At 68.9% G+C, this 115,343-nt stretch carries 82 protein-coding genes (1 of these 82 running past the window's edge); 45 read left to right on the plus strand and 37 right to left on the minus strand.

What is annotated here, in order from left to right; all coding sequences use genetic code 11:
- On the plus strand, positions 1-926 hold a 926-nt coding region (locus tag QHF83_RS16120; RefSeq protein ID WP_282418724.1), incomplete at its 5' end, for an SMP-30/gluconolactonase/LRE family protein.
- Positions 927-933: 7 nt separating this feature from the next.
- Here QHF83_RS16120 and QHF83_RS16125 read toward each other — a convergent pair.
- Entirely contained in the window at positions 934-2,784 is a 1,851-nt protein-coding gene (locus tag QHF83_RS16125) for an OPT family oligopeptide transporter (RefSeq protein ID WP_282418725.1), read from the minus strand.
- A gap of 111 nt (positions 2,785-2,895) precedes the next feature.
- Between QHF83_RS16125 and QHF83_RS16130 the strand changes: the two genes are divergently transcribed.
- From QHF83_RS16130 to QHF83_RS16145, 4 genes are all read left to right on the plus strand, one after another.
- Positions 2,896-3,597 (plus strand): hypothetical protein, encoded by a 702-nt coding sequence (locus QHF83_RS16130; RefSeq protein ID WP_282418726.1) that lies wholly within the window; start codon positions 2,896-2,898, stop codon positions 3,595-3,597.
- A gap of 55 nt (positions 3,598-3,652) precedes the next feature.
- Entirely contained in the window at positions 3,653-5,278 is a 1,626-nt protein-coding gene (locus QHF83_RS16135) for a vWA domain-containing protein (RefSeq protein WP_282418727.1), read from the plus strand.
- A 133-nt stretch (positions 5,279-5,411) separates the two neighbouring features.
- The gene (locus tag QHF83_RS16140) at positions 5,412-6,206 is read left to right on the plus strand and encodes an energy transducer TonB (protein WP_282418728.1); all 795 of its coding nucleotides are present in this window, start codon (positions 5,412-5,414) and stop codon (positions 6,204-6,206) included.
- A 68-nt stretch (positions 6,207-6,274) separates the two neighbouring features.
- Positions 6,275-6,955, plus strand: a complete 681-nt coding sequence (locus QHF83_RS16145; RefSeq protein ID WP_282418729.1) for a hypothetical protein — start codon at positions 6,275-6,277, stop codon at positions 6,953-6,955.
- 14 nt (positions 6,956-6,969) lie between these two features.
- Here the strand turns inward: QHF83_RS16145 and QHF83_RS16150 are convergent, their stop codons facing one another.
- From QHF83_RS16150 to QHF83_RS16160, 3 genes are all read right to left on the minus strand, one after another.
- On the minus strand, positions 6,970-7,332 hold the full coding sequence (locus QHF83_RS16150; protein ID WP_282418730.1) for a hypothetical protein: 363 nt from the start codon (positions 7,330-7,332) through the stop codon (positions 6,970-6,972).
- Positions 7,333-7,380: 48 nt separating this feature from the next.
- Entirely contained in the window at positions 7,381-7,860 is a 480-nt protein-coding gene (locus QHF83_RS16155; RefSeq protein ID WP_282418731.1) for a hypothetical protein, read from the minus strand.
- A 345-nt stretch (positions 7,861-8,205) separates the two neighbouring features.
- Positions 8,206-8,388 (minus strand): hypothetical protein, encoded by a 183-nt coding sequence (locus QHF83_RS16160; protein ID WP_282418836.1) that lies wholly within the window; start codon positions 8,386-8,388, stop codon positions 8,206-8,208.
- On the opposite strand from QHF83_RS16160, the gene QHF83_RS16165 reads away from it, so the two are divergent.
- Positions 8,365-8,724, plus strand: a complete 360-nt coding sequence (locus tag QHF83_RS16165) for a flavin reductase family protein (RefSeq protein ID WP_282418835.1) — start codon at positions 8,365-8,367, stop codon at positions 8,722-8,724. The genes QHF83_RS16160 and QHF83_RS16165 overlap by 24 nt on opposite strands.
- Here the strand turns inward: QHF83_RS16165 and QHF83_RS16170 are convergent.
- Positions 8,721-9,074 carry a hypothetical protein gene (locus QHF83_RS16170; protein ID WP_282418732.1) on the minus strand — a complete coding sequence of 118 codons (354 nt, stop codon included), beginning with the start codon at positions 9,072-9,074 and terminating at the stop codon, positions 8,721-8,723. The genes QHF83_RS16165 and QHF83_RS16170 overlap by 4 nt on opposite strands.
- Positions 9,075-9,132: 58 nt before the next feature.
- Here QHF83_RS16170 and QHF83_RS16175 point away from each other — a divergent pair, with 58 nt between their 5' ends.
- On the plus strand, positions 9,133-10,263 hold the full coding sequence (locus tag QHF83_RS16175; protein WP_282418733.1) for a hypothetical protein: 1,131 nt from the start codon (positions 9,133-9,135) through the stop codon (positions 10,261-10,263).
- 16 nt (positions 10,264-10,279) lie between these two features.
- On the opposite strand, the gene QHF83_RS16180 is transcribed toward QHF83_RS16175, so the two are convergent.
- Positions 10,280-10,759 carry a hypothetical protein gene (locus tag QHF83_RS16180; protein ID WP_282418734.1) on the minus strand — a complete coding sequence of 160 codons (480 nt, stop codon included), beginning with the start codon at positions 10,757-10,759 and terminating at the stop codon, positions 10,280-10,282.
- Positions 10,760-11,112: 353 nt separating this feature from the next.
- Here QHF83_RS16180 and QHF83_RS16185 point away from each other — a divergent pair, with 353 nt between their 5' ends.
- Together QHF83_RS16185 and QHF83_RS16190 are read left to right on the plus strand one after the other, a co-directional pair.
- Positions 11,113-12,522, plus strand: coding sequence for a sigma 54-interacting transcriptional regulator (locus tag QHF83_RS16185; protein WP_282418735.1), 1,410 nt, complete (start codon positions 11,113-11,115; stop codon positions 12,520-12,522).
- Positions 12,523-13,049: 527 nt separating this feature from the next.
- Complete coding sequence (locus tag QHF83_RS16190) at positions 13,050-13,769, plus strand: hypothetical protein (protein ID WP_282418736.1); 720 nt, start codon at positions 13,050-13,052, stop codon at positions 13,767-13,769.
- Positions 13,770-13,786: 17 nt separating this feature from the next.
- On the opposite strand, the gene QHF83_RS16195 is transcribed toward QHF83_RS16190, so the two are convergent.
- Entirely contained in the window at positions 13,787-14,350 is a 564-nt protein-coding gene (locus QHF83_RS16195; RefSeq protein WP_282418737.1) for a hypothetical protein, read from the minus strand.
- A gap of 186 nt (positions 14,351-14,536) precedes the next feature.
- Here QHF83_RS16195 and QHF83_RS16200 point away from each other — a divergent pair, with 186 nt between their 5' ends.
- The 3 genes from QHF83_RS16200 (at position 14,537) to QHF83_RS16210 (ending at position 16,303) form a co-directional block, all read left to right on the plus strand.
- Complete coding sequence (locus QHF83_RS16200; protein WP_282418738.1) at positions 14,537-15,028, plus strand: flavin reductase family protein; 492 nt, start codon at positions 14,537-14,539, stop codon at positions 15,026-15,028.
- A gap of 174 nt (positions 15,029-15,202) precedes the next feature.
- Positions 15,203-16,099, plus strand: a complete 897-nt coding sequence (locus tag QHF83_RS16205; protein WP_282418739.1) for a universal stress protein — start codon at positions 15,203-15,205, stop codon at positions 16,097-16,099.
- 81 nt (positions 16,100-16,180) lie between these two features.
- Complete coding sequence (locus QHF83_RS16210) at positions 16,181-16,303, plus strand: hypothetical protein (protein ID WP_271929603.1); 123 nt, start codon at positions 16,181-16,183, stop codon at positions 16,301-16,303.
- 33 nt (positions 16,304-16,336) lie between these two features.
- On the opposite strand, the gene QHF83_RS16215 is transcribed toward QHF83_RS16210, so the two are convergent.
- Positions 16,337-17,176 carry a hypothetical protein gene (locus tag QHF83_RS16215; protein WP_282418740.1) on the minus strand — a complete coding sequence of 280 codons (840 nt, stop codon included), beginning with the start codon at positions 17,174-17,176 and terminating at the stop codon, positions 16,337-16,339.
- Positions 17,177-17,382: 206 nt separating this feature from the next.
- On the opposite strand from QHF83_RS16215, the gene QHF83_RS16220 reads away from it, so the two are divergent.
- Entirely contained in the window at positions 17,383-19,020 is a 1,638-nt protein-coding gene (locus tag QHF83_RS16220; RefSeq protein WP_282418741.1) for an ATP-binding protein, read from the plus strand.
- A 495-nt stretch (positions 19,021-19,515) separates the two neighbouring features.
- Entirely contained in the window at positions 19,516-19,941 is a 426-nt protein-coding gene (locus QHF83_RS16225; RefSeq protein ID WP_282418742.1) for a hypothetical protein, read from the plus strand.
- 16 nt (positions 19,942-19,957) lie between these two features.
- Here the strand turns inward: QHF83_RS16225 and QHF83_RS16230 are convergent, their stop codons facing one another.
- Entirely contained in the window at positions 19,958-21,178 is a 1,221-nt protein-coding gene (locus tag QHF83_RS16230; RefSeq protein ID WP_282418743.1) for a hypothetical protein, read from the minus strand.
- A 459-nt stretch (positions 21,179-21,637) separates the two neighbouring features.
- On the opposite strand from QHF83_RS16230, the gene QHF83_RS16235 reads away from it, so the two are divergent.
- Positions 21,638-22,126: a hypothetical protein gene (locus QHF83_RS16235; RefSeq protein ID WP_282418744.1), complete on the plus strand. Its 489-nt coding sequence runs from the start codon at positions 21,638-21,640 to the stop codon at positions 22,124-22,126.
- Positions 22,127-22,151: 25 nt separating this feature from the next.
- Here QHF83_RS16235 and QHF83_RS16240 read toward each other — a convergent pair whose 3' ends face one another.
- A complete protein-coding gene (locus tag QHF83_RS16240; RefSeq protein ID WP_282418745.1) occupies positions 22,152-23,108 on the minus strand; it encodes an AraC family transcriptional regulator in 957 nt (318 codons plus the stop codon).
- 164 nt (positions 23,109-23,272) lie between these two features.
- Here QHF83_RS16240 and QHF83_RS16245 point away from each other — a divergent pair, with 164 nt between their 5' ends.
- Positions 23,273-24,370 (plus strand): Gfo/Idh/MocA family oxidoreductase, encoded by a 1,098-nt coding sequence (locus QHF83_RS16245; protein WP_282418746.1) that lies wholly within the window; start codon positions 23,273-23,275, stop codon positions 24,368-24,370.
- Positions 24,371-24,374: 4 nt separating this feature from the next.
- Here the strand turns inward: QHF83_RS16245 and QHF83_RS16250 are convergent, their stop codons facing one another.
- Entirely contained in the window at positions 24,375-25,358 is a 984-nt protein-coding gene (locus QHF83_RS16250) for an ArsA family ATPase (RefSeq protein ID WP_282418747.1), read from the minus strand.
- 100 nt (positions 25,359-25,458) lie between these two features.
- Between QHF83_RS16250 and QHF83_RS16255 the strand changes: the two genes are divergently transcribed.
- The 4 genes from QHF83_RS16255 (at position 25,459) to QHF83_RS16270 (ending at position 29,558) form a co-directional block, all read left to right on the plus strand.
- The gene (locus QHF83_RS16255; RefSeq protein WP_282418748.1) at positions 25,459-26,235 is read left to right on the plus strand and encodes a phosphoadenosine phosphosulfate reductase family protein; all 777 of its coding nucleotides are present in this window, start codon (positions 25,459-25,461) and stop codon (positions 26,233-26,235) included.
- 200 nt (positions 26,236-26,435) lie between these two features.
- A complete protein-coding gene (locus tag QHF83_RS16260; RefSeq protein ID WP_281313197.1) occupies positions 26,436-27,095 on the plus strand; it encodes an HAD family hydrolase in 660 nt (219 codons plus the stop codon).
- A gap of 34 nt (positions 27,096-27,129) precedes the next feature.
- Positions 27,130-28,755, plus strand: a complete 1,626-nt coding sequence (locus QHF83_RS16265; protein ID WP_282418749.1) for a lactate racemase domain-containing protein — start codon at positions 27,130-27,132, stop codon at positions 28,753-28,755.
- A 131-nt stretch (positions 28,756-28,886) separates the two neighbouring features.
- Positions 28,887-29,558 (plus strand): beta-phosphoglucomutase family hydrolase, encoded by a 672-nt coding sequence (locus tag QHF83_RS16270; RefSeq protein ID WP_282418750.1) that lies wholly within the window; start codon positions 28,887-28,889, stop codon positions 29,556-29,558.
- A 23-nt stretch (positions 29,559-29,581) separates the two neighbouring features.
- On the opposite strand, the gene QHF83_RS16275 is transcribed toward QHF83_RS16270, so the two are convergent.
- Positions 29,582-30,631 (minus strand): aldo/keto reductase, encoded by a 1,050-nt coding sequence (locus tag QHF83_RS16275; RefSeq protein ID WP_282418751.1) that lies wholly within the window; start codon positions 30,629-30,631, stop codon positions 29,582-29,584.
- A gap of 55 nt (positions 30,632-30,686) precedes the next feature.
- Positions 30,687-31,319 carry a hypothetical protein gene (locus QHF83_RS16280; protein WP_282418752.1) on the minus strand — a complete coding sequence of 211 codons (633 nt, stop codon included), beginning with the start codon at positions 31,317-31,319 and terminating at the stop codon, positions 30,687-30,689.
- A 95-nt stretch (positions 31,320-31,414) separates the two neighbouring features.
- Here QHF83_RS16280 and QHF83_RS16285 point away from each other — a divergent pair, with 95 nt between their 5' ends.
- From QHF83_RS16285 to QHF83_RS16295, 3 genes are all read left to right on the plus strand, one after another.
- Positions 31,415-32,677, plus strand: coding sequence for an HEXXH motif-containing putative peptide modification protein (locus QHF83_RS16285; RefSeq protein WP_282418753.1), 1,263 nt, complete (start codon positions 31,415-31,417; stop codon positions 32,675-32,677).
- Positions 32,678-32,685: 8 nt separating this feature from the next.
- A complete protein-coding gene (locus QHF83_RS16290) occupies positions 32,686-33,165 on the plus strand; it encodes a hypothetical protein (RefSeq protein ID WP_282418754.1) in 480 nt (159 codons plus the stop codon).
- A gap of 63 nt (positions 33,166-33,228) precedes the next feature.
- Positions 33,229-34,083 carry a hypothetical protein gene (locus QHF83_RS16295; RefSeq protein ID WP_282418755.1) on the plus strand — a complete coding sequence of 285 codons (855 nt, stop codon included), beginning with the start codon at positions 33,229-33,231 and terminating at the stop codon, positions 34,081-34,083.
- Positions 34,084-34,115: 32 nt separating this feature from the next.
- Here QHF83_RS16295 and purB read toward each other — a convergent pair whose 3' ends face one another.
- Positions 34,116-35,417: an adenylosuccinate lyase gene (gene purB, locus QHF83_RS16300; RefSeq protein WP_282418756.1), complete on the minus strand. Its 1,302-nt coding sequence runs from the start codon at positions 35,415-35,417 to the stop codon at positions 34,116-34,118.
- Positions 35,418-35,548: 131 nt separating this feature from the next.
- Here purB and QHF83_RS16305 point away from each other — a divergent pair, with 131 nt between their 5' ends.
- From QHF83_RS16305 to QHF83_RS16320, 4 genes are all read left to right on the plus strand, one after another.
- Entirely contained in the window at positions 35,549-37,069 is a 1,521-nt protein-coding gene (locus QHF83_RS16305; RefSeq protein ID WP_282418757.1) for a serine/threonine-protein kinase, read from the plus strand.
- Positions 37,041-37,997 (plus strand): tetratricopeptide repeat protein, encoded by a 957-nt coding sequence (locus tag QHF83_RS16310; protein WP_282418758.1) that lies wholly within the window; start codon positions 37,041-37,043, stop codon positions 37,995-37,997. Before QHF83_RS16305 ends, QHF83_RS16310 begins: the two co-directional genes overlap by 29 nt.
- Before the next feature lie 14 nt (positions 37,998-38,011).
- Entirely contained in the window at positions 38,012-38,623 is a 612-nt protein-coding gene (locus QHF83_RS16315) for a hypothetical protein (protein ID WP_282418759.1), read from the plus strand.
- Between the two features lie 131 nt (positions 38,624-38,754).
- A complete protein-coding gene (locus QHF83_RS16320) occupies positions 38,755-39,396 on the plus strand; it encodes a universal stress protein (protein WP_282418760.1) in 642 nt (213 codons plus the stop codon).
- On the opposite strand, the gene ggt is transcribed toward QHF83_RS16320, so the two are convergent.
- The 5 genes from ggt to QHF83_RS16345 all read right to left on the minus strand — a co-directional run bounded on the left by ggt (position 39,393) and on the right by QHF83_RS16345 (position 45,263).
- Entirely contained in the window at positions 39,393-41,282 is a 1,890-nt protein-coding gene (ggt, locus tag QHF83_RS16325; protein ID WP_282418761.1) for a gamma-glutamyltransferase, read from the minus strand. The genes QHF83_RS16320 and ggt overlap by 4 nt on opposite strands.
- 91 nt (positions 41,283-41,373) lie before the next feature.
- Positions 41,374-42,258: a hypothetical protein gene (locus QHF83_RS16330; RefSeq protein ID WP_282418762.1), complete on the minus strand. Its 885-nt coding sequence runs from the start codon at positions 42,256-42,258 to the stop codon at positions 41,374-41,376.
- Positions 42,259-42,448: 190 nt separating this feature from the next.
- The gene (locus QHF83_RS16335) at positions 42,449-43,495 is read right to left on the minus strand and encodes a hypothetical protein (protein ID WP_282418763.1); all 1,047 of its coding nucleotides are present in this window, start codon (positions 43,493-43,495) and stop codon (positions 42,449-42,451) included.
- Positions 43,492-44,178, minus strand: a complete 687-nt coding sequence (locus QHF83_RS16340) for a hypothetical protein (RefSeq protein ID WP_282418764.1) — start codon at positions 44,176-44,178, stop codon at positions 43,492-43,494. The genes QHF83_RS16335 and QHF83_RS16340 overlap by 4 nt, the downstream gene beginning before the upstream one ends.
- 2 nt (positions 44,179-44,180) lie before the next feature.
- Positions 44,181-45,263 carry a hypothetical protein gene (locus tag QHF83_RS16345; RefSeq protein WP_282418765.1) on the minus strand — a complete coding sequence of 361 codons (1,083 nt, stop codon included), beginning with the start codon at positions 45,261-45,263 and terminating at the stop codon, positions 44,181-44,183.
- Between the two features lie 176 nt (positions 45,264-45,439).
- On the opposite strand from QHF83_RS16345, the gene QHF83_RS16350 reads away from it, so the two are divergent.
- On the plus strand, positions 45,440-45,664 hold the full coding sequence (locus QHF83_RS16350; protein WP_272419427.1) for a hypothetical protein: 225 nt from the start codon (positions 45,440-45,442) through the stop codon (positions 45,662-45,664).
- Between the two features lie 73 nt (positions 45,665-45,737).
- On the opposite strand, the gene QHF83_RS16355 is transcribed toward QHF83_RS16350, so the two are convergent.
- Positions 45,738-47,039: a citrate synthase gene (locus QHF83_RS16355; protein WP_282418766.1), complete on the minus strand. Its 1,302-nt coding sequence runs from the start codon at positions 47,037-47,039 to the stop codon at positions 45,738-45,740.
- Between the two features lie 238 nt (positions 47,040-47,277).
- Between QHF83_RS16355 and QHF83_RS16360 the strand changes: the two genes are divergently transcribed.
- Entirely contained in the window at positions 47,278-47,925 is a 648-nt protein-coding gene (locus QHF83_RS16360) for a hypothetical protein (RefSeq protein ID WP_282418767.1), read from the plus strand.
- Between the two features lie 109 nt (positions 47,926-48,034).
- On the opposite strand, the gene QHF83_RS16365 is transcribed toward QHF83_RS16360, so the two are convergent.
- The 5 genes from QHF83_RS16365 to QHF83_RS16385 all read right to left on the minus strand — a co-directional run bounded on the left by QHF83_RS16365 (position 48,035) and on the right by QHF83_RS16385 (position 53,022).
- The gene (locus tag QHF83_RS16365) at positions 48,035-48,370 is read right to left on the minus strand and encodes an HU family DNA-binding protein (protein ID WP_272419432.1); all 336 of its coding nucleotides are present in this window, start codon (positions 48,368-48,370) and stop codon (positions 48,035-48,037) included.
- A gap of 420 nt (positions 48,371-48,790) precedes the next feature.
- On the minus strand, positions 48,791-49,816 hold the full coding sequence (locus QHF83_RS16370; RefSeq protein ID WP_282418768.1) for an NAD(+)/NADH kinase: 1,026 nt from the start codon (positions 49,814-49,816) through the stop codon (positions 48,791-48,793).
- Positions 49,813-50,478: an NUDIX hydrolase gene (locus QHF83_RS16375; protein ID WP_282418769.1), complete on the minus strand. Its 666-nt coding sequence runs from the start codon at positions 50,476-50,478 to the stop codon at positions 49,813-49,815. Before QHF83_RS16375 ends, QHF83_RS16370 begins: the two co-directional genes overlap by 4 nt.
- 37 nt (positions 50,479-50,515) lie before the next feature.
- Positions 50,516-52,141 (minus strand): hypothetical protein, encoded by a 1,626-nt coding sequence (locus QHF83_RS16380; RefSeq protein ID WP_282418770.1) that lies wholly within the window; start codon positions 52,139-52,141, stop codon positions 50,516-50,518.
- Positions 52,142-52,218: 77 nt separating this feature from the next.
- Positions 52,219-53,022: a hypothetical protein gene (locus QHF83_RS16385; RefSeq protein WP_282418771.1), complete on the minus strand. Its 804-nt coding sequence runs from the start codon at positions 53,020-53,022 to the stop codon at positions 52,219-52,221.
- Between the two features lie 179 nt (positions 53,023-53,201).
- Between QHF83_RS16385 and QHF83_RS16390 the strand changes: the two genes are divergently transcribed.
- Complete coding sequence (locus QHF83_RS16390; RefSeq protein WP_282418772.1) at positions 53,202-55,250, plus strand: cyclic nucleotide-binding domain-containing protein; 2,049 nt, start codon at positions 53,202-53,204, stop codon at positions 55,248-55,250.
- A 4-nt stretch (positions 55,251-55,254) separates the two neighbouring features.
- Here QHF83_RS16390 and QHF83_RS16395 read toward each other — a convergent pair whose 3' ends face one another.
- On the minus strand, positions 55,255-55,980 hold the full coding sequence (locus QHF83_RS16395; RefSeq protein ID WP_282418773.1) for a Uma2 family endonuclease: 726 nt from the start codon (positions 55,978-55,980) through the stop codon (positions 55,255-55,257).
- A 20-nt stretch (positions 55,981-56,000) separates the two neighbouring features.
- Between QHF83_RS16395 and QHF83_RS16400 the strand changes: the two genes are divergently transcribed.
- Positions 56,001-56,201, plus strand: coding sequence for a hypothetical protein (locus QHF83_RS16400; RefSeq protein ID WP_282418774.1), 201 nt, complete (start codon positions 56,001-56,003; stop codon positions 56,199-56,201).
- On the opposite strand, the gene QHF83_RS16405 is transcribed toward QHF83_RS16400, so the two are convergent.
- The 3 genes from QHF83_RS16405 to QHF83_RS16415 form a co-directional block, all read right to left on the minus strand.
- On the minus strand, positions 56,198-57,016 hold the full coding sequence (locus QHF83_RS16405) for a hypothetical protein (protein ID WP_282418775.1): 819 nt from the start codon (positions 57,014-57,016) through the stop codon (positions 56,198-56,200). The two genes, QHF83_RS16400 and QHF83_RS16405, sit on opposite strands and share 4 nt — an antisense overlap.
- Positions 57,013-57,372 carry a hypothetical protein gene (locus QHF83_RS16410; RefSeq protein WP_282418776.1) on the minus strand — a complete coding sequence of 120 codons (360 nt, stop codon included), beginning with the start codon at positions 57,370-57,372 and terminating at the stop codon, positions 57,013-57,015. Before QHF83_RS16410 ends, QHF83_RS16405 begins: the two co-directional genes overlap by 4 nt.
- Before the next feature lie 127 nt (positions 57,373-57,499).
- A complete protein-coding gene (locus QHF83_RS16415) occupies positions 57,500-58,294 on the minus strand; it encodes a hypothetical protein (RefSeq protein ID WP_282418777.1) in 795 nt (264 codons plus the stop codon).
- Between the two features lie 817 nt (positions 58,295-59,111).
- Here QHF83_RS16415 and QHF83_RS16420 point away from each other — a divergent pair.
- Positions 59,112-60,311: a hypothetical protein gene (locus tag QHF83_RS16420; protein ID WP_282418778.1), complete on the plus strand. Its 1,200-nt coding sequence runs from the start codon at positions 59,112-59,114 to the stop codon at positions 60,309-60,311.
- Between the two features lie 4 nt (positions 60,312-60,315).
- Here the strand turns inward: QHF83_RS16420 and QHF83_RS16425 are convergent, their stop codons facing one another.
- Positions 60,316-60,705 (minus strand): hypothetical protein, encoded by a 390-nt coding sequence (locus QHF83_RS16425; RefSeq protein WP_282418779.1) that lies wholly within the window; start codon positions 60,703-60,705, stop codon positions 60,316-60,318.
- 40 nt (positions 60,706-60,745) lie between these two features.
- The gene (locus tag QHF83_RS16430; RefSeq protein ID WP_282418780.1) at positions 60,746-62,911 is read right to left on the minus strand and encodes a sensor domain-containing diguanylate cyclase; all 2,166 of its coding nucleotides are present in this window, start codon (positions 62,909-62,911) and stop codon (positions 60,746-60,748) included.
- 76 nt (positions 62,912-62,987) lie between these two features.
- On the opposite strand from QHF83_RS16430, the gene QHF83_RS16435 reads away from it, so the two are divergent.
- Positions 62,988-64,133 carry an ATP-binding protein gene (locus QHF83_RS16435; protein WP_282418781.1) on the plus strand — a complete coding sequence of 382 codons (1,146 nt, stop codon included), beginning with the start codon at positions 62,988-62,990 and terminating at the stop codon, positions 64,131-64,133.
- On the opposite strand, the gene QHF83_RS16440 is transcribed toward QHF83_RS16435, so the two are convergent.
- Genes QHF83_RS16440 through QHF83_RS16450 form a run of 3 tightly spaced genes read right to left on the minus strand, consistent with a single transcriptional unit; the run spans position 64,126 to position 66,331 of the window.
- Positions 64,126-64,941, minus strand: coding sequence for a transglutaminase-like domain-containing protein (locus QHF83_RS16440; RefSeq protein WP_282418782.1), 816 nt, complete (start codon positions 64,939-64,941; stop codon positions 64,126-64,128). The genes QHF83_RS16435 and QHF83_RS16440 overlap by 8 nt on opposite strands.
- 36 nt (positions 64,942-64,977) lie before the next feature.
- The gene (locus tag QHF83_RS16445) at positions 64,978-65,784 is read right to left on the minus strand and encodes a polysaccharide deacetylase family protein (RefSeq protein ID WP_282418783.1); all 807 of its coding nucleotides are present in this window, start codon (positions 65,782-65,784) and stop codon (positions 64,978-64,980) included.
- Positions 65,785-65,788: 4 nt separating this feature from the next.
- The gene (locus QHF83_RS16450) at positions 65,789-66,331 is read right to left on the minus strand and encodes a hypothetical protein (protein WP_282418784.1); all 543 of its coding nucleotides are present in this window, start codon (positions 66,329-66,331) and stop codon (positions 65,789-65,791) included.
- Between the two features lie 51 nt (positions 66,332-66,382).
- On the opposite strand from QHF83_RS16450, the gene QHF83_RS16455 reads away from it, so the two are divergent.
- The 10 genes from QHF83_RS16455 (at position 66,383) to QHF83_RS16500 (ending at position 101,753) form a co-directional block, all read left to right on the plus strand.
- Complete coding sequence (locus QHF83_RS16455) at positions 66,383-67,852, plus strand: MBOAT family protein (RefSeq protein WP_282418785.1); 1,470 nt, start codon at positions 66,383-66,385, stop codon at positions 67,850-67,852.
- A 2-nt stretch (positions 67,853-67,854) separates the two neighbouring features.
- Entirely contained in the window at positions 67,855-68,157 is a 303-nt protein-coding gene (locus QHF83_RS16460) for a hypothetical protein (RefSeq protein ID WP_282418786.1), read from the plus strand.
- Positions 68,158-68,191: 34 nt separating this feature from the next.
- Positions 68,192-68,572, plus strand: a complete 381-nt coding sequence (locus QHF83_RS16465) for a hypothetical protein (RefSeq protein ID WP_282418787.1) — start codon at positions 68,192-68,194, stop codon at positions 68,570-68,572.
- Positions 68,569-69,204: a hypothetical protein gene (locus tag QHF83_RS16470; RefSeq protein ID WP_282418788.1), complete on the plus strand. Its 636-nt coding sequence runs from the start codon at positions 68,569-68,571 to the stop codon at positions 69,202-69,204. Before QHF83_RS16465 ends, QHF83_RS16470 begins: the two co-directional genes overlap by 4 nt.
- Before the next feature lie 114 nt (positions 69,205-69,318).
- Positions 69,319-70,416 (plus strand): tryptophan 2,3-dioxygenase family protein, encoded by a 1,098-nt coding sequence (locus QHF83_RS16475; RefSeq protein WP_282418789.1) that lies wholly within the window; start codon positions 69,319-69,321, stop codon positions 70,414-70,416.
- 1 nt (position 70,417) lies between these two features.
- A complete protein-coding gene (locus tag QHF83_RS16480) occupies positions 70,418-72,439 on the plus strand; it encodes a DCC1-like thiol-disulfide oxidoreductase family protein (RefSeq protein ID WP_282418790.1) in 2,022 nt (673 codons plus the stop codon).
- A 4-nt stretch (positions 72,440-72,443) separates the two neighbouring features.
- Positions 72,444-74,462: an HTTM domain-containing protein gene (locus QHF83_RS16485; protein ID WP_282418791.1), complete on the plus strand. Its 2,019-nt coding sequence runs from the start codon at positions 72,444-72,446 to the stop codon at positions 74,460-74,462.
- 494 nt (positions 74,463-74,956) lie between these two features.
- Positions 74,957-83,143: a type I polyketide synthase gene (locus QHF83_RS16490; RefSeq protein ID WP_282418792.1), complete on the plus strand. Its 8,187-nt coding sequence runs from the start codon at positions 74,957-74,959 to the stop codon at positions 83,141-83,143.
- Positions 83,140-89,841 (plus strand): type I polyketide synthase, encoded by a 6,702-nt coding sequence (locus tag QHF83_RS16495; protein ID WP_282418793.1) that lies wholly within the window; start codon positions 83,140-83,142, stop codon positions 89,839-89,841. The genes QHF83_RS16490 and QHF83_RS16495 overlap by 4 nt, the downstream gene beginning before the upstream one ends.
- Entirely contained in the window at positions 89,838-101,753 is an 11,916-nt protein-coding gene (locus QHF83_RS16500) for a type I polyketide synthase (RefSeq protein WP_282418794.1), read from the plus strand. The genes QHF83_RS16495 and QHF83_RS16500 overlap by 4 nt, the downstream gene beginning before the upstream one ends.
- 106 nt (positions 101,754-101,859) lie before the next feature.
- On the opposite strand, the gene QHF83_RS16505 is transcribed toward QHF83_RS16500, so the two are convergent.
- Positions 101,860-102,288 carry a hypothetical protein gene (locus QHF83_RS16505; protein WP_282418795.1) on the minus strand — a complete coding sequence of 143 codons (429 nt, stop codon included), beginning with the start codon at positions 102,286-102,288 and terminating at the stop codon, positions 101,860-101,862.
- A 462-nt stretch (positions 102,289-102,750) separates the two neighbouring features.
- Here QHF83_RS16505 and QHF83_RS16510 point away from each other — a divergent pair, with 462 nt between their 5' ends.
- Positions 102,751-107,469 carry a type I polyketide synthase gene (locus QHF83_RS16510; RefSeq protein ID WP_282418796.1) on the plus strand — a complete coding sequence of 1,573 codons (4,719 nt, stop codon included), beginning with the start codon at positions 102,751-102,753 and terminating at the stop codon, positions 107,467-107,469.
- A 24-nt stretch (positions 107,470-107,493) separates the two neighbouring features.
- On the opposite strand, the gene QHF83_RS16515 is transcribed toward QHF83_RS16510, so the two are convergent.
- Positions 107,494-113,424 carry a type I polyketide synthase gene (locus QHF83_RS16515; protein ID WP_282418797.1) on the minus strand — a complete coding sequence of 1,977 codons (5,931 nt, stop codon included), beginning with the start codon at positions 113,422-113,424 and terminating at the stop codon, positions 107,494-107,496.
- Positions 113,425-113,716: 292 nt separating this feature from the next.
- Between QHF83_RS16515 and QHF83_RS16520 the strand changes: the two genes are divergently transcribed.
- Positions 113,717-115,138, plus strand: coding sequence for a hypothetical protein (locus QHF83_RS16520; RefSeq protein ID WP_282418798.1), 1,422 nt, complete (start codon positions 113,717-113,719; stop codon positions 115,136-115,138).
- Here the strand turns inward: QHF83_RS16520 and QHF83_RS16525 are convergent.
- Positions 115,131-115,343: the end of a hypothetical protein gene (locus QHF83_RS16525; protein WP_282418799.1), read on the minus strand. The gene runs 240 nt beyond the window's last position; the window shows 213 of its 453 coding nt (coding positions 241-453); the start codon falls outside the window, past its right edge; its stop codon occupies positions 115,131-115,133. The two genes, QHF83_RS16520 and QHF83_RS16525, sit on opposite strands and share 8 nt — an antisense overlap.

A 115,343-nucleotide genomic window follows, 5' to 3' on the forward strand; every position in this document is an offset into this window, starting at 1 on the left:
CGGGCGGCACCGGGGGCACTGGCGGCAGCGGCGGCACCGGGGGCACTGGCGGCAGCGGCGGCAGCGGCGGTGCGGGCGGCGCCGGCGGCGGCGTCGCGGAGGTCGATCCGCTCGTCGGGATCGGGACCGTCGAAGAGGTCCAGGGTAATTTCATGTTCACGGAGGGGCCGCAATGGAACCCCGCGACGAAGACCCTCCTCTTCACCGACATCCCCGCGAATCGCATCTACGAACACACGCCGGGCGGCGCGATCACCGTCTTCCGCGAGCCCAGCGCCAACACGAATGGACTTGCCATCGATCAAAATGGCCTCCTCGTCTCCTGCGAGCACAGCGGACGGCGCGTCTCGCGGGAGCTCGCGAACGGCACGCTCGCCTCCATCGCCGACGCGTACGACGGCAAGAAGCTGAACAGCCCGAACGACGTGGTCGTGCATTCGAACGGCACGGTGTATTTCACCGACCCACCGTACGGCCTCGCCGATCCGGGCCTCAGCGAGCTCGGCTTCTACGGCGTCTTCCGCGTCTCGCCCGGCGGCGAGATCTCGCTCGTCGCCGACGACATGGAGCGACCGAACGGCACCGCGCTCTCGCCGGACGAGAAGACGCTTTACGTCGCCGATACCAACACCCGCGAGCTCCGCGCCTGGCCGGTGAACGCCGACGGCTCGCTCGGGACCGGGACCAAGCTCGTCACCACGAGCCCGGGTCCTGACGGAATGGCTGTCGACGCGAAGGGCAACCTCTTCGTCACCACGTCGGCCGGCGTCGAGGTGTACAGCCCCGCGGGCAAGCTTTACGGTGCCATTGCGGTCCCTCAGCAACCTGCGAACTGCGCGTTCGGTGGGGAGGACAAGAAGACGCTCTACATCACGGCGCGGACCGCTCTTTATCGCGTGACGCTCCAGGGCGCCGGCATCTACTGATTCCGCGTCACATTCGCCCCGCCGCCCAGATCGCCACCACCACGCCCATCACGCTCTCACCGGCGACGAACCCCGAGGCCGTCGCCGTCGTGTAAAGCTCGTCCTTCTTCGGGAACTTCCACGCCAGGATCGCGGCGAGCGCGGCGCCCACGAAAAGCGTAAAGCTCGTCGACGCGGGCAGAATGAACGCGAGCCCGATTCCCAGGGGCGACGGCACCCAGGCGGCGAAACGCTTCGGCCCGAGCTCGCTCGCGATCGTGCAGACCACGGCAAACCCCGCCGCGATCGCCATCGCCAGCGGCGCTGGCTCGGGCAGGCCGGCGAACCCTCGCGTCAAGAGCTCCGCCGTCCCTTTGAACATCTGCACGCCCGGGGCGGGGTATTTCGTGCCGAGGAGCTCGAGCGGGAACGCCTTCGCGAAGATCACCGCCGTGGCGAGCCCGCCCGTCGCGATCCCGAAGAGCTGCGCGAGGAGCTGCTTTTGCGGCGACGCGCCGAGGAGCCGGCCCGTCTTGAGGTCCTGCATCATGTCGCCGCAGCTGTTCGCCCCCGCATTCGTGAGCCCCGCCGCCATCAGGCTGGCCTGCGCATGGCCACCGGTGAGCACGGCGAAGAGGAGCTGCGTCACCATGGCCATCGGGCCGATCGGATTCACGTCCGTCTCGCCCATCGTCCGCGTCCCCACGAGCGCGAGCGCGCCCGCGAGCACGATGGCCAGAAGCGACGTTGCCGGGTGCAGGCCGAACACGAGCCATTGCACCCCGATCGCCAGCACCACCGCCGCGGCGAGGCCCCAGGCGAACCAGCGCCGCGGCACCTCCACGTCCTCCCGGAGCACCTCGCCCGGCGCCTTCGCGCCCATCGCTCCGCCGAGCGACCGAAACGCCGTCGCGATCGATCCCCCTTTGAGCGCAAACGACACGAGCCCGCCCACGACGAGCATCGCGACGCCCGGCCAAACCGTGAAGCCCACCGCGTCGCCATAGAGCGTCGGCGCGTTCGGCGTGGGCGTCACGATGCCGCGCCCGAGGGCCCAGGGGACGACGCCGGCCCAGCAGAGCGTCGCGCCGACGGCCATCCACGCCGTCGTCCGCAGCCCGACGAGCGCGCCCGAGCCGAGCGTCATGAGCGAGATGTCGAGCCCCATCGTGAGCCGCGCCAAACCCATTCCGCCGAGGCTCGCGAACGCGAACGGCACCGAATCCGGGACGAACCCGAGGCCCCCGCGCGCGAGGCCGAGCGCCGCGCCGATCGCGGTCGCGGCGAGCAATGCGACGGCCATGCGTTTGCCGCCGCCGCCCTCGCCGTGCAGCGCGAGCGTCGTCTGGGCTGCGGCGATGCCCGACGGGAATTTCAGGTTTTCGCGGTTGATCATCTGCCGCTTCAGCGGGATCGCGAAGAGCACCCCGAGCAGGGCGGCGGAGACGAGCCACGTGGCGATTTCGAGGATCGAGAGCCGCCGGTTCGTCACGATCATGAGCGCCGGCACGGCCGTCACCATGCCTGCGCCGGCCATCGCGGCCGCGGCCGAGGCGGCCGTCTGCATGGTGTTGTTCTCCAGCACCGTGAACGCCGGCCCGGACGCGACGGCGCGAAAGAGCCGGAAGACGAGCCACGCCGACAGCGCCGCGGTGATCGAGGCGCCGTACGTGATGCCGATCGTGAACCCCGTGTACAGGTTCGCGGCGGAGAGGACCGAGCCGATCACGCACCCGCTCGCCACGGCCCGGAGCGTGAATTGCGGCTCGATCGGCCGGTAGACCTGCGCATACCAGGCTTCGTCCGAGACCCGCCCGTGCACGTCCGCGGGCTCTTCGCCGTGCGGTTCGTTCGTGACGTCTGCGGGCAGGCTCGACATGGCAAGCATCGTCCCAGCGGGGGAGGGTCGAGGTCAAGGCGAGCAGGGATCCGTCCGCTTTACAACCCTTTCCGATGTGATTTTTCGTGCGGACGTCCTAAGCTCCCGGACATGCTTGGAAATAGAACGGCTTCTGTTGCTTCGGTTTTTCTGGTCCTCGCCCTCGCCGCGTGCGGGGGACAAACCTCGGGCGGCGCCGGTGGTGACGGCGGCGCCGGCGGTAGCGGCGCAGCCAGCGGCTCGGGCGGCTCGGGCGGTAGTGGTGGCTCGGGCGGTAGTGGTGGCTCGGGCGGTAGCGGCACCGGGGGTGGCGGTGGCAATGCGGCCTGCAACATTGGCGGCTCGTCGACGCTGCCCGGCGTCTCCATCGAGTTCACCACGATCGATTGCACGTATACCCTCGCCGAGGCGGCCGCCGGTATCGGCATCCTTTACAACATCCAGGTGGCGGCCGACGTCCCGAGCGTTTACCCCACCCCGCAGGACAACGGCTGCGGCGAGCCTGGCCCGAGTGGCCTCATTCCCTTCGAGGTGCTCTCCGGCAACAACAACAAGTATTGCCTCTGCGACGTGGGCATCTGCCCGGCCCCAAACGATACGCCGAACGCCGTCCCCGCGGGCACCTACCCGAGCACGTTCTCGTGGGACGGGGTCAACTGGACCGGGCCGTCCGATTTCAACAACCCCAAAGGCCAGCCCTTCCCGCCCGGCGATTACACGCTCACGGTGAACGCCATCGGCGAGTACGACGACGCCGGCACGAAAAAACCCTTCACGGTCGAAGGGACATTCCTCGTGCACCTCGTGCCCTGAGCCAAAAGATCGAGGCGGCCGGGAACTTCCGGCCGCGCCCGCGCTCGGATCGGGCATGTCGATCCGCCGGCTCGCTCCCGCCTTCCTCCTCGCCCTCGCTGCTTGCGCCAAATCCCCTCCGGGCCCCGAAGCCGCCTCGCCCGCGGCGCTCGCGCCGAAGACCCTCGCCAAGGCCGCGCCGCCGCCCGTCGACGAACCCCTCGCGCCTCCCGTCGTCCAGACCGACGCCCCTCCGCCCGTCGCCGTCGCGGCCGTCCCCGACGAGCCGCTCGAGGCGCCCGTCGATACGCGCCACGGTCCCGCGCTCAGCGCGAAGGGATCGATGTGGGGGGAGGCGGTCATGGACAAGAAAGGAGCCGGCGGCCTCGGTTTGTCGGGGATCGGCGAAGGCGGCGGCGGGCGCGGGGAGGGCATCGGCCTCGGTACGATCGGCACGATCGGGCGCGGCGCTGGCACGGGGTCGGGCGCGGGGTTCGGATCGGGCCATGGAAGGCTCGGCGGTTCGCACCGCGCGCCGGCGGGCGTGCGCGTGGGGCCGGGCGGCCTCGGCGCGTCCGCACAATCTCCGGGCGGCGTACGCACGGGGGAATGGGACGACAACGCGAACTACCGCGAATTCGCCCGCTGGCTCGGCAAGGAGCGCGCCCCGGGCGCCGCGACGCTCGACCTCTCTTCGCGTCGCTTCCTCGTCGTGCGGGACAGCGCGGGCAAGCCCGTCCCGAGCTGCCCCGTCGAGGTGCGTGACTCCGCGGGAAAGACGCTCTCGCTCCGCACGACCGCGAATGGCCGCGCCCTTCTGTTTCCGCGGGCCGAGGGCCTGAAAGGCCCGGACGTCGTGGCCACGGCGCGCTGCCAGGGCGAATCCGTCGCGAAGACGACCACGGTCGCCGCGGGCGACGGCGTCGTCGACCTCGTCCTCTCGGGCGCGCGTGTCTTGCCGGAGGCGCAGACCATCGACGTCGCGTTCGTCCTCGACACGACCGGCTCGATGTCCGAGGAAATCAACGCGCTGCGCGACACGCTGGAGAAGGTGGCCGGGGCGCTCTCCACGATGAACGTGCGCCCGCGCGTGGGCCTCGTCGAGTACCGCGACCGCGGCGACGAATACGTGACGCGCATGCACCAGATGACCACGGACGTCACCGGTCTGCAGGCGCGCATCGCGACGATCTCCGCGGGCGGCGGCGGCGATACGCCCGAGCACGTGAACGAGGCGCTGCGGGTCGCCGTGCGCAACCTGCGTTTCCGGCCCGAATCGCTCGCGCGTCTGGTCTTCCTGATCGGCGACGCGCCTCCGCACCTCGATTACGCGCAGGACGAGGGGTATGCCGGCGCGATGAAGGAGGCGAGCCACGCGGGGGTGCAGGTGTATTCGATCGCGGCCTCGGGCATGGACAACCTCGGGCAGGTGGTCTTCCGGCAGATCGCGCAATACACCGGCGGCACGCACATGTTCGTCCTGCGCGGCGGAGCCGGGCCGGAATCGGTGGGCGGCGGGGATCCACGATCGAGCTGCGGCGGGACGCACACGGATTACACGAGCGGGAACCTGGACGCGCTGATCCTCGGGAAGGTGCGGGGGGCGATCACGGCGCGGGACGCGGATCCGATGCGGATCGCGGGGCTGCACCAGGACGAGAAGGACCGGCCCTGTGATCAGCGGATCGTGATGGCACAGTGAGCCGCTTGCGCAGTTCGCGCAAGTTGCGCAATTTGCGCGATTCGCGCAAGATGCCGCCTGCCACCCGAGCGGCGTTACGGCCGTTCGGGGAGCGCGCCGGGTTGGCCCGGCGCGTGCAAGCAGGGGCGAACCGGTGGATCACGGACACCTGAGCGCTGGCTGGTTGGTCGTGGCGAGCGTCGCCCATGCGGCGCTGCTCGGCGCGGGGTTCGTCCGCGACGAGAGCGGCGACATCGTGCGCGCCATGCGCGAGGCGATCCGGGCGGAGCTCGCTTCGTTCGAGGTCCCGATCGAGGCGCCCCGACCGCCGCCGCCCGAGGAGCCGCCGCCCGAGCCGCCCGTGGAGCCGCCGCCTACTCCCCAGCCCGTGGCGATACGCGCGCCGGCGCCTCCGCAAGAAGATCCCCCCGAGACCCCGCCGAGCGAGGTCCCTGAAGAGCTCCCCACCCCGATGGAGGCGCCGCCGGTGCTGGTGCAGGAGAGCAGTACGCCCGATCCTTCCGCGGTCACGTTCGTGACGGGCGAGGGCTTCGGTACCGGCCTCGTCTCCGCGCTTGGCACCGGGTTTCGTCCGGTGCGCCACACGGGTCTCGGTGGCGGCGCGCCGCCCCGCCGCCCGTCGCCGTCGCCGCCGCCGCCGCCCGATCTGTCGCGGCCGGCGTCGCTCTATGGCGACCGCGCGTGGGACTGTGACTTTCCGGCGGAAGCCGAAGCGGCGGGGATCCGGAACGCGCTGGTGGTGCTCCAGATCCTCGTGCGCGCCGACGGCCGCGCGCAGAAGGTCGACGTGGTGTCCGATCCGGGGCACGGCTTCGGGGCCCAGGCCAGGTACTGCGCGGCGCAGCATCATTATCGGCCGGCGCTGGATCGGACGGGGAAGCCGATCCAGGCGTCGCTCGGGCCGGTCCGCATTCGCTTCGTTCGCTGAGAGGCGCCGGGATCCCGTTGTGGACACGTTGACCCCGCGCGGGTTACGATGCCAAGGAGGGGTCTATCATGAACGGAAGCGGAAATGCGAATGTCGGCGCGCGACAACGCTCGAACGCCATCGTAGGTGCGGTCCGGAAGGGCGACATCATGATCAAGCACCGCCACGGCCTCGGGGCCGTGGGGGTCGGCATCAAGGTCGGTCAGCTCTTCAGCCGCGGAAACTCGGATCTGATCCACGCCGGGGTCGCGAGCTCGGCGACGACCATCGTCGAGATGGACGGGCACGGGCTCCAGGAAAACAACCTGCTCACCACGAACGCGCAGTTCACGTACGACGTGTTCCGGTGCCGTGACGAGAACCTCGCGGCCGGGGCCGGCGAGACGGCGATCATGATGCGGGAGGGCATGGCGGCCGGCGGATTCAACATCCAGTACACCGTGGGAGGGGCGTTCGGGTCGCTGCTTCCCGGCAGCGCGGCCGCCTCGTCGAATCGGATCAACGGGACGCTCGACCAGCTGCTCGCCGGAAACGCGCAGGCGTTCTTCTGCTCGGGGCACGTGGTCTACTGCTACCTGGCAGCGATGGAGCAGCTGCACATCGCCACGGGGCAGTTCTCGGCGCAGCGGATGCGCGAGTATTTCAGCCTGGAAGCCGTCGACTACAACCCGTCCTTTCTCCAGCAGCATTTGGCACGGAATCGCCATTTCGTCTTCGTGGGCAGGGTGAGGGGCGCGCGGCTCATTTAGACGAGGAGGACCCCTCAGCCGTCGCACCAGGGATCGCTATCAGGGCTTGGCTCTTCCTCTTCGGGGTCCCTCGTATACTCGGGGTCCTCGCTCGGCGCAGCCAGGTACCTTAGTTCCGTCTCTACTTCGCGCGGTCCAAGTTGCTTCAGCTTCTTGCCTGCCGACTTGAGGGTCTTCTTCGCCTTGTCGATGTGCTCGGCCAACGGCAGCTCTTCGGGCTGGCTTCCGCCAGCCCGAATCACCGCATCCCTCACGATTCGACCGACACTGAAGGCGGTATTTTCGAGCGCCCGCTGTCCTCGCACGTCTTCGATCTTGATTTTGTCGTCCGTCAGCGATACCCGAAACAGATTGGCTGCAAGTTCGGTCCTTCCCATGCGATCGATTAGGGCTTCACCAGCCGGCACCCCCTTATATTCCTCGATTTATTTGAGACTCATGTTGTACATGCCGCGATAGCCCGCATTCATGAACAACGCGTAATCTCGAACGCCGTGACTTTTGGCCGTCGCGGCGAGCGCCTTCATTCCTTCCTTAATCTCTTCTCGGACGACGACACGGTCGACGAGTTCCGCCTGTTCGCGCCGGTCGTGCACCATGCTTGCGAACTGGCCGAGGTACATCTGGACCATCGCCACTTGCGGCTTCCGCGAATCGGCGTTCATCGCGATGAGGTAACAAGCGACGCGCGTCAGCTCGTATCGATCCCCGACCCGAATGAAGTCACCGCCCGGATCCATGTTCAGCGACAGACACGCCTGCATCGCCCGCAAGACGACTTTTCGGAACGTCGCATGCGTCGTGTAGCCAAGAGCGTGCATGAGGTCGTCTTCACGCCAGGTTACGAGGCCATTTTCCTTGGCCATGCTTTCGAACGTGCTGACGAAGACGGCGAGGTCGCTCATGGTACTCTTATCCTGGATTTCGAGCTTCACGGCCGCTGCCGCGGGCCGATGGCTGCCCCTGGCTGTTACCACAAGAGGCGGGCAACGTGTCGGGTCTTCGCGCTGGACGTCCGCTCGATCGAGGGGGCATGCCCGTCCGGCTCTGCGCCACAGCGAGCTTCGACCAGGCCGAACTCGACGGCGCGGAACGCCTCCGAAGGTGCGACCACTAGGGCATTGGATCCTCTGGAAACAGGCTGAGTTGCTCCTTCGGCCGTGACTTCGGGCGCCCCGCAAACAGGTTCAACTGCCCGTTCTCGTCGGCAACAGGGACGGCAGGAGCGGGAACGGGTGCGGGCGGGGGAGTCATGGGAGCAGGCGCCTCGGGCGTGCCCTTTGCCCCCCTTGCACGACGCGCAGGAAGCCGCGCCCGTTCGGAAGCTCGCGGTGTGTCACCTCGGGCACGCGAGGCGCGAGGACCTGCTTCACGGGCAGCTCGCACGGGCCCGTCGTGAGCAGCGCGGTCTGAAATACCTCGATGCTCCACATGATCTTCGTAGGGTCCTCGGGCAGTTCGCGACCGGCGTCACGGTCGTCACCACGCGCCACGAGGGCGTGCCCCAGGGCATGACCGCGAACTCCTTCACCTTCCGTCTCCCTCGACCCGCCGCTCGTGCTCTTCTGCGCCGACAACCGGCCCGCTCCGGCATGCTCGTCGGCACGGCCGGCTGCTTTGCCATCAACGTCCTCGCCGAGAAGCAGCGCCACCTGTCCGACCTCTTCGCCGGCAAGAGCTCCGACGAGCAGCGCAGGGCCCTGCTCGACGAGATCGGGCAAGATGCCGTCACCGGCGCGCCCATCCTGAAAGGCTCTCCAGCTCCTTAGACGAGTACCGCACTAATTTCGTCCCACCCCCAGAGCGTCGCGCCGCCATCGTCTTCTTCCTGTACGCCGACGTCGTACAGGAAGAAATCGTGGTCAGTTGTCGTGACCAGCTCGCGTCCATCCTTGAGGCGCACGCCGCGGATCTTCCTGATGAGGAGCATCTCTCCGAAGATGGGGCGTAGCGCATCGACGGCTTCAGTGAATGTTGGGCGGCGAGTTGCGGCTGACAAAAGATCCGACATGCCGGCAGCATACATCGATGCCCCGCCCCGCGCTCGTGCGACATGCTGCCGCCGAGGTTTGTCGCCGACCTTGCGCACAATGGCGTCGACGTGTAGGGTCAAAGGCATGGTTCGTCCAGGTACATTTTTTGTTTGTCTCGTATCAGCTACATTCAGCCTAGCCGCCATGATCGCGGGCTGCGAAGGGGGCGACATTTTCATCGGCAGCGACTGCATGCACGACGGCAAGCAGCTCCTCGATCCCGCCTGCTGCCCTTGTCCTCTGCCGGAAGATTGTCCTGGCGGCCCCAAGCCCATCCCTGCGGGTTGTCCGAACGCACCCGCTCCGGATGGAGGAACGGGGGACGGCGGCGGCGGCGGCGGCGGCGGCATGTCCTCACTCTGCAACGATGGCAAGTGCGTCCCCAAGCCGCCCGACGACTGGACGCCGGTCGCGTTCTTCTCCGACTGGAGCGAGCCGCCGCCTTGCCCCGAAGACACGCCGATCCTCGCGTACGAGGGCACGCCCGCGCCGCCGCCGCCCACGTGCGGCGATTGCTCGTGCGGCGCGCCCGAGGGCATGTGCAAGCTCCCGGCGACGTGGACGATCAGCTCCGCGCCCTGTGCCGATCCTGCGGGTGGTGTCAAGACAAACTTCGATCCGCCGACAAACTGGGATGGCTCCTGCAACCAGGACAAATCCCTTCCCCTCGATGTGCTTTGTGGCGGTTCTCCCTGCGTCCTGTCGATGACGATCGACGCGCCCGTGATCGAGGAGCCGCCGTGCACGCCGCACACGACCGGAGATTCCGAGCAGCCCCCCCCGAACTATTGGCCCGGCGGGCCAGAGACGCCCCTCGGCCGCGTCTGCAAGAGTGACAAGCCGTGGCCGAGCTGCGCGGACCAGGCTGGGAAGATCTGCGGACCGGCCGCTGACGCCTACGCCGCCTGCATCTTCCGCGAAGGCGAGCATCTCTGCCCCGAAGGCTGGGGCGAGCGTCACGTCCTTTATGGTGTCGTCGACGACGGGCGAACGTGCTCCGCATGCACATGCGATCCGCCGACGGGTGGGGTTTGTCAAGTCAAGTGGCGTACGTTTGCCGCCGCCGCATGCACGGCGGAAAACGCGGCGAACGACATCTACGCGGGGGAGGGTCCTCAGTGTTACCCCTACATGACGGGCGTCGCTCTCGCCGGAAAATCGGCGGAGGTCATCGCCTACGTGAAGGGCACCTGCGCCCCGAGCGGCGGCGAAGTCGAGGGCACCTTGACCCTTGACAAACCCGCGACCATTTGCTGCAGCCTGCCCACGAGCTAAACCGCGCGCCACCCGCTCAATCGAACAGCGGCTTGCGCCCGTGGTCGTGACCCAACGTGTAGAATAGTTGGAGCCCCACGCTCCCGACGAGCGGGCTCACCTCCCAGAGGGGGGCACCGCCGCCGCGCAAAGCCGGCGGCGAGATCGTCTTCAGCACGTCGAGATACACGCGCATGTAGATGCTCGTGGTCAGCCGTAGTTCATAGCCGGCGCGTACCCCCGCGGTCGAGAACCAGCTTCCGTTTTCGGCTGGGTAGGTCAGCGTGCTCGTGGCGTCCCGATCGTCTCGGTACCCCTGCGCTTCGAGCTTCGCGGATGCGTACACGCCGCAGCCCATGAAGCCACGGCGCTCGTAGCAGAGCGCGATCGGCACGACGATGCCGTTCCATTCGACCATCGTGACCTCCGCGGGCTTCCGCCAGCCGCCCCAGAGGATCTGCGTCTCGAACAGGAAGACGATCGGCGAGCGCCGGATGCCCGCCGAGATCGCAGTCATCCCCGTCAATCCAGGGCCCACGCCGTACGATGCGCCAGCGCCGGCTCCGAGGAAGAAGTTCGTGAACAGACGGGTCTCGGACGGGGGTTCTCGGGCGGCACTCGATGAGCCCTGCGGCTGGGGCGCAGGTGGCGATGGTTCCGCGTTTGCCAGCGAAGGCCCGGCTGCGCTGAGTGTCACGATTGAAACCAGCACCGCCCCGAGGTGTCGCGGATAGGAGCCCATGTCTCGTTTATATCCTGCGGCTTCGCTTTACGCCTCCCCTTCCTTGGCACCGAGCGCTCTCGCCCCATGCGCCCATGTCGAGCGCGCTTGTGCCGCCGGAGACGCATCGCCTAGAATGCGCCCCGCCCATGGCCCACTCCCTGGCCACCACCGACAACGAGTTCGAATCCGCGACGCGTGCGGCGACCCTCGGCGTCCTCGTCTTCGTGCTCCGTTACGAGGACCTCTGCGCGGCGGACTCCGTGGCTTTGCGTCCGCTCACGCACGACGGCGCAGGCTTCGAGATCGGGCGAGCCTCCGAGGTCCGTCCGCCCGCAATGGAGGGAAAAACCTTTCTCCTGCCCGACCGCTTCGTGTCGCGCGTGCACGCCCGCGTGGTTCGTCGTGATGGCAAGGCCTTCCTGGAGGACGCCGGGAGCAAGCTCGGCACGTTCGTCCGCGGCGAGCGCATTCAGGGGCCCGTCCCCCTCGCGGACGGCGACGTCGTGGAGATGGGACAGTCGCTCTTCGTGTATCGGTTGATCGACGAGCCAACGGCCGTTCGCATGATCACCCGTCCCGCGGGGTTCACGTTTGGCCCGACGCGCACGCTTTGCCCCGAGCTCATGAGCCTGGCGATCGACCTCGATCGCCTTGCGCGCTCCGACCAGCCCATCCTTTTGCTCGCCGAGACCGGCGCCGGCAAGGAGGTCGCGGCGCGGTACGTGCACGACAAGAGCGGCCGCGCGGGGCCGTTCGTGGCCGTCGATTGCGGCGCCATTCCGGAGCACCTCGTCGAGGGGGAGCTTTTTGGGCATCGCCGCGGGGCGTTCAGCGGCGCGCACGAGGAGCGCAAGGGGCGCATTCGCAGCGCGGAGGGGGGCACGGTGTTCCTCGACGAGATCGGCAATCTGCCCGGGACCGCGCAGGCGAGTCTGCTCCGTGCCATTCAAGAGAACGAGGTGACGCCCGTGGGCGCCGACCGGGGGCAGAAGGTGGACGTGCGGTGGGTGGCCGCGACGAACGTGGACGTGTTCTCCGAGAAGAGCGGCTTTCGGGCGGATCTGCGAGAGCGGCTCGCCGGTTACGTCGGCATGCTGCCGCCGCTGCGCAAGCGCCGCGAGGATCTCGGTTTTCTGGTCGCGCACCTGCTCGCGCGGCGCGGCGTCGAGCGGGCGTCGATCACGCGGGCAGCGGCGCGCGCGCTCTTTTTGGGGGACCTGCCGGGCAACGTGCGCGAGATCGAGCGCACCCTCGGGAGCGCGTGTCTGCTCATGGGGGACGGGCCGATCGATTTGCAGCACTTGAGCGCCCTTCGAGCGCGCGCGGCGAGCGAGAAGGAGGAGCGGGCATCGGAGCCGCCGGGCGTCGAGGCGGCGGACGACGGGCGGCGTAACAAGATCCGGCCGTCGCGGGAGATGATCGAGGCGGCGCTCTTCCGGGCGAGAGGGTCTCAAGGGGAAGCCGCGCGTCTGCTCGGGGTGCACGACCGGCAGCTCACGCGGTGGATGGATGCATACGGGATACCCCGGTCGCGGAAGGGCCTTTCCGGCGGGTGAGGCGATGTCCCGCGAGGGCGGGATCGTTTTCGAGAAGGCCAGGGCGATGTCCCACGACGGCGGGGCGGTGTTCCGCAAGGGCGGGGCGATGTCCCACGACGGCGGGGCGGTGTTCCGCAAGGGCGGGCCGGCGTCCCGCGAGGGCGGGGTGATGTTCCGCGAGGGCGGGCCGGCGTCCCGCGAGGGCGGGGTGATGTTCCGCGAGGGCGGGATGATGTTCCGCGAGGGCGGGATGATGTTCCGCAAGGGCGGGGTGATGTTCCGCAAGGGCGGGTGCGCGTTCCGCAAGGGCGGGGCGGTGTTCCGCGAGGGCGCCCCAGATGTCCGGACAAATTCGGACAGTTTCGGACAATTTCCCCCGCGACGCGCGTGTGCCCCCCGGCCTGCGCGTCGCGCGGTCTGTCCTCAACCCGTGGGATTTCAATCGGTTAGCGCGTGTCCCCGCGGAACCTCGAAGCCTGGCATTCCTCGTGCACCGTCTCGCGAGCGACGCGACGCCATACCCCTACCGCGTCGAGGGAGGAATCATGACTGCTACCCTGATCGTGAAGACTTCGTATCCCCGGAAGGGTTTTTCCGCCATCACGCAGCTCGGCCTCAAAGCCTTGAACCTCGCGCTCACGCACGCCGCCGCGCTCGGGTCACGGCTGCCGCAGGGCTTGGCCGAGGGCCTCACGAGCGACATCGAGAGCCTCGGTGAAGTCATCCCCGGCGCAAAGCAGGCCCGGAGCGAGGCGGTCGCCGCCACGAGCGGGCAATTCGCCGCGCTCGCCGACGGACATGTGCGCGCGAAGCAGGTCCGCGCCGCCCTCCGCCGCGTCAAGGCGCCCGCCGACGTGAAACGCGCCTACGGCGTGGGCCGGAAGATGAGAAAGGACAGCGTGTCCGACGTGAAAGCCGCGATCCAGCAGATCCTCGACCGCGCCAAGGAAAAGCCGGCCGAGGCCGAGTCGCTCGGCATCGCGAAGAAGGACCTCGACGGCCTCGAGCTTTCGCTGGCCGCGATCACGGACGCCGATACGAAGCAGGAGCAAAAACGCGCGAGCGCGCCGCTCACGACGCAGCAGCGCAACCGGATCGGGAATCGGATCCTCGCCGCGGTGGCGCGGATCGAGGGGGCCGGGCGGCTGGAGTTCGCGAACGATCCTGTGAAGCGTGCGAGCTTCGAGGCGCTTGGTGCAGGGCCGAGGGTGAGGCGGAGGGTCGACGCGGAGAGCGGGGCGACGGAGGTGGTGGTGTCGGGGTGACGATCTCGTAGATCCGATCACCGCCTCACGCCCGCCGGTGGCGCACACACATCGGCGACCTCCGGATCCCGCGGCTTGATCACGCGCTCCCGATCCACACAGCCCTCGTCCCATCTCGGCGCCGCCACATCCCAAGGCGAGCCGCCGGGGATGGAAATGAGCGCTTCGATATCCGCCGCCGTCGGCCATTCCCCCTTTTCGAGGGACAATTCCGGTACTTGCATCGCGCGCGTATGGGAATTGCTGAGCGTCAGCGCTGCGACCACGCCTCCGGTTGCCCGGTCCGGCTCGAGGGTAAGGCTTGCCAGGACGTCATACATCGGCTGCACTTCCGGGAACCCATAATCATGCTCGCGGTAGGCGAGGTACCCGGCGCGGAGCAGCGCCGCATAGACCATTTCCTGTATGCAAAGCGCCAGCGGGTCCGAGCGGGATTCCCGGACGAGAACCACGACGGTGGGGCAATCCTCGTAGCGGGGCACCTTCCTCAGCCGGGGCGGCTCGGCTTGCGAAGCACCGCCACAAGCCGCGGCATGCACGAGACCAGCGAGAAACAGCGCCTGGACGCGAGATGCCTTCACGGATGAGCCCTCCGGTCGAAGGCCATGACAATGCGACCCCCTGTCCAAAGTCAAGGCGCCGACGACGCCCGCAGAACGGCCGTGACCGATCGCCGTGCCCGCCGGCGGATCCACGCCTCCCTGCCAAGCCCGGACGCCCCCCGAACGCCTCGCCACCCGGCAAGAACCACCCTACAGTGCAGCGCGATGGCCATCGACGCCGCCGAGCTTCGTAGGGTCCTCGGGCAGTTCGCGACCGGCGTCACGGTCGTCACCACGCGCCACGAGGGCGTGCCCCAGGGCATGACCGCGAACTCCTTCACCTCCGTCTCCCTCGACCCGCCGCTCGTGCTCTTCTGCGCCGACAAACGCGCCCGCTCCGGCATGCTCGTCGGCACGGCCGGCTGCTTTGCCATCAACGTCCTCGCCGAGGAGCAGCGCCACCTCTCCGACCTCTTCGCCGGCAAGGGCTCCGACGAGCAGCGCAGGGCCCTGCTCGACGAGATCGGGCAAGGCGCCGTCACCGGCGCGCCCATCCTGCAAGGCGCCCTCGGCTGGCTCGATTGCCGCCTCGATCGCGTGATCGACGCCGGCGATCACGTCGTCTACTTCGGAGAGGTCGTGGCCGCGGGCGCAGGCGAGCCCGTCGCGCCCTTGCTCTACTTCCGCAGCGGCTACCGCCGCCTCGACCTGCTCTGACCCCTTCGCGCCCGCCCTAGGCGCATCACGTTTGTCCCCGATGGACGCGGCGCGCGGCCCGGATGGCAGGGCCTCTTCGCTCTCGCCGAGCGACCTCGGTCGACCTGGAAAGGTGGACGTTGAACAGCGCCGGCCGACCCTCTAAGGTACCCGCGGATCCGGCAAGGAGAGCGCATGGCCCTGGGTAATGTGGTCTTGGTGGCGACGGACCTGAGCGAGTCCGCCGACGAGGCGATCAAGCTCGGACACGAGTACGCAGAGCGGGCGGGCGGCAAGCTGGTCGTCTGTCACGTCGTGCACGAGGTGTTGCGCTCCGCGCCCCTCTTCCCGCAGGCGATCCAGGCCGACATGGAGGCCGTGATCCATGCCGAGAGCCACGCCGCCGCCGCGGTCGAGGATCGCGTCAAGGATCTCACCGGCCGCCCGAGCAACGGCTTCGAGGTGCGCATCGAGAGCGGCGGCGCCGACGCCTCGATCCTCCGCGTCGCCGAGGACGTCGGCGCGACGCTCGTCGTCACCGGCAGCCGCGGCCTCACCGGGATCGCGCGGCTCCTGCTCGGCAACGTCGCCGAGCGGATCGTGCGTTACGCGCACTGCCCCGTGCTCGTCGCGCGTCCGCACGCGCGGACGAAAAAGATCCTCGCCGCGACCGATCTCTCCGAGCTCTCGCAGCCCGGCGTCGCGCTCGCCGGTCAGGTCGCCGCGGAGCAGCGCGGCGCGCTCACGGTGCTGCACGCGCTCGACATCCTGCCGTCGCCGGCGCTCGGTTTCACCGTGCCCTTCGGCGGCGTGCCCGTCATTCCCCCGCCCGAGCTCGTCGAGCAGATGCGCACCGCGGCAGACGGCGTGCTCGTGGGCATGGTGGAGCGGCTCGGGATCAAGGCCGGTCGACGCGTGGTCGAGGGAGATGCCGCCACGATGGTGATCCGGACCGCCGAGGAGCTCGACGCGGAGCTCGTGGTGGTCGCGACCCATGGCCGCACGGGGCTCGCGCGCGCGGCGCTCGGCAGCGTGGCCGAGAAGATCGTGCGGGGAGTTCACTGCTCCGTCCTCGTGGCGCGCTCACACTGACGTCCACGGTTGACGCAGCGCCGCGCCGGTGTCACGGATGGGACCGGCGCCGGCGCCCGCCGGCCGCGTCTGGGAGGCATCATGGCGACCGATTCATCGAACGAGAAGGCCCCGACCGAGGACTGGAGCGTGCCCATGCTCCTCGGGCTCGCGGTCGTGGTCCTCGGCGGCTTCTTCGTGTTCATCAACGCGATCTCGCCCTGAAGAGCGGGTGTTCCCCGCTCTCCGGGGAGACCGTCATTTCAAGAAAAACCCGACCGACAGCTCCGCGTTCCAGCGGATGTCGCCGATGATCCCCACCTCGCCGGCGGCCTGCGCGAAGAACCACTTGCGCACGTGCGCCCGCGCGCCCGCGCGTCCCGAGAACGCGAAGCTCACCGCCCCGTAATCGGCCTTGTAGCCGTCGATCGAGAGCTCGGTGTCGACCCAGTGGACGCCGCCGAGCAGGTCCGCGAAGATCGCGACCTTCGTCCACGCGTACTCGCCGCCGATGCCGAACCTGAGCTCCTTCGCCGACAGCGACTGCACCGTCACCTTGCGCTGCGTGCCGCTCACGTCGTAGGTCGCCGTCGAGTCGCTCACCTTGTAGGTCGTGAACGGCACGTCGAAGCCCACCGTCATCCGGATGTGGCTCATCACGAGACGCAGGTCGTAGCGGAGCCCGAGCACGTTCGTGGTGTCGAAGGGCGGCTTGACGAACGGCTCGACGAGCCCGCCGCCGCCGATGCCCTCGGCCGCGCCCTCCTCGAACTTGAAGGACGTCTTCGAGTAGGACCGCTGTCCCGCGAGGAAGCCCATCGTGAACTCGAAATGGTCGCCGTTCGCCCAGCCGTCCTCGGAGTCTTCCTCGAACGAGGGGGGCGGGGGCGGCGTGGGGCGCTCCGGCACCTCGAGCGGCCTCTGGGGCGGGGGCGGCGGAGTCGGGGGCGGCGCGGCCACCTCCAGCGGGTCGGCCTTCTTCTCACCCGGCGGCAGCGGCTCCGGCGAGGTTTCCTGCGCGAGCGCGAGCGCGGGCGCGGCGAGGCCGACGAGGACGAACGTGGCAAGGGACAGGACGAACGTAGAAGAGCGGCGCATGCGGAGCGGTTCCTTCCAGGGCGCATCGTACCCGAGTTTTCGAAGACGAGACACCATCGAGGGACACGTCGTGAGACCGCCCATGCAGGAAGCTTCCCATGGAAGGTCGCAGGGCGATTGCCATTTGCTACCAAAGTCGCATTGACTCGATCGCGTGCGTGCTCGATCATGGATAGTCCTGCTACCGAAACGGGAAGGACCCTCGGATGACCCAGCAAGACCCATGGACGCGGCTCGCGGACGAGGCGCTAGCAGGACAGGGCGCGCTCGAGGCGGAGCGACGGTTCCACGACCTCCTCGAGGGCCTCCCGGCCGCGGCCTATACCTGCGATTCGAAGGGGCTCATCACGTTCTTCAATCGGCCCGCCGAGAAGGTATGGGGGCGCGCCCCGAAGCTCCGCCACGAGCGGGATCGTTTTTGCGGCTCGTTCCGTCTGTTCACCCCCGAAGGAAAGCCCATCCCCCACGACGAGTGCTGGATGGCCCGGGCGCTCGAGACGGGCGAGCCACACAACGGGTTCGAGATCGTCATCGAGCAGCCGTCCGGCGCGCAGGTCGTCGCGCTGGCGCACGCCAATCCGCTGCGGGATCGTCAGGGCCATTTGATCGGCGCCGTCAATGTCCTGGTCGACATCACCGATCGAAAACGCGCCGAGGAGGAGCGCCGCGAGCTCGAGGCCCGGGTGTTCCACGCGCAAAAGCTCGAGAGCCTCGGGGTGCTCGCGGGCGGCGTCGCCCACGATTTCAACAACCTGCTCACGGTCATCACCGCGCATGCGACGCTCGGCCTCGCCGAGGTTTCGCACCCCTCGCCGCTCTCGGCGATGCTGCAGGAGATCATCATCGCCTCCGAGCGCGCCGCCGATCTGGCCCGGCAAATGCTGGCCTATTCCGGCCGGGGCACGTTCGTGAGCCAGCACGTGCGGCTCGACGCCGTCGTCCGCGAAATGGCCGTGCTCCTCCGGAGCATCGTATCCAAGGGCGCGACGGTGGAGCTCGATCTGTCGCGGGCGTGTGTCGACGGAGACGCGACCCATTTGCGGCAGGTCGTGATGAACCTGATCACGAATGCCTCGGACGCGCTCGCGGGAAAGCCGGGCGTCATCCGGCTCCGCACCGGCGTGCAAGAGCTCTCGGCGCCCATGCAATCGGCTTGGATGGCCGAGCCCATTCCGCCCGGCGATTATGCCGTCGTGGAAGTGGAGGATTCGGGCGAGGGGATGAGCGAGTCGGTCCTCGCCCGGATCTTCGATCCGTTCTTCACGACGAAGGTCGGAGGCCGGGGCCTCGGCCTCGCCGCCGTGCTCGGCATCGTCCGCGCGCATCACGGCCTCGTCGACGTGACGAGCCGGCCGGGGAAGGGCACGCGGTTCACGTTGCTCCTGCCGAGCGCCGCCGAGCGCGCGTCCGTCATGCCCCGCGTGAGCGACGCTCCTTCGGCCTGCGGCAACGGCTCGTGCGGGACGATCCTCGTGGTCGACGACGAGGACGCCGTGCGTCGCGTCGCGCTGCGCGTGCTCGAGCGCGCCGGCTACCGCGTCCTGCTCGCCGCCGGCGGCCGCGAGGCGCAGCGGCTCTTCCGCGAGCATCGCCACGAGATCAGCGCCGTCGTCGCCGACCTGACGATGGGCGAGATCGGCGGGATCGAGCTCATCCGCTCGATCCACGCGGTCGACCCGACCATGCCCGCGCTCCTCATGAGCGGCTACAGCAGCGAGGACTCGGCCTCGATCTCGGCGCTCGGCGTGCCGTTCCTCGCGAAGCCGTTCACCGCGAACATGCTCGCGGCGAGCGTGCGCGAGGTGCTCGCGGAGCGAGGCGCGGGCGGTTTTTCGATGGCGTGAGGGGTCGTTCCAGGCGCCCTGGCGATAGCGGCCCGGGGGCGCCGGGACGCAGAACCTCCGTCGAGACGGCGAGGGGAACTTGCTGGTGCGCCGGGACGCCTGCTAGGCCTCGACCGAGTGAGGAGGTCGCGGCTCATGGGGCTCTGGTATCGCAACCGATCTCGCATGGAGAGGGCTCCAGGGATCGCACGCCTGATGCGGCTGGCTCGCTGGTGGAGCCTTTGCCTCGTCGTGGGGGGATGCACGCGTGGCGAGCCGGACGGGGCGGGGGTTGCCGCGCCGAGCGCCGTTGCTCCAGCGCCGAGCGTCGCCTCGTCCGCAGCGCCGCCGGGGGCACCGCCGGATACGAAGGCTTCGGACGTCCAGGAGGCGCCTCGGTCGGCGACGGACACGGTGCCGCTTTCGTGCCCGAGCACCGTCCGCGTCGAGAAAGGGGACTCATTCGAGTCCATCACCAATCGCTGCTATGGGAGCCGCACGTATCAAGACTTCCTCGTGTCGCACAACCATCACGAGCGGAAGGGGCTTCGCGCCGGCGAGACATTGAAGATTCCGCCTTTCGAGACCCTGGCTCGCGAGCACGTCGCGGCGAAATGGGCGAGCGAAATGAGCGCGGTCGCCGCGGCGTACGCCCACTTCCGCCGCGTCGAGCCCGAGATCGATGAGCAGCTTCGTGCTCAGAAGCCAGGGATGGGGCCGTATCGGCCGAGCGCCGCGGCGAAGCTCGAGCTCGACGCCGCCGCCAGCGCGCTCCGCCCTGTCGTGGAGCACCTTCGCGCAGCCGGCGTCAAAACGAAGAAATTCGCCCAGGCCGTGGAGGCGTTCGAGCAACTCGCCAGCGGCGAGGGCAGCTTCTCCACCGACTACGCGACCGAGGAGATCCACCAGTGCTTCTCCTACGGCATTTCGGCGCTCGAGTAGGCCCTTCCGCTCCCGCTCACGCCTTCCGATGAGGCGCCATCGCGCGCGCCCGCGCCGCGGCCTCGCGTTGCGCGACGACCGCCGCCGACTCCTCCACGCGGTACGCCGCCGGGGCGCGCAGGTACGTCACGGCCTCGGGCAAGGTCGCGCGCGCCGCGATCGACCGATCACGCCCGAGCGACGGGGCCTCCGGCCGCTCGAGCGCGCGGCCTTGCCGCACCCGCGGGCGCGACAGCGGCGCGAGCGTCGTCGCCCCGAGGTCCTGCGGCGAGCGCATCCGCTCCGCCATCAGGTGCACGACATCCGCGACGAGCCTCCCGGCGCTGTCGGTGTACCGCACGACCATCTTCCGGCCCGGCCGCGGCGCCGCCTCGTCGCCGAGATCCGCAGGCGGGACCGCCCACGCGCCGCCTTGCTCGAGCGCCACGAGCTCGCACCGCATCGGCAGCGCCCGCGCCTCCGCGTCGTCGAGCCCCCGCGCGATCCACCCGCCCGCGCGCCGCCCGCGCCGCTTGGCCTCGATCAGCATCGCCTCCTCGTCGTCGCCCGCGCCGAGGTCCGCGAGATCGTCCGTATCGAGCGCGCCCCAGCCATCGACCGAGGTCGTCTCGAGCGACGGCCCCGTCGGACCGAGCACGAGCCCCGGGCTCGCGCGGAAGGGCACGCCGAGCGCCATCGCCGCGATGACGTTCGTCGTCGCGCTCGCCCCGCCCACGTACGCCGCGCGCGCGACCAGCATCGACGCCTCGGCCCCGGGCGCGTGCGCGCTCGACCCATCGATCACCGGATCGCCCGCGGCCGCCTGGTGCAGCCGCGCTGTGCGCGTGGCGATCGCGGTCGCGCGCCGCGCCGCCGCGCGGAGGAGCGAGGCGAGGAGCGAGGCTTCGAGGAAGGGCCCTTCCACCGTGGCGATCGGCGCGCCAGGGAAGGCGATCGTGCCGTCGGGGACTGCGTCGAGATCGATCGCGGGCACGAGCTGCGCGAGCCTCTGCGCGAGCGCGTCGGAGAAGCCGACGAGGCTCTGCGCGGCAGCGACGGCGGCGGGATCGACGAGCGGCCGACCGAAGAGCTCGAGCGCGCTCTCCAGCCCGGAGACCACGACGAAGCCCGTGTGGGGCGGCGCGGCGCGGAACGAGAGCTCGAAGCTCGCGCGGCGATCGGCGAGCTTGGCGGCGAGCAGGCGATCGGCGTCGAGCAGCGCGCGGCCATCGAGGAGCAGGGGACTGCGGTGGGGCATCCCTCCAAAAGGACGCGCTCGCCCGCTCTTGTCAACCGTCGCCCTCGGTTTGCCAGGCCTCGCGCTCGACGTCGTGGCCGGAGCCCGAGGGCGACGTCCCGTCCCGCGCCATGCAAAGGGACGTCGTGCCAGTCTGGGTTCTGCTCTCGTGGGATGCCCTACGTCGCTCCACGGCGGACCTGAAAGGCTGCAATCCGCATGCCTTTCATAACTGCAAGGACCACCCTGGTAGGTGGGTGCAAAGTGACGAAAATTCGTCACGAAGGGCTTGGCCCATAGGTTGCTCTATCTACGGACAGAGCGCCTGCTCCGGTCCCCCCCCCCGCCGTTGAGTAGGCGCTCTTTTTTTTTGTCTCGCGGCATCGTTGCTCCGCGAGGGCGTCGCTCTGTCGCGACGCGCTATGTTCGGCTCCGGAGACGGAGGAGCAGATGCGCGACGCGTGGACGGGATGGAGAGGCATGGCCGTGCTGGTCCTGGCCCAGGCCGCCGGGTGTCTCTCGCTCTCGACGGGTAACGGCGGAACGGGCGGCGCGGGCGGGCAAGGCGGCGGCACGGGGGGCCTCGACGTCGTGCCGGGCGGCGGCGGCGCCGGCGGCGACGACGGGAGCGGGGTCGTCACGGCGTCGTCGTCGAGCGGGGGCACGTCGAGCAGCGGCCTCGGCCAGGCGTGTATCGAGGCGTCCGAATGCATGAGCGGCTTTTGCGTCGACGGCGTGTGCTGCGATGTGGCCTGCGACGGCATCTGCGTGTCGTGCGCTCGGCCGAGCAGCCTCGGCACTTGCACGAGCCTGCCCGCGCAGGAGGAAGATCAGGGAGGGGGCTGCGCGATCACGAGCGCCTGCGACGGCGCTGGCGTCTGCAAGCTCAAGAACGGGCAGCCGTGTGCGCAGAACGATGAATGCCTGAGCAACACCTGCCACGGCGGCATGATGACCTGCGTGCCCTGAGGGGTCTTTCCTTATCGCGAGATCGTCACCTCGGTCCCGCAGCGGGCACCACGTCCGCTTCGCGCTCCTTGAGCCGACGTCGGAAGGCGCCTGGGGTCTCGCCGAGGTGTCGCTTGAAGGCTTTTACGAAGGCGCTGTCGGTCTCGTAGCCGACCGCCTGCGCGATGGCGCTCGTGGACCTGTCGCCGCCCGCCATGAGCTCTGCGGCCCTGTGCATGCGCCAGCGCGTCAGGTAGGTCAGCGGCCCCTCGCCGACGACGGCCTTGAAGCGCGCCGCGAACACCGAGCGCGACATGCTCGCCAGATGCGCGAGGCTCTCGACCGTCCAGGGTTTCTCCGGGTTCTCGTGCAGGCGTTGCAGCACGACGCCGATCTGCGCGTCGGTCAGAGCGCGCAGCCAGCTCGCTTGTTCGACGGGCAAGGACGCCACGTGCGTTCGTAGCGCCTGGACGAACAAGACCTCCGAGAGCCGGCTCGCCACCGTCTCGTAGCCGGGTTGTTCCGCCTCCATCTCCGAGGCCACGAATTGCAACGTGGATTCGAGCCACCGCGCGGCGACGCCCCCGTCGCCCTTGACGTGGATCAGCGGCGGCAAGCTCGCGATCAGCGGGTCGAGCGACGTGCCTTCGAAGAGGAAGCAGCCGGAGACGAGCGTGGTCGGCGCGCCCGCGCCGCCATGATGCACGAGCCCGCCACAACGCCCGCCGCGTATCGCATAGATCTCGGCGACCGGCGTGGGCCGCGTCCCCGGAGCATCCCGGAGGACGTGGGAGCATCCGCCGAGAAGAAACACAAAATCCCCTCCCGAGAGCGGGATGCGCGCGCCGTCGACCTCGAGCAGGCAGCTCCCGCGCGAGACCGCATAAAACAGAGCGTGCCCGGGCTTGTCGACGCGCATGCCCCACGGCGCTCGCATCTCCAGCCGTCCGTACACCTTCGTCCGCAGGTGAAGCCCGCGCAGCACGTCCGCGAGAACGTCCATCGTCCCTCCGTGGCGGACGATCGAACCACAAAAACGGACGTGGCGCCAATGATCGTCCGCAGCTTTGGGATTACGGTCCTTCGCAGGCCATTCGATGCGAGAGGGGGCGGACGAGCGCTCGGTCCCCGGGCACGGGTGCGCCCGAAAGAAGGGATGGAGAGATCATGAGCAAGACGGGGACGTCGAAGAAGATCCGCGTGGGTATCGTCGGGGCAAACCCGGACCGGGGCTGGGCATCCCACGCGCACCTGCCCGCGCTCCAAGCGTCATCCGCTTTCGAGATCACCGCCGTGAGCACCAGCCGGCAAGCGAGCGCGGACGAGGCCGCGCGCCGCTTCGGGGTGCCCCACGCCTTCGACCGCGCCGAGCGCCTGATCGAGCACCCGGAGGTGGATCTCGTGGTCGTCTCCGTCCGCGCGCCGTTGCACGCGGGGATCGTGCGCCCCGCCATTGTCGCGAAGAAGCACGTCTTCTCCGAATGGCCGCTCGGCGTCTCCCTGGCCGAGACCGAAGAGCTCGCGCGCCTCGCGGAGTCCGCGGGCGTCCGTACGTTCATCGGCGTGCAGCGGCGCTTTGCCCCGGGTGTGCGTTACCTGCGTGATTTGCTGGCCGAGGGGTACATCGGCAAGCTCCGCTCGGTCACGCTCCATATTTCGGTGCCGCACCTCGGCCCGCGGGTCCCCGAGGCCCTCGCGTACACGACCGACGCGAAGAACGGCGCGAACGCGCTGTCGATCATGGCCGCGCATTACCTCGATACGGTGTTCGCCGCGGTGGGCGACGTGAAGAGCGTCTCCGCGGTGGTCGCGCGCCAGTTCGACCAGGCGACGGTCATCGAGACGGGCGAGACGTTGCCCATCACCGTGCCGGACCAGGTGCTCCTCAGCGGGACGCTGCAGAACGGCGCGGTGCTGTCCGCGCACATCGAAGTCGGCAAGCGCAATGGCGGCGAGATCTGGGCGACCTTCACGGGGACCGAGGGCGACCTGCGTTGGTCCCCCGATTTCACCGTCTCCGGCGCGCGCGGCGACGGCCAGCCGCTCGAGCCGCTGCCGATCCCCGAGCGATATCGATCGCCCGCCCAGGGGGATCTGAACGACGACGCCTATCAAACGGCGCTTCTCTACACGGCGCTGGCGAAGGATCTCGCGGAAGGGACCGAGGTCGTCCCGACGTTCCGGGATGCCTGGAAGCTCTACCGGCTGCTCGATGGCCTCGCGGAGTCGTCGGCGACGGGAAAGCGCCTGGAATGGAAGGGGTGAGCGGCTAGAGCAGCTTCGCGAGGATCTTCGTCCCCTCCACCGTCGAGGCCTCGTCGAAGAGGTGCGGCAGGTTGATCTGCGGCAGGTCGATCTCCTTCGCGAGGCGCTCCAGGCTCTCGGCCTGCACCTTCTCCCGCACCGCGCGCCGCGCCCCCGCCACGAGCGCGCTCTCTGCCGTCCCATCCGTCCGGTTCGGCGCGTCGATCTCGAGCAAGGACGCCTCCCGCGCGAGCCGATCCCGCTCCTCGGGCGAGAAGAGCGGCGCGAGGACCGCGTTCACCACGAGGCGCAGGACGGGCAGCGTGAGGTCTTTCTTGATCGCGTCGACGAGCTCGATCGTCTCCTGCGCCGGCATCTCCTCCGGCAGCGTGACGACGACGATCCCGCTCCGCGTCGGGTCCTGGAACATCGCCCACGCCTCCTCGGCGTCGCGGCGCAAGACGCCCGGCGGCACGACGTCGAGGATGACCTTCGGCACGCGCATCATGTCGAGGCCGTGGCCCGTCGCCGGCGCGTCGAGCAGCACCACGTCGAAGCGCGGCCGTCCGTCGGGGCCGAGCTCCGTCGTGTGAAACCACGCCTTGCCGAGCATCGCCCACTCGTAGAGGCCCGGCACCGCGCGGAAGAAGGTCTTCGTGTAGCGGTTGTCGAAGACGGCGTGCGCCACGCTGCGCACCTTGAGGACCATCTCCCCGTACTCGGTGAGCGCCTTCTCGGGCGAGATGTTCACGGCCCACACGCCCTCGGCGACGGGCATGATCTCGTCGCCGATCGGCTTCGTCCCGAGGATCGCCGAGAGCCGCTCCTTGGTGTTGCAGAGCGCGACCAGGACCCGCTTGCCTTCCCGCGCGAGCGCCACCGCGAGGGCCGCGGAGAACGTCGTCTTGCCCACGCCTCCTTTGCCCGTGACGAAGAGGAAGCGGCGCCGCCCGAGGTCATCGACGAGCCGCCCCGGCGCGCGGCCTTGCGAGGGAGAAGAAGGGGGCATGCGATCCGGCGATCCTCTAGGCGACGAGGAACGGAAAGGCAACCGGGTTCTGCACGCCGGAGGCCAGCCAGCCGAGCCGCGCTCTGCTACCACGAGGGACATGCGCGTCACCGAAGCGGGCCTCGAGGCCCTGAACGGGCGCCTCGCCGGCGCCGCGCCGCTCGATGTCCTGCGTTTCGTGCACCAAACGTTCGGCCGGAGGGCCGCGATCCTGACGAGCATGCAGCGCGCCGGCACGTGGCTCTGCCGGCTCGCGGACCAGGCCGGGCTCGACTTCGACGTGCTCTTCGTGGACACGGGCGTCCTGCACGAGCAGACGCGCTCTGCGCGCGACGAGCTCGCGCGGACGCACACGAATCTCCGGGTGATCACGCTCTCGCCCGCGCGCACGTTCGCCGAGCAGACGGCCGAGGAGGGGCTCTTGTACCTCTCCGTGGAGGGCCAGGAGCGCTGCTGCGACCTGCGCAAGACGGCGCCGCTGCACGCGCTGCGGGGCCGCTACGACGCGCTCGTCTCGGCGCTGCGGCGGGGCGAGGGCGGGGCGCGCAGCAAGGTGCGCTCGGTGGGGCTCGACCTCGCGATGGGCGCGCTCCGCGTCCACCCGCTCGCGCACGTGACGAACGAGGAGCTCGACCGGGCCATCGCCGCCGATCCGGGCGTCGTCGTGAACCCGCTCCACGCCATGGGTTTTCGGACGATCGGCTGCTTTCCCTGCACGACGCCGGTCCTGCCCGACGAAAGCGAGCGCGCCGGCCGCTGGCGGCATTTGGCGAGCGTGCAGTATTGCGGGATCAATCCAGTGGACCGCGGCGCGGCCGAGGGTGGGATCGAATTGGACGATCGTTATGCCGAGGCGCTGTCGGGGTCGGCGGCGTAGGCGGACAAACACTTCCGGCGCCGCCCATCCGCCAACTCGGTCTGCCTGTCAAGGGCCTCCCTCGTGTGGGATTACGCTCCTTTCTGGGTCGCGAAAGCACGAGGAGAGGGCCGAGCGGACCGAGAAGTTCCGGCGCGAAGCTCCTTTCGCGCCACCTTGTACTTGACGAGAGGCCTTCCAGAGGTGATTCCGGGACGCAAATGGCAGCGAGCTACTTCGACGTGGACGGCACGCTGATCCGCACGAACCTCGTCCACCCCACGCTCTATTACGTCCTGAACCAGAACACGCCGCTGCACAGCCTCGCGAAGCTCGGCGGGGCGCTGGTGAAGGCCCCGTGGCTGGCGTGGGCGGAGACGCGGGACCGACGCATCTTCAACGAGCTGCTCTTCACGTCCTACGGCGGGATGAGCGAGGACCGGCTCGTGGGGCTCGCGGTCGAGACGTTCGAGCGCGTGATCAAGCCCAACATCTACCCCGGCGCGCGGGACCTCGTGCAGACGAGCCTCGACAAGGGGCACGACGTGGTGCTCGTCTCGGGCGCGCTCGACTTCCTGATGCGCCTGCTCGCCGAGCACCTCGGCGCGACGGACGTCATTGCGAACCGCCTCGAGATCAAGGACCGCTTCGCCACGGGCAAGCTCCTGCGCCCCGTGGTCGCGGGCCCCGAGAAGTCGCGGCTCATTCGCGAGCACGCCAAAGGCCGCGGTCACGACCTCGACGAGTGCTTCGCTTACTCCGACAGCTACTCCGATGTCCCCATGCTGAGCATCGTCGGCCACCCGGCCGCGGTGAACCCGGACAGGAAGCTGTCCCTGCTCGCGAACGCCTACCACTGGCCCATCATCCACGTCGACTGAAGCGGGCGGGATTGCCGCCGAATACGAGAATGCCATGAGCCATCCCTGTGTCGTGACGATCGACAGCCGCAGCGCACCCCGCGTCCTCTTCTCGGGCGACCGGCTCGTCGAGGTCGACCTGCCGACGGGCAGCCGCGTCATCTACCCGAAGCCGCCGCTCAAGCCCTTGAAGGACGTGGACGCGGCCATCCGGTACGCGATCAACCACCCGTACAACTCCGAGCCGCTCTACGCGAAGCTCCGGCCGGGGATGAAGGTGACGATCGCGATGGACGACATCTCGCTGCCCTTGCCGCCGATGAAGCGGCCGGACATCCGCGAGCGCGTGCTCACGATCGTGCTCGACCTGCTCGCCGATTACGGCGTCGACGACATCGAGATCATCATCGCGACGAGCGTGCACCGCCGCATGAAGGACTGGGAGATCCGGCACGTCGTCGGTGACAAGATCTTCAACGCGTTCTGGCCGAAGAAGCTCTACAACCACGACGCCGAGAACCTCGCCAACATGAAATACCTCGGCACGACCGAGGAGGGCGAGGATGTCGAGCTCAACCGGCGCGCGGTGGAGAGCGATCTCATCATCTACGTGAACCTGAACCTCGTGCCCATGGACGGCGGCCACAAATCGGTCGCCGTGGGCCTGTGCGGCTATCGCAGCCTGCGCGCGCACCACAACCCGCGCGTGATGCGGCAATGTTATTCGTACATGGACCCGAAATCGTCGGCGCTCAACACGAGCGTCGTGCGCATGGGCCGGCTCGCGAACAAGAAGCTCAACGTCTTCACGATCGAGACGACGATCAACAACCGGATGTTCGATACGCCGCTCGAGTTCCTCGCGAAAAACGAGGACGATCTCTCGCGGACCGAACGAAACGCGCTCCAGGCGCTCCGGTTCACCCTCGACAAGATGCCGCAGCCCGCGCGCCAGGCGATCTTCCAGCGCGTGCCCTCGCCGTTCGGCGTGACGGGCGTGTTCGCGGGCGAGACCGAGGCCGTGCACGAGCACACGCTCCGGCGAAGCTTCGAGCAATACTGTGTCCCGGTCGTGGGGCAGAGCGACATTCTCATCACGGGCATTCCGTTCATCAGCCCGTACAACGTGAATTCGTTCCTGAACCCGCTGCTCGTGCAGGTGATGGCGAACGGGTATCTCTTCAACCTGTATCGCAACGCGCCCATGGTGAAGAAGGGCGGCACGATGATCATCATGCATCCGTGCACGGACCTCTTCGACAACGAGCACCACGCGCCGTACATCGAGTTCGTGCACCGCGTGCTGCCCGAGACGCGCGACGCGATGGAGCTGCACAAGATCTGGGAGCCGAAGTTCGCGAAGAACCCGGCCTACATCGAGATGTATCGATACGGCCACGCCTATCACCCGACGCACCCGTTCTTCATGTGGTACTGGGGCGAGGCGGGGCGGCAGCACCTCGGCCGGGTGATCGTCGTCGGCGCGGACAACGAATACATCCCGCAGCTGCTCGGCTGGGAGACGGCGCGGACGATGGACGAAGCGCTGCGGATGGCGAAGCAGACCGCGCCGCCGAACCCGGACATCATGGCCCTGCATTGCCCGCCGATCTTCATGGCGGACATGTCCGTGGAGAAGCAGCGCGCGCCGATTGCGGCATTGCCCGAAGGGCAAGGCTGACAGACGCCCCCCCGGCCTCCCGCTCCGACCGATCTTCGCAGAGCCGGCCCGGCGGCACGGACGACATCATGGAGCTCGTCCATGACCGTCCGCCGGGGCCCACCAACCCGCGATCCGCGCTAGGGTGACGCATGAACGAGGTCCTCCGCGCTGTCGTCTTCGACATGGATGGCACGCTCGTCGACAACATGGCCTTCCACAATCGTGCGTGGGAGATCGTCTCGGCGCGGCTCGGCGTGCCGATCAAGGCCGAGCGCTTTCAGCGTGAATTTGCGGGAAAGAAGAATGAGGAGATCTTTCCCGAGCTCCTCGGGCGGGCGGTGCCGCCGGACGAGCTCGCGCGGCTCGCCGAGGAGAAAGAGGGGCTCTACCGCGCCGCGTACCGCCCGCACCTCGCGCTCACGCGCGGGGCCGATGCCTTCCTCGAACAACTGCGGCACCGCGGCGTGCGGCTCGCAATCGCGACGGCGGCTCCGCTCGCCAACCGCGATTTCGTGCTCGATGGGCTCCGCCTCCGCGATCGTTTCGAGCGCGTGGTGGGCGCCGAGGAGGTGACGCGCGGCAAGCCGTCACCCGACATCTTCCTCCGCGCGGCGCAGGACCTCGGCGTCGCGCCAGCGGCGTGTGTCGTATTCGAGGATGCGGCGAACGGCGTGCGCGCCGCGAAGGCGGCGGGGATGGTGGCGGTCGGGATCACCACCGCGACGACCGCCGAGGAGCTGCGCGACGCGGGCGCCGACTGGACGTCCGCGGATTTCGCGTCGCTCCCGGCGGCGCTGCTGGAACGGCTCGGGATCGCGTAGCCCTCGCAGGAGACGAGGCTTGTTCAGCGCGGGCGCGTGACGTCCGGCAGGTCGATGTCGTTTGCGCGATCGCCGTAGATGACGCCGCGAAGGCGGGGGTTACCCAGGAAATCGTGCGGGAAGCCGAGCTCGATCCGGCTCACCTCGTTCAGGCGGCCGAGCTGGTCGTCATTGAGCGTGAAATCGAGGCCGGCGAGGACGTCCTTGATCTGCGATGTCTTGCGCGCGCCCACGATGGGCACGACGTTCGCCCCGCGCTGACGCACCCAGTTCGTCGCGACCTGCGCCGACGTTTTGCCGAGCTCGTCCGCGATCGCGTCCACGGTCTTCGCGATGGAAAGGTTTTTCGGCGAGAGGCGCTGCTCGTTGCCCGCCGCGCGCTTCGTGTCCTCGGGCGCGCCGCCGCTGCGTGAATACTTGCCCGTGAGCACGCCGCCGCCGAGCGGCGCCCAGGGCGTCAGCGTGATGCCGAACGCCTCGGCCATCGGGATGAGCTCCCGCTCCACCGTCCGCTCGATCAGGCTGTATTCGATCTGCAGCGCCGCGAACGGCGAGAGGCCCCGCAGCGTCGCCAGCGTGTTCGCCTGCGAGACGACCCACGCGGGCGCGTCCGAGATGCCGATCGAGAGGACCTTGCCCGCGCGGACGAGGTCGTCGAGGCCCCGCATGACCTCCTCCACGCCCGTCGTGAAATCCCACGCGTGCACCCAGAGCAGATCGATGTAATCGGTCCCGAGCCGCCCGAGGCTCTTGTGGACCGCCTGGACCATGTTTTTTCGCGAATTGCCCGAGGCGTTCGGATCGCCGTTCGCCGTGGAGAGCGAGAACTTCGTCGCGAGCACCCAGCGGTCGCGGTTCTGCGCGATGATCTTGCCGCAGATCTCCTCGGTGTGGCCCTCGTGATACTTGTTCGCCGTGTCGAGGAAATTGCCCCCCGCCTCGGCGTACGCGGCCGCGACCTCGATCGACGTCGCCTCGTCCGCACCGAACCCCCACCTGTCGCCGAAGCTCATCGTGCCCAGGCACAGCTCCGACACCTTGATCCCCGTTCGACCCAAGAGCTTGTAGCGCATGTTTCCTCCCGCGAATTGCGGATCGGGACGTGCGTACGCAGGCCCGAGGGCGAAATCAAGGGGGCAGCCGGTTTTTGGCTTCCTGTCGTTCCTTCGCGTACCCGATACCCACGCGGACCCCCACGAGGGCGATCGCCGCGAGGCCGATGGCCGCCATACGAACAATGTCGAGCGCGAGCCCGAAGACGAACACGAGTGCGCCGAGCGCCACGCCGAGCAGCGGACCCTTGATGCGTAATGCGCGCTCGGCCTTCACCATCGCCGTGGTCGCCGTCTCGAAACACGCCTTGCAGCGCACGTCGTCGACCGCGACACACGAATCGCACAGCGAGACGCGGCAGACTCCGCAGGCGCGCTTCGCCTCGGCCGTCGCCCCTGGGTCACGATAGCCGCCCTTGCCGCCCGGGTGCACCTCGCAGACCGTGTCCTTCTTCGGTTTTCGCCGCGGGATCGGGTCCTCCGAGGGCGGCACCTTCACGCCGTCGATCCAGATCTCGCTCCGCGCGACGTCGAGGTTCCGCACGCGCCGGAGGAGCACGCCCCGCTTGCCGATCTTCAGCGGAAAGTCGCCGAGCGCGTGCGTCGGGATCTCATTTTCGCGCGTCCTCTCCTCGTCGACGAAGATCGTCAGGAAAGGCTCGCGGACGTCGACCTGTACCCAATGTTTCCCGATGGACCAGCCGGCCATGCGCTTCGGCTTACCACGCCGCCGCGGCGGAATGAAGCAGCGCGCCGCGCGCATTCTTGCTTGTCGCCTCGCGCCGTTCTGCCCACAATGGCGCCGTGCCTCCCGCCCTCGCCACGCGCCCGATCGAGCCTCCCGAGGACCTCACGATTCCCGCGGCGGGCTCGGAGACCGCGAAAGGCGTTCTCTCGCGCGCGCTCGGTCGCCTCGTGCCCGAGCTCCTCGGCGTGGGGCAGGGTCTCGCGCTCTCGGCCGAGGCGCGCGCCGATCTCGCCGTCTTTCAGGCACTCGTGCGCGAGGTCGCGCGGAAGAACCCCGGCTCGCTCCCGAGCGTCCTCCGCCGCACGGCGATGGGGACGCTCGTCCGGTGCCTGCGCGCGCCGCGGCCCGATTCCGAGGCGCTGCTGCGCGAGCTCATCGGGGTTTTCCTCTTGCACCTCGCGCGCGCCTCCGCGCTCCCGCGGGCCATTCGACAGAAAGCGCCTCCGAAGCAGCTCGTTTCCACCACGGCGTGCATTTCGATCGGTTTGCCCGAGGATACGCGCGCCGTCGTGTTCGAGAACGAGGGAAAGATCGGCATCGAGCGCGCGGACGGCGTCAAGGCGCTGAGCCTTCAGGCGCTGGAAGCGCAGCCGCCGGGGTATTCCGAGACGCGCGCGGGCGTGACCGTATCGCGGCCGTTCTTCCCGATCGACGGGGGTACGGTGCTCGCGCTCGTGGACACGAATCCGCTCGCCATGGTCGAGGCGCACCCCGACAAGGAGGGCAATGCGATCGACCTCGGCGGCAAGAGCGTGACGGAATGGACGCGCCCGCTCTCCGAGGCGCTCGGCCTCGTGCGGGAACACCTGCCGGATCTGCGGGGCGAGATCGAGCTTTTCGTGCAGCAGATCGTACCCGTCGGATACCACGACGAGAAACACCTCTCCGCGTCGTACCAGGAGGCGATCGGGACGATCTACATGTCCCTGCATCCGAGCCTCATGACGATGGCGGAGGCGGTGATTCACGAGTTTTCGCACAACAAGATCAACGCGCTCTTCGAGATCGATCCCGTGCTCGAAAATGCGTTCTCTCCGCTCTACACGTCGCCTGTGCGGCCCGATCCGCGGCCGCTCCACGGCGTCCTGCTCGCGGTCCACGCGTTCTTGCCCGTCGCGCGGCTCTACGAGCGCATGATCGAGGCGGGCCATCCGCTCGCGAAGGCGCCGGGATTCTCGGAGCGATTCGCGCGCATCCGGCAGATCAACGCGGAGGGCGCTGAGGTGATCCTCGAAAACGGAAAGCCGACCCGCGTGGGGAAGGCGGTGCTCGACGAGATCCAGCGCTGGCACGCTCACTACGAGAAAATGGACGCCTGAGGGGCCGCGTGCGTCCCGACGAACGCGTCCTCCGCGATACGTTCCGGGAGCAACTCGCGCGCCTGCGTTCCTTGCGGGTCGATCTGCGCACGCTCGGGCCGCGGGCCACCGAGGAGCACGCGGCGCGCCTCGCCGAGGCGTTCGTCGAGCCAGACCGTAGCTTTGCCTTTCGGCAGGCGCTCGAAGGGAAGGGCGAAGCGGTCGACTTCGAAACATGGCTCCGCCAGGACCGGCTTTCGCCGCGGGAGATGCACGGCTGCCTCGAATGGCTCGCGGCTGGCGCCGAACGGGTCGTCTGCGTGCGATTCGACCGCCGCGCCGGGTTTCCAGCCGTGGCGCTCGTGGTGCGCACGCTCCACGAGTCCTGGGTGTGCTCGTGGCCCGGCGTGTACGTGCATTTCGAGGCGGGACGGGCGCTCGCCGTCACGGTGCATTACGAGCTATTCCAGTGTGATCTGCGGGTCGGGATGGGATCGCCTTATCGGTAGGAGCGCCTCGACCCCACGTCGACCGCTGTTCCTTTTCGCTTCCGCTTCGCATACAATCACGAAATGAAAAAGGATCTCCTCCTCGCCCTCGTTTTTCTGCTCATCGGGTGCGGCACGAGCACCGACCCGATGACCCCTGTCGACGGTGGCGTCGGCGACGCGGAAACCGACGGCGCCGGAGGCGGTGACGCGGGCGACCCGTGCTGGGCGAATCAACCCGGACCCGACAATACCGGCGTCCCCAAGGGGACGATCCTCACCCCGAGCGGATCGATCCAGGTGACGACCAACGGCGCGATCGTCGAGGACCTCGACATCCAGGGCGAGGTCCAGATCCTCGCCGACGACGTGACGATCCGGCGATGTCGGATCACGAGCGGCGACTATTACCCGATTCGCTACTTCGACAACGACAACAAGGGTCTCGTCGTCGAGGACACCGAGATCATCGGGACGAGCGCAGACGTCACCGCCGGGCTGTCGTTCTCGAACTACACCGCGCGCCGGGTGAACGTCCACGGCGGCGCCGACGGCTTCAAGGCGGACGAGAACGTGCTGATCGAGGATTCGTGGATTCACGACCTCGGCAACTATCCGGACCAGCACAACGACGGCGTCCAGTCGACCCATGGGCTGAACGTCCATCTCCGCCACAACCGGATCGAGGGTGCGAGCAACGCCTGCGTCCAGACCGGCGACGAGAGCGGAGATACGACGGATCTCCTGATCGAGTGCAACTGGCTCTCCGGCGGCGGCTATTCGCTCAACCTGCGGGGAGACATGCCGACCGGGATCAAGGTCCTGCGCAACCGCTTCAAGGGCGACTGGGGGTACGGGCCGTGGACGATCGACGATCCGAATCCGACCGTTGTCGGTAACGTCAACGACGCCGACGGGACGCCGATCGAATATCCGTGAGATTCACCGGCGAGGGGGCCCGGACAGCCCCGTCAGGGCGCCGCGATCGCGCGGTCGACGATGCCGGAGACATGCGAGAGCGCGTGGTCGAGATCGAAGCACCGATCGAGCTCGGCCGACGACAGGCGCGCGTTCACGTCCGGATCGGCCGCGAGCAGGTCGCGGAACGTGCCCTCGCCGGCGAGCGCCTTCATCGCGTTGCGCTGCACGAGCACGTACGCCTCCTGTCGCGGGAGGCCGTAGGAGACGAGCGCGAGCAGCACGCCCTCGCTGAAGAAGAGCCCGCCCGAGAGCGAGAGGTTCTTCCGGAGGTTGTCCTCGCGCACGACGAGGCCTTCGACGAGCGAGGTCGTGCGCTCCAGCATGAAGCCGAGCGTGGTCGTCGCGTCGGGCGCGATCATGCGCTCGACCGAGGAGTGCGAGATGTCGCGCTCGTGCCAGAGGACGACGTCTTCGAGCGCGGGGATCGCCGCGGCGCGCACGATGCGCGCGAGGCCGCAGAGGTTCTCGCTGAGGATGGGGTTTCGTTTGTGGGGCATCGCGGAGGAGCCCTTTTGCCCCTTGGTGAAGGCTTCCTCGGCCTCGGCGACCTCGGTGCGTTGCCAGTGCCGCACGTTCGTCGCGAGGCGTTCGATGCCCGCGGCGACGAGCGCGAGCGCGTTGAAGAACGCGGCGTGACGGTCCCGCGGGACGACCTGCGTGGCCACGGTCTCGGGGCGCAAGCCGAGCGCGGCGAGGGCCTCAGCTTCGATCTTCGGCGAGAGGTGCGCGTAGGTGCCGACCGCGCCGGAGATCTTGCCGACCGCGATCTCGCTGCGCGCTTCGCGCAGGCGCGCGCGGCCGCGCTTCATCTCGGCGAGGTGGCCCGCGAGCGCGAGGCCGAAGGTGATGGGCTCGGCGTGCATGCCGTGGCTCCTGCCGATCATGGGCGTGCGGCGATGCTCGTCGGCGCGGCGCGAGAGCGCGACGACGAGGCCGTCGAGCCGCTCGAGCAAGAGATCGCCGGCGCGGACGAGCAGCACGGCGAGGCTCGTGTCGAGCACGTCGCTCGACGTCATGCCGCGGTGGAGCCACCGCGCGTCGGGCCCCGCGAGCTCCTCGACGTGCGTGAGGAACGCGATGACGTCGTGCTTGACCGTGCGCTCGATCTCCTCGATGCGCGCCGGATCGAGCGCGAGATTTTTGTCACGAAGCGCTCGGGCCACGCCGACGGGCACGAGACCTTCGGCCTCCATCGCCTCGCAGGCGGCGAGCTCGACGTCGAGCCACACGGCGTAACGAGTCTCGGACGACCAGAGCGCGGCGAACGCGGGCGGGGTGTATCGCGGGATCATTCGCCGCGAAAGCTGGGAGAAGTCGCGCGCGCCGTCAAGCGGGCCGGGCCCGAGCGGCGCGGCAGGAAAGGCGACGGGCTCGGCCGGGCCGTGCTAGGCTCGGCTTGTACTTTTCAGGGGGCCATCGCTCCATGAGCACCGAGAAGATCCAGCCCGGCCTCGTGATCGCTGGCCGCTACCGCATCGTCAAGCAGCTCGGCGAAGGCGGCGTGGGGGCCGTGTATCTCGTGCAGCACGTCCACACCGACGAGCGCCTCGCGCTCAAGGTGCTGCACAACGAGACGCTCTCCGATCCGAGCACGATCGAGCGGTTCCGCACCGAGGCGCGCGCGCCGGCGCGCATCGACAGCGACCACATCGTGCGCGTCACCGACGCCGACGTCGCGCCCGAACTGAACGGCGCGCCGTTCCTGGTCATGGAGTTCCTCCGCGGGAAAGACCTCTCCGGCGAGGCGGAAGCGCGCGAAAAGCTGCACCCGAAGGAGGTCGTGCTCTACCTGCGGCAGGCCGCGCGCGCGCTCGACAAGGCCCACGCGATCGGGATCGTGCACCGCGATCTCAAGCCCGAGAACATCTTCCTCACGGTGCGTGAGGACGGCACGCCGTGCGTAAAACTGCTCGACTTCGGCATCGCGAAGCTCACGGGCGCCGCGTCGAGCGCGATGGGCGCGCACTCGAAGACGAAGACCGGCGCCGTGTTCGGCACGCCGCTCTACATGGCGCCGGAGCAGGCGCGGGCCCAGGCGCACCTCATTGGACCTCATACCGATGTCTGGGCCATCGGCCTCATCGCGGCGCGGCTGCTCCTCGGCTTCGATTACTGGCAGGCCGAGACGATCAGCGACCTCGTCGTGCAGATCGTGGTCGACCCGATCCCGCCGCCGTCGCAGAAAGGCAGCCCCTTCGGCGCGGCGTTCGACGCGTGGTTTCTGCGTTGCTGCAGCCGCGACGCCTCCCAGCGTTTCCGTACGGCCGGCGAGACGATCACGGAGCTCGCGGCCGCGCTCGGCGTCGTCGAGGGGCCCGCGCTCGTGCTCGAAGTGACGGAGATCCTGGAGCAGGCGCGCGCGGCCGAGGGGGCGCCGAAGAACACGGTCGCCGGCGCGCCGATCGCGCAGAGCGAGGGGGCCGCGCGTCCCGCCTTCGCGAGCACGCCGCAGCCCGAGAATCCGAGGGCCCTGACCCCGATGGGCGGGGACGCCATCTCGCCGCAGACGGCCATGGGCGCGACCGTGCTCGCCGCGTCGACGGCCGTTCCGGTGGCCCAAACCGGGAGCCAGCCGAATGCGTCGAGCAACAAGGCCCCTATCTTCGCGGCGATCGCCATTGCGCTGATCGGTATCGTCGGTGCCGCGGTGATGTTTGGCTCGAAGAACGACGGCAAAGATCCGAAACCCGAGGCGGCCGCCGCCGAGGCTGCGCCTTTGCCCCTGCCCACGCCGACCCCGAAGGCCCCCGTGGCCGTCGATCCGCCGGCGAAGGTCGAGCCTGCCGCGGCCGTGTCGGTCGAACCCGCGGCCGCGCTGCCCGCGGTCTCCGCGAAGCCCGCCGCGCCCCCCTTGCCCCCCGGCCCGGGCCGCACGAAGCCGGTGCCGACCGTAACCACCAAAAAGAAGCCGAACGATGACGACCTCATGTCCGGTCGCCGCTGACTTCGAGCGGCGTCGCTCTTTTCGTTTCGTCGCCCCGGTCCTTGCCTTCGCGACGCTCTCGTTTTGCGCCACGCCGGCGTTCGCCAATGATCCGGCCGCGGCCGAGGCGCTTTTCCGGGTGGCCAAGGGCCTCATGGAAAAGAAAAACTACGCCGAGGCCTGCCCGAAATTCGAGGGGAGCTACAAGCTCGATCCGGCCATCGGCACGAAGCTGAACTGGGCCGATTGTGTCGAAAAACAGGGCCAGCTCGCACGTGCGTGGGCCCTGTGGGGCGAGGCGCGGGATCAGGCCAAGCGCGAGGGCGACAAACCCCGGGAGGACCTCGCCACGCGCCGGCAAAAGGAGCTCGATCCGCGCCTGCCGCACTTGACGGTGCAGGTGAAGGGCAGCGTCGAGGGGCTCGGGGTGTATCGCGACGAGGTGAAGCTCGACCCCGTCACGTTCGGCGTGCCGCTGCCGGTCGACCCGGGCAAACACGTGGTGACGCTCCGGCGCGGGAACGACGTGCTCAAAGAGGCGGCGGTCGAATCGAAGGAGAAGCACACGGACGAGGTCACGCTCGACGCGACGGACGTGCCGCCGCCGCCGCCCGCGGAGGTCACGCAACCGCAGATCGTGCCGGGGCAGGGGGACAAACCCAAATACCGGATCGCCACGGTCCGCCGCAGCACGGGCATGCTCGCCGGCGGGGTCGTCCTCGGTGTCGTCGGTGGAATCGTGGGGCTCGTGGGCGTGGGCATGGTCGGATTTTCGAAAGGCCGAGCGCTTGATGGCTGGGGGACGCTCGGCGTGGGCACCGTGATGTTCGGCGGCGGCATCGCGCTCGGCGTCATCGGCAATCAGAAGATCCAGCGCAAGCTCGAGGTGACGTACATGCCCGAGGTCTTCATCGGGCCGAGCTCGGTCATGGTGCGCGGGGTGTTTTGAGCCAAAGGGGGGGCATGCGCCGGGGCATTTCGACGTTTTGTCTTCTCGCGCTCACGAGCGCGCTCCCCGCGTGCATCGCCTTCCCCTTCGCGACGCCGCCGGTCGCCATCTCCGGGGGCGGCGGTGTTCGTTATGGGGCGTCGAGCACCGAGCAGACGGGCCCCGGAATGGGGCACGTCGACGTGGGCGTGAAACCGCTCCAGCTCATGCGTGACTGGCAGAAGCGGCGCGCGGACGTCGGCGTGGGCTACACGTTCGAGGCGGGCGCCGGGCCCTCCCGGCACGGCGCCTTCTTCGAGGGGACGGTCTTTCCCGTCGTGGATCAAATCGCCCGTATCGGCGTCGGGGCCCAGCCGCGGCTCTGGTACGAGCCGGAGACGGACAGGATGGGGTTTGGCATGGCCGCTCGTGTCACGGCCGAGGTCCGCGCGTTCGAGGCGACCACGTTCTCGGGGACGAGCTCGAGCGGCGGCGCGATGGGGTATGCGCACGGCGAGGCCGGGCTTGGCCTTTACCTCGAAGGCGCGTATGCGAAGATCGGGGAGCGGCCGAACGTGACGCTGGGGTTCGGTCTGACCGCCCGCATTCCCGCCACGGTCGGCCTCGCGCTCGTATTCCTGCGCTGAGGCCGCCCGCGCCCGCCCGCGGCGGCCGGTCCCGTCCGCCCGCGCCGCGCGGTCGCTTCGGAATGCTTTCGCTCGAAGAAGCAGCGAAAGGGACTTGCGACCACGCGACGCGATCCAAACATTCGCTGGCAATGGTCGCAATCGCTCCGTCCACGGTAGAGCCCGGCCCCGATTCACCCGCCCCGGACAGCGAAGAAACGACGCAGCCGAGGCTGCGCGCCGTCTCGGCTCCCCCACCGGACTCGGCCGTGCGCAGGGTGATGCCGCCCGCGGAGCGCAAAAAGGACCCGTACATCGTGCTCGTGGGGCTCGATCTCTCGGAGCCCGGCGGTCGGGCCTGGCGGTTCGCTTTTGATCTGGCGGAGCTCCGGGGCGAGGAGACCGAGATTCACGCGGTGGTGATCGGGGCGCGCGGCATGGCGCCGCGAATCAAGGACGTGGCGACGCCGCGGGTGTCGACCTCACACGCGAGCGAGGCGAAGCTGCCGCCTTTGAAGGTGCTCGAACATCGCTCCGCGGGCGGGCAAGCGCGGCTCATGGCCATGCATTACCGTGATGGACGGCCGGACAAGGCCATCGTGAACCTCGCGCACGAAATCGGGGCCGACCTCATCGTCGTGGCGAGCCACCCGCCGAGCCGCCTGGAGCGTCTTTTCGGCGGACCGCTCGCCGATCGCATCGCGCGCAATGCGCCGTGCCCCGTCGTGATCGTCCGACCGAAGCGCGACGAGGACGACCCGGGCGTCGATCAATACGATCCGCGCCTTCGTTAGGGACGGGCGTCCTTGGCCTTTTCCATCTCCGAACGCGAAATCCCCTCGGCCGTGCCTCCCTCGCGGGGATCGGCGAAGCCGTAGGCAAAGCCCGTCTGCGGGTCGACGAGGATGTCGTTCGCGTCGCCTTGCGTGAGGTTGCTCGGCTCGATCGTGTGCCCGCGCCGCGTGAGCTCGGCGAGCACCTCGCGCGGCGGCGGGCGCTGCTTCTCCACGCGCAGTTTGTCCGGCTGGAACTGGTGGTGCAGGCGGCCGGTCGCGATGGCCTCGTCGATCGTCATGCCCCAGTCGACGAGGTTTCGGAAGACCTGGGCCACGGTGTTCGGGATCGTGTCGCCGCCCGGCGAGCCGAGCACGAGCGCGAGCTTTCCGTTCTGCGTGACGATCGTCGGCGACATCGAGGTCGCCATGCGTTTGCCCGGCGCGACGACGTTCGGGCCGTCCTTCGAGAAGCCGCCGAGGGCGTTGCCGAGCAGGACGCCCGTGCCGGGCACGACGACCTTCGCGCCGAACCCGGCCGAGAGCGTGTACGTGCAAGCGACGGCGTTGCCCTCGGCGTCGACGACCGAGAAGTGCGTGGTCTCGGGTGACTCCTTCGCGGCCTCGGGCATCGCCGCGGCGAGCGTGGCCGAGGGCGTGGCGCGCGTCGGGTCGATCGCGGGCTTGCGGGTCGCGAGGTGTACGCCGGAGAGGAGCTCCTTTAGCTGCGTGTCGAGGTCCTTCGGCCCGAAGTCCGGATCGGCCGCGACGAGCCTTCGATCGGCGTAGGCGCGGCGCGCGGCCTCGACGAAGAGGTGGAGCGCGTCGGCCGAGCCGGGCTTCTGCTCGTGCGCGCGCGCGCGCTCGAGCGAGAGCATGATCTGCGCGAACGCGACGCCGCCCATCGACGGCGGAGGCGCGGTCTCCACGGAAAAACCTCGGTACGAGAAGCGCAGCGGCGCGCGCAGCTTCGCGCGGTAGTCGGCCATGTCCTTGGCCGTGATGTACCCGCCGCCCTTCTTCATCCATTCATCGATCGCGCGCGCGAAAAAACCTTCGTAGAAGGCGCGCGGGCCGTCCTTCGCGATCGACTCGAGCGTGCGCGCGAGGTCCGGCTGGCGCACGCGTTCGCCCTCGGCGAGCGGTTTTTTCCCCTTGCCCCAGATCGCGCGGGCCGCGGGGTCGTGCTCGAGCTTGTTCCAGGCCCACGCGAGCGTGAGCGCTTGCCGCGGGCCGAGCGCGTGTCCTTTCTTCGCGAGCTCGATGGCGGGCGCGACGAGCTCCGCGAGCGGGCGCGTGCCGAACCGTTCGAGCGCAAAGGACAAACCCGCGACGGTGCCCGGCACGCCGGCCGAGCGCAGGCCGATGCCGCCGTCGTGGTCGAGCATCGCGAGCACCTTCTCGGTCGTCGCGCCGGCCGCGGGCGCGGTCTCGCGGAAGTCGACGAAGTGCGTCTCGCCGCTCTTCAGGCGGATCGTCATGACGCCGCCGCCGCCGATGTTTCCGGCCGAGGGATGCGTGACGGCGAGCGCGTAGGCGACGGCCACCGCGGCGTCGACGGCGTTGCCGCCGCGGCGCAGCACGCTGACGCCGATGCGCGTGGCGTTCTTCTCGACGGAGGTGACGAGGCCGGCCTCGCCCTGCACGGCGCGCTTGCCGCCCGGGCGAAGAGCGACGGGCGGATCGGGCGGCGGCGGTGCCGGGTAAGGGTCGGGCGCGGGCGCGCTCGCGGCGGCGGAGGTCGCGGGGACGACGGCCGCGGGCGCGCTCGTGGAGGCGCTCGGCGCGGCGGACGTCACGGGGAGGGCAGGAGGCGCGGCGTCGTCGCGCGGCGCGGGCGTCTGTGCGACGCAGGCCGAGACGAGCGCCGCCGCGAGGAGGAAGGTTCTTCTCGAGCTCGCGGGCATCGGCGGGGGGACTCTATCGCAAGGCCCCGGTCGACGCTTGGGGGCTTTGCTCGGACGAGCCGAGCGAAGCCCCAAGCCCCGCGTCCGGCGACTACTTCTTCTGGTTCTTGCGGCGGCCGAGCGCGAGGCCGAAGGCCGCGATGGCGCCGAGGATGCCGGCCGCGCTGCCGGACGTGTTGCCGGCGCTCTGCGCGCAGGAGACGCCCGCCTCGCCCGAGGCGGTGCAGCGGCCGCCGCTGCAATTCGCGTCGCCGCGCGCGTAGCCCTCGACCTTGATCTCGAGCAGGCTCTCGAGCTGCGCGACGCAGTTGTCGATCTGCTCGCCGACGTCGACGTACTGGCCGTCGCAGAAGAGCGCGCCCTCGGGCCGCGAGCAGGCGACCTCGCAGCCGCCCTTGAGCTCGGCCTCGCAGTCGATGAAGCCCTTGGCCTGGCAGTCGATCTGGCAGTCGATGTTGGCCTGCGCGTCGCAGGAGCCGGTGCAGCACGCGGAGCACTGCGCCTTGCAGTCCGCGCTGGGCGGCGTGGCCTCGCAGCGCGCGTCGCACTCGCCGCCGCACGTGGCCTCGCAGGAGGCGCGGCAGCGGGCGCTGTCCGGATCGGCGGCGCAGGAGGCGTCACAGCTCGCGCCGCAGTCGGCGCGGCAGGAGGCGCCGCACTCGAAGCTGCCGGGGTCGACGTTGCACTCGGCCTCGCAGCTCGCCGAGCAGCTCGCGCTGCACGAGGCGCTGATGTTCGCGTTGCACTGGCCGCTGCAGCCGACGTAGAGGTCGGCGGCGCACTGGACCTGGAAGCTCACGGGCTCGCAGGCAGCGGTGCAGCCGCCTTCGACGCGCATCTCGCACTTGGCGTTGGCGGCGAGCTCGATGCCGCCGCAAGCGCTGATGGTTTTTGCGTCGGCCGAGGAAGCAAAGCCGAAGGTCGTGGCGGCGGCGAGCGCGGCGGCGGCGAAGATCGGGGCAAGGGAAGTACGCATGAGTTCGTTCTCCTGTGTGGACGAGGGGTCCCTCGATCGCGGCGCCCCCGGTGCAAGGGGACGACCACTCGCGAGGGTACGTCCTGCGTTCGACGATCCGCCGAGGATTTCGAAACGGTCGAGCTCCACCGTTCACGTCGCCTCGGGCGACGCTGTCATACCGGCGGTCACGCGTCCGACCAGGTCGAGCTCACGGAGTGATTTGACTGGCGATCCTGCCCGGGCCGTACCGCGCCACGATGCCCTCGCGCGCCGCGCCCGGCATGCTGCTCGTCACGAAGTTGCCTCCAACGGCCCAGTACGTGCCAGTGCCATCGGCCCAGGCCGCGTGCAGATCGGCATAAGGTGGCACTTCGAACTCGTCCACCCAGACGCCCGCGTCGAGGCGCTGCTTCGAGCCACCGAAGCCCACGACGACCACCTCGCCGGGCGCGTTGCAAGACACGCCGTTCACGCCGTTCGTGAGCGCGACGTCGAGCTTCTGCCAGGTGGCGCCGTCCGAGCGGAGGACGTCGAACGTGCCGACGGCGTAGACCTCGTTCGGGCCGCAGCCAGCCACCGTGAAGAGTGTGCCACTGGCAAGGGGCGGGTTCGATTCGAGGGCCCAATCCGCGCCTTTCTTATGCCAGATCGTGCCGTACTCGCCGACCACGTAAAGGTCGTCCGAGCTCGTGCCCCAGACCTTGTAGTGCGCGCGTCCGAGCGGCATGTCGGGCAAGGTCACCGGCGTCCAGGTGTTCCCGTCCCAGCGCAGGACGACGTCGTTCGGGGCGTCGGCGCCGCCCTCGGGCGTGCCGCCGACGGCCCAGGCGTCCGTCTTCGAGGCCGCCCAGACGCCCCAGAGCGTCGCCGTGGTGCCGGAAACGTGCTCCGTGAAGGTCGCGCCGTCCCAGTGGGTGATGCGGCCCTCCTCGCCGACCATCCAGACGTCGTCCGGGCCGGAGCCCGAGACCCACCAGTACGTCTGGTCGCCACCCGGATGGAGCTCGCGGAAGGAGGCGCCGTCGAAGTGGACCACGAGCGACTCCTTGCCGTTTCCGAGCGGGCCGCCGACGGCGAAGACGTCCTTCGGGCCGCTGCCCCACACGCTGAGCACCGCGCGATCGAGGTCGCCTCCGTCGAGCGCGACTTGCCACGCGGGTGTTTCCGAGGAAGGCGGCGGATCCGGCGGCGGATCGGAGCAGCCGGTCGCGAGCGCCGCGAGCGTGAGCACGAGCGCGAGGCGAAGGCGCTTCACGGCGATCCTCCGGAGGCGTCCGAAGAATTCACGTCCGCGCCCGCGTCGAGGTCCGGATCGAGGGGGCCGGCGTCCGGATCGCACTGCATGCCGAGGACGTAGTCGCCGGCGCACATGCAGAGGCACTCGGCTTCGTAGCCGGGTTCGTCGCAGCGCGGAGTCACGGTCATGATCTTCGTGATCTTCTTGCCGTCGCGATCCGTGAGCGTGACCGTGAGCTCGTAGGGTTTGTCGAAGAGGTCGTCCTCGGCCCACTGGTTCGGGCACGCCGCGATGTTCGAGAACGTGGAGATGTCCGTCGGCGCGCTGCGCCCGTAGCCGTCGTCCGTGGGCTCGAGGTTGATGATGCGTGTGTCCAGACGAACTTGCTTCGTCGTCAGGTCGCGCAAGGCGCCCGCGACGCGCACGGCGCACGGGTCGACGTTCGTCACCCGCACGCCCGCGAAGACGACGCGGCCGCCCTGCGGCGGGAAGATGAGCGAGATGCTCGATCCTTCGCTGATCGGCTGGAGCTCGCCCCCGGGGCCGAGCGCGATCACTTCCATGCTCGGCTCGGCCGAAGGGTCCCCGAGATACGCGAGCTTGCAGCCCCCGATCGGGCCGGCGTCCGGCTCCGGCGGCGGCTGCGAGGGAGAGCTGCAAGCGGCGAGCGCGAGCACGAGGGCGAGCCAGGGTTTGTCCACGGCTAGAAGCAGTTGATGTCGTCGGACTTCGGGTAGTAGTAGACGAAGATGTTGCAGTGCTCGTTGGCCTCGACGATCGGGCCGAACGTGTAGCAGCAGTCATCCGCGCCCTGCTTGTCGAGCGCGTTCAAGCCGTCACAGCCGACCGAGGCCTCGGGCATCTGCCACTGGTACGAGCACGAGTAGAACACGCCGCCGCCCGCGGGGACCTCGCGGTCGAGCTCGGGAGAGGTGAGCATCGGCGGCTCGTCCCAGGCCTGCGAGGAGTAGAAGCGCTGATCCATCGGCGGCTGCTCGATGCTCACGCCGTCCCACGCGAACATGTCGAACTGCTTGCCGCGGCTGTGGAAGTGGCCGTTCGCGCCGATGATGCGGACGGGCTTGTCGCTGTTGAACTGGCAGGAGCCGTCGAACGAGGGCGTCGGGTTCGAGGCGCAGACGCGGATCGACTGCTTCGTCGCGAAGAGCGTGCCGAGCTGCGCCTTGACCTTGTCCTTCGGGATCGTCCAGAAGTTCACGTTGACCTTGCCCTCGCCCGAGGGCGTGCCCTGCGTCGAGGCGTTGACGTAGTGCGTCTGGAGCATGAGCCACTCGTCGGGCATGAACTCGTTGGCGACGCCCTCGGGGAAGGTCCAGTCGAGCTGGCCGTCGATCTGCGAGTTCGCGACGAGCGGCCAGTCGGCCCAGTTCGAGCTCTTGAAGCACTCGCCGACGTTGTCCTTGCCCTCCTGGATCGCGCCGTTCGCCGGATCGAGGCCCGTGATCGTGCGGACGCGGAAGACGTTCATGTGGTGCGAGCCCTCTTTCTGGGCGATCTGCACGCGGTTCACGTAGACGGGGCTCTCGGGATCGAGGCCGTTCGCGGCCGCGAGGTCACGGACGCGGAAGAAGTAACAGTCCTGCTTCTCGACGCCGGCAGGGACCTCGAAGGTCTCCGTCTCGATCTGGAAGCCCTGACCCTGCGGAGGTGGGTCGATATGTGCCGGGTCTGCCCCCGTTGTCGGGGGGGGGTTCGGTTCGCTGGAGCAGGCAAAAAAGAGGGGGGCGGCGAGCGCCATCAAGACGAGCGATCGGAATGCAGACATGGGTTCTCCTCCCGGGGGGCAGAAAAAGGGGACGCTATGGACGCTACACGAAAGCAAGTCGTCGGCCATCCGGGCCCTGCTGCCCCACCCCCCGCCCTTTCCCGCGGGAAGCGCGCGCGGGGAGGCGCGCACAGGGCGCCTAGCTGCTATTGTCGCCGGACGGAGGATTTTCGTCGATGGCTGGCAACAAGCAGTGCGGAGAGCACACCGAGCTCGCGTCGAACAGCGCCGTGCGCGTGACGCGGTGCACGTGCGGCACGGTCCACGTCACCATGCTTCAGAACGGCGTGACGGTGCGCATGTCGGCCGACGCCCTCCGCAACGCGTGGGCAGGGATGAAGGCCGCGATCGATCGGATGGACGAGCCCGTGCCGAGCTTCGGCAGCTCGATCATCAACTAGCGTTCACGAGGATGCGGGGAGGGGAGGGCGCGCGGGGGGAGGCGGCCCTCCCCCCACACATGCGCGTGGCGCTTCAGCTGCGCTCTTCGAGGGAGATGTAGTTGCGCTCGACCTCGCCGGTGTAGATCTGGCGCGGGCGGCCGATCTTCGTCGAGGCGTTCTCGTTCTGCTCTTTCCAGTGCGCGATCCAGCCGGGCAGGCGACCGAGCGCGAACATGACGGTGAACATGTTCGTGGGGAAGCCGAGGGCCCGGTAGATGATGCCGCTGTAGAAGTCGACGTTCGGATAGAGCTTGCGCTCCACGAAGTACGGGTCGCTGAGCGCCGCCTCTTCGAGCTTGCGCGCGATGTCGAGCAGCGGGTCCTTGATGCCGAGCTTGGCGAGGACCTTGTCCGCCGCGACCTTGATGAGCTTCGCGCGCGGGTCGTAGTTCTTGTACACGCGATGGCCGAAGCCCATGAGCCGGAAGCCCGAGCTCTTGTCCTTCGCGAGCTTGACGAACTTCGAGACGTCGCCGCCGTCCTTGCGGATCTCCTCGAGCATCTCGACGACCTCCTGGTTGGCGCCGCCGTGCAGCGGGCCCCAGAGGGCACAGATGCCCGCCGCGATCGAGGCGAAGAGGTTCGCCTTCGCGCTGCCCACGAGCCGCACCGTCGACGTCGAACAGTTTTGCTCGTGGTCGGCGTGCAGGATGAGCAGGAGGTTCAGGACCTTCACGATGTCCTCGTCGATCTCGTACGGCTCCGCCGGGACCGAGAACATCATGTTGAGGAAGTTCGCACAGTACGAGAGCGAGTTCTGCGGGTAGACGAAGGGCTGGCCGATCGACTTCTTGTACGAGAAGGCCGCGATCGTGCGGACCTTCGAGAGAAGACGCGCGATCGTGATGTCGACCTGCTCGCGGTTGTCCGCGTCGATCGCCTCGGGATAGAAGCTCGAGAGCGAACACACCATCGACGACAGGATCGCCATCGGGTGCGCCGTCGAGGGATACCCCTCGTAGAAGTGCTTCATGTCCTCGTGGATCAACGAGTGCCGCGTGAGCAGCGTGGAGAAGCGCGACAGTTCCGCGCGGCTGGGCAGCGTGCCGTAGATCAGGAGGTAAGCGACCTCCACGAACGTGGACTTCTCACCGAGCTGCTCGATCGGAATGCCCCGATACCGCAGGATGCCCTGCTCCCCGTCGATGAAACAGATCGAGCTCGACGTGGACGCGGTGTTCACGAACGCCGGGTCGAGCACCACGTAGCCGGTCTTTGCGCGGAGCGTCGAGATGTCGATGCCCTTCTCGTTCTCCGTCCCGGTCACGATCGGAAGCTCGATCGTCTGCTCCTGTCCATCATTCTTGAGCGTGAGCTTGGCCGTCTCCTGCACGCGTCCTCCTTTCACCACACCCGCCGCAGCGGCGGCATAAGTACCACGGCTGCCCGACATAAGCCGAGCGGAACCACACGGGAAGTGTCCACGTGCACGCAAATATCGTGAGGACGCCGGAAAACACAGGGTTTCGGCGCTTCGAGTGTTGGTCTGACCACAAGCAGAGGGCGAGGGAGGGGGGTCTCTCGGGGCAAACCCCGCGGCGGTCAGGGAAAACTTTGGTAGGTACACGAGGATGGCCGCGCTCGAACCGATGGTCCGGGGCAAGCTCGCCTCCCACCCCGAAGCGACTGCGTTCGCCGCCGAGGTCCTCCGGGTCCATCGGCGCTACGCGACGGAGATCGTGCAAGCGTACGCGCTCTGCCCGTTCGTCCGAGATGTGGACGTGGCGTTCGGGAAGTTCTGCGTGATGCTCGACCGCGAGCCCGATCTCGACGCGACGCGCGAAGCGGTCGTCGAGGCGCAGAGCAACGTGCTGCACGTCGTCTTCCCGCTCGCGCTGCCTCCGCCGAACGTGTTCGAGCGCTTCGCCTCGACGCTGCTCGCTCGCTTGCAAGGGTTTTTCCCGGAGGCGCCGGTGATGGCGGCGTTCCACCCCGAGCTCGTCGGCGATTGCGACGCGCCGCATCGTCTCATCGGGCTCTTGCGCCGCGCGCCCGACCCGTTCGTGCAGTTCATCCCCGCGGGCGTGCACGAGGGCGGCACGGTGTTCGCAAGCTCGATCGAGGAGTTCGAGGCGAGCGCGGTCGACCGTTCGGAGCTCACCTTCCAGAACCTCCGCGGCGAGCCGATCGAAGCGCTGCTCGCGCTGGCCCTCGAGATCCGCGCGGATCGGGATCGGGCGTACGCGCGGTTCGCCGGGCTCGCCGTCGACGCGGGCTAGACGGGGCGTACAAAAAGAAAACGGGCCGCGCGCCGGCTTCGCACTGCGAAGACCGGCGTTCCGCGACCCGTGGCCCCGCCCTTCGAAATCGAGGGACGGGAGCGAAGGCTCAGCCCATCGCGTCCTTGACCGCCTTGATCGGGCGGGCGCGGACCGTCTTGCTCGCCGGCTTGGCCGGGAACGTCATCGGCTGCTTCGTGAAGGGGTTGACGCCCTCACGCGCCTTCGTGGCCGGCTTCTTCACGACGCGGAACTTGGCGAAGCCGGGCACGGTGAAGATGCCGGCCTTCTTGAGCTCGCGGTGGCCGATCTGCGCGAGGTTGTCGAGGACGAGCTTGACCTGCTTGCGCGTGATCTCGCCCCCCGCCTCCTCCGCAATCGCGTTCAGAAGCGCGCTCTTGCTGATCGAGGCCGCCTTCTTCGTCTCCGTCTTCTTGCCAGCCATGATGTGTTTCCTCCGAGGTAAAAGCCCCTCTCGCGGCCCAAACAACCACAAGGAACGCGCTAGGTCGAGCGGGAAATCGTCGTTCGGAGCGACAAAAACAGGCCATTCGCGAGAGCTCCCGCCCGAGGTCGCGGGCGGATGGGGCCCTCGGCGCGGCCACACGAGGGGCCGAAAGAGCCCTGATTTCCAGGCAAAACGCGCGATCTTCCGGAGGAACCCGAGCGGCGCGGAGCGGAGGATCGCGGCGCGGTGGGAGGTCCGGGTACCACGAAAACGGCGGATCCCGAAGGGTCCGCGCCGATCCAGCTCCTCCGGGGGGCAGCGCGCGGCGCGCGCCGGTGCGAGGCGAATTTTTCACGGGACGGCCGGGAGACAGGCCTCCGGAGAGGAGAGCACGCGGGGACGAACCCGTTTTTCGGATCAGCGCGCGTGGTCGTCGCGCTGCGCGGCGCGGCTCGGGGCGTGGGACGGGGGTTCGTCGTGGTCGACGCCCCAGCGCCGCGTGGGCGCGATGCCGAGCACGGTGAGGGCCTCGCTCGCCTGCGTGAACTCCAGGAGATCGCCGACGCCGACGTCGATCGTGCGGTTCGGCCCGTCGATGAAGAGCTTCGCGTCCGTCATCTTGCTGCGCACGACGAGCGGCGTCCCCGGCGGGATGAGCGCGTGGCGCAGCCGGTAGCGCTCGCCGTGCGGCGTGTAGGGCTCGCGCACGACGAGCTGCAATCGTTTGGAGGTCAAAGGGATCACGCGGCCGCCGGCGGAGCGCTGCGCCGCCGTGGAGCCGGCCGCGGGGCCTATCCAGAAGCCGCTCGACTTCTGCTCCTCTTCGATGTCGCCGAGCCGGACGAGGTAGCGCGACGTGGCGGCCGGCGAGACGTGGCAGAAGAGCGCGTCGTTGAGGACGCGGGCCGCGACGACGCGGCCATTCACGCAGACCTGCATGCGCGTGAGCACGGCGCGGCGGAGCTCGCCGCCGAGCGCGCGGCCGATGGCGAGCGCGGCCTCGCCGCGGCGCGCGCCGCAGAAGAAGCCGACGGAGTACTCGGGCGCGCTGTTGATGCCGAGGATGGGGACATCCGCGACGGAGTGCGAAGCGCTGAGCAGCGTGCCGTCGCCGCCGACGGTGATGACGAGGTCGAGGCCGCGGGCGTCGAAGGCGTCGCCGACGCTGCCCTCGAACGCGACCTCCACGCCGAGCGCGCCGAGCGCGGCTTTGACCTCGTGCACGGTGGCCTCGTGCTCCTCGTGCGCGGCGCGCAGGTGCGCGACCGTGGGGTCGTGGGCGTCGAGGAGGCGCTGAATGCGGCCGTTCTTTCGCTCCTCCACCTGCACCCGGTACGCCGAGCGCTTCACGATGAGCACGACCTTGGGCTTCTGCGCGCTCTTTGCCGCGAGGCCGTTCGAGCTCGCGGGCGTCTTTCGTCGCGCGGACGAGGCGCGCTTCACGCGTCGAGCTCCGCGAGGCGGCGCAGCGCGAGCTCGGTCTTTTCGTCCTCGATGAGGCCGCTCCGCGCGAGCGCGAGGGCCTCGTCGAGGGAGAGCGCCGCAATCGCAGCCTTGCGTTCGAGCACCGAGCCGTCCTCGGTCGGCGCGGTGCGCTGCGCAGGGTCGACTTCGACGTGGAAGAAGAAGTGCCGCTCGCCGACCATGCCGGGCGCCGGGAACGAGGAAGGGCCGAGCGGCGCGAGCGCGCGCGGGTCGACCTCGAAGCCGAGCTCTTCCTGGAGCTCGCGCGCGGCGCAAAGCAGGAGGCCTTCGGGGCTCCGCTCCTCGACTTCCACGAGACCCGCGGGCAATTCCCAGAGGTTGCCGAGGTCGTCGCGCTCTTCGACGGGCGAGGTCGCGCGGCTCCGGAGTGCGACGGGAGGGCGCACCGAGGAGCGGAGGTAGACGTGGCGGACGCCCTTCTCGTCGCGGAAGTGCGCGGCGATGACCACGGCGTCGAGCCGTTCTCGATCGACGATATCGTAGGAGAAGGGCTCGCTCTGTTCGCCGTCCGGGAAGGAGGCGCGGAGCATGACGCGCTCGACGCGCAGGAAGGCGGGCGAGCCCGGTTCTGCGTGCTGTTCCCGCGTGAGCAGGATGCGTGGCAAGGAGGGCAACGGCATCGCCGGAGCCCGGAGCATACGCCGAACGGTCCGTGCGTTACAGGACTTTTCCAGCCCAGAGCGCGGCGTTGTACGCGAGCTGTTTGCCCCACGTGTAGCCCGAAGCGAGCGAGCAATCGGACGTGAGGTAATGAAAATCGAGATAGACGGCGCGGCCGCTTCCGTACTGCCACTTCGCGACGGCGTGCCTGCTGAGATCACCGAGCCACACGACCGAGCTCTTGGCGCCGGGCTTGAGCGTGAACTGGACCTCCTCCCAGCCGACGTAGTCGCCAGGCTGGAAGGTGACGCCTTGCAGGAGGACGTCGGACGGGTCGAGCACGGTGACCTTGAGCGGGAAGCTCTGGAAGCTGTTGATGACCTGGCCCGTGACGGGCAAGAGATCGAGGTCGCCGTAGTTGCTGTACATCCACGGCGTGGCGATGACGCCGCCGCCGCCCTGCACGTAGGTGTTGAACGTGGAAGGGCTGAAGCAGCTCATCTGGCCGTGGGTGATCACGACGTCGAACTTCTGCAGCGTGGCGAGCGAGCAATCGGTGTTCACCACGGCCGAGCCGATGAAGGGCTGCGTGGCGAGGTGGGCGCGCAGGTCGTCGACGTAGAACGGTCCGCCCATCACGGCGACCTTGAGCAGCTTGCAGTCGTCGTCGGTCGAGAGATCACAACCCGCAGGGCAGCAGCCGTCGCCACTCGCGCAGTTGAGGATCGGCGCGCCGCCGCCGCAGGTGCCGGCGGTGCACGTCTCGCCCGTCGTGCAGGCCTTGTTGTCGTTGCACGACGTGCCCGCAGGCACGGGCATGCCGCTGCCGCACGCGCCGCTCGCGCAGACCTCGCCCGCGGTGCAGGAGTTTCCGTCTTCGCACGCGGCGCCGTCGTTGCCCGGGATCGCGATGCAGGTCTTCTGGATCTCGTCGCACTGCGGGTTCTTGCACGGATCGGCCGTCGGCGTGCAGGGGTTCGGCTTGCCGACGCACTGGCCCGAGACGCAGACGTCCTCCACGGTGCAGAAGAGGTTGTCGTCGCAGAAGATGCCGTCGTCGAGAGGCGTGGCGATGCAGCCGAGGACTGGATCGCATTGGCCGGCGGAGCAGGCGGTGTTGAGGAAGGAGCAGTCGATCGGCGGGCCCATCTGGCACGAGCCGGCCTTGCACGTGCCGAGGTCGGTGCACGGATCGCCGTCGTCGCAGAAGCCACCCTCGTTGACGGGGCCGAACTCGCACGCGTCGTTCGCCTCGTTGCAGCTGCCGATCTTGCAGGACTCGCCGTTCGACGGGCAGATCTTCGAGGTGCCCGCGGTGCACACGCCGCTCAGACAAACGTCGTTGATGGTGCAGAAGAGACCGTCGTCGCATGGGCCGAAATCGTTCTTCGGCACGAACTGGCAGCCGTTCTCCCCGGCGCACACGCCGTCGCTGCAAGGGCCTTCGAGGGCCACGCAATCGAGGTCCGTGGTGCAGGGCGAACCGGGCGTGACGTCGGGGCCGGCGTCGCCGTCAGAGCCGCCTGCGCCGCCTGTGCCACCTGTGCCCGTCGCGCCGCCCTCACCCCCCGCGCCGGTGCCGGCGTCGGGCTTTTCAATGGGATTTGCGCAGGCGAACGGGGCTGCGGCGAGCGTGAGCAGCGGCAGCAGAAGAAGCGGAGATGTAAGCGAAGAAATACGCATGGTCGCCATTCTTACCGTGACGAACGTGCAGCGTCACGGCGGCGGCGACTTCTCGACGAGGGCGTGTCGAGGACGTTTCAGTCCTGCAAACAAGCGTTGAGCTGTTGCCCGCATTTTTGCTGCACGCAGCCGTAGCAGGCCTGACTTGGCTGTCCGCCTTGGCAGGAGCTGGCACACTCGGTCGTGCAGTTCTGCTGGCAAGTGCAGTCGAAGAAGTCGCTGAGCAGCGTGTCCGAGCCCGAGCAAGGCGGATCATTGCCGGCGCCTTGGAGAATCTCGGAGCACGTGCTGCACGCGGAGCCGCCGCCGCCGGTGCCGCTCGCGCTGCTGCTCGTGGTCGTGCTCGTGCTCGTGCTCGAGGTGCTCGCGCCGTCGCAGTAGCTGCCGCACTGCGCGCTGCACGAGCCGCACGTGCAATCGTAGGCCGGCTGGGCCTGGGGGTACTGCGTCAGGCAATCGTCGACGCAAGCTTTGTCGGCGCAGTTCTGCCCGCAGGTGAAGAAGCCCTGACACGCCTGGCCACACGCGAAGATCTCGCTCTGACAAGCGCCGAACGCGCATTGCCCGCAGGCCTGCGGATCGAAGCCGCCGCCCTGTCCGCCCTGTCCTCCCGTGCCCGCGCTGCTCGAGCTCGGGCCCGTGCCCGTCGCGGCGCTGCTCGAGCTCGACGCGGCGCCGCCTTGCCCGCCCGCGCCGCCGAGACCGCCTGCGCCGCCGAGCCCGCCTTGCCCGCCCGCGCCTCCGACGCCGCCGCCTGCGCCGCCGTTTCCGCTCGTCGTGCCGCCGCTTCCGAAGAGCGACTCCACCTCCGCGGCGCAAGCCGCGACGGAGCCGAGACCGAGCACGATCGACAAAAGTCCAAGATGAAAAGAAGTACGCATGAAGGCACCTCGCGCGCGCATGGTAGCTCTCTCCGCGCCGTATGTCGTCGCCCACGCTGCCCTATCTCCCCGAACCCATCCCGCGTGCATCCATCGACGCGCTCACCGCCACGAGCGCACTCTTCGCGCAAATTTGCAGTGCGACCTCATCGCGGTTGGTCTCGTACCTCGAACACGTCGTGGTCCCGCCGCAGTCGGTCGTGATGCACGAGGGCGAGGTCGCGCAGGAGATGTATTTTCTCGTGTCGGGCGAAGCGCATCTGCGTCGCGCGGACGTGGACCTCGGTCGCATCGGGCCGGGCGCGCACTTCGGTGCGTTCGCGTTCATCGCGAGGCGCCTGCGGACGTCGAGCGTGGTGGCGGCGTCGACGCTCACGCTCGCGCGGCTCTCGCGCGAGAAGTACGAGCGGATGTCGAAAGAAGACCCGGAGCTCGCGCTCTGCCTGACGCAGGCGCTCGTGGCGTCGCTCGGAAAAGAGCTGACCGAGATGACGGAGAGCGTGGGCGTGCTCCTTGGCGAGCGCTCGCTGCCGCGGCGCGTGTTCGTCGACGTCACGGTGAACCGCGCGTGGACGCGGGTGCGGACGGGGACGCGCCTCGGCGACCTCGTGCCGCGCGAGGTCGACGGCGATCCGGTGGTGGCGGCGCTCGTGAACAACAAGGCCGTCGCGCTCGGGATGCCGATCACCTCGGACGCGCACGTCGAGCCGCTCGGCGCGTCGCACTGGGAAGGCAAGCGCGTCTATCGGGCGAGCCTCGGGCTCTTGCTGCTCGAAGCATCACGTCGCGCCTTTCCGGATGTCTCCGTGCGGCTCGGGCCCGGCGCGGGCTTCGGTCAATCGATCGAGCTCTTGCACCCGGGCGCGCTCTCGCTCGCGACGTGGGCCAGGCGCGTGATGGGGATGATGCACGAGCTCATCGCGGCCGACTTGCCGTTCCAGCAGGAGCTCTGGACGGTGGACGAGGCGCGTAGCCACTTCGCCGAGGAGGGCGCGCGGGACTTGCTCGCGCTGCTGCGCACGTGGCGGACAGGGCACGTGCAGCTCGTCTGCGCGGGGTCCGCGGCGGTGCTGTCGATGACGCCGCTCTTGCCGAGCGCGGGGCACATCGCGCCGTTCCCGTTCCGCATCGAGGTCGACGGCGAGGCGGTGATGCTGCGTTACGGCGACGAGTCACGCGTGAAGCCCGAGGGGGGCGCGGCGCCGCTTTCGACGCGCCTTCCCGAGGACATCCAGCCCGAATCGGCGCGGCACGGGGTACGGCAAGACGAGCCCTGGCTGACGACGCTGGGGATCACGAGCGTGGGCGCGTTCAACGACGCGTGCGTGCGCGGCAAGACGCCGGAGATCATCCGGGTGAGCGAGGGCCAGCACGAGAAGCGCATCAGCCGCATCGCGGACGCGATCGCGGAGCGCGGGACGATCCGGGTGATCTGCGTGGCGGGCCCGTCGTCGTCGGGCAAGACGACGTTCCTGTCGCGCCTGACGGTGCAGCTCCTCGTGAACGGGATCCACCCGGTGGGGTTGTCGCTGGACGACTACTACGTCGACCGGGAGAAGACCGCGCGGGATGCACGAGGCGAGTACGACTACGAGTCGCTCGAAGCGCTCGACGTCGGCGCGCTGCGTGATCACCTCGCGCGCATCGTCGCCGGGCAGACGGTGAAGACGTCGCGGTACGACTTCGTGACGGGCAAGAGCCATCCGGACGGCGGGCGCGAGGTGACGCTGCGCAGCTCGGACGTGCTCCTGATCGAGGGCATCCACGGGCTGAACCCGAAGCTCGTCGATGGGATCCTCCCGCGGGACAAGGTCTTCCGGATCTTCATCCAGCCGATGACGGCGCTGCCGTTCGACCGGGTGAACCGCATCCACGTGTCCGACGTGCGTCTGCTCCGGCGCATCGTGCGCGACCGTCACGGGCGCGGGGCGAACGCGGCGGCGAACATCCAGCGCTGGCCGTCGGTGCGCGCGGGCGAACGCACGAACATCTTCCCGTTCCTCGCGCAGGCGGACGCGATCTTCGACTCGTCGCTCGTCTACGAGCTCGGCGTGATCAAGGTGTTCGCCGATCGCTACCTGCTCGAAGTGTCGCAGGAGCATCCCGCGTTCGTGACGGCGTATCGGCTGAGGCAGCTCATCGACAAGGTGGTGACGATCTACCCGGATCACGTGCCGCCGACGTCGATCCTGCGGGAGTTCATCGGGGGGAGCGGGTTCGAGTACTAGGAGGTCAAACGGAGTCGGGATCGACGCCGAGGGCGCGGAGTTTTTCGGCGAGGCGATCGGCGCGTGCGTGCTCGGCTTCTGCGCGTTCGGCGAGCTCGCGTCCCGTGGGCAAGAGAGCGCCTTCCTTTGTGGAGAAACGAAGCATGCCCTCGTGGATGCCGATCATGCCCTCGTGGACGCCCAGGAAGAGACCGAGCTCTCGGCTCCACAAGCGCCCGGAGGCGTCTGGCATGAGCGGCGTGTACTGGCCCTTGATCAACTCGAAGCCCGAGAACTCCTTCGTCTCGGGATCGAACCAGAAGTACTCGGGCGTGCGGAAGACGTCCTGGTAGACCTGCTTCTTGAGGCCTTGATCAAGCTGCTTCGTACTCGGTGCGAGGATCTCGACGATCACGTTCGGGTACATCCCGCCCTCGTGCCAGACGGTCCAGCTCCTGCGCGGCTTGCGCTCGGCGCCGAGCACAACGAAGAAGTCGGGGGCACCGAACGTCTCGCCCGCGAGGTGCTTGGCGTTGAACTCGATCACCAGGTTGCCTGCGGCGAAGAAATCCGTCCGGTCTTTCCAGTGAATCTCGATGCTCTCCAGGAGGAGGAAGAGCTGCGCGGCATGGATGGAAGATTCGAAGCCAAGCGCTTCGCTCCAGAGTTCTTCCTTCGGCAGGTCGAGGTTGGCGGTGTCGTCCACGTCGTTCTCCATGAAGGAGGAGGAGGCCATCAGGGACCCGCTCACGGCTCGGAGACGTCGAAATCATGGGCACTCGACGAGTCGGCTTGCCGGAGGGCACGGACCTCCCGCCGCAATGCAACCAGCTCCCGGACGGTGACCCGAAACCGCTCTTCCGCTTCCTGTCGTTCTTGCGTGCGCTCGTGCTCCTGCGCGAGAAGCCACCCCTTGATGTCTTCGAGCTCGAGTCGGATGGCGAGCGCAAACAGCACAGCAATCAGGGCTAATGCAGCAAAGAGCCCGCCGGCCGCGAGGGCCGAGTAAAAGAGCCAAAGCGGAACCACCGATACCCCCTTTGCAAAATGAATAACAATACATAAAGGCCCAGGTAGGACGCTTGCGCGAGCCACCACCGCTCCGTGGGCGCCATCCGCGGGAGTGGCAGATACGGCCCCCCGAACAGAAGGCCATCAGCAAGTCCAAAAAGCATGGGCGCGGCGTGCTCGACGGAGGGCCGCGTCGCCGGGCGCGAGGTCGACGCTCGTAGTGACGCGGCGACATATCCCGCGAGAGACGCCGTAATTACCGTGAGCTCTGCCGCGTGGAGTCCGGCTCGAATCCTCGTCAGCGGCGTTCCTGAAATGGCAGGATACGCCACGATGAGCCCCACCAGCGCCAGGCCGTACAAGAAAATGATGGGGCGTATGGAGCGACCAAGATAGACGTGCACGGCGAGCGCGGCGGCACCGAAGATCCATCCCCAGTAAAGCGCCTCGCGTGCGAAGAATCCGATCCGCGCGATCCCCTCGTAGGGAACCGTGGCGCCTGCCGTGAGCGGCGAGAGCGACCAGCGCGCGAAGTCGCCCAGCACCGTGTACCATAACATGATGCTGATCGGCCGATACTCGGGCCGAAACGTTCTGGCGAGCCTTGTCGCATCGATTGCGACAATGAGTCGAACGAGCCGCAGGGTGGTGGCGAGCGCGCCGTCACCCTGCGGCAAGCCGATGGCCGGCCACCGGGTAAGCGCGAATCCGACGACGACGCAGAATCCGATCCATGCAAGCCGTCCGATCGAGCCCCAGCGCGAAGCCGGCTTCATGCGACCTGGACCGCGTCCGCCACGTGCCGCGTGCCGTCCCAGATGGCTCGGAGGTGGAAGCGCGTACCATTCGCGACGACTCCACCCTCCGCGGCTGCGCTCGCACGGAGGAGGATGTCGTATGTCGTTCGCGAGAGGCGATAGGCTGCCACGCCCGCGGGCACGCGCTCCACGAGTGCCCACTGGATGCTTCCCGGCGTACCACCCGAGGTGGCCACGAGATGCATGGTGGCGCCGTCCGGTGTAGCGAGCTCGCCGAGCTCACGGGTGGCGTCGCGGTCGATGAGGCGGAAAAGAAGCTTGGCGATTGCGTCGAGGAGACCAGGGGGGAGCGCGGGATCAGGGGGATCGGTCATGCTCCCGATGGTACGCGCGAGGCGCGGCGTGCCGCAAGGGAAAAACCCCGCGGACAAACCTGGCGTCAGGTGAATCCGCGTGCTTTTCCGATTGCGCCGTCCTGTGGCGCGAGGGAGGCGGGATCGTTCAGGGAGTGGAGCTTCCCGCGGAGCCGGCGGGGGTCGCTTCGGCGGAGCCTTCGGCCGTGTCCTCGGGCTCGGGCAAGCCAGCCCTACGTCGCGCCGTGGGCCGCACGCGTTCGCTCAGGGCAGGGCGGCCGGCGAGGAGGAAAAAGGCAGCGGCTGCGTCCGCCACGCCCGAATACGACGACCCCCAGGCGGTCATGGCCTCATTCTTGGCGGTTTGCGTGAGCTGCGCCTCGCGCTTTTCGCGTTCGACATCGCCAAGCGCCGTCTTCAATGCGGAGGCGCTTGCTTTGAGGTCATCGGCGGCCGCAATGGGGTCGATCTTCAAGCTCTTGTTCTTCGGCGGCTCGGTGAGCGGGCGATTGCGAAGCTGATTCTCGACATTATCGGCGAGCACGAGGACGGTATGCGGGTCCTCGGGAATGGGGGCGCCGAGGCCATAAGCACCGGCGACGGCCTGGCCATAATTGCGACCGAGGCCGGAGCGAAGCGTGCCGAGGAAGTCTCGCGTCTCGGCCGTGCATTCGTCGCGCTTCGCGCGGTAGCCGTCGTCATCGGAGAGCTCGACCATATGGGTACGGTCGGCCGTGACGAGCTGGTCGGCACGCGCGCGGAGGTGGGCGCCGAACGCGACGAGGACCTTGGCAATCGTGAGGTCCTGGGGGACGCCGCCAGGGAAAAGAATCTTCTCCAGGGTGGGCGCGACCTCGGGGCCGTGGATGTCGATCGCGGCGACCACGGTGTTGGTGATCGAGACGCGGTCGGAGACCATGCGGGAGGCTTTGGCTTCGCTCATGAGGACGTGGGTACCCGAACGAAGGAAGGTTGGGAAGGGGGATTGCGGGAGCGTCCGGGGCGGGACCTTCAAGATGAAGATGGGGCTCCGGGGACGAACGGGACGCGGCGATCGGGCGCGCGGAGGGGGGCGGGGGCGGCGGGAGGCGAATGGGAGCGGTGTGGAGGGCGGGGGCGGGACGTGGGGTGAGGGTTCGAGCGGCGAGGGGTGAGGCGGGGGAGGCGAGGTGGGTGTTTGGTTCGGGAGAGGCGCGGCGGGGGCGGCGGCGCGCGGGTTCGACGGGCGAGAGGCGTTCCGGCGGCGACGGGAGACGGCGCGGGGGTGAACATGAGGAAGCGGAGGGCTCGACGGCCTGCGCGGCGTGGTAGGTTGCTCCGCATGTCAGCGGCCTGGCCGAGGATGTATCGATCGATGGTGCCGGAGGACCCGTCGCGTCGCCCGTCGTTCCGAAGGTGGGGACGGCGGCGAACATGCTCGGCGTGCGCGTGGTTGTTGATGTGCAGCCCGATGGCGAGGGGAAGGTGGGGCCGTCCGGCAAGGGGCTGTCCGTCGCGCCGAGCGTGAGATCACTCCCTTTGCGGCTCGTGCCTGAACGTCTCCGACATAGGGTTCCGGGCGCTCGGGGAAGTGACGACCTTCGGGTATTCCGACTCGGGGAGGCGCCTTTTGAGGCTGCTCCCGTTGGCGATGCGCTGGCGCTCCTCCCGACCTCAGCCACCCATGGCGTGCTCCAGCCGAGCCGGGCAACGCAGCTCGAGCAATATCAAAGAGACCTTGCGGCTACGCGGGGATCGTGGGTCGACGAAGGGTGATGGTCATGTCCAAGTCCGCACGCGAAGGATACGAAGCTCTCCTCGTGGAGCTCCACCGCGAAATGCGAGCCGGGCGGCGCGACGGCGAGAGGGCGGAAGCGATCGCGGCTCCGATGGATGCCTTTTGGTATCAACTGTCGGAGGATGAGCAGACGCTCTTTGGTGAGCTGTCGGAAGATCTGTACCTCATCGAGGACAAGCGTCGGGTGGTGCCGCTCGCGGAGGGGGAAACGCTGGCGAGCGTGATGCAGGTGCTCGCCACCGCATTCAAGGCCAACGACGCTCGCCGAACGCTCGAGCTCTTGAGAAAGAAACCGACGCTCGAAGCCCCGGATGTGTACGCGATCGGGCGCTGCTGGAGTGATCTCGGGTTCCACCTCGGCGCCGCGTGTTTTTACGATTTCGCGAACGAGCTTTCGCCGAAGGACAATTACGACGCCCTTACCCTCGACGCGCTCGTCCGCGCGGGCGCGCTCGAAGAGGCGATGGCCCGCGCGAAGACGATCGAGGCCCGGCCAAACGTATCCGCGAGGCTCGCCCAGGAGGTCGTCAGGGTTCTGCAACGACGGGCTGCGATGTCGGACGACGCGAGCGAGCGCCGCTCGATGCACGAGCGAGTGACGACACTCGTACATCGCACCTGGAACGATCCCGCAGCGCAGCCGGCCATCCGCGCCGACATTCTCATGGCGGCCGGCAACTCCTCCGAGGAGCTTGGAGACAAGGAGAGCGCCCTTGCGTCCTTCGAGCGAGCCGTGGCGGTTCACCGCTCCGACGAGACGCTGATGAGGCGCGGCATCGCGCTCGTGCCCGTCGACCGGACGCGCGCGTTGTGGGACTTCACGGAAGCAGTCCGGATGGGGACGAAGCGCGATTGGCCGTATCTCTACGTAGCCCTGCATGCGTTCATCGCCGGCCGGTTCGCCGATGCTGAGCGTTCTTGCGAAGCGGGCCTCGCGCTCGCGGAGCGCCCCGAGCTACGCGGTCGCTTGCTGGAGCTCTGGGCGATGGCCGCGGCCGTGCTCGATCGTCCGCCGCCCTTCGTATCCGCGCTTTTCATCGAAGCCCAGATGGAGCTGCCGCTCGATCCTCAGCTCAGGTCCAACGCGAAGCGATACCTCGAATCGCTCTCGGAAAAACGCGCGACATCCGCGAGCGACTACCAGATATCCACGGACATCGACGAACTGCGCCCGGCAGCCTGACGGATCACTTCGGCTCCTCATCATCCGTCATGATCCGGAACCCCGGATCCTCCTCCGTCGGCCCCTTCGGCTTCTGGCCCGGCGGGTACCGCGGCGGATCACGATCGTCGCCCTTGCGCTCGTCTTCCGGCTCGGGCTCGCGCTTCTTGTCCTTGTCCTTCGATCCGAACAGGATCTCCGTCCCGAGCCGGCTCACCACGTTGTTCGCCGCGCGGTAGATCTCGCGACCTGCGACCTCGACTTGCTTGCCCACGTCCGAGCGGTCGAGCTCCTTCTTGATCCCGGTCGCCGCCATCGTGGCCGCGCGGAACAAGTGACCGAGGCCTTGCACCAGGTGCGTCTTCGCCCGCTCCGCTTGCTCGTTGCGATCGTCCCGATCGTCGTTCGCGCTCATGCCTAGAGTGTATGGGTCGTGTCAGCGCGCTCGCAAGCCATCAGGCTGCGTGTTGCGCTTTCGAGCCGGCCGCGCGGGTAGGCAGGGAGGCGTGGGCGGTCACGCGGTTTCTGCCCCCGCGCTTCGAGGCGTAGAGCGCCTCGTCTGCGGCCTTGAACAGGTCGTCCCAGGTCTCGCCGGCCTCGGGGAAGCTCGCCACGCCGATCGAGCAGGTCACGCGGATCGTCACGGGCTGACCGTCCGGGCCGGGCTTCGGCGCGTGGAAGATCGTCTTGCCGAGCTCCTCGCGTACCCGCTCGGCCAGCAGCATCGCGCCGCGCGCGTCCGTCTCCTCGCAGATCACCACGAACTCCTCGCCGCCGAAGCGCGCGGTGGCGTCGGTCGCGCGCCGCTCGCGGCGCAGCACCTCGCCGAGGCCCTTGATGATCACGTCGCCCGCGTCGTGCCCGTACGTGTCGTTGACCTTCTTGAAGTGGTCGATGTCCGTCACGAGCACGCTGAGCTTGCGGCCGAAGCGCTTGGCCGCCTTGATCTTCTGGTCGGCGATCTCCAGCATCGCGCGCTTGTTGTAGAGGCCCGTCATCCCGTCGAGCGTGGCCATCTCTTCGAGCCTGCGCATCATGCGGGCGTTCGCGAGCGAGACGGCGACGTGGCTCGTGAGCACCTCGAGCGTGCTGCGCGCGGCGTCGCCGAACGCGGCCCTCCTGCGCGAGCCGAGCACGAGCGTGCCGAGGGGCTTGTCGTGCACGAGCATCGGCAGGACGATCATCGACGGCATGCTCGGCGGCGCGAGCTTCTTCGTGAAGACGATCTGCCGCTTCTCGTCGTACTCGCCGCGGTAGGGCAGCGGGTGCTTGTTTTCGAGCGCCATCGAGACGAGACCAGCGTTCTTCTTGTACTGCTGGCCGACGAGGTTCGCCTCGTCGCCGCCGCTGACGGCGCGGATCTCGTGGGCCTTCTGCGACTCGTCGTAGAGGGTGACCGCGGCGAAGTCGACGCTCGTGATCTCGCGCGCCGTGCGCAGGCCCGCCTCCACGACCTCGGCCTCGGTCGTCGCGGCGTTGAGGCTCTCGACCGCGCGGTAGAGCCGGCCCTGCTCCACCTTGGCGCGCTCGAGCTGCACGAACACGCGCTCGTTCTGGATGGCCCGCACCGCGTAGCGGCAGGCTTCCATGGCGAGCTCTTGTTCTTTGAGGCCAAAGGGTTCGTCGGCGATGCGGTCGAGGACGAGCACGCCGCGGATGGCGCCGTGCTCGAAGACCGGCAGCGCGAGCGCGGCGCGCACGGGGCAGGGGCCCGTGTAGTAGGGGAGCTTGTGGCGCGGCTCGAGGCCGCGGAGCGCGACGGCCTCGCGCTGCGTGATCGCCGCGCCGAAGATGCCGTCGCCCGCGAGGAAGGGGCCCTCGGCGACGTTCGGATCGTCCGTCGAGAGCTCGCTGATGCGCAGGTGCGTCCCGGCGTCGTTTTGCCAGAGCAGGACGGCCGTGTGCAGGTTCATCGCCTGCCGCAAGAGCCGCAGCGCGAAGAGCACGGACTGGTGGATCTCCTCCACGCCCGAGCGCACGAGCCGCTCCTCGTCGTTCGCCCGCGACGCGTTGCGCCCGCCGGCCGGCGCGCCGAGCAGCCGGTAGCTGCGCGCGTCGTCGCGAAGTTTCTCCACCTCGGCCTGGATGCGCTCCTTCAGCGCGCTGCGGGCCCGCGCGATCTCGGCGCGCAGGAGCAGCGCGTTGAACGAGGCGAACACGACCATGAACGCGCCCGAGTAAGCGAGCCGCTCGAAGCTCGACGCCACCATGGCCCAGTGCCGCACGGACGCGTCGAGGCCGAGCGCGAAGGCGAGGATGAGCACGGTGGCGATCGGTCGCGCGAACGCGCTCACGAGGCCCACGCACACGTAGACGAGCGGGTAGAGGCGCCCGTCGAGCGCGCCGTCGCTGCGCGTCACGATCGCGTAGACGAGCACGGTGAGGAGCGTGCCGACCTCGAGGTCGAGGCGGAGCGTGCCCTCGATCGCCCGGGAGCGTCGCGACGCGCGCGCCGCGAGCAGGCCGAGCAGGAGCGCCGAGGCGGGCGCCTCGATCCAGAGCGAGAGCGGGCTCGCCGTGGACGCGACCACGACCGCGCCGAGGGCGATCGCAGCGGTGAGCGGCAAGGCCGCGCGGCCAAGGCGACGAAGCTTGAGCACGAGGACCACGAGCGGAGCCATGCGGGTGCTAACGGCCCCGTATCAGAGCTGATCGGACCGGGCCTAGTTTTGGGAGAAGACGGCTACGCTCACCTTCGTGCGCCCCGGCATACGGCTCCAGCTCCTCGTCGCGCTCGGCACGCTCCTCGTCCTCGCCTTCCTGCCTCTCTTCTTCGCCGTCGTCAGCTTGCACCGGGCCAGCATGGCGGGGGTCATCCCCACGGCGCCCCTCGTCCGGCTCCTCGCCCTCTACATGGGCATCTTCGCCCTCGCGCTGCTCGTCTTCATGTACCTCGCGATGACGCGGCTCGTGGTCGATCCGATCGAGCGCCTCTCGCGCGCCGCGGGCCGCGTCGCAGAGGGCGCGCGGCGACTCGAGTTACCACGCACGGGCGCGCGCGAGCTCGCCGAGCTCGCCGAGAGCGTGTCGCGCATGACCGAGCGCTTGCGCGCCGACGAGGAGAGCCTGCGCGTGAAGATCGACGAGGCCACGCGGTACGCGAAGGAGCTCGAACGCGCGCAGGAGCGGCTCGTGCGTTCGGAGCGGCTCGCCTCCGTCGGACGTCTCGCGGCCGGACTCGCGCACGAGATCGGAAACCCCATCGCGGCGCTGCTCGGCTTCGAGGAGCTACTCCTCGCCGGCAGCCTCGACGAGGCCGATCAGCGCGACTTCCTGCAACGCATGAAGCGCGAGACCGAGCGCATCCACCACATCCTGCGCGACCTGCTCGACTTCGCGCGCCCGGCCACGAGCGTGCGTGACGGACGAGCCCCCGAGGCCTTTGGCTCCTTCACGCAAGCGCTCGACGCCGCGCTCGCCCTCGTCAAACCACAGAAGGCCCTGCGCGACGTGGACATCGCGCTCGACGTCGAGAAAGACCTGCCACTCGTCGCGCTCTCCGAACCGCGCCTCGTGCAGGTCCTTCTGAATCTGCTGTTCAACGCGGCCGACGCCGTCCCCAAGCCCGGAGGCCGTATCGAGCTCCTCGCCCGCCGCGCGCCCGAGGGCTTGCGTGTCGAGGTCCGCGACAACGGCCCCGGCGTCGCGCCGGCCATCCGCGATCGCCTCTTCGAACCGTTCACCACGACGAAGGACGTCGGCAAAGGCACGGGCCTCGGGCTCGCGGTCTGTCGCGGCCTGCTCGAGTCCGTGGGCGGATCGATCGGCGTCGAGCATGGCGAGGAGGGCGCGGGCGCGCGCTTCTCCTTCATGGTCCCGCTCGCGGCGAAGGACCTCAGTTGAACGAGCGGTGCGCGCTCGGCCGGGCGAGGATCGCGCGGCTGCCACCGAGGCGCTCGAGCTCGCGGGTGAGCTCCGGCGACGGCGCGATCGCGACGAGGTGCTCGAGCACGTTGCGCAGCCGCTCGTCGTCCCCCCGCGACGCGTGGATGCTGCGGAGGTTCGAGAGCATGCGGGCCAGGATCTGGCGCTTGCTACACGGCTCGAGCAGGCGCGGATCGACGCGCGGACCCGCGCCCGTCACACGCGCGTGCAGCGCTTCGAGCTCCGTATTGCCGAGGATCCGACCGTGGAACGGATCGATCACCAGGTTGACGTTCGAGGCTCCGAGCCGCGCGGCGCGCCTCTCCAGCGCCGATCGCGGCGCTTCCTTCTCCCGCTCCCCCGCGCCGACCAGGAAATGCCCCGGGAACGAGATCCCCTTCGCGTCGATCCCCGCGCGTGTCGCCACGTCGAGGAGGATCACCGCCAGCGTGATCGGGATGCCCTTCTTCCGGTCGAGCACCTCGTTCAGGTAGCTGTTGCGCGGGTCGTAGTACTCCTCGGCGTTGCCGCGGAAGCCTTGCGAGCCGTAGAGCCATTCGAGCACCACGCGCATCCGCTCCTCCGTCGTCCCGTGCGGCGCGGCCTGCGCGATGCGACGGGCGGCGGCGCGGCCGAGCGCTTCGAGCGTCGCCACGTACCGCGCGACGTCGAGCGACGGGTACTCGCTCTCGGCGAAGACGAGCGCGGCTTGCACGAGATCGATCTCCGACTCGGGACGCGAGACGAGGTGGGCGAAGAGGGTCAGGCTCGGACGAGAAGGCACCATGACGATCCGTCTTCGTTCGTAGCGCTCTTCGGGGCCCTAGGCCGCACCTTCCTCGCGGCTTCCTTCCACGAAATCCATGACCGCCACGCCGTCGAGGTTCCTCGCCCGCACGCCCTCGAGGATCGCGGGCAGCGCGCCGAGGCTCGCCGGCACGTGATCGTCACGCTCGGCGGCGTCGTGCAGGAGCACGATCGCCCCGTCTTCCAGGCCTCGCACGACGCGCGCCGCCACCTTCGTCTCGTCCGCGGAGGCGAGCCCGTCGATCGCCCGCACCGACCAGCCGATCACCGTCAGGTCGAGCTCGGTGACGACCTTCGCGATGCGCGGGTTCGTGTGCCCGATCGGCGGTCGGAACAGGGTCGGCTTGCGACCCGTGATCTTTTCCAGCACCACGAGCGAGCGCTCGATGTCCGCGCGCACGGCGGACGTGGGCAGCATGGCGAACGTCCGCGGGTGCGCGTAGCCGTGGGAGCCGAGCGTGTGACCTCGCGCCACGATGTCGCGAACGATCTCCGGGTGCGCCTCGGCCTTCTTGCCGATCACGAAGAACGTCGCCTTGAGCTTCGCCCGGTCGAGCAGGTCGAGCACCTTCGGCGTGTGCGTGGGATTCGGCCCGTCGTCGAAGGTCAGGGCCACGCCGCGCGCGTCGTCGGGCCCGCGGCAGACCGCGTCGACGAACATGCGGAGGCGCAAGACGAGCACGCCGGAGAGGACGATGGCCGTGTACGCGGCGAGCGCGGCGAGCGTGACCCACGTGGGCACGGGCCGGATCAGGAGCGAGCGCGCGACGAGCGCGAGGGCCCCGAAGGTCGCCACGTAGAACAGGATCCGCGCGGGCGGCACCGCTCTACTTCTTCGCCTTTTTCTCGTCCGCCGACGTGTCGAAGTCCTCGTCGAACTCGTCTTCGGCCGGCTGCGCGATGCGCTTCTGCGGCCCGGCCTTCGCCGGCGGCGCCTTGGCCTCTTCTTTCGCCTCGCCCTCGGGCGCGGGCGTGTTGTCCGCGTCGTAGAAGCCGCCGAGCACCGCGGCGATCGCGGCGAGCGAGGTGATGGGGAAGTAGCCGAACCGGATCGCCTCGCTCTTCGTCATCACGCCGATCTGGCTCAGCGGCTCGGTCGGGAGGTACATCGTCAGCCACTTGCGCGCGGCGAACATGAGCCCGGCTCCGAGCAGCGCGCCGACGACGGCCTTCATCCCGGCCTCGATCTTCGCGTCCTTCGCCCAGATGGGTTTGCCCGCGACGAGGCCGATCACGACGCCGGTGATCGCGGCGGCGATGTATGCGAGCCACACAGGCAGTACGGCAAATCCGAGCTTCAAAAGCCCGAACCCGATGAGCCCGCCCACGACGAGGCCCTTGATGATCCCTATGATCAGGCGCCCGAGCATCACCGTAATCCTTGGCACGGCAGCCCGCGCCGTTCAACATGCGGCCCGCTCGTGAACTTCATCAGCATCGAGTACGCGGTTTTCTTCGCCGTTGCGTTCGTCGGTTGGTGGGGCCTTTCGACCCTCCGGCCCTCGTTTGCGACGTCCGGCGGGCGCCTCCTCGCCTCGTGGCCGCGCATCATCTTCCTCCTTGCGATGAGTTACGGCTTCTACGCCGCCTGGGATTGGCGGTATCTGCCGCTCATCTTCGGCTCGTCGACGGTCGACTTTTTCCTCGCCCGCATCATCGCGAACGAGACGAGCCCGTCGCGCCGCAAGGCGCTCCTGACGATCACCGTCGTCCTGAACCTCGGCTTCCTCGGCTTCTTCAAGTACTGGAACTTCGGCGTCGAGAACGTCGAGCTCCTCCGCGCGTGGCTCACGGGCACCGCGCCGAAGACGAGCGACGCGATGCGGGTCCTGCTCCCGCCCGTCGGCATCTCGTTCTTCACCTTCGAGTCGATGAGCTACGTCATCGACGTCTACCGAGGCGATCTTCCGGCGCACCGGAGCTACCTCCGTTACCTGCTCTTCGTCTCGTTCTTCCCGCACCTCGTCGCGGGACCGATCGTTCGTCCGCGTGACCTCCTGCCGCAGCTCGAAGCCGTCCCCTCCCTGCCGAGCCGCGTGGGGGCCGAGGCCATGTTCCTCATCGCGACAGGCCTCCTGAAGAAGGTCGTCTTCGCCGATCAGCTCGCGATCCACCTCGTCGATCGGGTCTTCGAGCGGCCGGAGAACTACTCCGCCGTCGAGGTGCTCGCGGGCGTCTACGGCTACGCCGTCCAGATCTACTGCGACTTCTCGGGCTACAGCGACATCGCGATCGGCTCGGCGCTGCTGCTCGGCGTGCGCTTCCCGCCGAACTTCGACGCGCCGTACACCTCGTCGAACCTCGCCGAGTTCTGGCGCCGCTGGCACATCTCGCTGTCGAGCTGGCTGCGCGACTACCTGTACATCCCGCTCGGCGGAAACCGCGGTTCGAACCTCGCGACGTACCGCAACCTCATGCTCACGATGCTGCTCGGCGGCCTCTGGCACGGCGCGTCGTGGACGTTCGTCTTCTGGGGGTTCCTCCACGGGCTCGGCCTCGCCGTCACGCGCGCCGTCGAGCGCGCCGGAGGCAAGAGCGCGGGCAAGCCGAAGCGCTTCCTCCCGAAGCCGATCGGCGTGATCCTCACGTTCCACTACGTCTGCCTCGCGTGGATCTTCTTCCGCGCCCCGTCCTTCGACATCGGCACGCGTGTCCTCAGGCAGATCTCGACCGGGACGACGTTCCACCCGAACCTGCCGCCGATCGTCGCGGCCTTGCTCGCCCTCGGGATCGCCGTGCATCACACGCCGCGTGTGATCTACGATCGGCTGCGCGCCTCGTTCACGGCCCTGCCGGCCCCTGCGCAGGGCGCCATGCTCTTCCTCGTCGCCGTCGTGCTGCACGAGGCGGCGAGCGTGAAGGCCGTTCCGTTCGTGTACTTCCAGTTCTGACCATGCGCCCTCTCGCCCTGCTTCTTCCCTTCCTCGTCCTCGCCGGCTGCGTCGACAACATCAACGGGCACGGCGCGGCCAGGCCGGTCGTGCTGATGCACGCACAGAAGGACCTCGACTGCCCCAGCGGGGACATCCGCGTGAGCGAGGAGTTCGGCGGGGTCTACAAGGCCGTCGGCTGCGGCCGGAAGGCGTATTATCAGACGCTCTGCGAGCACCTCTCCTGCGAGGTGAAAGGCGAGGGCGACGGGCCCGTCGGCTGGAGGGATCGGCCCGATCAGACCACGCCCGTCCTTCCCAGGTAGACATCGAACCTTCGCGTTGCGACAGGACCGAACGATGAGCGAGACGAACGAGGGCGCGGATCCGCAGGGCGAGGTCGAAGAGCCGGGCGAGGCCGCTCGCCCCAAGAAGAAGCGCAAGAAGAAGGCGAAGGCTCCGCGCGAAGGGGTGCCCTCGTTCGCGCAGCGGTTCCCGCGCGACGAGAGCCTCGACGCGCTGCTCGCCGCCTTCGACCGCGGCGACTACGGCCGCGTCCGCGAGGACGGCGCGCGCCTCGTGAAGAGCACCGACGACCCGGCCGTGCGCCGCGCCGCCGAGGAGCTCCTCCGTCGCATCGAGCCCGATCCGCTCGCGAAGTACATGCTCTTCGCCGCGTGCTTGCTCCTCGCCTTTTTCACGGTCTGGTACTTCTCGCACAGGCTTTCGCCGACCCCATGACGTCGGGGCCGGGAGCCTTCGCACTCGTCCTTTCGGGCCTCGCGCTCGCCGCGTGCGGATCTTCTGCGCCCGAGCCGCGGCCTTCGTTCACCGCGCCCGGCGAGGGCGTCGTCGGCGCGTCGTCCGGCCTGCCGATCGAGCGGTATTTTCCGATCGTGCACGGCAACCTCTGGCACTACGAGACGACGAGCGACGACGGCGAGCGAGGCCTCTTGCTCGTCCGCGCTCGTCGCACGAGCGCCTACGAGGGCGAGCTCGTCACGCCCACGGGCGCGCGCCGCGTCGCGTTCACGAGCGAGGGCATCGCGCTGCTCGGCCGCGCGGTCTACGTGCTTCGCGCGCCGATCGCCGTCGGCATGAGCTGGACCGGCGAGCACGGCGGCTGGACGCGTATCGCGGCGGTCGGACAGAGCGTGACCGTGCCGGCGGGTCGCTTCGACGGATGTGTCGTCACGGTCGAAGATCGCGGCGGCGATGTACCCGTCCGGTATACGACCACGTTTTGTCCCGATGTCGGCATCACCGTTCTCGACGTCGAGGCGCGTATGGCCCACGAGCGCGCGGAACTCCGGAGTTACGGGCCACCCGTGAACATCGGACCCGAGGGCACGAGCTTCACCACGACGCCCTGATCCCGGGGCCGACGTTACGTTAGCGGCGGCCTGGGGCGCGCTTCGAGCGCGCGCCTCGTGGCTTCCGTTTTCGCGCGTGGGCAGTAGACTCGCCTCGCGTCGAGGAGCCGAGGCATGCGCAACTACTGGGACTACATCAAGGTCGAAGAGCTGCTTTCGCTGCAGGGCGGCTTCGACAACGACGAGAGCAAACTTTCGAACGACGAGGTCGTGTTCATCGTCGTCCACCAGGTCTACGAGCTCTGGTTCAAGCTCATCCTGCGCGAGCTCGAGACGGCGCGCGATCTCTTCCGGCAGAACCCCGTGCCCGACATGAAGCTCGCGAACGCGGCGACCTCGCTCCGCCGCGTCGTCGCCCTTTTCGAGCAGGCCGTGCCGCATTTCCGCGTGATGGAGACGCTCACCACGCGCGACTACCTCGACTTCCGCGACCGGTTGATCCCGGCGAGCGGCTTCCAGTCGGCGCAGATGCGCGAGATCGAGATCCTGCTCGGGCTCGACGACAACCTGCGCATCCCGCTCGGCCGCGAGGGCAGCTACATGGCGGCGCTCCGCTCCTCGGACGGCTCGGCCTCGACGGCGCTCGCCCGCGTCGAGCAACGCAGAGAGAGCGGTCCGAGCCTGAAGACCGTGCTCTACGAGTGGCTCGCGCGCACGCCGATCGACGGGCCTGCGACGCAGGAGTCGGCCGATCGGTTCGCGAAGGCGTTCATCGCGGGGCACGAGAAGGAGATCGAGAACCGCGTTCGCCTCGCCAAGCAGAACGCGCTCACGGCGGACGACATCGCGCGGCTCGAGGAGCGTTACCGCGCCGAGATCCGGTTCGCCGAGCGGTTTCTGCGGGCCGAGGACGAGGAGGGGCTCGACGACGAGGCGCGCGCCTTCCGCCGCCGCGTGCGGGCGGCGATCGTGTTCCTGGAGAGCTACCGGGAGCTGCCGCGCCTGGCGTGGCCGCGCGAGGTCATCGACCTCGTGATCGCCGTCGAGCAGCAGATGATCATCTGGCGCCAGCGTCACGCGCGCATGGTCGAGCGCGTGATCGGGCGGCGTACGGGAACGGGGGGGTCTGCGGGCGTCGATTATCTCGATCAGACGGCGCTCCGATATCGCATTTTCAACGACCTCTGGGCCGTGCGGACGATCTTGCTCCGCAAGCCGAGCGTCCCGTTGCTCTCGCACGAGGACGAGTACCGATTCCGTGTCGAGGATTGACGTGGGCAAACGAATTCTGTCGAGCTTCCTTGAAATCGACGCCCGCTCCCTGGGGCTCTTTCGCATCGCGATGGCCCTCGTCCTTCTGGGCGACCTCTTTCGCCGCTGGCCGTGGGTGCGCGCGTTTTATTCGAACGAGGGCGTCCTCCCGAATCACAACCACATCTTCAACCTGCGCGACCAGGGCCAGGTCTGGAGCTTCCTCCACGCTTTTTCGAGCGTCGGGGAGAACCACTTCGCGTTCGTCCTGATCCTCCTCGTCTATCTCGGCTTTCTCCTCGGCTGGAAGACGCGCGTCTTCCACGCGCTGTCGCTGATCTGCCTGGTGAGCCTCGGCTCGCGGAACATCCTGCTCGAAAACCAGGGCAATTACGCGGCCGTCGCGCTCCTCTTCTTCACGCTCTTCCTGCCGCTCGGCAGCCGCTTCTCCGTCGACGCCCTCGCCCGCTCGTTTTCGGACCGCGACGAGAAGACCGACGCGGATCTGAACGATCGCCCGCGGCCCACGAAGGCCGAGCTCTCGGCCACGCGCGGGCCCGGCTGGTCGCCCCTCTCGTTCGCGGCGCTCGCCGTCACGCTGCAGGTCGTGATCATCCTGATCGCGTCCGCGGCCTGGCATTTCGCGGGGGCGTGGCGCGACGGCAGCGGCCTTTATTACGCGCTCCACGTCGAGCGCTGGGTGAGCGATTTCGGGGTGCGGCTGCAGCACGCGCCGGCGGGCGTCTTGAAGGGCCTGTCGTATCTGCTCCTCGCGACCGAATGCGCCGTCCCGCTCCTCGTGCTCGTCCCCGTGGCGCGTCGGCCGCTCCGCGGCATCGCCGTCGCGCTCCTCGTCGTCTATTCGCTCACGCTCGGCCTCCTGTTCTCGCTCGGCCTTTATGCCTGGACGCTCCTCGCCGCTGCGGCGCTGCTCCTGCCGGAGGAGAGCTGGGACGCCTTCGAGCGCCGTCTCGCCCCGGCCCGCGCGCGCAGCGTCGTCTACGACGAGGATTGCGGCGTTTGCTTGTGGCTCGCGCGTCTCGCCAAGCGCCTCGACGCCCAGCACCACCTCACGTTCCAGGGCAATGGCGACCTCTCGGGGCTCCTCCGCGGCAAGGCCGACGGCACGGTCGAAAAGGTCGATCTGCCGAAGGAGATCACCGAAGAGCTCGTGCAGAACACGATCGTCGTCGTGGACCCGAAGGGCACGGTCTTCACGCGGAGCCGCGGCATCGCGGAGATCGTGCGGGCCTTGCCGTTCGGGCGTCCTCTCGCGTTCGTCATGCGCCTGCCGGGCATCTCGAACCTGCTCGACGTCTTCTACGACGCCTTCGCCAAGCGGCGCGCCAACGTCAGCGTGCTCCTCGGCATGGACGCATGCGGCGTCCCCGCGCCGAAGGACGAGGCCGAATCCGACGCCGTCGATCCCCTCGACGTCCCGTCCGCCGTACGCACCCAGCGTTTCTTGACGGGCGGCCTTCGCGAGGCATTCGTGTTCGTGCTCTTCGTCGCGGCGCTCGCGCAGGCGGCCAAGGCAAACCCGCTCCGGTTCACGATTCCCCAGGGAAAACTCCTCTCGGCGGCCGTCGCGTGGCCGCGCATGATGGAGCGCTGGGACGTGCTCGCCGTGGACGGGACCGAGGACGGCGTCTTCGTGGTCGACGGCCAGAACCGCAAGGGCGCGAGCATCGACCCGCTCACGGGCGCCCCGCCCGCGGTCGACCCCGAGGCCTTCAACGCGCGCAAGCTCGGTCAGCTCTGGAACGATTACCTGAACCGCGTCCGGCAGCGCGAGTACGAGCCGTTCCAGAAGGCCCTGCGTGATTACCTCGGCAAGGGCGGCCCCGCGCTCGAAGGCCGCGCGCCGGACGAGCAGCTCTCGGGGTACGACGCGTACTGGGTGAAGTATTCGATCGCGCAGCCCGGCGAGAGCCCGGCGCGGGTCGAGAAGGGCCGCGACAAACTCTTCACGCATTCGCGCGGCGGGCGCATGGCGGTCGACCGGCTCCCGATCATCAAGCCCGACCTCCGCCGGCAGGAGTAGGGCCGTGGCCGAGATAGCCGCCGAGGGCGAGGTCACGGCCGAACGGCCGGCGGACGTGCCGCGAGAGGACAAACCCGCAAAACCGCGGTTTTCGCGCCTCCGCGCCGCGTTCGCCTGGCTGCGCGACCATTACATGACGATGGACCCGCGCACGCTCGGGTTTTTCCGGCTCGTCATCGGGTTCCTCGTCACCGCCGATTGCATCCGGCACTGGATGGAGGCGCGCTGGTTCTACTCGAACGACGGCATCCTCACGAACCATTACCACCTCTTCCGTCCGAGCAGCGGCTTCAACTTCAGCATCTTCCACGCGTTCTCCTCCCTCGAAGAGGTCCACGTCGCCTTCGCGATCGCGACGTTCTGCCATTTTTGCTTCTTCATCGGCTGGCATACCCGCGTCTTTTCGGTCCTCTCGTTCCTCCTCGTGACGAGCCTGGACAACCGGCTCGTCATGGTCGAGAACGGCGGGTACGTCGTGGAAAACCTGCTCGTCGGCTGGGCGATGTTCATGCCCACCGGCGAGCGGTTCTCCGTCGACGCGCTTTTACGCTCGTTCCGCGAGCGCAAGGAGCGTTCGTCCGCGGAGCTCAACGCGCGCGCGCCGTTCGCCTGGGCCACGAAGCCCTACGTCTCGCTGATCGGGCTCCTCACGACCCTGAACATCGCGGTCATTTATTATTTCAACGTCGTCAACAAATCGGGACATATCTGGCGCAAGGGCGACACGGTCCATTACGTGCTCCACCTCGATCGCATGATCACGGGGTTCGCCGTGCCGTTTCGCGAGTACATGCCGCTCTGGATGATGCGGCCCGTCGCCTGGAGCGTGCTCGTCGTCGAGGCGCTCCTCGTGCCGCTCATCCTCGCCCCCGCCGGCCGCCGCATCACGCGGCCGCTCGCGATGCTCCTGATGACCGGCCTGCACGGGACCTTCGGCGTGATGATGCGCCTCGGCCCGTTCTCCTGGTTCATGATCGCCTGGAGCTTCCTGTTTCCCCAGCCCGTGCACTGGGAGATCCTCGGCCGCTGGTACACGAAGAAGGCCCGCGCGTGGGTCGTCGTCTACGATAGGCGCTCGGCGCTCGCGTTTTTCCTCTGCCGCCTCTTCGCGCGCCTCGACCACTGCGAGCGCCTCACGTTCGAGGAGAGCCCCGAGGACGAAGCCACGCCGAAGCTCCTCCGCGTCCGCGATCCCGCGACGAACGAGGTCCACGACGATCACGCGGCCCTCGCGGCCGTCGCGCGCTCGCTGCCCGCGGGCCGTTTCCTCTGGCCCGTCTTCCGCGTCCTCACGCTGGGCCTCTCGGGGCCGCTCTTCGGCTACGTCGCGCGCCGTCGCGACGCCGTCGCCCGCGCCTTCGGCCTCGGCGGAAGGCCCCGCGGCCGCGAGGCGAGCGCCGTGCCTTCTCCGCTCGCCGCGCGCGCCTCGCGCGTGCGCGCAGGCCTGCGGGAGGCGCTCGTGGCCTGGTTCTTTCTCTGCGCGGTGAGCCAGACGATCAACGAGAACAAGTCCGTCCCTGCGCCCTTCAAGCACCAGCAGCCGTGGCTCATGCAGGCGACCCTCGGCTACCCGCGCATGTATCAGGGCTGGGGTATGTTCGCGCCGAACCCGATCAGCGACGACGGTTCGATCACGGTCGACGCGATCACGATCAGCGGCCGCCACGTCGATCCCTTCACTGGAGAGGAGCCCGACCTCAATCTCTCGGACGCGCGTGGTCTCGGTTTGAACCAGATCAGGCAGGACTACTTCAACCGTATCCGGCTCGATCGGAACAAGGTGTTCCGTCATGGTCTCAAGGAGTACCTCCTGCGCTGGCACGAAGAGACCGGTCGCCCCGAGGATGAGCTCGCCGCGTTCGACGTGTACTGGCTGCGGGACCAGTGCCCGCTGCCTGGACAAACGCAGCCGTACAAGCATGAAAAGATTGCGATCCTGACATATCGCAAGCCTGGATACAGGCCACCGCCGGGCAATCCACCGCTTCCGCCCGAGCCCAAGGTCGAGAGCGCGGGCAACTGAGCGACTCGGGCGCATCTCGGCGCGGCGCGTGATTCTGTGTGCGACACGCGTGAGCCGTCCGGAGCGCTCTTCGTTTTGCGTATCCCGTGTGTCCGTGCGGGCTGGCTTGCATCGCAGCCGTCGAGCACCGAACGTGCGATGGGCAAACGGTTCGGCTTCGTTTAGGATTCTCTGGACTGTATGCGCGACGTCCTCCCTGCTTCGATCGATCTTCGGCGGGGAACCGAGGGCAACGGGCGCCGATGCCCTCGCCGCGGGGAGGTTCGCCGTCATGGTGCCCGCGGTGCGCGCTCGCCTGGGTGGGCGAGAAACACGCGATGCGGGCTACCGCGTGCGTCGCTTCGCCTCCTCGGGGTATATGCTGCTTCCGGGAGCGCGCCGCGAGGCGTGCTTCGACCGTTCGAGCAATGTTTCAGGCTTTCCGCGGCACGTGAACACGATGGGCCGCGACGAGGTCGAGGGGCTTTCAGGAGACGAGGTCGGGTTACGCGTCGATGACTCCACCCAACGCAGAGAACCTTTCGGCCTGGCTGGTCTCCCGCCTCGCCGAGCTTCGGGGGATCGATCCGCGGACCATCGACCCACGCGAGCGGTTCCATCGCTACGGGCTCGATTCCCTCGGCGCGATGAAGCTCATCGCGGATCTGGGCAAGCACCTCGGTCGTAGCCTCTCGCCGACCCTCGTCTGGGAGTACGCGACGCCCGAGTCGCTGGCGAAGTTCCTGGCGTCGAACGCGGGTTCGTCCGCGTCGTCTGGGTCGTCGTTGCGCCCGCCGGCCGTGCCTTCGCCGGCCCACCGCGCGTCTGCGGGAAACGAGCCCATCGCGATCGTGGGCATGGCGTGCCGCTTCCCCAAGGCGCCGGACCTCGACGCGTTCTGGCGTCTCCTGCACGACGGCATCGACGCAATCACCGAGGTGCCGAGGGATCGCTGGGACGCAGCGGCGCTTTACGATCCGGACAACACCGCCGTGGGCAAGGTGAACACGCGCTGGGGCGGGTTCCTCGACCACGTCGAGGCCTTCGACCCGCAGTTCTTCGGCATCTCGCCGCGCGAGGCGGTGCAGATGGATCCGCAGCAACGGCTCGCGCTCGAGCTCGCGGTGGAGGCGCTGGAAGACGCGGGGATCCCGCCGCCCGCGTTGAAGGGCAGCCGCACGGGCGTCTTTGTCGGCGCGCTCTTCCTCGACCACGCGCTCCTCCAGGATCGCGCGGGGCGCGAGTCGATCACCTCGCACACGAGCACGGGCGGCGCGTCGTGCATCATCGCGAACCGCATCTCGTACGCCTTCGGCCTCGAAGGCCCGAGCATGACCGTGGACACGGCGTGCTCGTCGTCGCTCGTCGCCATGCACCTCGCCAGCCAGAGCTTGCGCAGCGGCGAGTCGAACGTCGTGATCGCGGGCGGCGTGAGCTTGATGCTCGTGCCCGAGACGACGATGGGCTTCACGAGGCTCAACGCGATGAGCCCCGACGGTCGCTGCCGCGCCTTCGACGCGCGCGGCAACGGCTACGTCCGCAGCGAGGGCGCGGGGCTCGTGATCCTGAAGCGCCTCTCGGACGCGCTGCGCGACGGCGACCGCATCTACGCCGTCGTGCGCGGCAGCGCCGTGAACAACGACGGCGCGAGCAACGGCCTCACCGCGCCGAACCCGCTCGCCCAGCAATCGATGCTACGCGACGCTTGCCGAGCGGCGGGCGTCGCGCCCGCAGACATCCAGTACGTCGAGGCCCACGGCACCGGCACGCCGCTCGGCGATCCGATCGAGGCGGGCGCGCTCGGGGCCGTGATCGGCCTGGAGCACCCGGCCGATGAGCCGCTCTGCATCGGTTCCGTGAAGACGAACGTCGGGCACCTCGAAGCGGCCGCGGGGATGGCAGGGCTCATGAAGGTCGCGCTCGCGATGCAGCACGACGCGCTGCCGCCGAGCCTGCATTACGAATCGCCGAACCCGGACATCAACTTCGAAGCGCTCAACCTGCGCGTCGTCACCAAGGTCGAGCCCTGGCCCGCGCCCGAGGGCGCCCTGCGCCGCGCGGGCGTGAGCTCGTTCGGCTACGGCGGCACGAACGCGCACGTGATCCTGGAGAGCATGGCCCGCTCGACGGCGAGCGTCGCCCTGCTCGAAGCGGGCGCGCCGGAGGCGATGGGCGCCTCGATCGGGCTCGCGCTCGAATCGATCCGAGGCGAGGAGGTGATCGCCGGGCGGGTCTTGCGCGGCCCTTCGGCCGGCGTGGGCCAGAGGCTCGCGGTCGTGGCGAGCACGAAGAGCGGCCTCGAAGCGCGGCTCGCCGAGGCGCGCAGCGGCGCCGAGGGGCGCGGCATCTTCCGCGGCGTGGCCCGCGGATCCCGCCGCGTCGTGTGGGTGTTCTCGGGGCAAGGAGCGCAGTGGGCGGGGATGGGCCGATCGCTCGTGCTCTCGGAGCCGAGCTTCCGCGCGGCGCTCACGCGTTGTGATCGCGTCCTCGCGCCGCTCCTCGGCTGGTCGGTGCTCGACGAGATCATGGCCGCCTCGCCGCGCGTCGCCGCCGATCGCATCGACGTCATGTGGCCCGTGCTCTTCGCGTTCCAGGTCGCGCTCGCGGAGCTCTTGCACGACCTCGGCCTGGAGCCGGGCGCGGTGATCGGCCACAGCATCGGCGAGGTCGCGGCGGCGCACGTCGCGGGTGTTCTCTCGCTCGAGGACGCGGCGCGGGTCATCGCGCACCAGGCGACGCTCGTGCAGCGCTCGGCGGGCCAGGGGATGATGCTCCTCGCGGGCGTCGGCTGGGACGAGGCCCAGTCGATTGCGGCGTCCTCGGGCGGCCGCATCCACCGGGCCATCGCGGCGAGCCCGACCTCCACGGTCTTCTCCGGGGACGGCGGCGCGCTCGTCGGGCTCGCGGCCTCGTTCGCGTCGCGCGGCATCTTCGCCCGCCCGGTCAACAGCGGCGTCGCCGTGCATGGGCCGCAGATGGCCTATCTCGAGGACGAGCTGCCGCCTCTGCTCGTGGGGTTGCATCCCATGAGCGCGCGCGTCCCCGTCGTCTCGGGCCTCACGGGCGAGCGGATCCGGGGCGAGGACCTCGACGTCCCGTACTGGTCGCGCCAGCTCTGCGAGCCCGTCCGGTTCGCGAGCGGCATCCAGCGCCTCCTCGACGACGGCCTCGCAGTCTTCCTGGAGGTCACGCCGCACCCGATCGTCAAGCATTCGATCGAGGAGTGTATTCGCCACGCGGGCAAGCAGGCCACGGCCGCGGCCGTGGCGTCGCTCTGGCGAAATGAGGACGAGGGGCGTTCCATTCGCGAGGCGATTGGCCAGCTCTTCGTGCATGGCGCGAGTGTGCTCGATCGCCGCTCCGAGACCGAGGCGACCGAGACGGGCCACGTGCATCTCCTGCCCGTCTCGGGCCAGACCGAGACGGCGATGCGCGAGGCGGCGCGTCGCCTCGCGGATCACGTCGACACGTCGAGCGCGATCGTGCTGCGGGACGTCTGCTTCACCATGAGCGTTCGCCGCGCGCACCACCGCGCGTGTGGCGTCGTTTCGGCGCGCGCCCGGTCGGAGGTCCTCGAAGGACTGCGCGCGATCGCCGATGGGCGCGAGCATCCCCTCGCGCGGGTCGGCGCGGTGCCGATCGGCGGCCGGCGCGGCCTGGTCTTCGTGTTCCCCGGGCAGGGCTCGCAGTGGGTCGGCATGGGCCGCTCGCTCTTCGTGCAAAAGCCCGTCTTCCGCGAGGCCATCGAGGATTGCGACGCGGTGATTCGGCGTGAGGCGGGCTTCTCGGTGATCGAGGAGCTCCTCGCGGACGAGACGCGCTCGCAGCTCGGTCGCATCGACGTCGTGCAGCCCATGCTCTTCGCGATCGAGGTCGCGCTCGCCGCGCTCTGGCGCGCGTGGGGCATCGAGCCCGACGCCGTGATCGGCCACAGCATGGGCGAGATCGCGGCGGCGCATGTCGCGGGTGTGCTCTCGCTCGACGACGCGGCGAAGGTCATCTGCCGCCGCAGCAAGCTCCTCCGGCGCGTGGCGGGGCTCGGGGCGATGGCGCTCGTCGAGCTGGCGATGGACGAGGCCGAGCGAATGCTCGTGGGGTACGAGGACAGACTCAGCGTCGCGGTGAGCAATGGTCCGCGTTCCACGGTCATCTCGGGCGAGCCCGCCGCGCTCGAGGAGATCGTCGGCAAGCTCGAGGGGCGCGGCGTCTTTTGCCGCCGGGTGAAGGTCGACGTCGCTTCGCACAGCCCGCAGATGGATGTCCTCAAGCAGGACCTCTCCACGGCGCTCGCCGAGCTCCGGCCGCGTGCGGCCCAAGTCGCGATGCGCTCGACCGTCACGGGCGAGCTCGTCTCGGGCGCGGAGCTCGACGCCTCGTACTGGGTGAAGAACCTCCGCGCGCCGGTCCTGTTCGGCAAGGCCGTCGCGAAGGCCGTCGAGGAGGGACAAACCCTCTTCGTGGAGATCAGCCCCCACCCGATCCTGCTCCATTCGATCGAGGAGACGCTGCGCGCCCTCTCCAAGGAAGGTGCGGCCATTGCGTCGCTCAAGCGCAACGAGGACGAGCGCCATTGCCTCGTCGACGCGCTCGGCGCGCTCCACGTGAAGGGCCACGAGCTCGTGTGGGGTAGGCTCTTCCCGCGCGGCGGTCGGTGCATTTCGCTGCCGACCTATCCGTGGCAGCGGGATCGGTACTGGCTGCCGGACGAGGTGAAATCGCGGATGCCGCCGTCGAGGGCGTGGCTCCCGCAGGCCTCGCACCACGATCCCGACGCGCACCCGCTGCTCGGCGCGCCGGTCCACCTCTCCGTCGAGCCCACGCTCCATTTCTGGGAGCAATCGCTGAACGTGACGGCGCTCCCCTACCTCGCGCATCACCGCGTGCAGAACGACCCGGTCTTCCCCGGCGCGGGCTACGTGGAGATGGCCCTCTCCGCCGTCGCCGAGGTGCACGGCAAGGTCTCCGTCGCGCTCGAGGAGGTCTCCTTCGACCGGATGCTCCCGGTCGGCAAGGACCCGGATCGCCGCGTCCAGTTCGTCCTCGTGGACGAGGAGTCGGGGCGCGCGTCCTTTCAGATTTCGAGCCGTGAGGCGGGCGCGAAATCGTGGACGCGGCACGCGGCGGGCAAGGTGCGGACGGGCGTGGGCGCGCCGGGGGCGCGGATCTCGCGCGAGCGTCCTCGCGTGCTCCAGGCGCGTTGTCCGACGGTGGTCGACGCGGAGGCGTTTTATCGCCGCATGGAGGACGGCGGGCTTTTTTATGGTCGCAGCTTCCGCGGCCTCGAGCAGATGTGGCTCGGCTCGGAGGAGGGGCTCGCCCGCGTCTTCTTGCCGTCCGACGTCGCGGTGAACGCGGACCAGTATCAAGTGCACCCGGCGCTGCTCGACGCCTGCTTCCAGACCCTCGTGCAGGTCCACGTCGCCTCGGAAACGGAGCCGCTCGGTACGTACGTGCTCTCCGGCATCGATCGAATCCGGCTCCATCGCTCGCTGGGGCAAGAGGTATGGGTTCACGCGCAGCTCCACGCGAGCGATGACAAGACGAACCCCGCGGGCGACGTCTACGTGATCGACGCGGACGGCCGGGTGCAGGCGGAGGTGCAGGGGCTGCGCATCAAGCGGCTGGAGAGCGGGAAGTCCGCGTCGGCGAATGCGCTCGACGACGCCGTTTACACGATCGAGTGGCGCAAGAAGGACCTCGACGGCGAGTCCGTGCGGCTCAAGCATGCGGGCAGCCCGGGCGCGTGGCTGCTCTTCGTGGACGAGGGCGGCACGGCCGCGTCGATGGCGTTCCTCCTGCTCGCGCGCGGCGAGGCGTGCGTGCGCGTGCGCGCCGGGTCGCGGTTCTCCCGCCTCGAAGCGGGGCTCTTCGAGATCGATCCGACGAACCCGGAGCATTACCAGCGCGTCCTCCGCGAGGCGTTCGGCCGCGAGGTCCATTGCCGTGGGATCGTGCATCTTTATGCGCTCGACACGACCCCGTGGGAGCGAACCACGAATGACACGATCGAGCGCGATGTCGCGCACGGCTGCCTGAGCGCGCTCTACCTCGTCCAGGCCGTGATCCGCCAGGGCTGGCGCGACATGCCGCGGCTTTGGCTCGTCACGCGCGGTGCGCAGGCCGTGCTCGCGACCGGGACGCCGCTCTCGGTCGCGCAATCGACGCTCTGGGGGCTCGGCCGCACGATCTCGCTCGAGCACCCGGAGCTCGAATGCTCGCGCATCGACGTCGATCCGAGCCGCAGCGTCGATGAGGCCTCGGTCTTGCTCCGCGAGATCTCGGTGCGCGACCGCGAGGATCAGGTCGCGTATCGCAAGGAGGGCCGGTACGTCGCCCGGCTCGTGCATACCTCGTTCGACGCGGTCGGGGTCGTCAAGGCGGACGTGCCGCCCGAGCCGGCCAATGGCAGGCCTTTCCGGCTGGAGAGCCTCGAAGTGGGGGTCCTCGATCAGCTCGCGCTCCGCGAGGCGCCGCGACGCCCGCCGGGACCGGGCGAGGTCGAGATCGAGGTCGAGGCCGCGGGGCTCAATTACGTCGACGTCATGAAGGCGATGGCCGTCTATCCTGGGGCGGCCGACGATGCGGGCGCGCTCGGCCTCGAATGTGCGGGCCGCATCGTCGCGGTCGGCGAGGGCGTCGAAAACCTCTCCGTTGGACAGGAGGTCGTCGCGTATGCGCCGGGCTCCTTCGCGTCCCACGTGACCACGCTCGCCGTCTTCGTGGCGCCGAAGCCCGCGAAGATCAGCTTCGTGGAGGCGGCGTCCCTCCCCGTGGTCTTCACCACCGTCTATTATGCGCTCAATCGATTGGCGCGCCTTGGCCACGACGAGCGGGTCCTCGTGCATACGGCGACCGGCGGGACGGGCCTCGCGGCGATCCAGATCGCGCGCGTGCTCAAAGCCGAAATCTTCGCGACCGCTGGCAGCGAGGAGAAGCGAGCCTACCTCCGATCCATGGGCATCGAGCACGTCATGGATTCCCGCACGCTCTCGTTCGTCAGCGAGATCATGGAGAGCACGTCCGGGCAAGGTGTCGACGTCGTGCTCAATACGCTGACAGGTGATGCCCGCACGCGGAGCCTGGAGCTGCTCGCGCCGTATGGCCGCTTCGTCGAGCTCAGCAAGCGCGACATTTACGATAACAACCAGCTCGCCATGACGCCGTTCCGGCGGAGCGTCTCGTTTGCGTCGGTCGATCTGCCGGGCATGTCCGTCGAGCGGCCGTCGCTGCTCGGCTCGCTCCTGAACGAGGTGATGCAGCTCTTCGAGATGGGCATCTTCCAGCCCTTGCCGGTGAAGGTGTTCTCGGCGTCGGAGGCGAATGCCGCGTTCAAGCTGATGTCGGAGGCGAAGCACATCGGCAAGGTCGTGCTCGTCATGAACGAGCCCACGGCCGCGATATTGCCCGCGGAGCAGCCGCGCCCTGGCATTCACGACGATGCGTCGTACTTGATCACCGGCGGATTCGGCGGCCTCGGCCTCTCGCTCGCCCAGTGGATGGTGGATCAGGGGGCTCGGCACCTCGCGCTCGTCTCGCGCCGCGCCCCGACGCCCGCAGTACGCGAGGCCATCCGGAACATGGAAAAGGCCGGCGCGCAGGTCCTCGTCGTCGAGGCGGACGTCGCCCGGGAAGACCAGGTGGCGTCGGTGCTCGCGCAGATCGAACGCACGCTTCCGCCTCTTCGTGGCGTCGTGCACGCGGCCGGCATCCTCGACGACAGGACGCTGCTCGAGCTCGACGAGGAGCGATTCCGCCGCGTGCTCGAACCGAAGGTCGCCGGAGGCTTCAACCTGCACGCGCGCACCCGGGACAAACAGCTCGATTTCTTCGTGCTGTATTCATCGGCAGCCTCGCTCCTCGGCGCTCCGGGCCAGGGGAATTATGCGGCGGGCAATGCATTCCTCGACGCCCTCGCGCACGCGCGCCGGCGCAGCGGTTTGCCGGCGACGAGCATTCACTGGGGGCCGTTCTCGGACATCGGCCTCGCCGCCGCGCAGGGCAACCGTGGCCAGCGGCTCTCGTATCGCGGGATCGAGAGCCTCACGCCGCAGCAAGGGCTCGCCGCGTTTGGCCGGCTGCTCGAACGAGCTCCGGCCGAGGTCGGGGTCCTGCGCCTCGCCGTGCACCAGTGGCTCGAATTCTACCCGCAGCTCGCGGGCAGCCCCTTCTGGTCCGAGCTGCAGCGTGACCCGAAACATGCGACGGACCGTCCGGCCCCGTCGAGCCGCGTCTCGTTCCGGGGCTTGCTCGAGCGCAGGCCTGCGCAGGAGCGGCTCCCCATGCTGGAGAAGCACATCCTGGAGCACGTGGGCCAGGTGCTGCGGCTCGACGTCGCGCGCATCGACCGGCTCGCCTCGTTCACGAGCCTGGGCATGGACTCGCTGCTCAGCCTGGAGCTCCGCAATCGGCTCGAATCGAGCCTTGGCGTGCGGCTCTCGGCCACGCTCCTGTTCACGTATCCGAACCCGGCGTCGCTCGCCGATCACCTCCTCGATCGAATGAGCCTCGCGCCTGGGAGGCGCGCTGGGGACACGTCGCCCCCCTCCCTCGCGGCGCCGCGGGCGGAGCGCTCGTCGGCGCTCCCTGCGAGGCCGAGTGAACCGATCCGGGTGCAGTCGCCCAGGCACATAACGCAGTCGGAAGCCGATATCCTGCTCGAGCTCGAGGAGGAGCTGGCTCGCTCGGAGGATTACCTCTCGTGACCACCAGACGCCTCGATGCCCCGCCGGCCATGACGACGCAGCATGACGACGATGCCCCGCCGGCGTCGGGGCTCTCGTCGATGCAGCGCGCGATCATGACGATCCAGAAGATGCGCGCGAAGATCGAGAACCTCGAGCGCGCGCGCGTCGAGCCCATTGCCATCATCGGCATGGGTTGTCGTTTTCCCGGGGGCGCGAACACGCCGGAGGCGTTTTTCGAGCTGCTGAAGGAGGGCGTGGACGCCATCACGGAGGTCCCGCCCGAGCGGTGGGGGCTCGCGCCCGAGCAATCGTCCGATCCGGAGGCGCGCGCGGTGCGCTGGGGCGCGTTCCTGCGCGACGTGGATCTCTTCGACGCCCGCTTTTTCGGCATCTCTCCGCGCGAGGCGTCGAAGATGGACCCACAGCAGAGGCTCCTGCTCGAGGTCACGTGGGAGGCCCTCGAACGCGCGGGCCAGGTGCCCGAGCGCCTCGTCGGCAGCCGCACCGGGGTTTTTCTCGGCATCATGAACAATGATTATGCCGAGCTCTCGGCGAGCGCTGGGCCCGAGCAGGAGGACGCGTACACGACGACAGGAAATGGCCATTCCTTTCCGTCGGGCAGGCTCTCGTATACGTTCGGATTTCAGGGTCCGAACATCGCCGTCGATACCGCGTGCTCCTCGTCGCTCGTCGCGATCCACCTCGCTTGCCATAGCTTGCGCAGCGGCGAATGCACGATGGCCGTCGCGGGCGGCGTCAACCTGATGCTGGCGCCCTCGACCACGCGCAAATACGCGAAGCTGCAGGCGCTTTCGCCTGACGGCCGCTGCAAGACGTTCGACGCGACGGCGAACGGGTTCGTCCGCGGCGAGGGCTGCGGGATGGTGGTGCTGAAGCGCCTCTCCGACGCCGAGCGAGACGGGGATTCGATCCTCGCGATCATTCGCGGATCGGCCGTCAACCAGGACGGCCGATCCACGGGGCTCACCACGCCGAACGTGCTCGCGCAGCAAGCGATGCTGACGCAGGCGCTCGAGGCCTCGCGTTTGTCGCCGGCGGAGGTGGGGTATGTCGAGACGCACGGCACGGGGACCTCGCTCGGCGATCCGATCGAGGTCGACGCGCTCAAGGCGGTCCTGGGCGGGCCGCGGAGCGATGGGTCTGCGTGCGTGCTCGGGGCGCTCAAGACGAACATCGGGCACCTTGAATCGGCCGCCGGGGTGGCGGGCCTCATCAAGGCCGTGCTCGTGCTCCAGCAAGGGCTCATCCCGAGGAACAACCATTTCCGGACGCTGAACCCTCGCATTCAGCTCGACCGCACGCCCTTCGTCATTCCCACGGAGGCGCGGCCCTGGCGGACGGCACTCAAGCGTCGGGTCGCCGGCGTGAGCTCGTTCGGGCTGAGCGGGACGAACGCGCACCTCATCGTCGAGGAGTGGGCGCAGAGCTCCGAGGAAGACCTGACACCCGAGGCCGCCGCGTATTTGTTGCCGCTCTCTGCGAAGAGCCCCGAGGCGCTCCGGGTGCTCGTGGCATCCTATCGTGATTACCTCGGGGCACCCTCGGGCGAGGCGCGGCTGCGCGATATCGTGTACACGGCGAGCCAGCGGCGTGGGCATTTCGAGGAGCGCCTCTCCGTCGTGGGCGGCGGGCGTGCCGAGCTCGTCCGCCACCTCGACGCGTTCCTTCGCGGATCGCTGCAACCCGGGAGCGCTGCCGGGAAATCGACGCCGGCGCGGGCGAAGGTCGTGTTCGTCTTCTCGGGGCAGGGCTCGCAGTGGCTCGGCATGGGCCGGAAGCTCTACGAGGAAGAATCGTCGTTTCGCTCGGTCATCGATTCGTGCGACGCCCTCCTCACGGGCAGGCTCGGGTGGAGCATCCTCGACGAGCTCGACTCGACGGAGTCGATGTCACGCCTCTCCGAGACGCAGGTGGCGCAGCCGCTCATCTTTTCGCTCCAGATCGCGCTCGTGGAGCTCTTGCGCTCGTGGGGCATCACGCCCGACGCCGTGATCGGGCACGGCGTGGGCGAGATCGCCGCGGCTTACATCGCAGGCATCCTGTCGCTCGACGAGGCGATCCGGCTCGTCGCCATTCGCGGGCGGATCATGCAAAAAGCTGGCGGCGGCGCAAAGATGGTGGCCGTCGCGGCGCCCCTCGACGTCGCGCGCGAGGCGATCGCCGGGTACGAGGATCGGCTGATGGTGGGCGCCGTGAACGACCACGAGTCCGTCGTGCTCGCGGGGCAGCCGCCCGCCATGGACGAGGTCGTCGCGAAGCTCGAACGGCAGGGCATCGCCTGCCAAGCCCTGCCCGCGACGTACTCGTTTCAGGGCCCGCACATGCAGCCCGCCGCGCAAGACCTCGTCGAGCGCCTCGTGCGGGTCGACGCGCGGCGGGCGACCCTCGCGATGTACAGCACGGTCCTCGCCGAGTGCGTGGAAGGCAAGGAGCTCGACGTTCGGTACTGGGGGCGGAACATACGAGAGACCGTGAAGTTCGCGGGCGCCGTGGGCGCGGCGATTCACGATGGGTATCAGCTCTTCCTGGAGGTCGGGCCGCACCCGATGCTCGTCGATCACCTGCGGCAATGCCTCGCCGCGAAGGGCGTCGAGAATGGCCTCGCGGTCGCTTCGCTGCAGCGGGATCGGCTCGATCGCTGGGCGTTGCTCGCGGCCACGGGGGCGCTCTACACGCGAGGTTGCGCGGTGGAGTGGTCGCGACTCGTGCCGCCCGGTGGGCGATGCGTGGCCTTGCCGACGTACCCGTGGACCCGGGAGCGATACTGGGTCGATCCGCCGAAGCCCGCGGCCGTGAAGGCCGGCGCGGGCGCGCGTCGCGTCCCGGCCCTCGCGCGGCGTCGACCGCGGGTGGTCTTCGTGTTTCCGGGGCAGGGCTCGCAATGGCTCGGCATGGGGAGGCAGCTCCTCGCCGAGGAGGAGGAGTTTCGTTCGTCGCTCAAAACGATCGACCAGGCGATCCAGCGGGAGGGCCATTTCTCGGTGCTGGAGGAGCTCGCCGCGCCGGAGGGGCAATCGCGGCTCGGGGAGATCGACGTCATCCAGCCTGTCCTCTTCGCGATCGAGGTCGCGCTCGCGGCGCTGTGGCGGTCGTGGGGCGTGGAGCCCGACGCGGTGATTGGCCATAGCATGGGGGAAGTCGCGGCGGCGCACATGGCGGGCAAGCTCGACCTGGCCGACGCGGCGAAGGTGATCTGCCAGCGGAGCCGGTTGCTCCGGGGCATTCGTGGCCAAGGTGCGATGGCGCTCGTCGAGCTCGACATGGCCGGGGCGCGGCAGGCGCTCGCGGGGTACGAGGATCGCCTCGGCGTGGCCGTGAGCAATGGGCCCCGCTCCACGGTGCTCTCGGGCGACCCCGCTGCGCTGGAGGATGTGCTCCAGGTCCTGGAGAAGCAGGGCGTTTTCTGCAGGCGGGTCAAGGTGGACGTGGCTTCGCATAGCCCGCAGGTGGAGCCGTTGCGGGAGGAGCTCCTGAAGGTGCTCGCCGGCCTCTCGCCGCGGGAGGGCGGGGTGACCATGATCTCCACGGTCACCGGCGAGCCTATCCATGGGCCCGAGCTCGCGTCCGGGTACTGGTGGAACAACCTGCGTGAACCCGTGCGGTTTTCGCAGGTCGTGCAGTCCCTGCTGCGCGAGGGGTATGGGCTGTTCATCGAAATGAGCCCTCACCCGATTCTGCTCCCGTCCATCGAAGAGAACCTGAAAGACACGGGGCTCGAAGGCGTCGCTGTCGCCTCTTTGCGGCGGCAATCGGAGGAGCGCCGGTGCTTGCTCGAATCGCTCGCCAAGGTCGAAGCGCAGGGCTATCCGACGGCGCGTATTCTCGGCGCGGCCGCGCGCGAGGACCAGGAGCAACCCGGAGCGGGGGCGCACCATCCCTTGCTCGGTCGACGTGTCGAGACGTCGGCGCTGCAAGACGGAATGCTCTGGCAGGTCGAATTGAGCCTGGACAATCTCCCCTGGATCGCCGACCACCGGGTCGGTGGGCAGGTCCTTCTCCCCGGCTCCGTGTACATCGAGGCTGCTCTCGCGGCGGCGTGTGAATGCATCGGGCAAGGACCGGTGGTCCTCGAAGATGTCGCGCTCGTCAGCCCGATCGTCGTCCGGGAAGGGGAAAGCGTCCTCGTGGAGGTCATGCTCACGCAGGCGGAGGGGGACGCGTGGTCGTTCAAGCTATCGAGTCGCGTCCGGCGGGAGGATGCGCCCTCCCGCACCTCCACGTGGTCGCTGCACGCCACGGCGCGCGTTCGTGCCGAGACCGAGCCGCGGCGCGCGAAGGGCGAGCCGGTGGCCGAGATGGTGGCGCATTGCCCCGAGAACGTCTCCCTCGCCGACGTCGAGCGGAACGAGCGTCGGCAGGGACTCGATATCGGCCCGGCATTTCGGGCGATCGCGGAGCTCCGGCGCGGCGGCGCGGGGGTCGTCGCGCGCTTGCGCCTCCCCGAGGAGGCGTCGGAGCATCCTGCCTATCTCGTGCATCCCGTCCTCCTGGATGCGGCATTGCGAGCGACGCTCGCGGCGCGCGCGAACGAGGAGGCGGCCGAGACCCGCGTGCTCGCGCATGTGCGCCAGATTCGTTTCCACGAGGTTGTCGGGAGCGCTGCATGGGTCCGCGCGCATGGCGGTGGGGAAACGTCGGTCGCGCTCGTGGACGCGGCCGGGCGCGTCTTGCTCGAGGTCGACGGCATCACGACGCAAGCATTGCAGGCCCCCGCCGTCACGGGACAGGATCCGCTCGCCCATCTCCTCCTCGTGCAGCGATGGCAGGAGGCGGAGCTGCCCGTCCCGCGCGGGAGAGACATTGCTGCAGGGCGGTGGCTGATTCTCTGCGACGATCGGGGCATCGGAGCGTCCCTGCGAGAGATGCTCCAGGCGCGTGGCGGGGACGTGCGGTGCGCATATCTGCGGGCGCCGGGGGTCGAGCCGTGCGCCGATCGTCTCGAAATCGATTCTTCGAATCTCGACGGCGTCGCCGCGCTCGTGCGGGAATCGTTCCGTTCCGGCGAGCGACCGCGAGGGATCGTGTATCTATGGGGGCTCGATCCCGAGCCGCGGGCGCTCTCCATCGAGGCGCTCGACGACGCGATCGTGCGAGGATGCGGAGGCACCCTGGAAGTGGTGCAGGCGCTTGGGCGCATGACCATGCGGGACAACCCCCGCCTTTGGCTGGTCGTGCGCGGCAGCCAGGCGGTCGAGCAAGAGCCGCGTGAGGTCCGGGTCGAGCAAGCGCCGCTCTGGGGTCTCGGCAGGACGATCGCCATGGAGGCGCCCGAGCTGCGGTGCACGCGCGTCGACCTCGACCCTGCGGCCAGCGACGCGACGAGCGTCGAAGCGATCCTCGGCGAGGTGCTGGCCGACGACGTCGAGGAGGAGATCGCGCGGCGCGGCCGCCATCGTTTCGTGGCCCGGCTCGGCAGGCCGCGGGAGGCCGCTGCGCCCGCGGGATCGATCGCCTTGCGAGCGGATGCGACCTACCTCATCACGGGTGGTCTCGGCGGTGTCGGGCTTTTCGCGGCTCGGAACCTCGCCACGGCAGGCGCGCGCCACCTCGTGCTGATGGGCCGGCGGGGCGCGAGCTCGCCCGAGCAGCTCGAAGCGCTCGAGGGGCTTCGTTCGATGGGCGTCGAGGTCGAGGTCGAGGTCGCCGACGTCGCCGACCCGCAGCAACTCGAGGCCGCGCTGCGTGCAATCGAAACGAAGATGCCTCCGCTGCGCGGGATTCTCCATACGGCCGGCGTGCTGGAAGATGGGCTTCTCCCCACGCAAACGCTGGAGAGGTTCCGCAAGGTCCTCGCGCCGAAGGTGATGGGCGGCTGGAACCTCCACCGGCAGACGCTCGGCCGGGAGCTCGATTTCGTTCTCTTCTATTCGTCCGTGGCTGCATTGCTGGGCTCGCCGGGGCTCGGCAATTATGTCGCGGCGAACGCTTTCCTCGAAACGCTGGCGCACCACCGGAGCCGCCTCGGCCTCGTGGGGACCAGCATCGATTGGGGCTTGTTCTCCGGCAGGGGCATGGCCGTCAAGGCGGACACCATCGGCGGCGTCTCGCAGCGCGGAATTCGAGGGTTCACGGAGGCCGAGGCCGAAGCGCTCCTCCAGCGCGCATTGCGCGGGGAGTGGGTGCAGATGGGGTGCGTCGCGATCGACTTCCGACAATGGATCGAGAGCCACCCCCAGGTCGCCTCCTCGCCGCGGTTTTCGGCCGTCCTGGAGGCCACCCGCACGGCCTCCGAAGGCGGCGCGCGGAGCCACGCGCGTGTGTGGCTGGAGTCCGTCGCGCATGCTCCGCCGAAGGACCGCGTGGAGATGGTCGAGGCGCTCATTCGGAAGCAGCTCGCCCACGTCCTCCGGATGGATCCCGAGCGGATCGACCGGCTCCAGCCGCTCCGCGCGCTCGGGATCGATTCCTTGATGAGCCTCGAGCTTCGCAATCGACTCGAGGCGGCCCTCGGCATTCAGCTCTCGGCCACGCTCGTGTATGCCTACCCGAACCTGGCTGCCCTGGGGGAGCACGTCCTGAAGAGCCTCGCGCCCCTGCTGCCGCACGAGGCGAAAGCCGAGCCAGCTCCGGAAGTGCTGAAGTACACGGCCGAGCCGGTGATCGAATCGCCGCCGCCCGCGGGCGACCTGGAGGACGATCTGCTCTCGTCGTTCGACGAATCGATGCGCCGCCTCAAGAGGAAAGGTCGTTCATGAGCAATCTGATCGACGAATATCGATCACGTTTGCGCCAGGCGATGGCGCAGATCCAGCGGATGGAAGGGGAGATGGAGGCTCTGGAGCAGGAGCGCTCCGAGCCGATCGCGATCGTCGGAATGGCCTGCCGTTTCCCGGGGGGTTCGTCCTCACCCGAGGCGTTTTTGCGATATCTCTGCGAGGGCGGCGATGCCGTGACCGAGGTGCCGCCGGAGCGGTGGCCGTTGCGGCCCTCCGAGGAGGAAGCTCCCGAGCTGCGCGGCGCGCGCTGGGGCGCGTTTCTTCGCGACGTCGATCTCTTCGACGCGTCGTTTTTCGGTATCTCCCCGCGCGAGGCCGTGCGGATGGATCCGCAGCAGCGCCTCTTGCTGGAGGTCGGTTGGGAAGCATTCGAACGCGCCGGTCTCCCGATCGATGTGCTCGCCGGGACCAAGACGGGCGTCTTCGTCGGCATCTCGGGGAACGATTTCCTCGCCCTCGCGGCCCAGGAAGACGTCGAGGCGTTCGAGATCTACGACGCGATCGGCACCGGGCATTGCTTCTCCGCGGGCCGGATCTCGTATCTGTTTGGCTTGCAGGGGCCGGCCGTCGCGGTGGACACGGCTTGCTCGTCGTCGCTCGTGGCATTGCACCTGGCTTGCCAGGCGCTGCGCGTGCGGGAATGCGATGCAGCGCTGGTTGCCGGCGTCAATCTCATGTTTTCTCCCGCGACCACGAATGCGCTGGCGAAATCGCGCGCCCTCTCGCCGGACGGGCGCGCCCGGACGTTCGACGGTCAGGCGAATGGATTCGTGCGCGGCGAGGGGTGCGGCGCGATCGTCGTGAAGCGCCTCTCGGATGCGCAGCGCGACGGCGACACCATTCATGCCGTCGTCCTCGGCTCGGCCATCAACCAGGACGGCCGATCGGCCGGCTTCACGGCGCCGAACATGCGCGCCCAGGAGGCCGTCCTCGAAGCGGCGCTCGAACGCGCGGGCGTATCTCCCCAGGACATCGGCTTCGTGGAGACGCACGGAACCGGCACCTCGCTCGGCGATCCCATCGAGGCCGAGGCACTTCGCGAAAAGCTCGGCGTGCGCCGGGAGGACGGCACGTCGTGCGTGCTCGGCGCGCTCAAGACGAACGTGGGGCATTTGGAGGCGGCGGCCGGCATCGCGAGCATCATCAAGTGCGCGCTCGTGCTCGAAGGGGAGGTCATTCCGAAGAACAACCATTTCCAGGCGCTCAACCCGCGCATTTCGCTGGAGGGCACTCCGCTCGTCGTTCCCAGGCAAAATCGTCCCTGGAAGCGGGGCGAGAAGCCGAGGCGCGCAGGCGTGAGCTCGTTCGGCATGAGCGGCACGAACGCGCATGTCGTCCTCGAGGAGGCCCCGGCGGAGGAGAGGGCGGAGGCGAAGCCCGCGGAGGTCCACCTGCTCCCGATCTCCGCGAAGACACCGGAGGCGCTCGTCGCCCTGGCCCGCGCATTTCATGATCATCTCGCGGCCGGAGAGGGCGCGTCGCTTTCCGATGTCGTTTATACCGCCAGCGCCAGGCGCATGCACCACGCCCATCGGCTCGCGGTCGTCGGGCGCACGGACCGCGAGCTGGCCGCGGCGCTCGCCGCTCATGCCGACGGGGACGTCGTGCCGGGCGTCGTGCACGCGGAGGCCCTTCTGCACGCGACGCCGAAGGTGGTGTTCGTCTTCTCCGGCCAGGGATCCCAATGGGTCGGGATGGGCCGAGAGCTTTTCGAGCAGGAGAGCACCTTCCGCGACGCGCTCGCGGCTTGCGATGCGAAGCTCGCCCCCTATGCCGGTTTTTCCGTCGTCGAAGAGCTCCTGGTGCCCGAAGAGCGATCGCGGCTCGGGGAGACCATGGTCGCGCAGCCCGCGTTGTTCGCGTTCGAGGTGGCGCTGGCCGAGACGCTGAAATCGTGGGGCATTCAGCCCGACCTGGTCGTGGGCCACAGCGTCGGCGAAATCGCGGCCGCGCACGTGGCTGGCATCCTCGATCTCGACCAGGCCGCTCGCCTCGTCGCGTTGCGCGGGCGCATCATGCAAAAGGCCACGGGTCACGGGAAAATGGTCTCAATCTCGTTGACCGAGGCCGAGGCCGAGCGCGCGCTCGCGGGTCTCGAGGCGTCCGTGGGCATTGCGGCCGTCAACGACGAGGGCCAGGTGGTGCTGTCGGGCGACGTCGGCACGCTGGATCGGCTGGTCGAGCGCCTGTCCGCGCAAGGCGTGCAGTGCCGGCCCTTGCGGGTCGATTATGCCTTCCACAGCCCGCAGATGGAGCCGCTGCGTCGCGAGTTCGTCGAATCGCTCGGGTCGATCGAGCCGGGCCGCGGGTCGATCCCCATGATCAGCACCGTGACGGGCGCGCAGATCGCCGGGGAATCGCTGCATGTTGCCTACTGGGGCGACAACATCCGCAAGCCGGTTCGATTCGCCGATGCGATTTCGCACGTGCTCCAGCGCGGCCATCTCACGTTCGTCGAGATTGGCCCCCACGCGGTCCTGTCGCAAAACATCGAGCAGATCCTCCTCGCGCGAGGCGCCGCGGGGCGCGTCGTCCCCACGTGCCGCCGGAACAAGGGCGATCGCACGCAGATGCTCCTCGCGCTGAGCAACCTCTACGTCCACGGGCACACGCCGGATTTTCGACGGCTTTATCCCGGGGGCGGGCGCGTGGTCCCGCTCCCGACCTATCCCTGGCAACGCAAGCGCTTTTGGCCCGAGACGCGCTCGGCTGCGGGCAGCGCGGCGCGAATGCCGCTCACGGGGCATCCCCTGCTCGGCTCGGCGATGTCCGTGGCGGGCGTCGGCGCCGTTTACGAATCGGTGGTCGACACGAAGGCCCAGCCTTATCTCGACGATCACCGCGTTTTCGAGGACGTGGTGGTCCCGGGCGCGGCGCTCGTGGAGACGGCGCTTTCGGCCGGCGCTCTCTACACCGGGACGCGCTGGGCGCTCGCGCAGCTCACGATCCAGGCCCCGCTGCGAATCCCCGCGGGGGGAGCGCGTCGGCTGCAGGTGGTCGTCGCGGGTTCGTCGGAAGAAACCCTCGAGGTCGCGCTCTACAGCCGGAGCACCGACGACGGTCGCAGGGATGCGTGGACCTTGCACGCGAAGGGGCAATTGCGCCCCGCGACGGCCCTCACGGCGTCCCGGGTGGACCTCGATGCGATCCGATCACGCTGCGGAACGGAGGTGGCCGCTAGCGAGGTCTATGGGCGGGTCGCGGCGATCGGCATCCAGCTCGGTCCCGCATTTCAAGGGATGTCCCGGATCTGGAAGGGTCGTGGAGAGGCGCTGGCGAAGGTCGCGCTCCCGGACGCGGCAGGGGACGCGACGGGGTACGGCATTCACCCGGCGCTGCTCGACGCGGTGCTGCAGACGGTCTCGGTCGCCGTGGACACGCCGCTCGATCACGCCTACGTGCCCTTCGAATTTGGCGATGTCACGCTGCTGAAAGCGCCCGCTGGCGGCGGGTGGGCGCACGGCCGGATCGTGAGCGAGGCGCCGGACGGTGAGACGATCACGATCAAGGTCACGCTTTCGGACGATCGTGGCGACGTCGTGCTCGAAGTGGCGAATTTGCGCTTCAAGCGCGCGCGGTTCGACGCGATCCGCGGCTCCGCCTCGGCATCGCTCAAGCCCTTGTACAGGGTCGCATGGCAGGCGCGCGCATTTTCCGGGGAGGCGCAGCCGCCCGCCGGCCAATGGCTGGTCGTGAGCGATGGGACGTCGTTCGCGAGCGCGATCGTGGATCGCATTCATGCATTCGGCGCCCGGGCGCTCGCCATGACCGTCGACGAGCTCGTGGATCGGTATGACGATTACGTGCGCGTCGGAGGAGCGCCACGCGGCGTCCTTTGCGTGCTCGATTCCGCAACCGCGGGCGACGACGCCGCGGCCACGGCGAGCGCCGCGGAGCAAGCGGCCGTCTTTGCGCTCCGCGCGACCCAGGCCATCGTGAAGCGCGGGGCGACGACGCGCCTCTGGTTCGTGACCCGGGGCGCGCAGGCCGTGGAATCCGGCGAAGGTGTCTCTCCGGCAGGTGCGACGTGGTGGGGGTTTGGCCGGACCGTCCTCGCCGAGCACCCCGAGCTCGGCCTCTCGCTCGTCGATGTCGGGACCCGCGAGGAAGGCGCGCTCGACGCGTTGTGGCAGGAGCTTTGTCATCCGGACGACGAGGAGCATCAAATCGCCTGGCGTGACGGCAAGCGCCTGGCCGCCCGGCTCGTCAAGGCCGAAGCAGGTCGAGCGGCGGCGCGCGGGCCGATCACGAAGCAAAGCACCGTCCTCGTGACAGGTGGCCTCGGTGTGCTGGGGCTCGCGGTCGCGCAGTGGTTGTGGGACGAGCATCGGGTGGGCCATCTCCTGCTCGTGGGTCGGAATGCGCCGACCGGTGAATGCACGGCGCAGCTCGCGCGGCTGCGTGACGCGGGGGCGCGCGTCACGGTCGCGCACGCCGACGTATCCAGGCCCGAAGACGTCGCGGCCGTCGTGGCGAGCGTGCCCGAGGAATTCCCCTTGCGCGGCGTGATTCACGCGGCCGGGATCCTCGACGACGGCCTCCTGATGGATATGGACGAGCGGCGCATCGCGGCCGTATTCGCGCCGAAGGTGCGTGGCGCCTGGAACCTGCACCTCGCGACGCGAGGCCTTCCGCTCGATTTCTTCGTTCTGTATTCCTCCGCGTCCTGCGTGCTGGGGAGCGCGGGGCAATGCAATTACACCGCCGCCAATGCCTACCTCGACGCACTCGCCCAGGCGCGCCGCGCTTCGGGGCTGCCTGCGCTGAGCCTGGGATGGGGCCCGTGGGGTGAAGGAGGAATGGCGGCGGCCCTCTCCGACGCCCATCGAGCGCGCTTTGCGCGCATGGGCGTGCAGATTCTCGACCCTGCACAGGCCCTCGCGGCGCTCGGGCAAGCCCTCACGCTGCCGGACGCCGGGCTCGTCGTGGCATCGCTCGATCCCCAGAGCCTCGAACGCGCCAATGAGGGCCGCCTGCCGCCCCTGTGGACGGGGCTCATGGCCCCCAAGCCGACGCGCCTGCGCGCGGCCCCCAAAGGGATCTGGGGCGAGCGCTTGGCGACGCTCGATCCCGCGGCGCTGTCGAAGGAGGTTGATCTCGCTCTCCGCGCGGACATCGTGAAGGTCCTTTCGCTCTCGTCGCCCGACGAGGTCCCGGAGGACCGTCCGCTGCAGGAGATCGGCCTCGATTCGCTCGTGGCCGTCGAGCTCCGCAATGCCATCGTGGCGCGGATCGGCAAGCCGTTGCCGGCGACGTTGCTCTTCGACTATCCGAGCCTCCGCGCGCTCCGAAAGCACCTGCTCGAACGCGTGCTCTCGTTCGAGGAGACGAAGGCCGCGGCGCCTGTCGCCCCGGTTGTCCGGGCGGCGGCGGATGACGGCGTGGCCGTCATCGGCGTCGGGTGCCGGTTTCCCGGTGGCATTCGAGACCTCGATAGCTTCTGGAGGGTGCTCGAGCAGGGCGTCGATGCCATTCAGGAGGTGCCGCCCGATCGATGGGACATCGACGCTCATTATGATCCGGATCCCGACGCCCCCGGGAAGATGTACACCCGCTGGGGCGGTTTCGTGGACCAGATCGACAGGTTCGAGGCGAACTTCTTCGGGATTTCCCCGCGAGAAGCGCGGAGCATCGACCCGCAGCAGCGCCTCCTCCTGGAGACGACCTGGGAAGCGCTCGAGCACGCGGGCATCCCTGCCGAGCAGCTCCAGGGCAGCAATACCGGTGTGTACGTGGGCATCACCGGGAGTGATTATCAGTCGCTCGCCATGGCCGATCCGGAGCGCATCGACGCCTACTCCGTGCTCGGGACGCAGCACTCCACGACGGTGGGTCGTCTCTCCTATTGGCTCGGCCTCCAGGGACCCAACGTGTCGATCGACACCGCTTGCTCCTCTGCGCTGGTGGCCGTGCACCTCGCTTGTCAGGCCATTCGATTCGGCGAGTGCTCGATGGCGATCGCCGGTGGCGTCAACGTCGTCCTTCAGCCGGAGTTGACGGTCTTTTTCAGTCGGCTCAAGGCGATGTCGCCCACGGGTCGATGCCATACGTTCTCCGCCGACGCGGACGGATACGTGCGCAGCGACGGGTGCGGTGTGCTTTTGCTCAAGCGGCTCTCCGATGCGCAGCGGGATGGGGACCCGATCCTGGCCGTCGTGCGTGGAACGGCCATCAATCAAGATGGGAGGAGCCAGGGATTGACGGCTCCGAATGGCCCCGCCCAGGAGGCGGTCATTCGTGCCGCATTGCGCGAGGCCCATGCTCGGCCGCTCGACGTCGATTATGTGGAGGCGCACGGAACCGGGACACCTCTCGGCGATCCGATCGAGGTGCAGGCGCTCGGCGCGGCGTACGGAGCGGGTCGAACGGAGGCGAATCCGCTGATCATCGGGTCGGGGAAGACGAACATCGGGCACAGCGAGGGCGCGGCCGGCGCGGCGGGGCTGATGAAGGCGATCCTGTCCGTCCGGAAGGGCGCGATTCCGGGGATTTTGCACTTCACTGCGCCGAACCCTCGTATTTCTTGGTCGGAGCTGCCCGTCAAGGTGGCCGCGGAGATGATGCCCTGGCCTTCCCAGGGGAAGCCCCGGATGGCCGGCGTCAACGCGTTCGCCGTCAGCGGGACGAACGCGCACGTCATCGTGGAGGAGCCGCCGCGGAGCGGGGCGGCGCCGGCTGTCGAGGGGGCCTCGGCGTATCTCTTGCCACTGTCTGCGAAGAGCCCGGAGGCGCTCTCGGCGGCGGCCCGCACGTACGCAGAATGGTTGCTCGGGACGAACGACCTCTCGATCCACGACGTGGCTTACACGGCGAGCGTGCGGCGAACGCATCACGAGTACCGCCTGGCTGCGGTCGGCGCGACGCGCGAGGAGCTCTCGGCTCAGCTCTCGGCTTTCGTCCGGGGGGAGTCGCCGAGCGGTCGCACGCAATCGCAGGGCCGGCCGAAGGTGGTGTTCGTGTTCTCGGGGCAGGGCTCGCAGTGGGCCGCGATGGGGCAAAAGCTGCAGGAGGAGGAGCCGGTTTTTCGGGATAAACTCCACGAAATCGATCGGCTGCTGCGAGCGCACGTGCGTTTTTCGCTCCTGGAGGAGCTCGCGGCGCCCGAGGAGCGCTCGCGGCTCGGCGAGACGGAAATCGTGCAGCCGGCGCTGTTCGCGCTGGAAGTGGCGCTCGCGGAGCTCTTGAAGTCGTGGGGCGTGGTGCCGGACGCGGTCATCGGGCACAGCGTGGGCGAAGTGGCGGCGGCGCACGTCTCGGGCGCGCTTTCGCTGGCGGAGGCGGTCAGGCTGGTGGCGCTGCGCGGCCGCATCATGCAGAAAGCGACCGGGCACGGGAAAATGGCGTGGGTGTCGCTTCCTCCGGTCGAGGCTGCGAAGGCGCTCGAAGGGCGGGAGGCGGAGGTCGCGATCGCGGCGGTGAACGACCCGACGTCGGTGGTGCTGTCCGGGGAGACGGCGGCGCTCGAGCAGATGCTGGCGAAGCTGAGCGAGCAGGGGGTCGCGACGAAACAGCTTCGCGTGAATTATGCGTTCCACAGCCCGCAGATGGAGTCGCTGTCGCGGGAGCTTTCGGAGATGCTGGGCCGCGTGGAGACGCAAAAGGGTGCGACTCCGATGTACAGCACGGTGACGGGTGGGCGTGTTCAGGGGACGGCGCTCGACGCCGGGTACTGGCAGCGGAACGTGCGTGGAACGGTGGACCTCGTGGGGGCGGTGTCGTCGGCGTACGGGGACGAGCACCGGTTGTTCGTGGAAGTGGGGCCGCACCCGGTGCTCCTGTCGAACCTGCAGCAATGGATCGAATCGAGCCGTGCGCAGGCGTCCGTGATGTCGACGTTGCGGCGGCAAGGCGAGGAGCGCCGGGCGATGCTGGAGGCGCTTGGGAGGCTGTACGTCGCCGGCGTGAAGGTGGACTTCAAATATCTGCACCGCGGGGGCGGGCGGGTCGTTTCGTTGCCTGCGTATCCTTGGCAGCGGGAGCGGTTCTGGCTCGACGCGCCCATGAAGAAAACGCACGCCATCCGCGGGGATGGCGCTCGGCCCCTCCTGGGTGCTGGGTTCGTCCCGGCGACGACGCCGGAACTCCACGTTTGGGAGCAATGGCTCGGCGTGGAGGCGTTCCCGTACCTCCAGGACCACCGGGTGCAGGGGGAGGTGGTGTTTCCGGGGGCCGGATACGTCGAGATGGCCCTTTCGGCGGCTGCGGAACTATATGGTGAGGGCGCGGCGTGGCTCGACGAGATGTCCTTCGACCAGATGCTCGCATTGCCGGAGGGCACGGAGCGACTCGTGCAGGTGTCGGTGCGCGAGGAATCGAGTGGCCGTGCGACGGTGACGATTGCGAGCCGTTCGGACGGATCGAAGGAATGGCTGCGCCATGCCACGGGCGTTCTTCGCGTGTCGGCGAAGCCAGCCGCAGTGCCGGACTTCGAATCCCCTGCGGCCCTGGAGGGGCGCTGCCCCGAGGTCCTCGAGGGAGCGGCCCATTACAGGGACATGGAGGCGCGCGGCCTTTCGTATGGCAAGAGCTTCCAGGGAGTCGAGGGGTTGCGGATCGGCGAAGGCGAGGTCGTGGCGCGCGTGCGTCTGCCGGAGGCTCTGCGCGCGGGCGCCAGGGGGTATCAGGTGCATCCTGCGCTCCTCGACGCGTGCTTTCAGGCGGCGGGGCATGCGCTGCAATCCGCGATCGGGAAGGGTACGTTCGTTCCGGTCAAGGTTACCTCCGTCGCCGTCCACGCGCGCCCCGAGGGCGAAGTGCTGGTCCATGCCCGTGTCGCGAAGGATGGCGCGACGGGCGAGCCAGTCGTATCCATCGTGATCTGCGACGAGGCTGGGCGAGTGCTCGTGGAAATCGGGGAGCTGTGGGTGCGGCGGCTCGCCGAGGCGGCGCAAGATCCGTTTGCGGATTGCGTGTTCCAGGTACCCTGGCGGCCGAAGGAGCTCGCCTCGGGGACCGAGGCGCCTACGGGAACCTGGCTCGTGTTCATGGATGGACGCGGGACGGGCATGGCGGTCGCCGAGCGGCTCCGCGCGCGAGGACATACGTGCGTGGAGGCGGTCGCCGGGGCGGGATATTCGCGGCGCGGAGAATGGCAGTACCAGGTGAATCCCGCCGATCCGGAGCAGTGGAGCCGCCTCCTCGGAGAAGCATTGGGCAAGAACCCCTGCCGCGGCGTCATCCATTGCGCTGCGCTCGATGGGGCGCGATGGAGCGAGACGACGGAGGCGACGCTCGCGGCGGACGTGCGGGCCGGGACCTCGAGCGTGTTGTGGCTCGCCCAGGCGCTGCTGCGGCACGGTTGGCGCGACGTACCTCGCCTCTATGTCCTCACGCGAGCCGCGCAGGCGGCCGGATCCGGGACGGGTCCACTTTCGGTGGCGCAATCCACGCTGTGGGGCCTCGGCCGCGTCGTGGCCATGGAGCACCCGGAGCTCGGCTGCGTGCGGATCGACCTGCCGCCCGAGGTGCGTCCGGACGAACCAGAGCGCGTGGTCGAGGAGGTGCTCTGGGGCGGCGAGGAGGATCATGTCGCGCTGCGGCCCGAAGGCCGATACGTGGCGCGGCTCGCTCGAGGGGGATTCACGGAGGGCGCCGGGACGGTCGAGCGGCAGGAGCCCGCGGAGGGGCGGCCGTATCGACTGGAAATCACCGAGCCTGGCGTGCTGGAGCGGCTTTGCCTGCGCAGGATGGAGCGCAGGCCGCCGGGCCCAGGCGAGGTGGAAATCGAGGTCGAGGCGGCGGGGCTGAATTTCCTCGACGTACTCCTCGCTCTCGGCGTGCTGCCGGACGACGTCGCGGGGAGCAGCAAGCGTGGTCCCCGCCTGGGCGGCGAATGCGCCGGGCGGATCGTGGCGCTGGGCGAGGGAGTCCAGGACCTCACCATCGGGCAAGAGGTCATCGCGCTGGCGACGTCGGCGATGTCGACACACGTGACGGCCAGTCGCCTGCTCGTGGCGCCCAAACCGGCGGGTTTCAGCTGGGAGGCAGCTGCCGCGCTGCCGATCGTGTCCCTCACGGCCTATTATTCGCTCGCTCACGTCGCCCGGCTTCGCAAGGGGGAGCGGGTGCTCATCCACGCCGGAGCCGGAGGCGTGGGTATGGCCGCCATTCAATGGGCGCGGCACGTCGGCGCCGAGATCTTCGCGACCGCGGGGAGCCCCCAAAAGCACGCCCTCCTCACCTCCTTGGGGGTGCACCACGTGATGGATTCGCGCTCGACCTCCTTCGTGAACGACGTCGAGCGCATCACGAAGGGCGAGGGGGTCGATGTCGTCCTGAACTCTCTCTCGGGCGAGCTGCTCGAGGCGAGCTTTGGATTGCTTCGGGACCATGGTCGGTTCGTCGAGATCGGCAAGCGAGACTATTACGACAACCGCCGGCTCGGGTTACGCCCCTTCCTGAAGAACCTGTCCTTCTCCCTCGTGGATCTGCGAGGGATGACACTGAATCGCCCGGAGCTCGTGGCAGAGCTGCTCCACGAGCTCGGGCCTTTGTTCGCATCGGGCGTGCTCCGCCCCATTCCGCACCGCGCATTCCCCGTGACCAAAGCGGCGGAAGCCTTCGCGTGGATGGCACAGGGCAAGCATACGGGCAAGCTGGTCATCTCGATGCGTGACCCGGACGCGAAGGTCATCGTCTCCGGTACGCAGGGGAGCGCAGGGTTGCGAGCGGACGCGACCTATCTGATCACGGGTGGACTCGGTGGGCTCGGCGCATCCCTCGCGCGATGGATGGTGGAGCAGGGGGCGCGGCACGTCGCGCTCATGGGTAGGAGCGTGCCCAAGGACGCAGCCATGGACGCGATCCGGCGCATGGAGGCTGCGGGGGCCGAGGTGCGTGTGCTGCGTGGGGACGTGTCGCGCCGGGCCGATCTGGATGCTGCTCTGGCGGAGATCCAGCGGACCATGCCGCCCCTCCGCGGCGTGGTGCATGCGGCGGCGGTGCTCGACGACCGTACGATTCCGGAGATGACCGAAGAGCAATTCTGGAAGCCCCTCGGGCCGAAGGTCTTCGGTGCCTGGAACCTGCACGAGGCGACGCGCGGCGTGCCTCTCGATTTCTTCGTGATGTACTCCTCGGCGGCGGGCCTACTGGGTTCCCCGGGACAGGCAAACTATGCAGCCGCAAACACGTTCCTCGATGCGCTTTGCCAGGCGCGCGCGGCCGAAGGTTTGCCCGGGATGAGCATTCAATGGGGTGCTTTCTCGGAGGTCGGGCTCGCGGCGGCGGCGGCGGTCCGGGGCAACCGGGCCGCATCGCGAGGAAACGAGAGCTTCAAGCCTGACGAGGGCAACGAGCTCTTCGGACGCTTGCTCGAGCACCCTCGGCCCGAGGTGGGGCTTCTCCGCTTCGACCCACGGCAATGGGTGGAGTTTTATCCACAAACGGTCGGCGCGCCTTTCTTCTCCGAGCTCTCACGCGAGCAAGCGCCGAGCGCCGGCGGGACGAAGGCGTCCGATGATTTCCGCGCCGTGCTGCAACGCGCCGCATCTCTGGAGAGGATGGGGCTCGTCGAAACGCATCTACTCGAACAAGTCGGGCGTGTGCTCCGCCTGGAGCCTGGGCGGATTGACAAACAAGCGCCGTTCGTGAGCCTGGGGATGGATTCGTTGATGAGCCTGGAGCTGCGCAACCGGCTGGAGGCGAGCACGGGGCTGAAGTTGTCGGCGGCGCTGCTCTTCACGCATGCGACGCCGACCGCGCTCGCAGCCTACCTCCTGGAACGACTCCTCCCGCAGCAGGCGACGAATGCACCGGCGGAACCGGCGTCCACGGCGCAGGTCGAGGAGGATGCCTGGGATGCTGGGCTTGCAGGCGGGGAAGCTGGCTCCGAGAAAGACGAGAGTACGCTCGTGGAGCAGCTAGAGGCGTTCGAGGAGTACCTTGGATGAACCGCCTCTGCGTGATGGATGCTCGCCGGAGTCTTCTCGCGGAGACCCCGGCGTAGCAGGCCCGAACGACGCCCCGTTGAAAGGGGGCGTTACGGGACGTGAGCGCTCATCCAGCCGACGGCAATTTCCAGCCAGCGGCGAGTCCGCTCTGCACCATGTCGGAGGTGTACTGGGCCCACCACCGCGTGAAGAAGGCGCTGGCGGCCTGCTGATGCTCGGCGGAGATGAGCGGGATGAGCTCCTTGTGGAGGACGATCCCGGTCCACACGGCATACCAGATCATCCGGAGGAGGTCTTCCCCCTGGGTGACCTGTGAGGGCACGACGACTTCCACGTAGGTGCTCCTGGCCTCGGAGCCCTGACCACCCAGCTCCTCCTCCATCATCCCATGGATGGCCATCAATACCTGCGCGATGTCCGACGCAGAGTAAGCAATTCCTACCGAGTCCCGCTTGCCGTACCCATCAATGGTCTCGGAAATCGGCGGCACGTTCTTGCGGAATACCGCCAGCAACTCAGCTGCCCACGCATCCATAGTTGCGCTAGTAGCATGAGCCGGAAACGGGCACAAGTCCCTGGGGCTCGCCCCAGGGCGGGCTGCCGGTGCCGTCACCGGGGTGCCGACGGACGGGGTTGGTCGGGGATGGTGGCAGGAAACCCACGAACCGTGGCTCCGCAACACGACCGCATGGTCCAATCGCGGGAGCCCGTGGCTCGATGCATAGATTCGTTCGCAGGTCAAGCGCGTTCATCCCTGACGCTTGGCCGGTGGCGACATGGGGCGAGGGGGGGGTCGCCTCGTGGGGGCCGTGCGTCCCAAGGGCCCACGGTTGACGGCCTCGCGGGAGGCGTGTTACCCGAAAAAGCAGCGAGCGCGCGTCTCTGCACGGTATGGCGCGAGAAATCCTGGAAATGATGGGCTGACCGTTTCGGGACGCGGACGGCGAGGAGCTCCGAGCCATCGGGTGTACTTGGAATGAGTACCGGAAGTGACCGCATGAGCCCCCCGCAGCGGGGGCAGACGCCCAGCGATCCAACCCCCCTCCAGCGAGCGATCGCAGCGCTGGAAAAGATGAAGGCGCGGCTCGATGCGGTGGAGCGCGCCAGCAACGAGCCGCTCGCGGTCGTAGGTATGGGCTGCAGGTTTCCCGGCGGCGGCGAGGGCCCCGAGGCGTTCTGGCAGGTCCTCGCGAACGGCGTTGATGCGGTACGCGAGATCCCGGCGACCCGATGGCCATCCACGGCGATGCCAGCGCATCGGCCCGAGGTCCGGTGGGCTGCGCTGCTCGACGACGTCGCCGGATTCGACCCGTCCTTTTTCGGAATTTCCCCGCGTGAGGCGGAGAGCCTCGATCCCCAGCAGCGGATGCTGCTCGAGGTGACGTGGGAGGCGCTCGAGGACGCCGCGCAGCGGCCCGATCTGATCATGGGGAGCCAGACGGGGATTTTCCTCGGGATATGCAGCACCGACTATCAGCAGGCCGTGGTGGCGGCGCTGGCCGGTCGATACGATGCGTATTGTACGACGGGCAATATGTTCAGCACGGCTGCTGGTCGGCTGGCCTTTTTTCTCGGCGCCCAGGGGCCCACGATCTCGATGGATACGGCGTGCTCGTCTTCGCTCGTGGCGATGGCGCAGGCGTGCCAGAGCCTCCGCGCGAGGGATTGCGACCTCGCGCTCGTGGGGGGCGTGAACGCGATCCTTTCGCCCGTATCCATGCTGCTCCTCGCCGAGACGCAGGCCTTGTCGCCGGATGGGCGTTGCAAGACCCTCGACGCGCGCGCCAATGGGTTCGTCCGCGGCGAGGGGTGTGGGATCCTCGTGCTGAAGCGGCTCTCGGATGCATTGCGTGACGGCGACCGGATTCGGGCGCTGGTCCGCGGCTGGGCCGTGAACCAGGATGGCCGCTCGACGGGGCTGACGACGCCGAACGTGCTATCGCAGCAGGCGATGTTGCGGCAGGCGCTGGAGCGAGCGCGCCTCACGCCCGCCGACATCGGCTACATCGAGATGCACGGGACGGGGACATCGCTCGGGGATCCCATCGAGGCGGAGTCCCTTCGCGAGGTGTTCGGAGAACCGAGCAAGGATGGCTCGTCGTGCGTGCTCGGCGCGGTCAAAACGAACATCGGGCACCTCGAGGGGGCCGCCGGGGTGGCGGGGGTCATCAAGGCGATCCTCGCGATGGAGCACGAGCGGATCCCGAAGAACCTGCACTTCCGCCGGCTCAACCCGCGCATTTCGATGGAGGGCACGCCGTTCGTCATCCCCGCCGAGAGCGTGCCGTGGCTACGCGGGCAGAAGGTCCGTCGAGCGGGCGTGAGCTCGTTCGGGATCAGCGGGACGAATGCGCACGTGATCCTCGAGGAGGCGCCGCTCGACGAGGGGAAGGCGCCCGCAAAGGAGGCGTCGGCGTATCTCTTGCCGCTGTCGGCGAAGAGCCCGGAGGCGCTTTCGGCGGCGGCCCGCTCGTACGCGGAATGGCTCTCCAGGGACGACGAGATGCCCCTGCACGACGTGACCTACACCGCGAGCGTGCGTCGTATGCACCACGAGCACCGGCTTGCCGTGGTGGGGGCGACGCGAGAGGCGCTCGCGGCGAACCTGTCGTCTTTCGCGCGCGGCGAATCGTCGAGCGGGTGGGCGCACGGAAAGACCTCGACGCAGGGGCGACCGAAGGTCGCGTTCGTCTTCTCGGGGCAGGGCTCGCAATGGGCAGAGATGGGTCGAAAGCTCCAGGAGGAAGAACCCGTTTTTCGCGCCAAGCTCGCGGAGGTGGGCGAGCTGCTCCGTGCGCACACGGGGCTTTCGCTCCTCGACGAGCTCGCGGCGCCCGAGGAGCGCTCGCGGCTCGGGGAGACGGAGATCGTGCAGCCGGCGCTGTTCGCGCTGGAGGTGGCGCTCGCGGAGCTCTTGAAGTCGTGGGGCGTCGTCCCGGATGCGGTGATCGGGCACAGCGTGGGTGAGGTCGCCGCGGCGCACGTCGCGGGCGCGCTTTCGCTGGCGGATGCCGTGCGATTGGTGGTGCTGCGTGGTCGCATCATGCAGCGGGCCACGGGGCACGGGAAAATGGCCTGGGTCTCGTTGCCGGCGGACGAGGCGGCCAAAGCGATCGCGGGGCGCGAGGACGTGCTCGCGATCGGGGCGGTGAACGACCCGACGTCCGTGGTCCTGTCCGGAGAGACGGCGGCGCTCGAGGAGCTCGTCGCGAAGCTGTCCGCGCAGGGGGTCGTGGTGAGGCCGCTGCGCGTGAACTATGCGTTTCACAGCCCGCAGATGGAGCCGCTCGCACGCGCACTCGTGGAGGAGCTCGGTCGCGTCGACGCCGAGGCGGGTTCGATTCCGATGTACAGCACGGTCACGGGCGCGCGTCTCCTGGGGACGGCGCTCGACGCGGCCTATTGGGGTCGCAACGTGCGGGGCACGGTGGACCTCGTGGGCGCGGTGTCGGCGGCGCTCGGAGACGAGCATCGGGTGCTCGTGGAAGTGGGTCCGCACCCAGTGGTCCTGACGAATTTGCAGCAATGCATCGAGTCGCGCGGCGTCTCCGCCTCGGCCGTGCCCACGCTGCGGCGGCAATCCGAGGAGCGGCGGGCGATGCTGGAGGCGCTCGGGCGGCTCCACGTCGAGGGCGTGGAGATCGATTGGAAGCGCTTGTATCCCGCAGGCGGGCGGGTCGTCTCTTTGCCCGCATACCCCTGGCAGCGCGAGCGATTCTGGATCGAGTGGTCGGGCCAGACCGCGATCGCTCCCGCGCCGCACATGGATCCGCTGGCGGAGCTCCTTCATGCCCTGGAATGGCGCCCCCAGGAACCCGTCACCGCCCCGATGGATACGGCCGAGCGCACGGGGGCGTGGCTGATTTCGTGTGACGAGGGCGGGGTGGGGGAAGCCGTGGCTGCGCTCCTGGAGAAGCAGGGGCAGACCTGCGTGCGCGTCCGTGTCGGGGCGCGGTTCGCGCAGCTCGGCCCGAGGTCGTTCGCGCTCGACCCGGCGAACCCGGAGGAGCATGATTTGCTGCTGCGCCATGCGTTCGTGGACGCGGGTTGCCGAGGAATCGTGCACCTCATGGCGCTCGATGCGACGCCCACGGAGCAGACGACCGAGGAGACGCTGGCCCGGGATCAGGCGCGCGGATTTCTCGCGGCGATCCACCTGCTGCAAGCGGTCCTTCGTCATGGCTGGCGGGACAACCCCCCGCTCTGGCTCGTCACGCGAGGCGTGGCGCGCGCCGGTGCGCAGCCAGTCACGTGCGTGTCGCAGGCGCCCATGTGGGGGCTCGGGCGCACGATCGCGCTGGAGTTCTCCGACCTCACGTGCAAGCTCGTCGATCTTTCGCCCGCGGCGCATCCGGACGAGGCCCGGTGGCTGCTTCGCGAGCTCACGGCCGGAGGCAGCGAGGATCAGATCGCGCTGCGCAACGAGGGTCGATACGTGGCGCGTATGGCACGCGTGCCCGCCGACACCCTTCCCTCGGCGGGGGCCGTCTTGCGGCCGGACGCGACGTATCTGATCACAGGAGGCCTCGGGGCCCTCGGTTTGGCCACCGCGCAGTGGATGGTGGAGGCAGGCGCTCGCCATCTCGCCCTGGTCGGCATCAAGGGGCCTTCGGCGGCAGCGTCGGAGGTCCTTCGAGGCCTCGGGGAAGCGGGCGCGCGCGTGCTCGTGCTCCAAGGGGACGTCGCGCGGCGGGAGGAGGTAGCGTCGATCCTCGAAGAGATCGAGAGGCAGGCGCCGCCGCTCCGGGGAATCGTCCACGCGGCCGGTGTCGCACCGGAGCCGGCGCCGCTGATCGAGCTCGGGCGGGAGACCTTCGAACACGTAATCGCCCCCAAGGTCGCCGGCACGTGGAACCTCCACGCGCTCACCCTGGGAATGCCGCTCGACTTCTTCGTGCTGTATTCGTCGGCGTCGGCCCTCCTCGGCCTCGTCGGCAAGGCGAGTTATGCCGGGGCAAACGCCTTCCTCGATGCCATGGCGTCGTTTCGACACGGGCGAGGGCTGTCCGGGATGAGCATCCAATGGGGAGCCTTCGTAAGGGTCGGCATGACGCAGCATGGAAGTGCCGCAGCGCGCCTCGGCGCCGGGATGGGGCTCACGCCCGCCGAGGGCACCACGGCCCTCGCGCGGCTGCTCGCGCATCCCCGCCCCGAAATCGGCGTCCTGCGTTTCTCGATGCAGCAGTGGCGAGAGATCTTCCCGCAGCTCGCAGGGCACCCGTTCTGGTCGGAGTTCGCGACGGAGGCGGGGAGCGCGCCCGAGGTCGCCGCGCCCGCGCAGGGCTTCCGGTCGACGCTGGAGCGCGCGGCGCCCGAGGAGCGGATCGTGCTCGTGGAAGCGCTCGTCCTCGAGCGGATCGGTCAGGTTTTGCACCGCGAGGCCGTGCGGATCGATCGCCTCGCGCCTTTCTCGGCCCTGGGGATGGACTCCCTGATGAGCCTGGAGCTGCGCAATCGCCTCGAGCCCGGGTTCGGCCTGAAAATCTCGGCGGCGCAGATGTTCGCCCACCCGACGGCCGCCGCGCTTGCCGCGCACCTGCTCGACCGCCTCGCCTTGCCCGACGCCGAGGCCACGCCCGCGGACGAGCCTGCCCGCGCTCCCGCGCACGAGGCCGCGCCTGCCGCGGACCCGCAAAGCGCCGACTCCCTCGCCGAGGACGACGTGGAAGCTCGGCTCCGGGCCAAACTCGCGGCGCTCGACGCGCTGCTCGATTGATGGTCTTCGATCGCTCGGCCCGCCTCAGGCCGGGCGATCGGAGCCATCGACCTCGCGGAGCACACCGCGGAGCGCTTCGGCGAGGTGCGCGACCGCGGGCACGAAAATCACGTTGATGTGATCGCCGGGGAGATCGATCACCCGCACGGGACGGCTGCAGAGCGATTGCCAGCCGAAGGTCGTGTCGCCCGGGGAGAAGCCAGCCATCGGCAAACGCCGCGCGCTCTCCTCCGTTCGAAGCAGCGTGACGGGGACCGCGGAGATCGAAGGGGCATAGCTGGTCAGGGCATGAAGGTGCGCGCGATAGACGCGCAATTGCCGCTGGCTCTCGCTCACATCGGTCGGCAGCATCAACTTCTCGCTCATGGCAGCGGCCATTTGCGTGAGCTGGTCCTCGTGCGATAGCTTGGTGAATACCGGCTCGTCGATGGGCAGATCGAAGAGCCGCCCCAGGCTCAGGAGCGAGAGTTGCCCCGTCCCGCCAGGGCCCGGCGCCGGGACGTCACCCAGCACGAGGGCGTCGATCCGCTCGCCTGCGTCGGTGAGCAGCCGAGCCATCTCGAAGGCTACGAGCGAGCCGAACGAATATCCTCCCAGGCGGTACGGTCCGTGGGGCTGGGCTTGTCGCATGGCCTCGACGAACCGCGCCGCCAGGACCTCGATCCGGTCGCACGGCGGCGCATCCGTGTCGATCCCCGGCGCGTTGAAGCCATAGAGGGGTCGATCGGCGCCGAAGTGCTGCGCCAGCGATTGAAACGCGAGCGCCGAGCCCGTGAGCGGAGGCGCGAGGAAGAAGGGGGGATTCGCTCCCTCCCGATTGAGCTCGACGAGCAGCCCCCGCCGGCTGAGCGGCCCCGCGGCGGCATCGTCGTGGCCCGAACGCAGGGTGCCGAGGACGCGGCGCGAGAGACCCTCGACCGTCGGGTGCGCGAGCAGGACCCGCACGGGCAAATTCACCCCGAACGCGGACCCGATTCCGCTCAGCACCTGAACCCCCATGATCGAATTCATGCCGAGCACGGACAGATCTTGATCGTTCGCCGGCAGGTCCGCCGGGCTCACGCCGAGCACGTGCGCGATTTCGCCACGCACGGCGCTCTCGACGATCCGGCGCGCCTGGTCGGGCTCTGCGGCCGCGACGCGTCGCTTCAACGTGGCGGCGCCCGAGGTCACGCTCCGCGGGTCCCCGAGCCCTTCGAGCAGGGCGCGGCCCATGCGCGCAGGATGCGATTGTTCGAAGAGGCCCCACTCCACCCACGCGACCATCGCCACGGGGAGTCCGCTCGCCGCCATCCGCTCGGCCGCCTGCAATGCGAGGGAGGGAGGCATTCCCTGGAGGCCGGAGGCGAGCTGGGAGAGCTCGTGCTCGGTGCGGCTCGACCGACCCTCGTTCGGGAGCGCGAGGTGAATGACCGTCGCGGGCAAACCCTCGGCGCGACGGAGCCGCGCGAGCGTGTCGGCGAAATCGGCGGACACGGCATCGGCGCCGAGCACCTCCCAGCCGAGAAATGGCGAAGCCGAGGAGAAAACGAGGAAGAAATCGAGCGGCAGGGAGGCCGTGAGCGTATGCAGGGAGAGGAGGGCGAGCGAGCTTTGTCGGTAGTGCGAATGCAGCACGGCCTTCGCGTCCCGGCTCGTGAGCCGATGCAATGCAGTGTCCGTCGCGGCCGTCGCATGGATGACGCCGCCGAGGGGGAGCCGTGCACGCGAGAGGGCCTGGCGGACAGCGCCTTCGTCGGCGAGATCCACTTCGTCGGCCGCGATTGCGATCCCTCGGGTCGCGAGCGCCCGCGCGGTGCGCTCCCGCGCCTCGCGTTCCTCGTTGTCACGGGGCGGGGCGTCGAGGAGGAGCAAGCTCTGGGCCCCGCGATCGATGAGAAAGTCCGTCGCCTCGGCGCCGAGCGGGTCGTGCGCGCCCGTGACGACGTAGGTTCGATCCGGACGAACCTGGACGGATTGCGGCGCGGGCATGGGGATACGGGCGAGACGGCCGACGTAGCGTTTGCCGCCCCGAAGCGCGACGTGATCCTCGACCCCCATGGTCGAGAGCGCCTGCGCGAGTCGCAGGCCGTCTTCCTCGCCGGGCTGCGGGTCGAGGTCGATCAGCCCGCCCCACATGTCCGGCCGCTCGATCGACAGAACACGGCCGAGGCCCCAGGATCCGGCCTGCGCGACGGCGGGGCTCCCGTTCTCGACGACCTGGGCTCCACGCGTCACGATCCACAAGCGCGGCACGTGCGCCTGCGCGGCGACACGATCGACGATTGCGAGCACGGCGGAGGGCCCTTTTTGCAGGGCATCTTCGAGCATCGCCGGGGACGTCGGGACGCCGGAGGCCACGTCGAGCGACCCGAGGTGCACGATGCCGAAGAAGGGCCCCGAGAAGCCGAGTACGAGGTCCAATCGATCGATCCGTTGCTCGAGGTCCGCGGCCGGCAGCACGATCACCGTGTCGCCCGCGGCTTCGAGGTGCGCGGCGAGGGCGCGACCCACCCCGCCGGCATCGGCGAGGACGATCCACCGCCGCTTCGCCGCAGGGCTCGCGATGGCCGGCGGTGTTTCCCGCCAAACCAGGTCGATGAACGCGTCCTGCAGCGGATCCTTGCCCGCGGCGCGCAGCGCGGTGGCCGGATCCTCGGCGCGAAGGACGATTTTCCGCGCCGCGGCCGCGACCTCTCTGTCCTCGCCCACGAGCTCGACGCTCACCCGCCCGGACAAACCGTCGTTGGCGCTCCAGTTGAGGCGGAGCCAGAACCGCCGCTCCGTCGACGCGGGCCGCACGCTGGCGCCTTCGATCGATTCGATCATCCACGAGCGGCCGTGCGTCGCCGGGTGGGTGATCGACGCGACCGCGGGCACGGCCCGCAGGAACGCCATCGCCGCCGCGGGATTCTCGAGCCGCACGCGCGCCAGCGTCTCGGCGTCCCTTTGCCATACCTGATCGATATGGAACGTGTCCATGTCGACGCCGAACGCCTCGAGCCGCCGCTCCCACAAGAGCGTGGACACGCCCTGGCGGCGTCCGGGGCGCATGCTCGGCGGGGCGATGTCCTCGTCCTCGTCCGGTACGAGCGCAGGCACGATGGCGCCATGCGCGATTCGCTTCCAGGGAGCGCTGCTCCGCTCCCGGAAGAAGATGCCGAGGGATGCTTTTCGGTCGCCCTCCGGCGTGGCGATCACCTGCATCCTGCCCGTCTCTTGCGGGTGCAGCGCGGGCGGGTCGCCGAGGGAGAGGCCGATCTCCCAGCCTGCCGCCCCGAAGGTCTCGCGCGCCGCGGCGCAAGCGACCTCGACGAGCCCGCCCGTCGAGAGCCGCGACACCCCGGCGAGCCGCCGTGTGCCGACGCTGCGCAGGCTCGATTCGTCGAGGTCGAGCTGCCACGTGCGGACATCGGGCCGATCCGCGCGGGGATCGAGCACGTGGCCGAGGAGCGGGTGTCCATCGCCCGCGGCGCGCTCCGGGGAGATCCGGGTCGTCGTGCCAACCCAGTACCGTTGCCGCTGAAATGGATAGGTCGGCAGCGTGATACGCCGGTAAGGATGGGGCGCATCGACGCCCTCGAAATGCAGGTCCACGCCACGCACGTAGAGCGCCGCGAGCGCCTCCAGGAGCACCCGGATGGGCGGAGCGTCGAGACGCAACGAAGGGACGATCGGCATGGCCGCGTCCGGTGGCGTCCGGCGCCCCTCGTTTCCTGGACCGGGGCCCATCTCGAGGAAAGCCACGAACCCCTGGGACGCGAGCTTGCCGATCGCTTGTCTCGAATCGACCGCCTCGCGGACCTGGCGTTCCCAGTAGGCCCTCGTGCCGAGCGAGGTCGCGGAGAACGCGTCCCCGAGGCTCGGGATCAAGGTGCGCCGCGGGCTCGACAGCTTGATCTTCGCGATGGCGCGGGCGAGGGGCTCGATGTCGCGCCCGTCGCTGCACGCGAGCCGCGCGCGCGCCTCGGCGAGTACGAGGGCGTCTTCGAGCCCGAGCGCGCCCGAGGCCCACGCGGCGACGCATTCGCCGGTCCCCTCGCCGGTCACGGCCGCGCATTCGACGCCCCACGAGCGCCACAGCTCGACGAGGGCAACTTGCAGGACGAACAACGCGAGCTCCGCCTCCACGACGTCCTCCGTCGGGCGCGCATTCGCGTCGTCCTGGAGGAGCCCGAGAACGCGCCGCCCGAGCTGCGCCTGCACGGCATCGTCCGCGCGATGCAGGGCCGCCCGGAGCGCGGGCGGCGTGGCGTCGAGCGGCCCGAGCGCGCCCCGCGCCTGGGTCGCGCGCCCCATCAATACGAAGCCGATCCGCTTGCGGGCGGAGACATTGTCGACGCGGGCATGTACGTGCGTGCCCGGCGCGCCGTCGAGGTAATCGGAGAGCTGCGCCAGAACCTCGGCGTGCGTGGTGACCACGGCGGCGAAGCGATGTTCGAGGTGTGCCCGACCCACGCCGAGGGTATGGCACGTGTCTCCGAGGGATTGCTCGGGACGCGCGGCGACGTGCCGGAGCATCTGCTTGACCTGGTCACGCAGAGCCTCGGCCGTCTTGGCCGAGAGGACGAAGAGGTGCGCGGGGCGCTCGGGTTTGTCCTGGGCGCGGGGCCCCTCCGGCGGCTCTTCGAGGACGATGTGCGCATTGGCGCCGCTGAGCCCCGTCGCGCTGACGCCGGCGAACCGCGGACGATCCCCTCGCTTCCAGGGGATCTCGGATACCGGAATGACGAACGCGTCGCGGTCGAGCGAAGCGTTCGTATTCAGCGATTCGAAATGGAGGTTGCGCGGGATCGTCTCGTGGTGCAGCACGAGGGCGGCCTTGATGAGCGAGGCCATGCCCGAGGCGGCCTCGGCGTGGCCGATGTAGGTCTTGACCGAGCCGAGCACGCAGCGCGATCCCTCGGCGCGCCCTGGCCCGAGCACTTCCTGGAGCGCTTCGAGCTCGATGGGATCGCCGAGCGGCGAGCCATTGCTGTGGACTTCGACGTACCCCACGCGCTCGGGCTTCACGCGCGCGTCTTCGAGCGCGGCGCGGAGGACGGCCGTCTGCGCCTGGAGATTCGGCGCCGTCAGGCTCGTCGCGCGGCCATTCTGGTTCATGGCCGTGCCGCGGACGAGCGCCCATATCCGGTCGGCGCTGCGCTGCGCGTCGGAGAGCCGCTCGAGAATGACGACGCCGACGCCCTCGGCCCGCACGTAGCCATTGGCGCGTGCGTCGAACGTACGACATCGCCCGTCGGGGGAGAGGACCTGGAGCGAGGCGAGGATGTTCGTCGTATCCGGCGAGAGGAGGAGGTTCACGCCCCCGACGATCGCCATGTCGCATTCCCCGCGACGCAGGCTCCGGCTGGCCAGGTGCAATGCGACGAGGGACGAGGAGCAAGCGGTATCGACGACGGTGCACGGGCCCCGTAAACCGAGCGCGTAGGCAATTCGTCCCGCGGCGAACGAGATTGCATTGCCGGTGGGCACGTGCGGCCGCGGCTCGGGCGCCGTCGCGCGCAGCAGCGCCACATAGTCCGGCGACCCGATGCCCACGAAAACGCCGACCTTGCCGTCGGCGATCCGGTCGGGCCTCACGCCCGCGTCCTCGAGCGCCTCCCAGGTCACTTCGAGCAGCAGGCGATGCTGGGGGTCCATGTCCGTGGCTTCGCCGCGGCCGATCCCGAAGAACCCGGCGTCGAATTGCTCGACGTCGTCGAGCAGACCCGCCCACCGGGCAGACGGATGCGGCGTGCCCACGGTGCTCGACCATCGCTCGGCCGGGACCTCCGTGACGGCGTCGGTCCCCGCGTGGAGCAGCTGCCAGAGCGCGGCGGGGCTCTTTGCGCCGCCGGGGAATCGGCATGCCATCCCGACGATCGCCAGCGGCTCCGTCTTGGCTCGCTCCGCCGCCGCGAGCTTCGTCTCCATCTTTTCGAGCGCGAGCAGGGCGCGTTCGAGCGTGGACCCTCCAGGTTGCCGCGTCGTCACCCTGGTTGTTTACCTGGAACACTGGGCGGTTTGCAACCGTCGGCCCTCCTGGGTGTGGAAAAATCCACGTGCGCAGCCGAGCGCGTCCGCGGTCGAGGAGCATATAGGTCCGTTCATGCAACGCGACCAACACGAATGCCTCGATTGTGTTGGTTGCAGCTGATCGCCTGTGTGGACCGAAGATCCGCCCGTTCGGGAAGGTTCCTGTTGACGCAGCTTCGTGTTTGTCGGATATTTCGGGCTGTATAAAGAGCGTGTCTGCCACACGACGTTGCTGCGAAGGGGCATCCTCATGGATACGCACAAGCACAGTCGAGCGCGCTTGGGTGAGCAATTCGGCGGCGACCACGGAGGCGGGCCCGTAATCGTCGAAGGGACATCCTGCGGGCCGACGGGCGCCTCGGTCGCCGCGCTCCCCTCCCTCAGCTGTCGCGTACAATACGAGCAGCAGTCGTTCGTCGTTTCGGTATCGAACATCAGCGAGCGCGGGATGTTCATCCCCGGGGGGAGCCCGCCCACCCTCGGCAGCATCGTCAACGTTCATCTCGTTTGTCCTGGTGGCGAGGACGTCGTCGCCGAGGGCGAGGTCCGCTCGCTCGGCGTCGATCCGCAAGTCATTCTCGGCACCACCGGCTTCGTCCTCCGATTCACGACGGTCTCGAGCGGCGCGTCGACGCTCCAGACGCTCGGAAAACGCCGAATCGAGCTCTTGCGGCGAGCGAATGACGGCGACGCGCAGCTCGTCCCGCTGCTCTTGCTGCCGGAGCTCTCGCTCGTCGCGATGCGGGACCGGATCAGCCGATATCCGCTTTCACCTTTGCTCGAATCGTTCATCCAGGAGTATCAGGCGGTCGGGATGCCCCACAGGAACAAATCCCTGTGGAAGTCGACGCGAATGGGGATGGACGTCGTGATGCTCCCCTCGGTGACCCCCGAGCTGAAGCCGCTGATCAACGACATCAAGACCCTGGGGGCCATGGCGGACGTGCTGCTCGACGACCTGGCCGACGAGAAGCAGGATCGAGAGCGGCTCGAGAAAATGATCGCGCTGTTCGGCCGTCGCCTGACGGGGCAGGGGACGGCGCCCGTCCCCGTGGGCGATCCTTACCTCGAATTCGCCTCGTCCCTCTGGGAGCGAATGTGGGACATGATCGAGCGATTGCCGAGGTGTTCCGAGTTCGTTCGGGTGCTCCAGTACGACTGGCACCAGGTCATCAATTCGATGCGATACTCGCTGCTCGTCAATCAGATCCCGGCGCTGCAGAATGCGACCGAGCACGACGCCTACGTCCCTCACAACATGCACATGATGTGCAATGCGACGCTCGATCTGATGTGCTCGCCGACCGTGAACATGGCCGAGCTCGGCGCGATCCGGAAGGTCGCGCTCCTCGCGCAGGATCTCGGGCGCATCGGCAACATGGTCACCACGTGGGAGCGCGAGATCATGAGCCGCGATTTCACGAGCGGCGTCTTCGCGCACGCCGTGGACCAAGGCGTCCTGTCGGTCCGGGAGATCGAGAGCCAGCCGCCGCGTGCCCTCGCCAGCCAGCTCCGTCACTCCGGCGTCGAGACCAGGCTCTTGCTCACCTGGGAGCGCAAGCGGGCCGAGGTGCTCGGGCTGCGGAGCACGACCCGCGTCGACCTCGAAGCGTTCGCGGAGCTGCTCGACGAGATGCTGGCGATTCAGCTCGCCTTGCGAGGAATCATCTAGCCGAGAGCGGGTTCATGCTGCTCGCCGGGCTGCCTTTCACGGTGACGATTCGCGCGACCCACGTCGCGAAGAACCTCGACAGCCAATCCATCGCGGCGTCCCGGATCTCGGGATCCACGTGCCTGCCCACGTCGTCGGCGATGAAAACCATCATGCCCACCGTGACGTGGACCATGGTGTCCACACGCTCGCCCGCGGCCACGAG

The sequence above is a fragment of the Polyangium sp. 15x6 genome (genome assembly GCF_029960785.1).
In the GTDB taxonomy this organism is placed as follows: domain Bacteria; phylum Myxococcota_A; class Polyangia; order Polyangiales; family Polyangiaceae; genus Polyangium.

Bases quoted from the DNA above. Each gene is read 5' to 3' on its own strand.
- QHF83_RS16125 (WP_282418725.1), bottom strand. From the start codon at position 2,784: ATGTCGAGCCTGCCCGCAGACGTCACGAACGAACCGCACGGCGAAGAG.
- QHF83_RS16130 (WP_282418726.1), top strand. From the start codon at position 2,896: ATGCTTGGAAATAGAACGGCTTCTGTTGCTTCGGTTTTTCTGGTCCTC.
- QHF83_RS16135 (WP_282418727.1), top strand. From the start codon at position 3,653: ATGTCGATCCGCCGGCTCGCTCCCGCCTTCCTCCTCGCCCTCGCTGCT.
- QHF83_RS16145 (WP_282418729.1), top strand. From the start codon at position 6,275: ATGAACGGAAGCGGAAATGCGAATGTCGGCGCGCGACAACGCTCGAAC.
- QHF83_RS16150 (WP_282418730.1), bottom strand. From the start codon at position 7,332: ATGGGAAGGACCGAACTTGCAGCCAATCTGTTTCGGGTATCGCTGACG.
- QHF83_RS16155 (WP_282418731.1), bottom strand. From the start codon at position 7,860: ATGAGCGACCTCGCCGTCTTCGTCAGCACGTTCGAAAGCATGGCCAAG.
- QHF83_RS16160 (WP_282418836.1), bottom strand. From the start codon at position 8,388: ATGTGGAGCATCGAGGTATTTCAGACCGCGCTGCTCACGACGGGCCCG.
- QHF83_RS16170 (WP_282418732.1), bottom strand. From the start codon at position 9,074: ATGCCTTTGACCCTACACGTCGACGCCATTGTGCGCAAGGTCGGCGAC.
- QHF83_RS16175 (WP_282418733.1), top strand. From the start codon at position 9,133: ATGATCGCGGGCTGCGAAGGGGGCGACATTTTCATCGGCAGCGACTGC.
- QHF83_RS16180 (WP_282418734.1), bottom strand. From the start codon at position 10,759: ATGACTGCGATCTCGGCGGGCATCCGGCGCTCGCCGATCGTCTTCCTG.
- QHF83_RS16185 (WP_282418735.1), top strand. From the start codon at position 11,113: ATGGCCCACTCCCTGGCCACCACCGACAACGAGTTCGAATCCGCGACG.
- QHF83_RS16190 (WP_282418736.1), top strand. From the start codon at position 13,050: ATGACTGCTACCCTGATCGTGAAGACTTCGTATCCCCGGAAGGGTTTT.
- QHF83_RS16200 (WP_282418738.1), top strand. From the start codon at position 14,537: ATGGCCATCGACGCCGCCGAGCTTCGTAGGGTCCTCGGGCAGTTCGCG.
- QHF83_RS16205 (WP_282418739.1), top strand. From the start codon at position 15,203: ATGGCCCTGGGTAATGTGGTCTTGGTGGCGACGGACCTGAGCGAGTCC.
- QHF83_RS16210 (WP_271929603.1), top strand. From the start codon at position 16,181: ATGGCGACCGATTCATCGAACGAGAAGGCCCCGACCGAGGACTGGAGC.
- QHF83_RS16215 (WP_282418740.1), bottom strand. From the start codon at position 17,176: ATGCGCCGCTCTTCTACGTTCGTCCTGTCCCTTGCCACGTTCGTCCTC.
- QHF83_RS16220 (WP_282418741.1), top strand. From the start codon at position 17,383: ATGACCCAGCAAGACCCATGGACGCGGCTCGCGGACGAGGCGCTAGCA.
- QHF83_RS16230 (WP_282418743.1), bottom strand. From the start codon at position 21,178: ATGCCCCACCGCAGTCCCCTGCTCCTCGATGGCCGCGCGCTGCTCGAC.
- QHF83_RS16235 (WP_282418744.1), top strand. From the start codon at position 21,638: ATGGCCGTGCTGGTCCTGGCCCAGGCCGCCGGGTGTCTCTCGCTCTCG.
- QHF83_RS16240 (WP_282418745.1), bottom strand. From the start codon at position 23,108: ATGGACGTTCTCGCGGACGTGCTGCGCGGGCTTCACCTGCGGACGAAG.
- QHF83_RS16245 (WP_282418746.1), top strand. From the start codon at position 23,273: ATGAGCAAGACGGGGACGTCGAAGAAGATCCGCGTGGGTATCGTCGGG.
- QHF83_RS16250 (WP_282418747.1), bottom strand. From the start codon at position 25,358: ATGCCCCCTTCTTCTCCCTCGCAAGGCCGCGCGCCGGGGCGGCTCGTC.
- QHF83_RS16255 (WP_282418748.1), top strand. From the start codon at position 25,459: ATGCGCGTCACCGAAGCGGGCCTCGAGGCCCTGAACGGGCGCCTCGCC.
- QHF83_RS16260 (WP_281313197.1), top strand. From the start codon at position 26,436: ATGGCAGCGAGCTACTTCGACGTGGACGGCACGCTGATCCGCACGAAC.
- QHF83_RS16265 (WP_282418749.1), top strand. From the start codon at position 27,130: ATGAGCCATCCCTGTGTCGTGACGATCGACAGCCGCAGCGCACCCCGC.
- QHF83_RS16270 (WP_282418750.1), top strand. From the start codon at position 28,887: ATGAACGAGGTCCTCCGCGCTGTCGTCTTCGACATGGATGGCACGCTC.
- QHF83_RS16275 (WP_282418751.1), bottom strand. From the start codon at position 30,631: ATGCGCTACAAGCTCTTGGGTCGAACGGGGATCAAGGTGTCGGAGCTG.
- QHF83_RS16280 (WP_282418752.1), bottom strand. From the start codon at position 31,319: ATGGCCGGCTGGTCCATCGGGAAACATTGGGTACAGGTCGACGTCCGC.
- QHF83_RS16295 (WP_282418755.1), top strand. From the start codon at position 33,229: ATGAAAAAGGATCTCCTCCTCGCCCTCGTTTTTCTGCTCATCGGGTGC.
- purB (WP_282418756.1), bottom strand. From the start codon at position 35,417: ATGATCCCGCGATACACCCCGCCCGCGTTCGCCGCGCTCTGGTCGTCC.
- QHF83_RS16305 (WP_282418757.1), top strand. From the start codon at position 35,549: ATGAGCACCGAGAAGATCCAGCCCGGCCTCGTGATCGCTGGCCGCTAC.
- QHF83_RS16310 (WP_282418758.1), top strand. From the start codon at position 37,041: ATGACGACCTCATGTCCGGTCGCCGCTGACTTCGAGCGGCGTCGCTCT.
- QHF83_RS16315 (WP_282418759.1), top strand. From the start codon at position 38,012: ATGCGCCGGGGCATTTCGACGTTTTGTCTTCTCGCGCTCACGAGCGCG.
- QHF83_RS16320 (WP_282418760.1), top strand. From the start codon at position 38,755: ATGGTCGCAATCGCTCCGTCCACGGTAGAGCCCGGCCCCGATTCACCC.
- ggt (WP_282418761.1), bottom strand. From the start codon at position 41,282: ATGCCCGCGAGCTCGAGAAGAACCTTCCTCCTCGCGGCGGCGCTCGTC.
- QHF83_RS16330 (WP_282418762.1), bottom strand. From the start codon at position 42,258: ATGCGTACTTCCCTTGCCCCGATCTTCGCCGCCGCCGCGCTCGCCGCC.
- QHF83_RS16345 (WP_282418765.1), bottom strand. From the start codon at position 45,263: ATGTCTGCATTCCGATCGCTCGTCTTGATGGCGCTCGCCGCCCCCCTC.
- QHF83_RS16350 (WP_272419427.1), top strand. From the start codon at position 45,440: ATGGCTGGCAACAAGCAGTGCGGAGAGCACACCGAGCTCGCGTCGAAC.
- QHF83_RS16360 (WP_282418767.1), top strand. From the start codon at position 47,278: ATGGCCGCGCTCGAACCGATGGTCCGGGGCAAGCTCGCCTCCCACCCC.
- QHF83_RS16365 (WP_272419432.1), bottom strand. From the start codon at position 48,370: ATGGCTGGCAAGAAGACGGAGACGAAGAAGGCGGCCTCGATCAGCAAG.
- QHF83_RS16375 (WP_282418769.1), bottom strand. From the start codon at position 50,478: ATGCCGTTGCCCTCCTTGCCACGCATCCTGCTCACGCGGGAACAGCAC.
- QHF83_RS16380 (WP_282418770.1), bottom strand. From the start codon at position 52,141: ATGCGTATTTCTTCGCTTACATCTCCGCTTCTTCTGCTGCCGCTGCTC.
- QHF83_RS16385 (WP_282418771.1), bottom strand. From the start codon at position 53,022: ATGCGTACTTCTTTTCATCTTGGACTTTTGTCGATCGTGCTCGGTCTC.
- QHF83_RS16400 (WP_282418774.1), top strand. From the start codon at position 56,001: ATGGGCACTCGACGAGTCGGCTTGCCGGAGGGCACGGACCTCCCGCCG.
- QHF83_RS16405 (WP_282418775.1), bottom strand. From the start codon at position 57,016: ATGAAGCCGGCTTCGCGCTGGGGCTCGATCGGACGGCTTGCATGGATC.
- QHF83_RS16410 (WP_282418776.1), bottom strand. From the start codon at position 57,372: ATGACCGATCCCCCTGATCCCGCGCTCCCCCCTGGTCTCCTCGACGCA.
- QHF83_RS16415 (WP_282418777.1), bottom strand. From the start codon at position 58,294: ATGAGCGAAGCCAAAGCCTCCCGCATGGTCTCCGACCGCGTCTCGATC.
- QHF83_RS16420 (WP_282418778.1), top strand. From the start codon at position 59,112: ATGTCCAAGTCCGCACGCGAAGGATACGAAGCTCTCCTCGTGGAGCTC.
- QHF83_RS16425 (WP_282418779.1), bottom strand. From the start codon at position 60,705: ATGAGCGCGAACGACGATCGGGACGATCGCAACGAGCAAGCGGAGCGG.
- QHF83_RS16430 (WP_282418780.1), bottom strand. From the start codon at position 62,911: ATGGCTCCGCTCGTGGTCCTCGTGCTCAAGCTTCGTCGCCTTGGCCGC.
- QHF83_RS16440 (WP_282418782.1), bottom strand. From the start codon at position 64,941: ATGGTGCCTTCTCGTCCGAGCCTGACCCTCTTCGCCCACCTCGTCTCG.
- QHF83_RS16450 (WP_282418784.1), bottom strand. From the start codon at position 66,331: ATGCTCGGGCGCCTGATCATAGGGATCATCAAGGGCCTCGTCGTGGGC.
- QHF83_RS16460 (WP_282418786.1), top strand. From the start codon at position 67,855: ATGCGCCCTCTCGCCCTGCTTCTTCCCTTCCTCGTCCTCGCCGGCTGC.
- QHF83_RS16465 (WP_282418787.1), top strand. From the start codon at position 68,192: ATGAGCGAGACGAACGAGGGCGCGGATCCGCAGGGCGAGGTCGAAGAG.
- QHF83_RS16470 (WP_282418788.1), top strand. From the start codon at position 68,569: ATGACGTCGGGGCCGGGAGCCTTCGCACTCGTCCTTTCGGGCCTCGCG.
- QHF83_RS16475 (WP_282418789.1), top strand. From the start codon at position 69,319: ATGCGCAACTACTGGGACTACATCAAGGTCGAAGAGCTGCTTTCGCTG.
- QHF83_RS16490 (WP_282418792.1), top strand. From the start codon at position 74,957: ATGACTCCACCCAACGCAGAGAACCTTTCGGCCTGGCTGGTCTCCCGC.
- QHF83_RS16500 (WP_282418794.1), top strand. From the start codon at position 89,838: ATGAGCAATCTGATCGACGAATATCGATCACGTTTGCGCCAGGCGATG.
- QHF83_RS16505 (WP_282418795.1), bottom strand. From the start codon at position 102,288: ATGGATGCGTGGGCAGCTGAGTTGCTGGCGGTATTCCGCAAGAACGTG.
- QHF83_RS16510 (WP_282418796.1), top strand. From the start codon at position 102,751: ATGAGCCCCCCGCAGCGGGGGCAGACGCCCAGCGATCCAACCCCCCTC.
- QHF83_RS16520 (WP_282418798.1), top strand. From the start codon at position 113,717: ATGGATACGCACAAGCACAGTCGAGCGCGCTTGGGTGAGCAATTCGGC.